This window comes from Nonomuraea sp. NPDC051941, from assembly GCF_044593615.1.
Genome location: NZ_JBIUCF010000042.1, coordinates 1 through 110,843 on the forward strand (window position 1 = coordinate 1; position 110,843 = coordinate 110,843).

The window sequence follows — 110,843 nt, forward strand, 5'->3', positions numbered from 1 at the left end:
CCCTGAACGCCTTCGCCATCACCTTCGAAGGCCGTCTGACCCCGACCACCCGCTAATCAAACAAGATCGAGATACACCACTGACTGGACACACCCTGGCCGTCGGCATCTGGGAGCCGGACGTAGGTGTCCGTGTGTATCGGCAGGACGGACGTACACTTCGCACGCTGCACAAGATCGGCTGGAAGCAGGGCTCGGACGCTTTCTCGCCTTCGGGCAAACAGCTTCTCACGCTGTGCTACGCGACCACGGGATCGTACTACTGTTTGTGGGACTTCAAGACAGGCAAGCTTGTCAAGCGTGTCACGTACACCGGGATGCAGTTGACGATCGGATGGTGGGACGATCAGCATTTGTTCTACGAGGGCAGCCACAGTGAAGGCTCGCAGGGTGCAGTGGTAATCGACCTGAACGGCAAAATCACGCGTGTGGCGGCGAGCTACACGGAGAAAGCCCAGTGGGTCGGCCTGGTCTACACGCGCCGCCACTCGTCGGCATGACAGCTGCGAATGAGGGACTGTGGGGCGGCAGATCTACGAGGCCGGGCTGTGACATCGTGCGTCGCTCTGCCGGGAAGAGCCGGTAGATCGTGTCACGGAGCGCCTCGTCCCGTACGGACGCGACGAACTCCTCAGCCGTGCTCCCGCACAGACGACGCAGCTCAGGGGACTCGTCCAGAAGGCACTGGATGAGCGCCCGCTGATCCGCGAGCCGTCTGGCCTCACCGGTCTCATCCACCAGGCACCCGTGCCGGCCGACGTAGACGAAGCAGTGCGGGAGCAGAGCTCCGGATTCGAGCGTCACGGGATGGCGCTCGGCGGGCAGGCGGCGACGCCAGTAGTTCGGTTCGGTGAGGTCGAGCGCGGCCAGCTCGCGTTCGTCGAGCCAGAGCACGAAGAGCCGCGAGGTCTCGCCCGGGGCCTCCACCGGCACGGCCGGCACGTAACCCCACCGGTTGACGTGCGCGGAGAAGCCCGGAGCGATGCCGTCCACCTCGGCGAGTGTCATGGGGATGACCGGCGGGATCCCATGGCCGGCGAACTTGCGGCGCATCTGACCGGGCGAGGCATTGGAGCCCACGGCGACGACCGGATGGCGCTCCGACATCGGGGAGCGGTCGAGCCGGGCCAGGAGCTCGCCCAGCGTCTCGTCTCCGGCCTGCCAGTCGTCCGCCGGGGTGGCCTCCTCTAAGCGCAGCTGCAGGTACGTGTCGTCCACCAGCACGCCGGAGGTGGTGGGGGTGTGTCCCGGGTAGGTCAGCGGCTGCGTCATGGGGTCGCTGTGGAAAAGGTCCACGGCCTCGGCCACGGTCATGAAGCATCGAGTTCGTAGACGAGCGTGTGCCGGTCTCCCGCTGCGACCGTGACCATCACCCGCACCGGCCGGCCTTCGGCGTCGTAGCCGGTACGCATGTGCTCGGCCACCGGCGTGCCCGCAGGCAGCCCCAGCCGGGCGGACTCGTCCTTGGTGGGCATCCGGACCTGGATCTCGTCCACCAGCCGCTGCTGAGGGTGACCGATGGACGCGAGCAGGCCACCGGGGGTGCTCGCGTTCTTCGGCTGCATCAGGGCCGTCCCCCTGGCCAGGTCTTCCGGGAAGTAGCTGTCGGCCACCTGGAAGGGAACGTCGTCCACGTACCGCACCCTGCGCCGGACCACCACGAGGTCCTTCTCGGCGTCGAGGTGGAGGCGTTCGGCCACCGCTTGCGGCGGGATCTCCAGGCCGACGCTCACCTCCTGCAGGGGGACGCGGCCCTGGTCCTGGACCTCGGTCGCCCACGCGTCCGCGTCGGCACTGTGGCCTCCCCGGTGCTCGAAGTGGGACAGGTGCCAGCGCAGGCGCGTCTGTGAGCGCACGGTACGGCCGCGGCCCCGCCCGCTGCTGAGCAGCCCCTCGTTGGTGAGTTGCTGCAACGCCTGTCGCACCGTCTGACGCGACACGCCATGTCTCTCTGCCAATTCCTGCTCTGGCGGCACCGTGTCTCCTGGCGCCAGTTCGCCTCGCGCTATCGACGTGCGCAGGGTGTCCGCGACGCGTTCGTACAACGCGCGGGGGTCGGATCCGGCCGGCACTTGAATTCTCCTTGGGTCACTTGTACGTACTCACCGTACCAAGAGACCCTATGGTGACCGCAAAATCACAGACCGTTAGGTTTACGTCTCGAGCCCGGCGACGATGCTGCGCACGTACCCGTCGACGTTCACCAGCGGACGGCCGTCAAGGACCCCGACGAGATGCCCGACCCCGAACGGGGCGTCGTAGGCGCGGGCACGCCGGTACGTCTCGGGGTCCACGGCCAGCCTGATCGTGTCCCAGCCGTGCCAGGCCATCAGGGCCGCGTCGACGGCGGGGTCGAACAGATGGGCCTGGTCCCAGTCGAGGACGCCGACCAACCTGCCGTCCCGGCCCCAGTGCACGTTGGCGCCGCCCAGGTCGCCGTGGACCAGCGCATCCGGTACGGCTTCCAGGGCCGATGCCGCCTCCAGGCGCCCGCGGCACTCATCCCGCCACCTGTCCGGCAGGCGCGGCACCACCTGCTGCGCCAGAACCTCGGCCCAGCCCTTCTCCCTGGGGGCGTAGAGCAGTTGCCTCAGCCGCGGCGTGACGGGCACCTCCCGCACGGCGCGCAGCAACGTTCCGATCTGATCCGGGTCGCCCTGCCCCTCGGGCTGCTCCTCCCCGTCGATCCACGAAACGGCGACCGCCGCGCGCTCACCGAACCGGGTCACGGGTGTGAGCGGCTCCGGCACCGCGAAGGGCAGCCCGGCGCCGGCGATCTCCCGCAACACCTCCATGCGGCGCGGCATCGCCTCCGCCGACGACGGTCGCTTGCTCACCCGTACGGCCGCGGTTCCCGGGAGGAGCACGACGTGATGGAGATTGCCCTCGGTGACCCGAGCGGAGTCGAGGGAGTGGCCGGGGAGGAGGGCGTCGGCGATCTCCAGCAACTCGCCGGCGGACATGGGGCTTTCGGTCATGTTTCACCAACGTCCGTGTCGCGGCGAGGCCGTCCAGAGAAAGGGCCGGATGTCTCTCCAGGAGCCCGGTCAACGAGAAAGGCCGCTTCCGAAAATCGGAAGCGGCCTTCTACCTGGCGTCGGGGTGGCGGGATTTGAACCCACGACCTCTTCGTCCCGAACGAAGCGCGCTGCCAAGCTGCGCTACACCCCGGTGCACGCCGGTCTTGCGCGTGCTTGGAAAAGTCTAGCGGACTCCCGAGGTACTTGTGACCGCCTCAACGGCGAGGAACAAGGGTAAGCAGTGACGCCTCCGGGAAGCAGGCGAAGCGGGCGGGGGCGTAAGGGGAGGTGCCGAGGCCGGCCGAGACGTGGAGCCAGGCGTTGTCGTGGCGGCTCAGACCCTTCACACGGGCCCGGTCGATGCCGCAGTTGGTCACCAGGGCGCCGTAGAACGGGATGCAGAGCTGACCGCCGTGGGTGTGGCCGGCCAGCAGGAACTGGTAGCCGTCCGCGGCGAAGCGGGTCATGTTGCGGGGCTCGGGGGAGTGCATGACGCCCAGCCGGAGGTCGGCGTCGGCGGGGGCCGGGCCGGCGACGAGGTCGTAGCGGTCGCGGTTGATGTGGGAGTCGTGGATGCCCGCCACCGCCACGTCGAGGTCGCCCACCTTGATGCGGGCCGTGGTGTTGTTCATGTCGAGCCAGCCCTCGGCCGCCATGCCGGCCCCCAGTTCCTCCCAGGGCAGGGAGGGCACGTGCTGGCGGCGGTCGTTCTTGGAGGTGCGCCAGAGGTAGCGGGCCGGGTTTTTGGGCTTGGGCGCGTACAGGTCGTTGGAGCCGTAGACGAACAGGCCCGGGCGGGACAGCAGGGGCTCCAGGGCGTGCAGGAGCGAGGGGACGGCGTCCGGGTGCGCGATCGAGTCGCCGGTGTTGACCACCAGGTCCGGCTTCAGCGAGCCCAGGGAGCGGACCCAGTTGATCAGCATCGTACGGCGCGGCGTCAGGTGCAGGTCCGACAGATGGAGAATGCGTACGGGACGCTGACCGCGCTCCAGCACCGGCACGTCGAAGCGGCGCAGGCGGAACCAGTTGCGCTCCACCACAGAGGCGTAACCCAGCCCGGCCAGGCCGAGACCGAGCATGGACAATGGCACTGCGACGGCTTTCCTCACCTACTCATGATGCCCGACATCGGGTGCGCGGCGTCCGGACAGTCCGCGCAGACGGCAAGATGGAGCGCATGAGCGCATTGAAGGACAAGCTGAAGGCCGATCTGACGGCCTCGCTTAAGAGCCGGGACGAGCTGCGTCTCCGGACGATTCGGATGGCACTGGCCGCGGTGAACGTCGAGGAGGTCTCCGGCAAGGAGGCCAGGCAGCTGACCGACGACGAGGTCATCAAGGTGCTGACCAAGGAGGCCAAGAAGCGCAAGGAGGCCGCCGAGGCGTTCGGTAACGCGGGGCGGGCCGAGCAGGCGCAGGCCGAGCTGGACGAGCAGGCGGTGCTGGAGGAGTACCTGCCGGCGCAGCTCAGCGACGAGGAGCTGGGCGCCATCGTCGACGCCGCCATCGCGGAGACGGGCGCCGCCGGGCCGCAGGCCATGGGGCAGGTCATGAAGGCGGTCAACCCGAAGATCGCCGGGCGGGCCGAGGGTGGCCGCGTGGCCGCCATCGTCCGCGCACGGCTGGCGGGGTAGAGCAGCCTCCCGGGTGTTCCATCGCCCGCTGCCGGGCGTGGCGCCCCAGAGGGCCCAGGGCTTGAGTTGTCGGCTTGCGTGGGCCTGGAGGGCCCTCGGACTGCTGGGCCCTCAGAAAGGCCTGTAGGCGGTCTCAGCGGGCCTGGAGGCGGGTCCCCGCCGCACGGGTAGGCGGCGGGGCCCGGAGCGAGCCTCAGGCCCGTCACACGGCGGGGACTCGAAGTGGTGGAGTCAGCGGCCGCGGCCGTTGCCCGGGCCGCCGTCGTCGCGACCGTTGCCGGGCCCGTCCCCACGGTCCCCGTTCGGCGGGTCGAAGATGTCGAACGGGTCGCCGTCCCCGGTGGGCGGCCCTTCCTCGTCCTTGTCCTTCTTCTCGGGCTTCTTCGGCGCGCAGTTCTCCGTGCACCCGCCGAACCGCGACTGGTCCACCGGCGTGAACTCCGCGGCCTCGACCCCCTTCAGGGCGGTCAGCATCGCGTCCTTCCAGATCCGCCCGGAGATGGAGGCCCCGTACACGTACGAGTAGTAGCGGCCCCCGATCGTGACCCCGATCAGCTCGTTGCCCCTGGTGCCGCGCGGGTCGCCCAGGCTGACGGCCGACGACATGTTGGGGGTGTAACCGGCGAACCAGGCCGACGCGTAGTTGTCGGTCGTGCCGGTCTTGCCGGCCGCGTCGCGCCCGATGCCGCCCACCTCCGTCATCGTGCCCTTGGTGAACACGCCGGACAGGATGCCGCTGACCGCGTCGGCGACCTCCTCCTCCAGGACCTGGGAGCACTTCGGCTTGTACTGCTTCGCCTTGCCGTTCCTGTCCTTGATCTCCGTGATCGCCAGCGGCTTGCAGTACTGCCCGCGCGAGGCGAAGACGGCGTACGAGCTGGCGATCGTCACGGGGTCGACCTCGTTGACCCCCAGCGTGAACGTCTCCACCTCCGACAGCTTCTGCCCGTCGGCCCGCTTGACCCCGAGCTTCTTGGCCATCTTGACCACGCTGCAGAGCCCGACCTTCTCCTCGAGCTTGAGGAAGAACGTGTTGACCGAGCCCCAGGTGCCGGTCTGCAGCGTCTTGAAGCCGGCTCCGCCCTCGCTGGAGTTGTTCACGGTGTGGGACGGGTCGCCGACGTTCTCGCCCTTGCAGTTCTTGAACGTGCTGTAGCCGCCGGCCTGGTAGCCCGCCGGCGCAGGGAAGCCGTCGCCGTACTTCAGGCCCTCCTCCAGCGCCGTGGCCAGCGTGTAGACCTTGGCCGTCGAGCCCTGCTGGAACCCGCGACCGCCACCGTGTGCCGCGTCGGCCACGATGTTGTAGCTCATCTCGTTCTTCTTCTTGCTCCCGCCGAACTTCCGCGAGGCGGCCATGGCCTTGATCTCGCCGGTGCCGGGAACGACCATGGCCTGCGAGGCCACGGGCTTGTCCTTCTTGGAGACGTACTTCTTGATCGCCTTGTCGGCGGCGGCCTGCATCTTCGGGTCGATCGTGGTCTTGATCGTCAGACCGCCCCGCTGGAGCAGCTTCTTGCGCTCGTCCTGGTTCTTGCCGAAGTCCTCGTTGTTGAGGATCTCGTACTGGACGTAGAGGCAGAAGTACGGATATTTGCTGGCTTCGCAGCCGCCGGGCGCCTTGATGTTCTTCCAGCCCAGCTTCTTCGCCTTGGCCTCGTCGGCCTCCTGCCGCGAGATCTTGCCGATCTCGGCCATCCGGTCGAGCACGATGTTGCGCCGCTGCAGCAGCCGCGCCCGCGACTCGGGGCCGACGCTCGGGTCGGTGCGGGCGGGGTTCTGGACGGCGCCGGCCAGCGTGGCGCTCTCGACGAGGCTGAGCTCGGAGGCGGGCTTGTCGAAGAAGCGCCGGGCCGCGGCCTGGATGCCGTGGGCGCCCGCGCCGAAGTAGGCGATGTTCAGATATTTCTCGAGAATCTGGTTTTTCGAGTACTTCTTCTCGATCGCCATCGCGTTACGCAGCTCGGACAGCTTGCGGGAGAGCGTCGGGGCGATGGCCGCCGCCTGCTCCTCGGGCGTCTCGGCCTTGTTGACCAGCACCTGCTTGACGTACTGCTGGGTGATCGACGAGCCGCCCTGCATCACGCCGCCGCCCGACAAATTCTTCACGAGCGCTCTGGCCGTTCCCTCAACATCGATCGGCCCGTGCTGGTAGAAACGGAAGTCCTCGATCGCGATCAGCGCCGTCTGCATGATCGGGGCGACCTGGTCAAGGCGGACAGACTGCCGGTTTTCAAAGTAGAACTGCGCGAACTGCTTGCCGTTGGCATCCTTCAGGATGGTGCGCTCGGGAAGAGGGGGTTCGTCGAGCTCTTCGGGCTTGAGGTTGAGGCTTTCCACAGCGCTCTTCGTGGAGATCCCCGCCCCTCCGATCGCGGGCAGGGCCACGGCCGCGGCCAGCACCCCGGCGACCGATCCGGCGATGATCAGACGCAGGATGGCGAGGACGGGGTTGGAGCGATCTTTGCGCTGCGCTTGCACGCTACCAAGAGTACGTGGAAAGACTGACCGAATCGGTAGCGCGACACCATTTCGCCTTGACTGATGGGGGTGACTAGTCATTCCCGGTCAAGATGGCCGCGAGAAATTGGTCCTCTGGGGTCTGTCGGCCCGAACGTGAAGTTGCGTACGTTCTCCTCTGCGGCAACTGAATACGGAGGCTCGGCGCCCGCGCCCGTCGGCCCCAAATGACGACTGACCACCTAAGGGGAGTGGGGTCGAACAATGTGGATCACGGATTGGACCTCCCGTGCCGCCTGTAAGGGTGCGGATCCGGATGCCCTGTTCGTGCAGGGCGCCGCGCAGAACAGGGCCAAGCTCATCTGCCGGGGTTGCCCGGTTCGTACTGAATGCCTCGCCGATGCACTGGACAACCGCATCGAGTTCGGGGTGTGGGGCGGTATGACCGAGCGCGAACGGCGTGCGCTGCTTCGACGGCGGCCTGACGTGGACTCGTGGCGAGACCTGCTCGAGTCGGCCAAGGAAGAGTACGAACGAACCAACGAGCTGATCGCGGGCTGATCCAAGCCCGGCGAGCCGTAGTACGGCCGGCGCCGTCCGCCGGCCGTACTTTCATGCGCTCGCCAGCAAGTCCCCGATCTGCCGCAGACCAATGAGATCGTGGACGTCCTCGGACATGGCGCGAACCTGCACCACGGGCACCGTGGGGTGGGCCGAGACGAAATGCTCCTGCTCGCGATGCTCGCGAGCGGTGAGCTGCATTCGCCCGGCGTGCAGCCGCAGCACGGCGGCGGTCAGCTCATGCTCGCCCCGCGCCTCCAGGTCTTCGGCGGCCGCGGCGCTACGGGCGGCTGAGAGGACCGAGGCGGGTGACATGTGCACACGGTTGACCACCAGGCCGGCCAGTGGCATGCGCTCTTCGGCGAGCCTTTCGACGAAGTAGGACGCCTCCCGCATGGCGTCCCGCTCGGGCGCGGCCACCACGAGGAAGGCCGTGCCGGGGGCCTGCAGCAGCTGGTACGTCATCTCGGCCCGCTGCCTGAAGCCGCCGAAGACGGCGTCGAGCGCGGACACGAACGTCTGCAGATCCTTGATCACCTGCGCGCCGAGCAGCTTGGTCATCGCTCCGGCCATCAACCCGAACCCGGCGTTGAGGAGCCGGAAGGCGCTGCGTCCGCCGGCCTTGGCCGGTGCCGTCAGCAGCCGGATGAACCGTCCGTCGAGGAAGCGCCCGAGCCGCTCGGGCGCGTCGAGGAAGTCGAGCGCGGACCGCGACGGCGGCGTGTCCACGATGATCAGGTCCCACTCGTCCGACCGGCGCAGCTGGCCCAGCTTCTCCATGGCCATGTACTCCTGCGTGCCGGCGAAGCTGGAGGAGAGGGACTGGTAGAAGGGGTTCGACAGGATCTGGCGGGCCCGCACGGGATCGGCGTGCGCCTCGATGATCTCGTCGAACGTGCGCTTCATGTCGAGCATCATCGCGTAGAGCTGGCCGCCGCCCTCGGGCGAGCTGACCAGGCGCGGGGTGTTGTCGAGCTCGGTCAGCCCCATCGACTGGGCCAGCCGGCGCGCGGGGTCCACGGTGAGCACGACGGCGCACCTGCCGCGTTCGGCGGCCCGCAGCCCGAGCGCCGCGGCGGTCGTGGTCTTGCCCACCCCGCCGGCTCCGCAGCAGACGATGATCCTGGTGCCGGGGTCGTCGAGTATCGCGTCGATGTCGAGTGCGGCGGGCTTCTTCACGCTGCTCCTTGGGTGCGCATGCTCTCTGCCAGCTCGTACAGGCCGGCCAGGTCGACGCCGTCGGCCAGCAGCGGCAGCTCGTAGCTCTTCAGCCCGGCCTCGCCCAGCGACTCGCGCTCGGCGCGCTCCAGCTCGGTGCGGTGGGCGTGCTCGGAGATCTCCTCCGCGAGCGCCTCGGCGATCGCCGAGGCCTCCGCCCCGTCGGCCACCCCGGCGGCCTTCAGCCCGAGCACGAGCTCCCCGGGGTCGAAGCGGCCCTTGACAGCTGTGTCAAGAGCGGCCTGTGGGATCAGTGATTCGCGCACCATGTTGACGAAAATTCCCCCTGCGGGGAGCCCGGCCGAACGCAATTCGGAGATGCCGTCGAGCGTCTCCTGCACGGGCATCTCCTCCAGCAGCGTCACGAAGTGCACCGCCGTCTCGGGAGATTTCACGACCCCGTTGACCAGGTCGGAGTGGTTCTTGATCGGCCCGACCTTGGCCAGGCCCGCCACCTCCTGGGTGACGTTCAGGAAGCGCGTGATGCGGCCCGTGGGCGGCGCGTCGAGCACGACCGCGTCGTAGATCCTGCGGCCGTTCTTGCCCCGCCTGCGCACGGCCTCGGTCGTCTTGCCCGTGACGAGCACGTCGCGGAAGCCGGGGGCCACGGTGGTGGCGAAGTCGACGACGCCCATCTTGGTCAGCGCCCGGCCCGCGCGGCGCATCCCGTAGAACATCTCCATGTACTCGAGCATGGCCTCCTCGGGATCGATGGCCAGCGCGTACACGTCGCCGCCGGAGGGCGCCACAGCGATCTTGCGCTCCTCGTAGGGCAGCGGTGGCAGGTCGAAGATCTGCGCGATGCCCTGCCTGCCCTCGACCTCGACGAGGAGCACCTTGCGACCGCCCGCGGCCAGCGCGAGCGCGAGAGCGGCGGCCACGGTCGTCTTGCCGGTGCCGCCCTTGCCGGTGACGACGTGCAGCCGCACACCGGCCCAATCCGTGTCCGGAGAGTCCACTATTCGAGGCTACCGAAGGGTCACTTGCCGGAAGCCGACGACCACCGTTTGAGATTCCTCACATCCTGGCGGGAACTTAACGGCGACCACGGTCTTGAGCAGGCACAAGGCAGGCCGGCGGGCGGGTTTCTTATGAGAAGCTGACCTTCATGAAGAAATGGGAGTACCTCACCGCCCCGGTGTTGATCCACAACACCAAGATGATCCTGGACAACTTCGGCTCCGACGGCTGGGAGCTGGTCCAGATCGTTCAGGGTGCCTCGCCGGAGCAGCTCGTCGCCTACTTCAAGAGGGAGAAGCAGTGACCCCCGAGCAGAAGATCGCGGATCTCGGCCTGACCCTGCCCGAGGTGGCGGCGCCGGCGGGCGCCTACGTGCCGGCCGTGCGCACGGGCAACCTCGTCTACACCTCCGGCCAGGTGCCGTTCGTCGACGGCAAGCTGCAGCGGACCGGCAAGCTCGGGGCCGACCTGACCACCGAGGAGGGCGCGGAGCAGGCCCGCATCTGCGCGCTCAACGCGCTTGCGGCCCTGAAGGCCGAGGTCGGTGACCTGCAGAAGGTCGTACGGATCGTCAAGGTCGTGGTGTTCGTGGCCAGCGATCCGTCCTTCACCGAGCAGCCCAAGGTCGGCAACGGCGCCAGCGAGCTGCTCGCCGAGGTGCTGGGCGAGCCGGGCAGGCATGCCCGCAGCGCCGTGGGCGTGGCCGTCCTCCCGCTGGACGCGCCTGTGGAAGTGGAGCTGATCGCCGAAGTAGCGTCTTGAATTCCCTTTAGCTCCCTGAAGGAATCAGGCAACTCGGACGGGCGTAGCATGAGCCGCTCCCGTGTTCGGCAAGTGCGAGCACAGGGGTGGCTTTGGTGTGGTGGAAGCCGGTCCGGTGGTGAGAATTCCTGACATGCCCTGCCGGGTACGGCTGAGGTGCATGGCCCGCCGGACGCTGTCCGTTCCCTGTGGGGGTTGGGGCGGGCACCGTGCGCCGGTCGGGCACACGGCGGGAGGCTGTCGCATTGTTGCCCGAGTTGCTTGGGGGGCGTCCGGGGCGTTTCGGGGTAGGACGGTTCTTGGACCTATCGCGTGCCGCCGGTCGGGGGTGCAGATCGGTTTGGGTGCGGCGGGCGCGCCGGGCCGCCCGGGCGGGCCTGCGCGGCCGGCGGGCGCGGGCCACGTTGCCCTCCACCGCCGTGGAGATGGTGCGGGCACCGGTAGTGCGGTGGGTGCTGGTGGCGTGCTGGCCGAGCAGGCCGCGGGAGACGATCCGCTCAGCCGCCCCCCAATCCCGATCACAGGAAAGACCACAGGCAGGGCAGTACGCCCATGCCCATCCCTTCTCGGTGAACCGGTCGGGAGCCGGGCAGTGCCGGAGCACCGACGAGCCGTTCCCGCAGCGGGGGCAGTGTTTGGAAGTGCCGCGGGCTGGGACGGTGACCACGGCGATGGAGTGCTTGGCCGCCAGGTGCCGGATCGCCGCAACGATCTGCCCGCGCACCTGCCCCGACAGTCGCGCGTTTGCTCGTCCCCTGCGCCCCCGCGCTTGCAGGGTGGCCAGGTCTTCCAGGTAGATGACCGTAGCGTTGGCGGCTCTGGCCTGGTCGACCGCCCAGCGTGCCGCCGACCAGGCCAGCGCTCGGTTCAGATTGCGGATGCGCGCACGCACCCGCTCGTGCTCGACACCAACGCGTCGGCAGGCCGCCGCAAGCTTCTCGTAGCGCGGGTCGGCGGACGTGATCCCTGTCAGGAGCCGCTGCTGGTGTTGGCGTTTGGTGGCCAGATGTTCACGCTCGGCCCGCAGCCGGTGCAGCTTGGCGGAGATGCCGGTTGCGTCGTAGGTCAGTGGCCGTCCGTCGGAGAGGACCCGGCCGTAAGCCAGCCACGCCGCGGTGCCGGTCAGCAGCGTGTTGACGCCCCAGTCGAACCCGCAGCCGATCGTATGACCGGTGGCGGGTGCGACATCGACGGGGATCTGGAACGGCAGATCGACGCGCACCCGGCCCTTGACCACCCGCAGAGTGGGCGTGCACAACGTCCCTTGCGGCGGGACGGTCGGTGGCAAAGAGATCGGCAGCAGGTGCCAGGCCCAGTCCTTGGCGGAAGTGGGAGATGCGACCAGGGGAAGCCGCACCCGCAAACGGGCGCCTCGGCTGCCGGCGCGTTCCAGGGTGACCAGTTGCCGATCGGCCGCGGCGAGCACGATCTGCGCCGCGACTTTCGGCGGCTCCTCCAGATCGGTGAGATCGGCCGGCAGTGCGCCGTGCTCGCCGTGGTAGACGCGGATCTGCCTGGTCCGATTACGCACCTCCGCCGCGCTCACCCCGTCAGGCAACGCCATGCGCAGCGCGTCCCATTCGGCGCTGGTACGCTCCGGCGGATCCTGCGGCCAGGTGGTCACGATCGCCGCCACCAGGCGACGCCGGTGCAGCGCCAGTCGCAACGCCCGTGCGGCCTGCTCTTGTGTGCACCGCAGCACCCGATCGCAGACGTACACGCCGACAGCCGGAGCCACCGCCCAGCCGAGCCTCCGCACGGCCATCCAGCCCTTCGCCGGCAATGCCCGCCCGTCCAGCCCAACCCCGCAAGCCAGAGCATCGAGGTCCGGCCCGTTCCATCGGGCCGCGACAAGACGCGCGGCCAACTCCCGCGCCAGGCAGGTCAGCCAGGCCACTCGTCGTACCAGCAGCGGCTGAGCAACGACCTCGCCGGTCTTCTCCACCATCGCGGTATGAGCGGTGCACGGCGCGGTCGCGGTGAGCTTACTCATGCACCGTTCCTTGGGCTGAGAGGCGGCACTGGCGAGACCTGCACCCCACCCACCTCATCGACACAATGTGTGATCGCAATACTACCAAGAGTTTGTATACTGTCGAACGTATGAGCGATGCTTATCTGTCGCGACTCAGAGAGGGAGGCACAGGATTGCGGCAGAACTACAGACCTGCATGGCGAATATGAGGAACAGTTCATACCCTGAGGCACTATGACCGATGTGACCGGATTGCCGCTTCCAGCCGAGCTAGCCGCGCGGGCGCGGGACCTCCTCGAGGGGCGGGTCGAGCCGGTCCCGACCCGCGATGCCGCCACCGTGGTGATCCTGCGAGGGAGCGCCTCGCCGGAGGTCTACCTGCTGCGGCGGAAGGCCACGATGGCCTTCGCGGCGGGCGCGTACGTCTTCCCCGGCGGCTCGGTGGACGCCCGCGACACCGACCAGGCCGTGGCCTGGGCCGGCCCGTCACCGGCCGAGTGGGGCACGGTCTTCAACGCGAGCGAGCAGGTCGCGCGCGGGCTGGTGTGCGCGGCCGTACGCGAGACGTTCGAGGAGTCCGGCGTGCTGCTGGCGGGTCCCGGGCCCGATTCCGTGGTCGCCGACACGACGGGCGACGACTGGGAGTCCGACCGGCTGGCGCTGATCGACAGGAGCCTGGGCTTCGCCGACTTCCTCGCCAGGCGCGGCCTGGTGCTCCGGTCCGACCTGCTCAAACCGTGGGCCCACTGGATCACCCCGGAGATCGAGCACAGGCGCTTCGACACGCGGTTCTTCGTCGCCGTGCTCCCGGAGGGCCAGCGCACCCGTGACGTCGGCGGTGAGGCCGACCAGGTGGCCTGGAAGCGCCCCGCGGAGGCGATCGAGCTGGCGCACCGGGGGGAGATCTTCCTGATGCCGCCGACGTACCACACGCTGAGCGAGCTGGCGGCCCACGACGGCATGGCGGGGATCCTGGCCGAGCCCAGGGAGATCGTGCCGATCATGCCGAAGGCCGTGGAGATCCAGGGCGAGATGCGGCTGGTGACCCGGTGAGCGGGCTGCACATCCCGATCGGGACGCCCGACGGCTCCCGAACCGAGCACGCCGAGAACCTGCTCGCGCCCAACCCGTCCGCCATGACGCTCGACGGCACCAACACCTGGGTCATCGGCGGGGACGAGGTGGTGGTGATCGATCCGGGGCCGGAGGACGAGTCGCATCTGCGCCGCGTACGCGATCACCTCGGGGAGCGGCGCGTCACCGAGATCCTGCTCACCCACGGGCACTTCGACCACAGCGGCGGCGCCAGGCGCTTCGCCGAGATGGTGCGCGCCCCCGTCCGGGCGCTCGATCCGCGGCACCGGCTGGGCGAGGAAGGGCTCGACGACGGCGACGTGGTGAGCGTGGCGGGCCTGGAGATCCACGTGTACGGCACGCCGGGCCACTCGTTCGACTCGCTCTGCTTCTGGCTGCCGCAGGACCGCGCGATGCTGACCGGCGACACCGTGCTCGGCCGGGGCACCACGATCATCGCCCGCGACGGCGGCCTGGCCGACTATCTCCGCAGCCTCGACCGGCTCAGGGCGGCCGCGGAGGGCCTGGAGGCGCGGGCGCTGCTGCCCGGCCACGGCCCCGTGCTGCCCGACCCGATCGCCGCGCTCGACGGCTACATCGCGCACCGGCGGCAGCGCCTCGACCAGATCAGGGCGGCGCGCGCCCCGGGCGCGCGCACGCCGCGGGAGATCGTCAAGATCGTGTACGCCGACGTCGACCGCTCGCTCTGGGCCGCCGCCGAGATGTCGGTCGTGGCCCAGCTCGACTACCTGGACCGGTTGTAGAGCCGGTCCATGTCGAGGATCACCACGGCCTTGGCCTCGATCCGCAGCCAGCCGCGCTGGGCGAAGTCGGCCAGCGCCTTGTTGACCGTCTCGCGCGAGGCGCCGACGAGCTGCGCCAGCTCCTCCTGCGTCAGGTCGTGGTGCACCCGCAGGCCGTCGTCCGTCTTGGTGCCGAACCGCTCGGCCAGGTCGAGCAGCTGCTTGGCCACGCGCCCGGGCACGTCGGTGAAGACCAGGTCGGCCAGCACGTCGTTGGTGCGGCGCAGCCGCTGAGCGAGCGCGCGCAGCAGGTGGAGCGCCACCTCGGGGCGGCCGGTCAGCCAGGGGCGCAGGTCGTCGTGGCCGAGCCCGGCCAGCCGCACGTCGGTCAGCGCCGTCGCCGAGGCCGTACGCGGTCGCGGGTCGAACAGCGACAGCTCGCCGAACATCTCGCTCGGCCCGAGCACGCTCAGCAGGTTTTCCCGTCCGTCGGGCGAGGTGCGGGACAGCTTGATCTTGCCTTCCAGCACGACGTAGAGCCGGTCGCCGGTCTCGTTCTCGTGGAAGAGCGTCTGTCCCTTGGAGAGCTGGACCTCCGTGATGCTCGTACGCAGCGCCGCGGCGCTCTCGCGGTCCAGCGCGGCGAACAGGGGGGCCTTGCCCAGCACGTCTTCGGTGTTCACTCTGCCTCCTCTGCTGCCATTGTGACTCACCCCACTCTGCGTGGCACACACAGGTTATGGGAATGCTGGAGTGTTCTGCGCTTTTCGGATGAGTCGTATCCAGGGGAAAGGTACCTGATGCCCTGGTTTCAGGGGCTATCGACCCTCCCCTGTGTCGCAGAAGAGTCTCAGGAGGCGAGAAGACCGTCCACGGAGGCCACCGCGGCCGCCACCGACTGGCCGAGCAGCACGCGGAGCACCTCGGCCGCGCGCGGGCGGGCCGTGGGGTCGGCCTGGCGGCACTGCCGTACCGCCAGGTGCAGCGCGGGAGGCAGGACGGCGGGGTCGCCGTCCGTGCGGCCCGTGGCCGCGAAGACCACCAGGTCGGCCCAGGCCAGCACGTCGTCGGCCGCCGAGCCCGGCGTGACGCCGGGCTGCCAGCCGATCAGCACCTGGCCGTGGGCGCCGAGCGCGACGCTCTCGTGGCTGAGCCGGAGCCCCACGTTGCCGCGGGCGTGCAGCTTGGCCACCGCGGAGGCGCAGGTCAGGGCCAGGCGATGCAGCGCCTGCCCCCGCAAAGGCCCCGATGTACGCACGAAGTCCGACAGCACCGCACCCTGACCGCTCATGGCCACCGCCCTTCCGTGTCGCCCCCTTGTACGCGAGCAGGGCCGTCCTGGGTTCAACGGTTCGCGGAAGCTTCTAGTCTTGCGGCATGGCCACGAACGCGGCGGGGCGCAAGCCGGAGACCCGGCTCGCATTGGTACGGCGGGCCCGCAAGATGAACCGCATCCTCGCGGACACCTATCCAGAGGCCCACTGCGAGCTCGACTTCGGCAACCCGTTAGAACTTCTGGTCGCGACCATCCTCTCCGCCCAGTGCACGGACAAGCGGGTCAACATGGTCACCCCCGTCCTCTTCGCGAAATATCCGACAGTGGAGGACTACGCCGCCGCCGACCGGTCCGAGATGGAGGAGATCATCCGCTCGACCGGCTTCTTCCGCGCGAAGACCAACAGCATCATCGGCATGGCGCAGGCGGTGTGCGAGAAGTACGGCGGCGAGGTGCCCGGCAAGCTGAAGGACCTGGTCACCCTGCCCGGCGTGGGCCGCAAGACCGCCAACGTGGTGCTGGGCAACGCGTTCGACGTGCCGGGGCTCACCGTCGACACCCACTTCCAGCGGCTGGTGCGGCGTTTCGGCTGGACGGAGGAGACCGACCCCGTCAAGATCGAGCACGTCGTGGGGGAGCTGCTGCCCAAACGCGAGTGGACGATCTTCTCCCATCGGGTGATCTGGCACGGCCGCCGCATCTGCCACGCACGGCGGCCCGCGTGCGGTGTGTGCCCGCTGGCCGCGCTCTGCCCGTCGTACGGCACGGGTCCCACGGCGGCGGCCGAGGCCGAGAAGCTCGTCAGGCCCGGCCCCTTCTCGTGATCGCGGGAAGTCCCCGGTGTCCCGGCGTGTTGGAGGATGCGTGACCCAAGTGCCCGACTGGCTCGACCGACTGGCGGCGCAGGCTCAGCGCTTCGACGTACCGCGGTGGTGGACGCCCCCCAACGGCAGCGGGCGGGCCGCCGCGGTGCTGATGCTGTTCGGCGAGGGGGCGCTCGGCCCCGACGTCCTGCTCATCCAGCGCAGCACGCTCGGGCGCAGGCACGCGGGCCAGCCCGCCTTCCCCGGCGGCGGCGTCGACCCCGACGACGGAGGACCCGTCGCGGCGGCGCTGCGCGAGGCCGAGGAGGAGACCGGGGTCGATCCCGCGGGCGTCCACGTGCTGTGCACGATGCCCGAGCTGTACCTCAGCCACAGCGACAACCGGGTCACGCCCGTGATCGCCTGGTGGCGCGAGCCGTCGGCCGTGCACGCGGCCTCGCCGAGCGAGGTGGAGTCCGTGGAGCGGGTGCCGATCGCCGAGCTGGTCGACCCCGCCAACCGGGTCACGCTGCGGCATCCGCGAGGGTCGGCGGGGCCCGCGTTCCGGGTGCGGGGGATGCTGGTGTGGGGGTTCACCGCGATGGTGCTCGACACCGTGCTGCGCGAGGGCGGGCTGGCGCGCCCGTGGGACTCCGCGCAGGTGGAGGACCTCCCGCAGGAAGTGATCGACCTGGCGTCCAGGGGTTAGCGGGACGAGCGTAGGGCCACGCCCAGGGAGGCCCAGCCCGCCACGTCCTTGTCGCTGTCGGCCGCCAGCGCGCGCAGCGTATCCAGGCCGGCCCGGTCGGGGGGATCGCCGAGCACGTGCTGCAGCGCGTACGCGGCGCCGTAGCGCACCCTCGCGTCGTCGTGGCCGGCCAGCTCGATCACCGACGGCAGCGACCGCGGGTCGGCCAGGTGCCCGAACGCGATCAGCACCGAGTAGAGCACCATGGCGTCGTCCTCGCTGGCCGCCAGGTAGCGCAGCACCGGCAGCGTACGGTCCACGAACGGCTGCAGCATCCCCATGATGTCCACGCCGAGCAGCCGCTCCGCCACCGTGTCCGCGGCGCACAGCCGGCGCGCCTCGATGAAGGACTCCAGATCACCGCGCTGCCGCAGCACGGAGATCACGTGCCAGCGCAGGGGGCCGTCGGGGTCGGTGTCGCACAGAGCTGCCTCGATGAGATCGCGCACTGTTTCCTCGGCCGACGGCATACCGCTCAAGGTAGCCACGCGGTGACGCCGTCCTGGCGGAAGACGTGCACACTTGACCGTATCCCTGGTTAGCTTTGAAACGTGCGCGGTGATCTGCTTGACCTCATCTTGATCGGCCTCGTGATCGCCTTCGGCGTCTCGGGTTACCGGCAGGGCTTCATCATCGGGGCGATGAGCTTCGTGGGGTTCGTCGGCGGGGCCGTGCTCGGCGTCTTCATCGCGCCACCGATCTCCAAGGCCCTGGTCAGCGGCGACACCCCGCAGGCGCTGCTGGCGATCGTGATCGTCTTCCTGGCCGCCACCATCGGCCAGTTCGCGTCCTCGACGCTCGGCGCCGTCGTGCGCAGCCACGTCACGTGGGAGCCCGCCAAGGTGGCCGACGCGGTCGGCGGCACGTTCTCCAGCGCGTTGTCCGTGCTGGTGATCGCCTGGCTGATCGGCTCGCTGATCGTCTCCACGGCCTTCAGTCCCCTCGTCGACCAGGTGAAGAACTCCGCGCTGCTGACCACCGTCGACGACGTGATCCCGCAGGCCGCGCGCAACTGGCAGCAGCCGTTCAAGAAGTTCATCGACCGGTCGGAGTTCCCGCCCGTCTTCGACGCCATCGGCGCGGGCACGATCGTCGACGTGCCGCCGCCCGACCAGAGCGTGCTGCAGGGCTCCAAGCTGAGCCGCGCCCGGCGGGCCATCGTCAAGGTGCAGGGCAACGCGGAGAGCTGCAACAAGCACATCGAGGGCACCGGCTTCGTCTACGCCCCCGGCCGGATCATGACCAACGCCCACGTGGTCGCCGGCGTGACCCGCGACCTGCAGGTCATCGACTCCAACAACACGCCGCACGCGGCCACCGTCGTGCGCTACAACCCGCGCCGCGACATCGCCGTCCTCTACGTGCCCGGCCTCGACCTGCCGCAGCTCTCCTTCGACGGCGACGGTTCGCGCGGCGACAGCGCCATCATCGCCGGGTTCCCCAAGAGCAAGGGGTTCACCGCGGAGCCGGCCAGGATCGGCGGGCAGCTCGACGCCGAGGGGCCCGACATCTACCGCGACGCCACGGTCAGGCGCAAGGTGTACGCGATCCGCGGGAAGGTGCTGCCCGGCAACTCGGGCGGCCCGCTGCTCACGGTGGACGGCCGGGTCTACGGCGTGATCTTCGCCGCCGCGATCAACGAAGAGGAGACCGGCTACGTCCTGACGGCCGAGGAGGTCGCCCCCGACGCGGCCCAGGGCCGCAACGACACCACCCCGGCCAGCACCCAGAAGTGCGACTGACGACCGGCCCTCAGCCGGGCAGCTTGTCCAGGATCGCGGCGATGGCCTCGTCGGGGTCGCTGTCCTGGCCGAACCCCGAGGCCGCCTTGCCGACCGCGTCGTACGCGCCGCCGTACCCCTGGACCCTGGCGGCGCCACGGCCGAAGAGGGTCAGCGCCCCGCGCCCGTTGCCGCGCTGCAGGTGCGTCAGCCCGACGCAGATCTGCGCGAGGCCCTGCCACAGCTCGCGCTCGTCCTCTGGCGCGCATTTCCAGCGGCCCTCGAACACCTCGTGCGCGTTGAACGGCAGGCCCTCGCCGAGGAAGCCGCGGGCGTCGGCCAGGGCCTGTTCGGTGGTGGGGGCGTAGTCGTCGGGGACCCGGGGCACTCCGGGTTCGCCGTAGGGGAGCGGCCTGCCGTACGCGTCGCGCGGCCTGGCGTTACGGGGCCTGCCCTCGGGATCGCGGTCTCTCATCGGTCGGGCTCCGGATCGGCCAGCCAGCCGAGCAACTCGGTGTCGAACACGTCGGGGATCTCCTCATGGGGGAAGTGGCCGGCTCCTTCGAGCAGCCGCCACCGGTACGGGGCCGCCACGTAGCGGCCCGAGCCGTGCGCCGTACGCGGCAGGGCACGCGGGTCGAGCGCCCCGTGCAGGTGGAGCGTGGGGGCCTCGACCGCGGTGCGCATGGCCCTGGCGTAGCGGCGGCCGTCCGGGCGCAGCTGGGAGCGGCCGAACCAGCGGTGGTACTCCAGCGCGCAGTGTGCCACGGCGGGGATGCGGAACGCCTCTCGGTATGTACGCGCGGTCTCGGGATCGGGCCAGCCGGGCCGCGACCAGTCGTCGAGCAACCGGCCCACCAGGGCCCCTTCGCGGCGCCTGAGCCGGTGCTCGGGCAGCAGCGGCAGCTGGTGGCCCAGCGACTGCCGGCTGGCCCTGAGCTGGCCGAACGGGTCGCCCAGCAGCGCCTTGCGCAGGCGCAGGGGATGCGGGGCGGACACGGCGACCAGCCGGTGCACGCACTTGGGATCGAGCACGGCCATCGTCCAGGCCAGCAGCCCGCCCCAGTCGTGCCCCACCACGATCGCGCCGGTCTCGCCCAGCGCCCTGATCAGGCCGGTCGCGTCGGCGGCCAGGGTGGGCAGGTCGTAGCCGCGCGGTGGCTTGTCGCTGCCGCCGTAGCCGCGCAGATCGGCCGCGACGGCCCGGTAACCCGCCTTGGGCAGTGAGACGAGCTGGTTGCGCCACGTCCACCAGAACTGCGGGAACCCGTGCAGCAGCAGCACCAGCGGCCCTTCGCCCGCCTCGACGACGTGGAAGCGGGTGCCGCCCGCGTGGACCGCGCGATGCGTCCAGGGTCCCTCGATCTGTACGACCGACTCGTCAGGTGCCATCACGTGTCACCGGCTCACGATCGGGACGAACCGCCGGCAGCGTCTCGTCCTCAGGCGTGGCGATCTCCTTGAGCCCCTTGATCGACCTGGCGGTGCGCTTCATCCCGGCCAGTCCCTTGAGCCGCCTGACCCCGATGAACACCAGCAGACCCGCCACCACCAGGTAGAACACGGTCACGATGAGGAAGGCCAGCCAGTTGGGCAGCCACTGCGCCAGCACGAACGCGATCGTGAACGAGGCGAGGATCAGGCACAGGTGCGCCATGAAGGCGGCGGCGGCGAACAGGCCGCCCGCCGTGCCGACCCGCTTGGCGTCGAACCTGAACTCGGCCTTGGCCAGCTCGATCTCCGAGCGGACCAGGTCCGAGATCTGACTGCTCGCCTGGGCGACCAGCGAGCCCAGGGATTCTTCCTCGGGAGTCTGCGGCATGAACGTCTCCTATCGAGGCCTGGTGGCCGTGTCAAACATCATCCAGCGCGATGCGACGCTCGCGTACCGTGTGAAGCGGTACCGCCGCCAGGAGCTCTTCCGACAGTTTCGCCAGGCCGAGCCGCGCTGACAGCCAGGCGCCCCGAACACGCCGAAACTTGTCGAGCGCGAGTCCCGCTATCACTCCCAGAACTACCCGATCGAACAAGATAGCGCCCGCGCCGGGTACTCCGGGCTTCGCCCCAGGCTCTCAAGAGCCAGGCGCATGTCCCCATATTTCGGGACATGCGCCTGGAATGTGGGATCAGTCCTCGGACTTGGCGGACGGGAGCTTCTCCGAGATCAGGTTCATCACCGTGCTGTCGGCCAGCGTGGTGACGTCGCCGACGCTGCGGTTCTCCGCGACGTCGCGCAGGAGGCGGCGCATGATCTTGCCGGAGCGGGTCTTGGGCAGTTCCGGCACGACCAGGATCTGGCGCGGCTTGGCGATCGGGCCCAGGGTCTTGGCCACGTGGTTGCGCAGTTCGGCGGCGATGTCGTCGCTCTCCTCCGCCGAGCCGCGCAGGATCACGAACGACACGATCGCCTGGCCGGTGACCGGGTCGGTCGCGCCGACCACCGCCGCCTCGGCCACCTTCGGGTGGCTGACCAGCGCGCTCTCCACCTCCGTGGTGGAGATGTTGTGGCCGGAGACGAGCATGACGTCGTCCACGCGGCCAAGCAGCCACAGGTCGCCGTCGTCGTCCTTCTTGGCGCCGTCGCCGGGGAAGTACATCCCGTCGAACCTGCTCCAGTACGTGTCGATGTAGCGCTGGTCATCGCCCCAGATCGTGCGGAGCATCGACGGCCACGGCTCGCGTACGACGAGGAAGCCGCCGCCCCCGTCGGGGACGCTGTTGCCCTGGTCGTCCACCACGTCGGCGGCGATGCCGGGGAGCGGGCGCATCGCGGCGCCCGGCTTGCCGGCGGTGACGCCGGGCAGCGGGCTGATCATGATGGCGCCGGTCTCCGTCTGCCACCAGGTGTCGACCACGGGGCAGCGGTCGTGGCCGATGTGCTCGCGGTACCAGACGTACGCCTCGGGGTTGATCGGCTCGCCCACGGAGCCCAGGATGCGCAGGCTGGACATGTCGAACTTCGCGGGGATGTCGTCACCCCACTTCATGAACGTCCGGATCGCGGTGGGCGCCGTGTAGAGGATCGTGATCTTGTACTTCTGCACGATCTCCCAGAACCGCCCGCGGTGCGGGGTGTCGGGGGTGCCCTCGTAGATGACGCTGGTGGCGCCGTTGGCGAGGGGGCCGTACACGATGTAGGAGTGGCCGGTCACCCACCCGATGTCGGCCGTGCACCAGTAGATGTCGGTGTCGGGCTTGAGGTCGAAGACCGCGTGGTGCGTCCAGGCGGTCTGGGTGAGGTAGCCGCCGGTGGTGTGCAGGATGCCCTTGGGCCTGCCGGTGGTGCCGCTGGTGTAGAGGATGTACAGCGGGTCCTCGGCGTCGTGGGGCTCGGCGGTGTGCTGGTCGCTCTGCCGGTCGACCAGGTCGTGCCACCACACGTCCTTCTCGCCGAAGGCGACGTCCTGGCCGGTACGGCGTACGACGAGGACGTTCTCGACCTGCGGGCACTCGGCGACGGCCTCGTCCACCGTGGGCTTGAGCGCGGACGGGTTGCCCCTGCGGTAGCCGCCGTCGGCGGTGATGACGAGCTTGGCGTCGGCGTCGTCGATCCGGCTCTTCAGCGCCGTGGCCGAGAAGCCGCCGAACACCACGGAGTGGATCGCCCCGATGCGGGCGCAGGCCAGCATCGCGATCGGCAGCTCGGGGATCATCGGCATGTAGACGGCCACCCGGTCGCCCTTGCCGACGCCCAGCTCCTGGAGGGCGTTGGCGGCCTTGCTGACCTCGCGCTGGAGGTCGCTGTAGGTCAGGGTACGGGTGTCGCCCTCGGGCTCACCCTCCCAGTAGTAGGCGACCTTGTCGCCGCGGCCCTCCTCGACGTGGCGGTCGACACAGTTGTAGGCCACGTTGAGCTCGCCGCCGACGAACCACTTGGCGAAGGGGGCGTTCCACTCGAGGGTCGTCTCCCACCGTTTGGCCCACGCCAGCCTCTCGGCCGCACGCTCCCAGAAGGCGAGACGGTCGGCGGCGGCCTCGTCATATGCGGCGGCGGTCACGTTCGCGGCCGCCGCCAGGTCAGCCGGCGGTGCGAACCGGCGGTTCTCCTGTAGCAGGTTCGACAGCGCCTGGGTCTCGTTGCCGGGGGTCTCCGGGGCCACCTCGTGCTCCTTCTATGGCCAGATTGGATAGGTCGTGTCCCACTTCACCAGCTCACGGCCTCCACACACAAGAGGTCTAGACAGGTCTGTACCGAGGGGTCCCCGCTTATCAGGTCGCATGACAACCGCTATTGAAACGTTGTCATCTTGAAATCTGGCGGGGACCCATAAAGGGCTCCGCATATTCGGCGCCCGGTGATTTCTCAACCCACGGTCACCTTTTGAGCGCGCCCCGCCTCCCCTCGAGGCGCTGGTACGGTCGTCACCCGGTGGAGCGAGAGCGGTCGTACCCGCCGGTAAGGTCGGTTTCCGTGAGTGACCCACTGGCTGTCATCGCGGAGTTCCCCGGCGTCCCCGAGGCGGTCGACTCCGCCAGGGAGGCCGTCGACCGGCTGTACCGTCACCGTGTCCTGCGCCGGGCCAGCCCGGCCGTCTCGACGGAGTCGTCCCTGCGCGGCGCCCGGGCCTCGGCGTCCCTGGAAGGCGTGGACGTGTCCCTCGACGCCCTGCGCCGGGACGAGGTCCACGACCCGCTGGTCCAGGGAGCCCTGCGGGCGTCGGCGGAGCTGGGCCGTCTGGGCTCGTTGTGGCGGACGGCGCCGAGGCAGGTGCTGGCCCGCCTGCACACGGTGGCGGCCGCCGGCCTGGCGCCGCAGTCCGCCCTGGGCCGTCCGCGGGCGGTGGACGAGGCGCCGGACCCGCTGGGGCTGGGGCCCGCGCCGGGCGCTTCGGAGACGGCGACGCGCATGGAGGGGCTGCTCGGGCTGCTCGAACGGCCCACGAAGGCGCCCGCAATCGTGCTGGCCGCCGTCATGCACGCCGAGCTGGCCGTACTGCGTCCTTTCGGCGCGGCGGACGGGATCGTGGCGCGCGCGGCCGAGCGCCTGACCCTGGTCGAGTACGGCCTGGACCCGAAGTCCCTCGTGGCCGTGGAGGTGGGGCACCTGGAGCACGCCTCGTACGCCGGGGGCCTGAGTGCGTACCTGAGCGGGACCCCGGAGGGCGTCGCCCAGTGGGTACAACAGTGTGCCTCCGCAGTAAGTCTCGGGGTGCGCGAAGCGACCGCCATCTGCGAGGCGATGCAACGAGGCTGAGGTCGCGGCGGCGGAAGCGCAGGTGGGAGCGTTGGACCGGGCCGCCGACATAGCTGACGGCGTCTCAGTCAAGAGACGCCGTCTGCTGGCGCATCACACCGGGTTACCAAGCGTGCACCTCTATTCGTCGGAGCGGGTCAAGCCCGTCACGACGCGCCTCCCGCGGCTGGTCGCGCGTGGGTACCCGGCTGATGCGCCCGGACAAGAGGTCCGTGACACCTTTCTACGTCGGATCCGCCCTGATGGGAAGCCCTCGGACCAAGACCTTTACCCGCCTATGAGCGGGGCCCCGGCATACGTCGCCATCGCCACCCTCCGTGATCTGGTTACCAACCTGTGATGATTACAGAGAGTGACTGTCTTTATGTGATCGTTATGCCGCAGACAAAAAACTTGGCGAAAATGCGAGATTGCTCCTCGACGAAACTCGAGTCCATCGGGCAGCATACGGGGGTATCGCCCGAAACTGGAGCAACCGTGCATGGGGGACCTTTGCCGGTCCCTTGCCAGGCTCTGGTGAAGTGATGAAAGCTTTCTTCTGAAACGGGACCGGCTCTACCCCCCCGGAGCCGGACCGATCAGGCGACCCCCGCTCTCCCCCCCCGGCGGGGGTCGCCCCTTTTCCACCCCAAGTCCGTACACCACGCCCTCCACACCGCCACTCGCCCTCCCGCGGCCCCGGCGCCTTCCCACGGCCTGCCTCTCACCGAGCGCCACCACCACCGCGCTCCCTCCCACGGCGTCTCACTCGCCAAGCGCACTTCGCTACGGGCTTTCGCCAGCGCCTCCCACCGAGCGCTCTCCGACACGGCGCCCTCTCACGGCGCCCTCTCACGGCGCCCTCTCACGGCGCCCTCTCACGGCGCCCTCTCACGGCGCCCTCTCACGGCGTACCTCACCGTGCCCCCGCCACTGCGCCCTCCCACGGATCGCCGCTAACCGGGCGACCCCGCACGCCCCGGGCCCTCTTGCGGATGTCTCGCACCGAGCGACCCCGCACGCCTCGCACCCTCCTACGGCGCGTTTCCACCACTGCACCCTTCTACGAGGCGCTTCTACCAATCGCACCCTTCACCGCGCCCTCCTGCGGATGCCGCCAACCGAGCGCCTCCCGCACACCCCGCACCCTCCTGCGGACACCTCTCACCGCCTTCGCGACAGCAGCACCACAATCCCCACCGACGCCTCCAGGCCAGGCCACTTATCCACAGGCCCACCACAACCCCCACCCAACAATCCCCAGAACCCCGTTCACCCTCTCCCCACCCCATCCACCTCCAGCAAGGTGGGCCTCCCGACACCACCCCCGGAGAGGCCGACATGCACCGCCCCCTGGTCATCACCGAAGACCACGCCCTGCTCGACGACCTGGTCCGCATAGCCGCCGCAGCAGGCGCCCAACTCGACGTGGCCCACGTCCCCGCCCACGCCCGCCCGTTCTGGAACCTGGCCCCGCTGATAGCGGTAGGCGCCGACCAGGCAGACGCCGTGGCCGCGAGCTCACCCCCCACCCGAGACCAGGTCCTCCTCGTGACCCGGGCCCCCGACGACCCGGACACCTGGCGAAAATGCGTGGCCGTGGGCGCCCAGGCCGTCGTGACCCTCCCCACCGACGAGCGCCACCTGGTGGAGCGGCTGGCGGACGCCATGGAGCCCGACCCCCGCTCAGGATCCGTGATCTGCGTGATCGGCGGCCGAGGCGGGGCAGGCGCGAGCGTGCTGTCGGCGTGCCTGTCCCTGCGCGCCTCGGGAGACCATCTCCGGACCTTGCTGGTGGACGCCGACCCGCTGGGCGGCGGCATAGACGCCCTGCTGGGCCACGAGGAGGCATCGGGCGCCCGCTGGGGAGACCTGGTCGCCAGAGAGGGCCGGATCAACTCCAGCGCACTTCAGGCCGCACTGCCGTCGTTCGGCGACCTGGCGGTCCTCTCCTTCCACAGAGGTGAGGTGGCGGCGATCCCCGCCCAAGCCATGCGTTCCGTCCTCGAGGCAGGCCAGCGAGGCTTCGACCTGATAGTCGTCGACCTCCCCCGCCACCTCGACCCAGCCGCGATCGAGGCTCTCACCAGGGCGAAGACCACGCTGATGGTCGCCACGGCCGACGTACGCGGCATCCTCTCGGCCGTACAGGTGCTGGGCGAGACCCGCAAGCACACCTCGGACATCCGTGCGATCCTCCGCCCAGGCGTCGTGGACGACGACATGGCCGCGGGCGCCCTGGGCATCCCGTCCGCCGGCACCCTGCCCGACCAGCCGAGACTCACCGCCACCCTCAACCGGGGCGAGCTGCCCAAGCTGGGCCCCCGCACCGTGATGGGCGCCCTGTGCAGCACACTCCTACAAGATCTCCTCCCGACATGAGCACCCTGAAATCGCCCACACCCACAGGGGCGGTGTCCCAGGAACTGGTCGAAGCCGTCCGCGTACGCCTGGCCAGAGCGGGCGTGGAACCCAGCGCCGCCCAGGTGGCAGTGGCCCTGCGAGCCGAGAAATCCGTGTACGGCGACGCGGAGATCCTCGCGGTGGCCAGGGCACTCTGCGCCGACCTCATCGGTGCCGGCCCTCTGGAGCCGCTCCTGGCCCGGCCAGACGTGACAGACGTCCTGGTCAACGGCCCGCGCGAGGTGTGGATAGACGATGGCGGCGGCCTACGCCGTACCGCTGTGACCTTCGCGGACGACGGGGCCGTACGCCGGCTGGCGCAGCGCCTGGCGTCCGTCGCGGGCAGGAGACTCGACGACGCCTCCCCGTACGTGGACGCCAGACTCGCCGGCGGCGTCCGCCTCCACGCCGTGCTTCCGCCGGTGGCGTCCAGTGGCACCTGCGTCTCGCTACGCCTTCCGCCACGCCGTACGTTCACCCTGGACGACCTGGTGTCGGCGGGCACGATCACCCCACCCGCCATCCCGGTGCTGACCGCCATGGTGACCGCCAGGCTGGCGTTCCTGGTGACGGGCGGTACAGGCACCGGCAAGACGACACTCCTGTCCGCCCTGCTCTCGCTCGCCGACCCGGCAGAACGCCTGCTCCTGGTAGAGGACTCAGCCGAGCTCCGCCCCCTCCACCCCCACATCGTCCGCCTGGAAACCCGCCCGGCGAACCTGGAGGGCGCAGGCGGTGTGAGCCTGCGCGACCTGGTACGCCAAGCGCTGCGCATGCGCCCGGACCGCTTGGTGGTGGGGGAGGTCAGGGGCAGCGAGGTGGTGGATCTGCTGGCCGCCCTCAACACAGGCCACGAAGGCGGCTGCGGCACCCTTCACGCCAACACCGCCGCCGACGTACCCCCTCGCCTGGAAGCACTGGGCTGCGCAGCGGGTCTGACCAGGGAAGCCGTGCACAGCCAACTGGCCGCGGCGCTCGACGCGGTCATCCACCTGACCCGCGGCCGCCCGGACGGCCGACGCCGCATAGCCGAGATCTGCCTGCTCTCCCGAACGTCAGCCGGCTTCGTCGAGTCGATCCCGGCCCTGACCTTCGACGCGAAGGGCAACTCCCGACCCGGCCCCGCCTACGACGCCCTCTCCCAAAGAGCCCAGCCATGATTCCCACCACCAAGGCCACGTGATGACCGGCGCCCTCATAACAGCACTGTCCACAGCCTGCGCAGTGTGGCTGTGGACGGCCCCGGACACCCCCACCACCCGCCTGACCAGGCTCGTCACAGGCAGGGACAAACCCCGCTGGATATCCCTGACCACCCGCCTCACTCGCCCCACCCCCGCCCGCCGCGCGCAGCTCTGGCGACACGCATCAATCGAGCTGTGCCAGTCCCTGTCAGCAGAGCTGTCGGCCGGCCGCACGCCAGGAGAGGCACTGACCAGGGCAATCGCCTCAGTGGACTTCCCAGCCGCAGAAACCCTGCGCCCGGTCATCGCCGCGGCAAGAGACGGCGGCGACGTCTCCGCGGCCCTCACCTCATCGGCCCCACAGCAGGGCGGGGAGGGCCTCCGCCAACTGGCGGCCTGCTGGGAAGTAGGCGTCACGGTAGGCGCGGGCCTGGCCGCACTGGTCGAGCGAGTCGCGAGCACGTTGCGTGCGGCCCAAACCCACCGCCAGGACGTCGCCGCCCAACTCGCGGGCCCCCGCACCACAGCCCGCCTCCTGGCCATACTCCCAGCCCTCGGCCTCCTCATGGCCGCCGCCCTCAACATGCACCCTCTGGACTTCCTCCTGGGCAGCTTCCCCGGCCTCATGTGCCTGATAGCAGGCATCGCCCTCGACGCTTGTGGCCTGTGGTGGACCAACCACATGGCAACCCAAGCGCAAACCTAACCAACACCCCAATCACAGCCCCAACCACCGACCCAAGCCCAAGCGAGCAACCCAAGCACAGGCCGAACAGCCACCCACCCATATAGCACCGCCACCTACACAGAACAGACCCCAGGGCATCGCCAATCACACAGCACCATCACCCATTCAGAACCGACCACACACGCTGGGAAGCCCCCGCCCACTCGCAACCGACCACTCACCTTCCGCCTCCAGCTGGAAAGGCCCCAGCAGAACCCACCGCCCACCAATCCCCATCCACCAGTCCCGACCACCGCCCAGTCCCGACCACCGCCCAGTCCCGGCCACCGCCCAGGCCCGGCCACTGCCCAGTCCCGGCCACCGGCTGCGTCCACCAGGCCCAGCTGTCCACCAAGCGCCCCACCCACCAGGCCACCCATCAGGCCGGCCACCGCCCAGGCCTGACCACCGCCCAGGCCCAGTCACCAAGAGCCCCACCCACCAGGCCACTCATCGGGTCCGCCATCGCCCAGGCCTGGCCACTCACCAGGCCCGTCACCCACCAAGCGCGCCACCCACCAAGGTGGTCACGGTGGTCACAGTGGTCACTCACCAAGCCCTACCCCACTGAACCGATCGGACCCCGCCCAATGCTCGAATGGCTCTCCGCCTTGCTCGCCGGCCTAGCCATATGGCTGTGGGCCTCTCCCCGAACCCCAACAGAACGCCTCTCCCGACTACGCCCGCCAGCCAAGCCCGAGCCCCACCCTCAAGAGCCACATCCAAACCAGCAAACGCAAGCCCGCACTGACGAGCCACTCTGGCAAGATCTCCCTCCAGCCGGCATCACCCGCAAGACAATCACCATCGCCACCTGCACCGGCCTGTTCACCGCACTCCTGATCGGCGGCATCCCCGGAACCATCGCCGGCCTCCTGATCACCCCAGCCGCCGCAGCCTTCCTCCACAAGAGACAACCCCAGCAGACCCACCACGACCGCCGCCGAATCGCGGCCGACCTCCCATTCGCCGCTGACTTGATGACCGCATGCCTGGTCGCCGGCCGCCCGGCGAGCGACGCCACGGAAATCACCGCCAACGCGATCGGCGGGCCCCTCGGCCAGCGGCTGAAATGGGTCAGCACCCAACTACGCCTGGGCGCCGATCCTGACCCCACCTGGGCCACGCTCGCCAAGGACCCAGCCACGGCCCAACTCTCCCGAGCCATGAGCCGAGCCGCTCAAAGCGGCGCACCGGTAGCGGACGTGCTAACCCGCCTGGCCGACGACGCCCGCGAAGCCGCCAGAGCCGATTCCGTCGCCTCAGCCAGAAGCGTCGGCGTAAAAGCAGTAGCCCCGCTCGGCCTCTGCTTCCTCCCGGCATTCGTCCTGCTGGGAATCATCCCCGTAATAGCCGGCCTGGCCTCCACAATCATCATCCCCTGAAGCTCCTACATTGCCAGAACAAGCTGATCAAGAAGCGCCGGCGAATCACCCTCCTCAACCCCGGACTCGCGAAAATCAACTCTCAACATCAAGTCCGCTCGGCACACCGGAAGAAAGCCCACACAACCCCACCCCTCTTCCGAGTTCCCCGGACCACGGGGTCGCTGATCACCAATGAGGAGTAACACCTGCGGCCCAGCACCTGGCCTCGTGATTGAGGAACACAAGGCCATCCAGACAAACGTCCACGCCAGGCCGCCTCCACATCACCCACCGGCATGGAGTCCTCGCCAACGCAGCGACCGCCGAAGAATCCTTTCCGGCGGGCCCGCCGTCGAATGGGCACCCAACCAAACGCAACCGCCCCTATATCGGGTATGGCCTGAGCTTTCGGTGCAGACCGGAGAGATCAGGCCAATCCGCATGCAGATTCGGCCAGCGATTGAGCCTGAGTCGTCAAGCAATCACTGCGCTCGATCGTGAGTGGGGTCTTTGCAGCATCGTGGTCGGTGGGATGTGACGTGCTCATTCATATGCCGTCGTAGAGCTGCCATCTCGGCGCCCTCGCTGCCAAGAGCGGCGAGGTCTTGTCTTATCTCGATCTGGACGCTGCTGATCTCGGCCTTCAACTGAGCCATGCTGGTCGCGGTGCCGTCGTTGCTGTGGCACTGGCCCGCTTTGAGCGTGCGGAGGTGCAACAGCAACTCGAGGATCTGTGCCTCTAGGTCCATGAATTCCTGCCTTTGTGCCAGCTCAGACGGATTGTAGGGTCTGGTGACGGGCCGGATTTGGCTGTATGAGCATACGATGACAGAAAGCCCACGCCCACGACAGTCATCGCCTGTAACAAAGGTGGAGTTCTTCATGCGCAAGCTGCTGTTGTTTCTCCCGCAGGAGATAATCGGACACCGTAGGTGCGGACGTAAATTGGCCCATTGGCCGGCGAAAGCGGAGAGAAGTGACGAACTCGTAGCCTGGCTGCGCATCGAAGAGGCACGCAGTGCGGCGGCCAGCCCGAGGGGGTTCCCAAAATCGCTTTTAAGTTTGCGTTTGTGGGCCAAGGACTCCTAGCAAAATGAGCGGTTGCTGCCTTGGAATGACAGGCTGTCGGTCGGAGTCGTGCCTGTATCCGATGGACGCTGGGGGTGAGTGTGGGGCAGCCCGGTGGACCGGGGCAGGACGGGCAGCAAGCACCACGTGATCGTGGAAGCGCACGGTATCCTGCTCGCTGCCACGCTGAGCGGCGGGAACCGCCACGACGTCACCCAGCTCATGCCTCTGGTCCACGCCGTTCCAGCGGTCAGGGGCAGATGCGGGCGTCCCCGCCGGCGCCCCGATGCGCTGTATACCGACCGCGGCTACGACTACGAGACCTACCGCCGCTAGCTGCGCGGCCTGGGCATCCGTCCGATCATCGCCCGCCGCGGGACCAGCACGGCTCCGGTTTGGGCGTCCACCGCTGGGTCGTCGAAGCTGCCTTCTCGCTCCTGCACTGGTTCCGCCGCCTACGCACCGTTGGGAGGTCCCGCGACGACCTGCACAAAGCCTTCCTCACCCTCGGCTGCGCCATTATCTGCTGGCGCCGTCTGAAGACCTCTTTTGGCTCGAAGTCGGCAAGCCGGTGACGTCCACTGCTCGGTCTGCCACGTCGTTCCTACTCCGGCTCTTGGCGGGGGTGTTCGGGCTCCTGGGGTAGCTGGTCGGCGCGGCGGTTGTTGCGTTCGATTGCTGCCATGTGCTGCTCCGCCCACGTACGCAGGGCGTCCAGCGGGCCGTCGAGGGAGAGGCCCAGCGCGGTGAGCTGGTAGTGCACGCGGGGTGGCACTGTTGGTTCGACTCGCCGGGCAACCAGGCCGTCGCGGACCAGGCTCTGAAGGGTCTCGGAGAGCATTTTCTGCGAGATGCCCGGTATGCGGCGCCGCAGTTCCGCGAAGCGCACCTCGCCCGGGGCTGACTCGGCCAGGACCTTCACCGTCAGCGAGGTCCATTTGGTTCCGATGCGATCGAGTAGCTGCCGGGTCGGGCACAGTGGGCTGAACAGATCGCCGCGCTTCGACGTGGTCACCCGGAGCTCACCACCTGAAGGGAAAGTGCCGTCTTGGAACGTCCAGGCTAGTTCCCTAGCGTTTGCTGGTCACTACTGGTTACCGGCTACCCCCTGGAGTTCTCCATGCCTGAGTTGTGCCGCATTCCTGTCAACGGCACCGAGTTGAACGTGGCCCTCGCCGGATCGGGGCCCAACGTCCTGCTGCTGCACGGCTTCCCTCACACCTGGGAGCTATGGACCGACGTCATGGCGGACCTGTCCAACCGTTACCGAGTCATCGCACCGGACCTGCGCGGGCTGGGTGCGAGCAGCCGGGCTCAGACAGGATACGACGCGCTTACCCTGGCTGAGGATGCCGCGGCCCTGCTGGAGGCGTTGGGTGCGTGCTCGGCCGCCGTGGTGGGGATCGACGCCGGCACCCCGCCGGCCTTCCTGCTCGCGATGCGCCGGCCCGGGCTGGTGCGGCGGCTCGTCGTCATGGAGGCGCTGGTCGGCCGCCTGCCCGGCGCCGAGGGCTTCCTCACCGGGGGCGCTCCGTGGTGGTTCGGCTTTCACGCAGTTCCGGGGTTCGCGGAAACCGTGGTGGAAGGCAACGAGGCCGCCTACATCGACTGGTTCCTCAATGCCGGCACCCTTGGCTCCGGCGTGCCTGCGCAGGCGCGGGATGCATTCATCGCCGCTTACACCGGACGCGAAGCCCTGCGCTGCGCGTTCGCGTACTACCGGGCCCTGCCCGAAACCGCCACACAGATCGAGCAGGCCGTCGCCGCCACACGGCTGACGATGCCCACGATGACCATCGGCTCGCACCCCGTCGGAACGGCACTGGAACGCCAGCTCCGTCCGATCGCTGACGACTTCACCGGCCATCTCCTTGAAGACTGTGGCCACATCATCCCGCTGCACCGCCCCGACGCCCTTCTCGAACTTCTTCGCCCTTTTCTGGTCGGTCACCAGACTGAGTAGACGTCCGTGCGCAACTGACCGGAGCGTGACCCTCACACAGGCCGCGAGCCAGCACGGCCACGGCATCACGGCATGGTGGTACGCCGCTCGATCACCGCAGCAGTAGCAGGGAAGGTCATCACACAGCGCTCGGGGCGCTCAAGCTGTCAGAGCGCCCTGTGGGCGCCCTGACTTGTTGGTTCGCTCAGCGGCGGTAGCCGCGTCGTCGGGCGCGGCGGCGTGACTGCCTGTGCGTCCAGTCGTCTCCTGGCCCGGGCTGCATCAAGCGGACAGACGCGCCGACGAGATAGTTGCGGATAGCCATAGTGATCCCCCATGCGAATCGCGGCCGGGGAGAGCATCCGATGCCGGATGGATACCTACATAGGCACCCCTCCTCGTAACCGTAAACCCAATGAGTCCTCGACACCTTCCCCGGATTTCCCCTCAGAGGGGTTTGTGGCCGAACCTTTGCGGCTCGGTGGCGCGGGCCATGCTGGAACGGTGATGAGCGGCTCCGGTCCGGGAGGAGGGGCGGCCGTAGCACGCCCCGGGGGTGCTGGGGCCGCTGGTATGCCGTGCGGGTATGGCAATGAATCAATCGAACACGTGTTCGATCATGATCTGGCATCGTGGGTGTCACCGGGACACCCCAGATGCTGGGAGGTACGGACGTGATTCCCGATCGACACGAGCGGTCTCGGGTTCACGGTCACGTCCGCGCCCGCTGCGGCCAAGGACTTCGCCACCAAGAAGGTCCTAGGACGGTCAGCCGGTCATGGTGGTGAAGCTGCTGGCGATGGACGGCAACGACTCCACCATGATCAAGTTCAACCTGGAGGGGACGCGGCATCACCTGGTGCCGGGCATGCCGGTGCGGGTGGAGGGCCTGGCCTACGGCATGGCCAAGGACGGTGGGGTGCGCTGCTGGAGCGCGACCGCCGTGGTCCCGACCAACGGGGCGGCGGCCACCCCTGTCGCTTCGGCGGCCGGTGAGTCGATGGCGGGTACGCGAGGGCGTAAACCGCTCGGGGTCGCGCGCCACTCGGTCGCCTCGGCGGCGGGTGAGACCGAGGGCGAGGGCTGATGGATCTGGTCATCGCTTCGCGCGAGAACGCGCGGGTGCACGCCTGGCGCTTACCGCACGGCTGGCCGCTGCATCGAGGCGGCCCTATCAGGGCAAACGATCACCGATAGTGATCCGACCTGCGAAAACGTGAACAACGGGCCACTCGCGGGCCAACTAGTCCAGTACGTGGCTGCGTAACCGCAAAGGCCCAGGTCAACCCCCTGATTGTGGAAAACTCAACGTCCTCCACAGAATGCCGTTCGGTTCCTCTCCTGCGTCCCTGCTTCGGCCAACCTAAGGACTCCCGCCGGACAAGACCCCGGCTCCGAGCACCACCTGGAGGCACGATGCACAGTCCCGCCACCATGCCAGACGCCATCAAAGCCACCCCAGAACGCGGTCACACCACATCGAGCAACAAAACAGTCGGCAAGTTCTCACTCAGCCGCATCCACATCACCCGAAGCGCCCCGTCAGCCCTCAACACCGCCGCAGAAGCCACTGCCCAGACCGCCTGGCTGTCAGGGGAGCCCTCGACCAAGTCTCTGAGGGAAACCTCGACCCCGCCCAAGAGCAGCGCGAGCATGCAAAACGGATCATCCGAGCCGGCCGCGGCCGGGCTCGCCACCCGCCCCGCTCCGACGCGAGCCAACCGATGGCTTCATTACGCGACGGTCAACCGTGAGCGCGGCATGTCCACAGCCGAATACGCGGTAGGCACGATTGCGGCCTGCGCATTCGCCGCACTTTTGTTCAAGGTGGTGAGCAGTCCAGAGGTCCAGGAAATGCTGAAAGCCCTTATCGATCGAGCACTCAATACCACTACCGGATGACCGTCCGCCAAGCGCGGATCTCCCTGGGCAGGAAGCGGTCGGCATCGCGGGGTTCGGTCACGGCCGAGACCGCCGCGATGCTGCCCGCGCTCATGGCCGTCCTCGCAGCCGCGCTGTGGGCCGTCCAAGCCGTCAGTGCCCAACTTGAGTGCGTGGACGTGGCCCGCGCGGCAGCGCGAGCCGCGGCCAGGGGCGAGCCCCTCGACCAGGTCATCATCCGAGCCCGTACGGCCACCCGCCCGGGTGCGCAGGTAGCCGTAACCCGCGACACGGAAACCACAAAGGTTCAGATCACTGTGGAAGTACGACCACCCTGGGCCCAATCATTGCCCGCAGTACAAATATCCGCCACGGCTGTCGCCGACACCGAGCCTGGATATTCCCCATAACCACAGGCAAACGAGCCCGGCAGGCGAGGAGGTCCCCATCAATACCAAAGAAAAGGGCTCAGCCACACTCTGGGGTGTTGCTCTCATGGGTCTTCTGATGGCGGTGGCCACGGCGTTCGCCACGCTGGGCTCGGTACGTGTGGCACGCCATCGCGTAAACAGTGCTGCCGACCTGAGCGCCCTTGCCGCGGCCAAACTAGCGATAATCAATCCAGAAACAGCCTGCGCCCGAGCCGCTACCCTGGCCAGCCAGAACGGCGTGAAGCTGACCCAATGCAAAATCACTGACGAAATCGCCGATGTTTGGACCTCGCTGTCGATCTCACTACCGGTATTAGGCCCCCGTACGCTCATGGCCAGATCTCGGGCGGGTCCAGCGGAAATGGCTCCCTGATCGTCGTCGGTGGCGTACACGCCTAGTGATCAAGCGCGCATGCCGGAAAGCAGGAGAAACAACGGAACGCGACGCCGACGGGCCAACTCATCAGCATCCCCAGCGAAGCGATCCTCGCGAGGTGCACACTCGCGCAGCGAGGTCAGCGAAAATCCTGCCTTCGTGAGCGCGACAACATAGTCTTCTACAGTGCGGTGGAACCACGTGACGGTGCTGCCCATCCACTCCCTTTCCCGCGGCCCTTGGAGAAAGTAGTCATCCACAACCCAAGACGTTCGCTTCTCCCGAACGCCGGAGTCGTGCGAGGTCAGGACCGGATGAACGACCGTGAAAATGATGCGTCCGCCGGGTGAGAGGCATCCATGGAGGGCGGTCAGCACCGACTCGATATCCTCGACATAGTGAAAAGCCAGCCGCGAAACAACCAGATCGAACGAAGAGGGCGGAGCGGAGAAGTCCTCGATATCAACCAGCTCGACGCGGCCGGCTGTTCCGCCTAACGCCGCGTTGGCGGCCTCGACCATCGCCGCGGAGCCGTCCAATCCCAGGTAGCTACGACAGCCGGCATCCAACAGGACTTGTCCGATGGCCGCATCCCCGCACCCGAGGTCCAACACCCGAAGCCCCGCGACCTCGCCCAGTTCCGCCAGGAAAGCCGGTTCCTCCATCACATGGTTGGGGCTCGACACGCCACTATGCCGATGACCGAGGTACCGCCCGACGACTTGGGGTGCGTCGTAGAAGGACCCACCGCGCTTGGTTTCAGCCACGGCCCCGAAGTGTAGATCGGTGACCCTGTCGGAGGCCTCGTTGCCGAGGATCTGGTGGCGGAGGGTGGGGGCGGGCTGGCTGGCGTGGGAGTTGATCTGGCGTGGGAGCTGATAGCGAAGGAGGGGGGTGGGTGGGTGCCGGTGTTGGCTGAGGAGCAGGTGGTGAGGGCCGAGGTCGCACTCGGTCTGTGCCCGAGGTCGGTCTGTGCCCGAGGTCGGTCTGTGAGTCTGGGGTCAGTCTGTGCTTGAGGTCCGCTTCAGGTGAGTTGCCCCGCGTTGCACCGACCTTGGCGCGTTCGTGGGCCAGTCGACCGTGGGTGCTTCGCTGGCGAATGGGTGGCATGGTCGCTGGGGCGGAGATGTGGTGAATGGCGACATTTCGGTTGATGCGAAACGCGGCGAATGAATCGACTGATCGGCCGAAAACGGGTGTGGCGGTTGGGGATTGCGGGGTAGGTCGCGATCCAGTCACGAGTTCTTAGACGTGGTGTCCAAGAGTTGTGTATGTACCGTAAGGTTCCGCTTACCCTCAGTCCATGCCGTATGTGACAAGGCGCCTGTGAGCGCCGGAGCGAAGTCGCTAGGGTGCGGGGACGGGGACGGTCGGTGACCGTATCGGCCGGGCGGACTGCACTTCCGGTCGTCGCGTGAACGCCCCAGGGGTGGTCAGGCGGCGCGAGGCTCTCGATGGAGGGAAGCGTCGTGACGGTAGTCGGCAGAGTGGTGGCCACAGGGATGATCGTGGCTGGCACCATCGCGCTTGGCGGGACCGCTCAGGCCGCTGCGGTGACCTGGCGGGCCGACACGTCCGGGCAGATCACCTCGCCCGCTGACGGCCAGGTGCTTTCGAGCTCGTCTGTGACCGTTTCCGCGCAAACAGGCGTGATGCAGCTGACCATGGGCCTCTACGTCGAGGGGCCCTCCACACCCAGCCAGAAGGTCGCCGGAGGGGGAGCGAGCCAGACGATCTCCGGCACGTTCGACGCCGGCAACGCCCCGAACGGGACCTTCACCGTGACCCTCAAGGGAGAGCTCACGGGGAGCCGGTACGCGAGCAGCACGTTCAAGCTCCGGCGGCCGCCCGAGGCACCGGGCAACGTGAACGCGACCCGGCAGGGCAGCGCCAAGGTTCGGCTGACCTGGAGCAAGGGTTCGGAGCCTGACCTGCAGTCGTACGAGGTCTCCAACAGCCAGTCCGGCATCGTGGGAAGGTTGCCCGCTGACAGCGCGTGCGCCGGGTCCACGTGCCAGGCGGTGCTCGCCGTGCCGGCCAAGGCGAAGGGCCAGAAGGTGGGGTTCACGGTCAAGGCGTTCAGGGGTGACGGCGACGGCGGGTCGATCGGGTCGGGCAATTCGGCCGCCGCGTACGTCGCCTTCCCCGCCGCGCCGACGCCCACGCCGACGAAGAAGAAGACCGCCGGCACCCGGACCCCGAAGACCACCAAGAACGTCGGCCCGCTCCCCACGCTGCCCGCCAAGAGACAGACCCTGCCGACGACGAACCCGACGACACACAAGCGGACGACAGCCAAGCTTCCGGAAATACCCGACGCCGACCCGAACGGGAACCTGCCGATCCCCACGGCCGACGAAACGGGCGGTCTGCGCCCATCCGACGCGAAAAGTGGCGCGGACACCGCTCCCGTCCAGCCCGAGGTGAAGGCGCAGTCGAGCGAGTCACCGATCGGGAACCTCGGCCAGTACGGCCTCTACGTCGCAGCGGGTGTCCTCCTGCTGCTGTTCGGCGCTCATGCGGGGGCCTGGGCACGGCGGCGGGCGCTCGCCACGGGTGAGAGCTCCACACCTGGTACGGCCGCAGCGACCACGGGAGTGAGCACGTCGCCGGTCGGCGGGGTTCAGGCCGCTCACGCGAACGAAAGCGTTTCGGTCACCACGGCCCCGCCCCGACGGCGGCCCGCCGTGATCCTGGCCGTCGCCAAGACTCGGGTTCCCGATCAGTCCCGTGATCAGCGGCTGGTGTCAGATGAGAGTTCCGAAGGGGTCACTCCGGAACGGTCGTCGGCGCCGCCCGCGCTCGACCGGAAGCGTGAGGAGGCTTCCGCCGCGTTCGGGGCGGTGGAGGAGGTGCGAGACGTTCCGGAAACCCGCCAGGGGCCGGTTCGCATCACCTTGCCCAGTTCCGCGGTCACGGATGTCCCCGAGCCCGACGTATCCCCCGTTCGGCCCGCCGCGCGGATGGAGGATCGCTGGGATGATTATCTGCCGCCGTCTCCTCGGTCAATGGAGGACAGCGGATTTTGGGAACGTCCGCAGCCGGGGGCGGCCGATTTCTGGTCCGGCGAAGATGATGGCAAGGGTGAAGGCGAGGCACGCGCTTTTGTGGGTCCTCGGCATAGAGATGGCGAAAGCTAAATCGGCTATTTGATTCGGCTTATCGATCGACCGGCCCGAGGTCTGGGTTGGCGTGCGATAGTGCAGATGGAGACGGGTTCGGGGCGCTCGGGACGGCGAGTCCGGAGGGGTTTCGGGGTGCTCGGACGGCGGCTCCGGAGGGGTTCCGGGTGCTCGGGATAACGGGTCGGGCGGACCCGATTTCACGGGCGGCAGGCGCTCGCTCGCGCGGAAAAGTGCGCGCCAGGTGGCGCGCGATCGGTGGCAGTTCTTGCGTGGATGTCTTGGCGTTTTACTGAGGTGACAGCAGTGTGTTGAGGAGGCGGACGGCGCCTCGTTTGTCGAGGGGTTCGTTGCCGTTGCCGCATTTCGGGGACTGAATGCAGGAGGGGCAGCCGCGTTCGCATTCGCATGAGGTTATGGCTTCGCGTGTGGCGGTCAGCCACTCGGCCGCACGGGCGTAGCCGCGTTCGGCGAAACCCGCCCCGCCCTCGTGGCCGTCGTACACGAAGACGGTGAGCAGCCCCGTGTCGGCGTGCAGTTCGGTGGAGACGCCGCCGATGTCCCAGCGGTCGCAGGTGGCGAAGAGGGGGAGCAGGCCGATGGAGGCGTGTTCGGCGGCGTGGGCGGCGCCACCGAGGTCGATGCCCGCTTCGGCGAGCGGCGCGACCGCCGAGGCGGGGAGCGTCCACCAGACGGCGCGGGTGCGGAGGGTACGGGGTGGCAGGTCCAGGGGTTCGTCGCCGAGCATCTCGCCTGATTGGAGACGTCTCTTGAGGTACGAGACCACTTGCCGGGTCACCTCCACCTCGCCGAAGTGGAGCGTGCCGGGGCCCAGGGGGTGGGAGCGCTGGGTGGCGAGGATGGAGATGTCGGTGATGTCGCGAGCGAACGTCGTGAAATCCGGAGTCGCGCTGGACACCAGGGCGACCCCGGCCTCCAGGTCCAGAAGCTCCACCAGGAAGGTCTCGCCCTGATGGAGGTAGACCGCGCCCGTGTGCACCGTCGTGTGCGCGGACGGTTCGTCCACGCTGCCCAGGAGGCGGCCGGTGGACGATTCCACGACCTGGATGGGAGCGCCTCCGCCGCCTCGGATGTCGGCGAGGTCGGTGGCACGCTCCCGCCTGGTCCAGAACCAGCCCGCGGGGCGCCTCCTGAGCAGCCCCTGGGAGACCAGGTCATCGAGGACCGTTGAGGTGGTGGTGCCGAAGGTGGGCAGGTCGTCGTCGGTCAGCGGGATCTCGGCGGCCGCGGCGCAGAGGTGGGGGCCCAGGACGTACGGGTTGTCGGGGTCGAGGACGATCGCCTCGACGGGCTGGCCGAACAGGGCCTGGGGGTGGTGGACGAGGTAGGTGTCCAAGGGGTCGTCCCTGGCGATCAGCACGGCGAGCGCGTCCTGGCCGTCGCGGCCCGCCCGGCCCGCCTGCTGCCAGAGGGAGGCGCGGGTGCCGGGCCAGCCCGCGATCAGCACGGCGTCCAGGCCTGAGACGTCCACGCCGAGTTCGAGGGCGTTGGTGGTGGCCAGGCCCATGATCGTGCCCGAGCGGAGGGCCTTCTCCAGGATCCTGCGGTCTTCGGCGAGGTATCCGGCTCGGTAGGCGGCGATCTTGTTGGGGAGGTCGGTCCAGTCCGGCTGGGCGGGGGCGTCCGGGAGTGCCCACCTGAGGGAGCTCTCCGAGGCCGGCTCGGCTGCCGGGCCCTCATGCTTTGACGTGCTGACCGCCGGGGTTGTCCCGGAGAGTCCGCTGGTGGTCCGGGAGGGTTCCGGCGTGGCGGGGCCCGCCGGCTCCGCTGTGCCCGGCTGGTGGCTGAGAGCGGGATCCGCTTCCGGCGGGGTGGCGCGGGCGGGTGGTCGGTGGTGGGTGGTGAGGTCCGTTTCCAGCAGGCCCGACTGGGTGGTGTCGGCAGGCTCCGCTGTGCCTGGCTGGTGGTTGAGGGTGGGGTCCGATTCCGGCGGGGTTGGGTTCGGCCGGCGGGGGGTGGAGGGGCGGGGGTGGCGGGTGGAGAGGGAGAAGGCCACGTCGGCGAGCTTGGCGCGGGCCGTCAGGGCGACCGTTTCGGCGCCGCGGCGGGAACGTACGAAGGCGAGCGTGCGGACGTCGGCCAGGACGAGGTCCGCCAGCAGATCCGCCGCCTCCGCCGTGGCCGTCCGCCGCACAGGAGCCCCTCCCTCGCCCCGTAGCTCGGTCAGGGGCGGCTCCCACAGCGCGATGGTGGTGGAACCCTTGGGCGAGGCGTCCACGGTCACCTCGTCCATCTCAAGCCCCGTCAGCCTCATCCCGAACGCGCCCGGCTCGCTGGCGGTCGCCGACGCGAGCAGGAACGTGGGGCGCGAGCCGTATCGGGCGCAGACGCGGCGCAGGCGGCGCAGGATCTGCGCGACGTGGGAGCCGAAGACGCCGCGGTAGCCGTGGCACTCGTCGATGACGACCATGCGCAACCGGCGGAAGAACGAGGACCACTGAGCGTGGCGGGGGAGGATGCTGCGGTGCAGCATGTCCGGATTCGTCAGGACGTAGTTGGCGTGCTGGCGCACCCACGTACGTTCCTCGAACGGCGTGTCGCCGTCGAAGCAGGCCGCGCGGAGCTGGGTGATGCGCAGCTCGCGCAGGCCGCGCAGCTGGTCGGCGGCCAGGGCCTTGGTCGGGGTCAGGTAGAGGATCGTGCCGCCGTCGAGGCATGAGGCGACGGCGGGAGTGAGGTACGCCAGCGACTTCCCGGACGCCGTACCCGTTGAGATGATCACGTTTCGGCCACGAAATGCCAGGTCGGCGGCCTCGTACTGGTGAGGCCAGAGTCCTGTCACCCCACGGTTCGCCAAGCGCGTAACAAGTACTTCTGGCGTCCATTTGGGCCATCCCGCTTGACCCGCCCGACGTGCTGGAACATGCTCCACATGAGTGACACGCTCATGACGTGCGGGAACACCGAGCAGGTGGCGGAGGAGTGGACCCGCCTGTTGTGGGGAGGATGCGGAGGAAGTCACTGTTTCCAGTCTTGCATCGATGGGCAAAGTCGCCGGGAATCGTGATTTCGTATAGACACAAGCCAGACGCATGGTTGAATGCCGCGCGTCAGGGTCGGACGATCTGGGGCCACGCTCCAGATTGCCAGTCCCAAGAGAGTAGTTTCGCAGGCGAGGCGCTGGAGGATCTGTGGATCTGAAGTTGGATCACCGCACCGAAGACCGACTCACCATCGTGGAGGTCGAGGGTGAGATCGATGTCTACACGGCGCCGAGATTGCGTGAGCTCCTCATCGACCTGGTGAACAAGGGCAACTTCCACCTGCTCGTCAACATGGAGAAGGTGGACTTCCTCGACTCCACGGGCCTTGGCGTCCTGGTCGGGGGGCTCAAGCGGGTTCGTGCGCACGACGGCTCGCTCGAGCTTGTCTGCACGCAGGAGCGCATCCTGAAGATCTTCCGGATTACCGGTCTGACCAAGGTCTTCGGGATCTACGCTTCGGTCGACGAGGCCAAGGAAGCTCACGGCAAAGACAAGTAGCATGGCTACCGTCGAGCTGACGTTCAGCGCTCTTCCCGCCCATGTGCGGACCGCGCGGCTGGTGGCGACGGCGATCGCTCGCCGCACCGGCGTGGAGGAGTCCCTGTTGGACGAGGTCAGGCTCGCTGTGGGTGAGGCCTGCTCCCGGGCAGTCGAGGCGCACCGCGTCCACTGTCCGGGCGAGCCCATCCGCATCGAGCTGCGTGACGACTCCGGGCGTTTCGAAGTCACGGTCAGCGACCAGGCCCCCAGCGATGAGATCAAGCAGGAGCAACCCCTCGATCTGGGCATGCTCTCTGACTCGTTCATGTCAGGCTTCGGCCTCGCGGTCATCGAGGGCTTGGCCGACGACGTCGAGATCTTCCCCAGCCCGAAGGGCACGAACATCCGCATGAGCTGGCCCGCGACCGCCAAGGTCTGAGCGAGCTCCGCCGTCCCGCCTCGTTCCGCCGGGCGTCCCTTCGTGGTGCCCGGCGTGCGGCTGTTCTGCGCTCAAAAACCCCATCTTGTACGGCGGAGCACGGGCGGCGCCACCCGCCGCACGTGGCTGAGCGCCTCCAGGGAGACGCCCGCTGACCCGCACGTGACCGGCCACCGTCACGGCGCACGGGCACCGTGGCTTCCGCCTTCCGCCGGCCCTACGGGGCGAGCGGGGTTCGTGGAGCGGAGTCGGCCCCACTGGTGGCCCCGACGGGCAAACCGGGTTTGTGGGCGGGCTGTCGCGTGGGGCGAGTGGGTTCGTGGGGCGGAGTCGTCGCTACGGGTGGCCCCGACGTGCGGACGGAGTTCGTGGGCCGGCTGTCGCGCGGTGCGAACGGCTCGCGGGGAGGGGTGGGGCGGTCGCGTGGCAAGCGGGTTCGCGAGGCGAGCGGCCTTGTGGGGGGCGGTCATGCGGGGTGAACATGCCCCCGGCATGGACGGTCATATGGCGTGAACACGCCCGTAGCGTGGGGGGTCGTATGGCGTGGACACGCCCATGGCGTGGGCGGTCATGTGGGGTGAATGGAGCCTGTGGCGGGAACGTGGCCGCTTTGTGGGTGGCCATGTGGGTGAATGAGCGCACAAGGCGGACCGCGGTTCCGGTCGTCGCGTGGCGGGTCCAGGCGACGGGGGCGGTGGGCGATTCCGGTCGTCGGATGAGGTGCGGTTCGCGGCGCGGACGGGCCCTCGATGTGGCCGTGTCCGCAGGGGCCCGATGGGGTGATCGCGGGTAGGGGGCCCGCGTGCCGTGTCCTGGGCGGTGGTGCCGTGGCCGGGTGGCGGTGGCAGGTGGCGGTGACCATGGTGGGCGGTCGTTTCGGTGGTCGGCCTCCGCCTCTCAGGTCCCTCCAGCATCGCTCCTGGCGGCCCAAGTTTCGGTCCGGCCCTATCCGGAGGTTTTCATGACCTTAAACCCGGGGAAATTTCGCCTGTCAGGCCGCAAACCGGCCCGCTGTCAGGGGATTACTGGACGCGCGCACAAATAGCCACCTCGAGAGCCTTCATATCCGTTCAGTGCCTGCGTAGACTCCCCGCACCGGCCAAGGTGATCCGGCGGAACGCGGATTCAACCGGAAGCGGCACCCACAACCCGGATGGTGCCGCAACACCCGCCGAGGAAAACTGCAGCACCGCCCGGGCAGGACGACCGGTCTTGCCGAGGAGAACGATGAGCAGGCACATGCTGGCAGCGGAGCCAGCGTCCAATCTGGCCCTGAGCGGAAACAATCTCACCATCGTGATCGTGGTCGCCGCGGTCGCACTGATCGCACTAGCCGTCGCAGGCGGCCTGGTGCGCGAAGTGCTGTCCGCCGGCCAAGGCACGGAGCGCATGCAGAACATCGCGCGTGCCGTACAAGAAGGCGCCGCCGCCTATCTGGCGCGCCAGTTCCGCACATTGGCGATCTTCGTCGTCGCAATACCTATCCTGTTGCTCCTTCTACCGGGGGAAACGGACGTAGTCGTCGGACGTTCGATCTTCTTCGTGGTTGGTGCGGTTTTCTCCGCGCTGACCGGGTTCATGGGCATGTGGCTGGCCGTGCGCGGAAATGTCCGTGTCGCCGCCGCGGCCAACGATTCGGGCGAGAAGCGCGCCATGCGCATCGCGTTCCGCACCGGCGGCGTGGCCGGGATGTTCACCGTGGGCCTCGGCCTGTTCGGCGCGGCCGTGGTCGTGTTCATCTACCAGGGCAACGCCCCTGGCGTGCTCGAGGGATTCGGGTTCGGGGCGGCGCTGCTCGCGATGTTCATGCGAGTCGGCGGCGGCATCTTCACCAAGGCCGCCGACGTCGGCGCCGACCTGGTCGGCAAGGTCGAGCAGGGCATCCCGGAGGACGACCCGCGCAACGCCGCGACCATCGCCGACAACGTGGGCGACAACGTCGGTGACTGCGCGGGCATGGCGGCCGACCTGTTCGAGTCGTACGCGGTCATGCTGGTCGCCAGCCTCATCCTGGGCAAGGTGGCCTTCGGCGAGCAGGGGCTGGTCTTCCCCCTGATCGTCCCCATGGTCGGCGTGATCACGGCGATCATCGGCATCTTCGTCACCGGAATGCGCGACCGCGACCGCAACGGCATGTCGGCGATCAACCGCAGCTTCTTCATCTCGGCCGCGATCTCCGCGGTGCTCGTCACCGTGGCCGCGTTCCTGTATCTGCCCGACAGCTTCAGCGCCCTGACCGGCGCCACCGAGCAGTCCGACGCCAACCCGCGGCTCATCGCCATCGGCGCGGTGCTCATCGGCCTGGTGCTGGCCAGCGCCATCCAACTGCTGACCGGCTACTTCACCGAGACCAACCGCCGTCCCGTACGCGAGATCGGCGAGAGCTCGGCCACCGGCCCGGCCACCGTCATCCTGGCCGGCATCAGCGTCGGCCTGGAGTCGGCCGTCTACTCCGCCCTGGTCATCGGCGGCGCGGTCTACGGCGCGTTCCTGCTCGGGTTCGGGAACGTGACGATCGCGCTGTTCGCGGTGGCACTGGCGGGCACCGGTCTGCTGACCACGGTCGGCGTCATCGTCTCCATGGACACGTTCGGGCCGGTCTCCGACAACGCCCAGGGCATCGCCGAGATGTCGGGCGATGTCGAGGGCGAGGGCGCCCGCGTGCTCACCAGCCTGGACGCGGTAGGAAACACCACCAAGGCCATCACCAAGGGCATCGCGATCGCCACGGCCGTGCTGGCGGCGACCGCGCTGTTCGGCGCCTTCCGCACCGCGGTGGAGGGCGAGCTGGCCAAGGCGAGCGGGGCGGTCAAGTCCGCGCTCGGCGAGTTCGCCACCTTCAGCCTCAGCATCGACCAGCCGAACGTCCTGGTCGGCCTGATCATCGGGGCCGCGGTCGTGTTCCTCTTCTCGGGGCTCGCGATCATGGCGGTCGGACGGGCCGCGATGCGCGTGGTCTTCGAGGTACGCGACCAGTTCCGCAACAAGCCGGGCATCATGGACGGCACGGAGACGCCGGAGTACGGCCGGGTCGTGGACATCTGCACCCGTGACTCGCTCCGCGAGCTGGCCACGCCCGGTCTGCTGGCGGTCATGACGCCGATCGCGGTCGGGTTCGCCCTCGGGTACGCGTCGCTGGGCGCCTTCCTCGCGGGGGCCATCGCGTGCGGCACGCTGATGGCCGTCTTCCTGTCGAACTCCGGTGGCGCGTGGGACAACGCCAAGAAGCTGGTGGAGGACGGTCACCACGGTGGCAAGGGCTCGGAGGCGCACGCCGCCACCGTCATCGGCGACACGGTCGGCGACCCGTTCAAGGACACGGCCGGGCCTGCCATCAACCCGCTGATCAAGGTGATGAACCTGGTGGCGCTGCTGGTCGCGCCCGCGGTGGTGCTGTATGCGGGCAACCCGGCCCTGCGGATCGGCGTCACGGTGGTGGCGGTGGCCGTGGTGGTCGGGGCCATCGTGGTGTCCAAGCGGCGCTCCGTGAGCACCGAACCGGCCAACAACGACAACCGCGAGCACCAGCCCGTGGCCTCGTAACACGCCGCAATACCCTGGAGAGACGCCCGCCCTACTGCGTAGGGGCGGGCGTCTCGTCTTTCCGGGCTCCTCCGGGCCTTCGGACGTCCGGGGCCGCTGGTCGTCGGCTCCTGCGCAGGGCGACGCGGTCGAGGGTGTCTCGTCAGGTGGGATGAGGTGCGGCGAGGGGGTGAGGTGGGGGCACGGACGTCGATGTGGGACCTGCGCGGACGAACGGGATGAGCGGGCTCGTCGGGCGATTCGGGGCCGGGGTAGGTGCGGTCTGCGGCGCGTGGAAAGCGGGCGTCTTGGCGGCGGGCGTACAGGTATCGCGGGGTGCCGGCGTGCAGGAGGTGCGGGCTCGGCGGTGGTGGGGGTGTGCGCGGCGCCTTGGACGTGGTGGCGATATGCGGGGTACGTGCTGCGCGGCGTGTGGCGGGTGCGGGTGCATGGGCCTGCGGGTTGCGGACCCGGCGGCAGGGCGTGGGGTGGTGGGGGTGAAGGCGGGCGTGGGGGCGGGGTGGCTCGGTGGGAAACTGGGCGCGTGAAAGGTGACAAGCAGCCCAGCGGTGGGAAGACCCTGGGCCTCATTCTGCTGGGGATGCTCGTCATCCTGGCCGTGATCGTCGGGCTGGCCGTCTGGGCTTCGAGGACGGGGTGATCTGGTGCGGACCTTGATTGTGCTGCGGCATGCGAAGGCCGCCCACGTTCCCGGGCTGGCCGATCGGGAGCGGCCGCTGACCGGGCGGGGCGAGCGGGACGCCAAGCGGGCTGGCGACGAGATACGGGCGGCCGGGCTCAATCCGGACGTCGTGCTGTGCTCGCCGGCGCTCAGGACCAAGCGCACCGCCGAGATCGCCTTTCCCGAGGTGGAGATCAGCTACGAGCGCGACATCTACGAGGCGTATCCCGATGAGCTGCTGGAGCTGGTCCGCCGGGTCGATCCCGAGGCGAGCACCGTGGTGCTGTGCGGGCACAACCCGGGCGTGCACGAGCTGGCCGTGGGGCTGGCCGGAGGAGAGTACGTGTTCCGGCCGGGCGCGTTCGCGGTGATCGAGGTGGAGCCCGACTGGGATGAGCTCTGGATGGGTGAGGGGCGCCTGGTGACGCTCTGGGACCCTAAGGAGCACGAGGGCTGAAGGACCCCAAGGCCCCCTGGTGGGCCCACAGGAGCATGGAGGGCCCAGGGGGCGCTGGAGCCGGCTGGAGGGCCGGAGGGCCCATCCTGGGGCCCCAGGATGGGCATTGTCGGGTGAGGGTCAGCCTGCGGTGAGGGTGGCGCCGTCCTCTGCGTCCGCCGCCTCCACCTCGTCCCTGGAGATCCCCAGCAGGTAGAGGATCGAGTCGAGGTAGGGAGTGTTGACCGCCGTGTCGGCCGCCTGCCGCACCACCGGCTTGGCGTTGAACGCCACCCCCAGCCCGGCCACGGCGATCATGTCGAGGTCGTTGGCCCCGTCCCCGATGGCCACCGTCTGCGAGATCGGCAGGCCGGCCTCCTTCGCGAACCGCTCCAGCGCCCGCGCCTTACCCGGCCGGTCCACGATCTCGCCCACGACGCGACCGGTCAGCCGGCCGTCGATGACCTCGAGGACGTTCGCCGCCGAGTAGTCGATCCCGAGCTCCTCCACGAGCCCGTCGGTGATCTGCGTGAATCCGCCGCTGACGATGGCGAAGCGGTAGTCGAGCCGCTTGAGCGTGCGAACCAGGGTGCGGGCGCCGGGTGTGAGCACGACCTCCTTGCGCACCTCCTCGAACACCTCGGCCGGCAGCCCCTCCAGCAGCGCCACCCGGCGCCGCAGCGACTCGGCGAAGTCGAGCTCGCCGCGCATGGCCTGCTCGGTGACCTTGGCGACCTCGTCCAGGCATCCGGCGTGGGCCGCGAGCAGCTCGATGACCTCGCCCTGGATGAGGGTCGAGTCGACGTCCATGACGATCAGCCGCTTGGCGCGCCGCGACAGGCCGGTGCGCTGCACGGCCACGTCCACCGCCAGGACGGCCGCCTCGGCCGCCAGCTCGACCCGCAACGAGCTGGGGTCGGCGCCGGAGACGGACAGTTCGATGCAGGTGACGGGCCATTGGGCGAGGCGTTCGATGCGGTCGATGTTCGCGCCGGCGGCGGCGATGCGCCCGGCGATGCCCGCGATGGCGGCGGGCTGGAGCGTGGCGCCCAGCACGCTGACCGACAGGCGGCCGCGGCGGCGCTGCTCCTTGGTCTGGGAGCCGGTGGAGAGCTCGACCTCCATGCCGAGGTCCTCGGCCACCTGCTCGACCGCGGTCCACATGGCGCCGAGGGTCGTGCCGGTGCCTGTCGGGGGGCCGCCGGCGTACGTGACAAGCACGCCGAGCGTGAGCCGGCCGCGAATGACGACCTGTTCGATGTCCGCCACAGTCACTGGAAAGGCAGACAGAACGGAGAAAAGCCGCGAGGTGACGCCGGGCCGGTCGGGGCCGGTCAGGGTGATCAGGAGGCTGCGCTGGTCCACATCCAGCCACGGTACTGCGCCCGGCCCGATGCTCGCGAAGCAGGGCGGGCATTCGGGCGCGGGCGCGACCGTGACTGTTCTAGCAGGTGACACCTAGGTGAATGTCCCGTGGACGTACGGACAACATTTCATCGGCCGTAACGTTCCAAGGGACGCGAAGAGCGTCGGGCTAGCGGACGATCTTGGTCTTGACCGTCTTCACGTAGCCGTGCTCGGGGATGCCGAGCCGGTCGAGCTCTTCCTTGCTCATGTTCTCCATGCCCGTCTGGACGTCGTAGGAGATCACGCCGAGCTTGGCGGTCTGCGTGCCGGTCGCCGTCTTCTTGAGCTTGGTCTCGAAGATCAGGGAGATGGAGTCACCCTTCTCCAGGATCTCGGGCAGGAAGCAGAAGAACGCACGGCCCTCGAGCCCGCACTCGGTGCCCTTGACGCTCGTGCGGTACATGATCCGCCTGAGGTCGACCCCCTTGGGGAACTCGCCGCCGACAAAGTAGGCGTCGGCCTGGTAGGGCCCCTTGTTGGTGGCGACGATGCTGAAGTTGAGCTTGCCGCCGGCCTTGGCCGTCTTGGCAGCCTTCACTTTGACGTCGAAGACCGAGAACGGCTCGTCGGCGGCCGTCGTGGCGGAAGCGGAAGCAGGAACAGCCGGGACAAGCAGGGCCGCCGCCAGCAATGCCAGCGACGCGGCCTTGGTCAGGTTACGCATTAAACGTCTCCGGTGAGGAAGTGGTCACGGGGAGGCGCACACACTTGAAGCCCCCGTAAATGCCCGCTGTTCCTATCATGTTGGCAAAATCTATGTAAAGACTATTTCTTCAGAATCAAGTGCGTGTCACCGAACTCGTGCCACAGATATGCGTTCCGTAGCGCCTCCCCGTAGGCCCGCGCGAGCGCCGTCTCGCCCGCGATCGCGGTCAGCATCAGCAGGTGGCTGGAGCGCGGCTCGTGCAGCCCGGTGATCAGCCCCGTGACGGCCTGTACGCCGCTCTGGGGCGTGACGATGCGCCTGGTCCACCCGGCGGCCGCGCTGACCAGCCCGTCCGCCCCCACGGCCGTCTCCAGCGCCCGTACGACGGTGGTGCCCGCGGCCACCACCCGGTTGCCGCTCTCGCGCGCCAGGTTGACCAGCCGCGCCGTGGCCTCCGGCACCTCGTACCGCTCGGCGTAGGGCGGCTCGTCCTTCTCCGGCGAGGCCACCCCCGTGTGCAGGGTGATCGGCGCGATCCCGATCCCGCGCGCCACGAGCGCCGTCACCAGCTCCGCGGTGAACGGCCGCGCCGCGCTCGGCATCTCCGCGCTCCCCGGCACGGTCGCGAACACGGTCTGGTACGCCTCGATCGGCCAGTCCCCGCTCACGTACGAGTAGCGGATCGGCGCCCCGTGCGCCCGCAGGTACGGCTCCACCTCCTGGTCCAGCGACGCCCGCCACAGACGCGGCGTCTCGCGTTCGATCAGCCGCAGCGTGGCCCGTCCCGGCAGCGGCAGCCACTCGCCGGGCTCACCACCGCCGTAGGGCTCGGAGGCGGTGGCGGTACGGCGGCGCAGCTCGACCAGCCAGGTGCCGTCCTCCCTGGCGGTGGAGAAGTGCACGGCCAGCCGGTCGAGCCGGACGGCCGCGGGGAGGGTCGCCGAGTTGTTCACGACGATCAGGTCACCGGGGTCGAGCAGCCCTGGCAGGTCGACGAAGTGGTGGTGCGAGGGGGCGAGGTCGCCGCGCGAGACCATCAGGCGTACCGCGTCCCTGGACATCCCCCGCGCCTCGGGCGGCTCGCTCGCCGACAGGCCCGGCGGCAGCGCGAAGTCGAGCGCGACGGTCATTGCAGGCTCACTTTGCCGCTGGCCGGACGGGACCGCACCAGGTCGTGCAGCGCCGCGGCCACCTTGGCGGGGTCGGTGGCGCCCGCGGCCTCGTCGGCGCCCACGGCGTCGGCGAGCATGCGGGTGTTCATCTCGCCGGGGTCGGCCCACCAGACCCGGACCGCGGGCTCCTCGGCCGACAACACGTTGGAGAGCTGCTCCAGGGCCGCCTTGGTGGCGCCGTAGCCGCCCCAGCCCTCGTACGCGCCCGTGGCGGCGTCCGAGGTGATGTTCACGACGGCTCCGCCCGCCGCGCGCAGGGCGGGCAGCGTGGCCTGGATCAGCGCCAGCGGGGCGGTGACGTTGGTCTCCAGCAGCACCCTGAACGCCTCCAGCGGGTAGCCCGCCAGCGGCGGCAGCGGCGTCACGCCGAGGTCGCTGGCGTTGTTGACCAGCAGGTCCAGCTCGGGCGCCGCCCGGGCCAGCCGCTCGACGTGCGCGGGCTCCGTCACGTCGCCGGGGATCGCGACGGCGCCCAGTTCGGCCGCGGCCCGCTCCAGGTCGTCCGCGCCGCGGGCGGTGAGCACGAGGTTCCAGCCGGCGCCCGCCAGAGACCTCGCCAGGGCGAGTCCGAGACCGCGGGAAGCGCCGGTGATGAGTGCGGTGTTCGTCATGGTGCCGACGTTAGGAACGCCGCGGGCCGCGCACATCGGGCCGAAGTCCCGCCGCCGCCTGGGCACATCGTCCTAGGACCATAAGCTGGGTCCCGTGACCTCCGACCGAGACGAGATCCTGCAGGCGGTGAGCTCCGCGGTGCTCGCGGTCACCCGCCATCTGTCGGTCCGCGAGGTGCTGCAGGTCATCGTACGTTCGGCGCAACGGCTGCTCGACGCCCGCTACGCCGCGCTCGGCGTGCCCGACGACGAGGGGTCGTTCGGCGAGTTCGTCGCCGAGGGCCTCACCGACAAGCAGTGGGACGCGATCGGGCCGCTGCCCAGACAGCATGGCATGCTCGGCGCGATGCTCCGCGAGGGGAGCCCCGTCAGGCTGCCCGACCTGCGCAAGGACCCGAGGTTCGAGTGGTGGCCGAAGGCCCACCCGGTGATGAAGGACTTCCTCGGCGTCCCGATCCGCGACGGCGACCAGGTGCTCGGCATCATCTTCCTGGCCAACAAGCGCACGCCGGGCGGCTTCACGCAGGCCGACCAGGAGCTGCTGACGCTGTTCGCCGCGCACGCGGCCATCGCGCTGACCAACGCCAGGCTCTACGAGCGCGGGCGCGAGCTGGCCATGCTGGAGGAGCGCAACCGGGTGGCCCGCGAGCTGCACGACGCCGTGACGCAGAAGCTGTTCTCGCTCAGGCTCACCGCGCAGGCCGCCTCCGCCATGCTCGACCGGGCGCCCGAGCAGGCCGCCGCCGAGCTCGAACGCGTCCAGCGCCTGGCCGGGGAGGCCCTGTCCGAGCTGCGGGCGGTGATCGTCGAGCTGCGGCCCGCCGAGCTCGACCGGCACGGCCTGGCCGAGACGCTGCGCAAGCACGTGCGCCTGCTGGACCGGCTCCACCCGTCCCTGGTCACGTTCGAGTGCGTGGAGCTGCCGCCGGTCGACCCGGCGGTCGAGGTGGCGGTGCTCAGAGTGGCCCAGGAGGCGCTGCACAACGCGCTCAGGCACGCGGAGGCCGCGAGCGTCTCCGTGCGCCTGGGGTACGCGGACGGCAGGCTGGTGTTGATCGTGCGCGACGACGGCAACGGCTTCGAACAGGCGGAGTCGCGCGGCCTGGGCCTGGTGTCGATGCGCGACAGGGCGGAGTCCGTGGGCGGGGCCATGACCGTCGAGTCGGCCCACGGCAGGGGGACCACGGTACGTGTGGAGGTGGGCGTTTGATCCGGGTGCTGATCGCCGACGATCATCCGGTGGTGCGGCAGGGGCTGCGTACGTTCCTCGACCTGCAGGACGACATCACGGTCGTCGGTGAGGCGGGCGACGGGGCGCAGGCCGTCGAGCTGGTCGGGGAGCTGTCGCCCGACGTGCTGCTGCTGGACCTGAAGATGCCGGTGCTCGACGGGCTCGGCACGCTCGAACGGCTGGCCGGGTCGGCGACCAGGGTGGTCGTGCTGACGTCGGTGAGCGACCGGTCCGACGTCGGCCCGGCCATGCGGGCGGGGGCGTCGGGGTTCCTCTACAAGGACGTCGATCCGACCGCGCTGGTGCAGGCCGTGCGGTCCGTGCACGGAGGGCAGGTGTTACTGGCGCCCGAGGCCGCCGAGGCGATGCTGTCGGCGCCGGACGGCCCGCCACCGGTGCCGCTGACCGACCGCGAACGCGAGGTGCTCGCGCTCATCGCGGCCGGCCGGTCCAACCGGGAGATCGCCAGGAGCCTGGCCGTCGCGGAGAAGACGGTCAAGACCCACGTCTCCAACGTGCTGATGAAGCTGGGCGTCCAGGACCGCACCCAGGCCGCGCTGTACGCCGTACGGCACGGCCTGGGGTAGTGCTTACGGCCTCCGCTCCGCGGAGGCGGCCTGGGGTGAAGGTCAGGTGTCCTTCTTCTTGTTGCTCTCTTCGTGGCTGGCAGGCGGGTTGTACGTCTTGACCGGCGGAGGCGGCGACCAGCTACGGCCCGGCCGGCGCGGCGGAGAGACGATCTTGGTATTGACCTTCTTGAGCCAGTAGTAGCCCTTGATGCCGAGGCGCTTGAGCTCTTCCTCGTCGATGTTCTCCATGCCCTGGTCGACGTCGAACGACATCACGCCGAGCCGCGCCGTGGCCGTGCCCTTGGTGCCCTTCTTCAGCGTCACCTGGAAGTTGAGCCAGTCGGTCTTGCCCTTCTCCAGTCGCAGCGGGCCCCAGCACCAGAACCAGCGGCCTTCCCAGGTGCACTTGGTGCCCTTAGCGGCGCCCCAGCGCAGGGTGGGCACGACGCCCTTGGGCACCTGGCCGCCGATCCAGTAGTAGTCGGCGTAGTAGGGGCCCAGGTTCTTGGCGCGGACGTAATACGTGATCTTGCCGCCGCGCTTGGTGCGGCCGCTGGGCGTGACGGAGATCTTGAAGCTGGAGTACGGCTTCACCCGGGCGACCGCCGCGGTGGTGGGGGCGGCAGCGGCGGCGGCACTCGCCGGGGCGGGTACGGCCAGCGGCGCGGCGGCCAGACCGCCGGCTAAGAACAGGCTGAAGCTTCTGCGCATATGACGGCTCCCCGTACGGTGCTGGAAATCCCCGATCATCTCCACGATTATTGCGTAGGGCAAATTTTTCGCAAAGAGCGATGATCTTTCGTGACCTGGGGTGGTTTGTGGGTTTTTGCCCGCGCCTATCCCACTTGTGAACGGGGGTCTAGCACAACGGGGAGGGCCAGGTGCCGGAAACGCACCCCTTACAGCCGACCGATCCGCGAACACTGGGCGAATACCGGCTGCTCGGCCGCCTGGGCAAGGGGGCGCAGGGGATCGTTTTCGAGGGTGAGTCGCCCGACGGGCGGCGCGTGGCGATCAAGCTGTTGAACACCCGGCTGGACAAGCCCGGACTGGACTCCGAACGCTTCCTGCGCGAGGTGGCGGCCGCGCGGCGGGTGGCCCAGTTCTGCACCGCGCAGGTGCTGGGGGCCCACATGGACGGCGAGCACCCGTACATCGTCAGCGAGCTGGTGGACGGGGTCTCCCTGCAGGCGGTGGTGCAGCGGGACGGGCCTCGTACGGGCGGCGCGCTCTACCGCCTGGCCGTCGGAACGGTCACCGCGCTGGCCGCCATCCACCGCGCCGGGATCGTGCACCGCGACTTCAAGCCCAGCAACGTGCTGCTCGGCCACGACGGGCCGCGGGTGATCGACTTCGGCATCGCGCGGGCGCTGGACTCGGCCATGACGATCAGCAGCGGGGTCGTGGGGACGCCCGCGTACATGTCGCCCGAGCAGATTTCGGCCGAGCGGGTGGGGCCGGCCAGTGACATGTTCAGCTGGGCCCTGACCATGGTGTTCGCGGCCACGGGACGGCCCGCGTTCGGCCAGGACAGCCTGCCCGCGGTCGTCTACCGGGTGATGCACGAGGAGCCCGACCTCTCGGCGCTGCCCGAGACCCTGCGGCCGGTCGTGCGGTTGTGCCTGCGCAAGCGGGCCGACGAGCGGCCCGTGGCGGCCGACGTGCTGTTCGCGCTGCTGGCGAACGAGGGTGAGTCGCCGCGGCCCGAGGACGCGCTCAACACGGGCTCGCAACTCGCGGCCGAGCAGACCCCGCCGGATCCGCCCTCGCCCGCCGCCGGCTGGGCGAGCCCCCACGGGCCCGCCCCCGAGGCTCCGCCGGGCGGCAGCGGGTGGGCGAATCCCAGTGGCCCTCCGTCGTCCGCCCCTTCTGGCGGGTACGGGTGGGCGAACCCGTCGGGGGAGGCGTACCCGCCGCCCCAGGGCCCCGCGGCCGGACCACCTGCGGCGCCCTACGTGCCACCGCAACAGGGCGGCGGGCCGAGACGGGGTGGCGCGCCTGGGCAGGGTGCGACGCCCGGCTACGGTGGCGGGCCGCATGGTGTGCCTTATGTGCCTCGGCAGCAGCCTCCGTCGGGTCCGTCACAGGTGCCGCCGCCCTATCCGATGAGCGCCGCGCCCCACCCGGCCGCGCCCCGTCCACCGGCGCCCGGCCCGGTGGCGCCTGGCCCGGTGGCGCCGGGGTCGGAGGCGGTTGCGGGCGGTGAGGGGCCGCCCGGGCGTGCGCCGTCGGTGCCGGGCCAGGGCCAAGGGAGCCAGGGGCAAGGGCCGGGGCAGGCGTCCCCGTCCCGGAAGCCGTTGGCGGGGGAGGGCGGCGGGCGAGGGGACAACGACGCGTTCTTCAAGCATGCGCCGGCAGAGGAGCGGCCCGACGAGACCAACGCCAGGCGCAGGCGGGCCGCCATGGTCTCCGGCGCGCTCGTCGTGGCGCTGGCGCTGGCCGGGAGCGTGCTGTACTTCGGGCCGAAGATGTTCGGCACCGGCGCGCCGACCGGCGGGAACGCGGCCCAGGCGACCACCTCCGTGAGCGCGGGCCCGGCTCAGACGCAAGCCCAGACGCAGACCGAGACCCCGACGCCGACACCGACCCAGGTCACCCCGACCCCGACGGTCACCCCCACGCAGAAGGTCGTCCCCGTTCTCGGCAAGCAGGACGGGAAGTCGTTCAAGGGCCACACCAAGGGCGTCCAGACGATCTCCGCGATCTCTGCGGGCGGCAAGGCGTGGCTGGTCACCGGCGGGCAGGACGGCCGGGTGCGGCTGTGGGACCTGGCCGGGCACAAGTCGCTGGCCACGATGAAGGGCCACAGCGAGGAGGTGTACGCCGTAGCCTGCGTGATGGTCGGCAAGACCCCCATGGCCGTCTCCGGCGGGTACGACGGCAGCGTGCGCCTGTGGAACCTCAAGACCCACAAGGGCAAGGTGCTCGGCTGGCACGGCGACGCCGTCTACGCGGTCGCCGTCACCAAGGTGAAGGGCAAGTACGTCGCGGTCACCGGCGACGCCGACGGCTATCTGAGGTTCTGGGACCTGAAGAAGCGCAAGTCCACCGGCAAGATCATCAGAGCCCACCGCAAGCCGGTCAACTGGCTCAGCGCCACCCACATAGGCGACCGGGCCGTCGCCATCTCGGCCAGCGAGGACGAGACGGTGCGCATGTGGGACATGGCCCGGCGCAAGGCGTACGGGAAGGCGTACAAGGGCCATTCCAGGGGCGTGTACTCGGTCGCGGTCGGCAAGGTGAGCGGGAAGGTGGTCGTGGCATCTGGCGGTAAAGACGGAAAAATCAGGCTCTGGGATCCGAAGAGCCGCAAGACCGTCGCCACCCTCTCCGGCCACAAGAAGATCGTTTACTCGCTCTCCTTCGGCACCCTCGACGGCCGCACGGTGCTGCTGTCCGGCGGCACCGACGGCACGATCAGGCTCTGGGACCCCGAGACCCGCAAGACGCTCGGCAAACCGGTCAAGGCCCACAAGAAGGGCGTGTACGCCGTGGGCATCGTCCCACTCGACGGGGACGCGGTCATCATGTCCGCGGGCAAGGACAGGGTGGTCAGGCTGTGGAAGATCGCGAGCGGCTCTTAGTGGGCCGGCTACGTGCTCCTGATCGGTTCGAAGATCGCGTGATGGGCGGCCACGAGCGCACGGCGTACCGCCCGGTCCAGGTCGCGCAGGGCAGTGGCGCGGGCGGCGACCTGCCCCGACGTGAGCCCGCGCTCGTCGGCCAGCCGCACCACGGTGGCCAGCCGCGTGGCGAGGGTGGAGACGCGGTGAGCCCGCGCGGGGTAGCCGGGCGCCAGCTCGCCGCCCCGGTGCCCGACGGACGAGGGGCGGGACTGCAGGGGGCCTTCGACGGCGGACAGGGTGTCGGTGGCCGAGCGCATGGCCTCCGACAGCTCGCGTTCGGCCTCCGACAGCGACGGCAGATCATGGCGTACGGGCCCGGAGTCGTGGATCTCCAGGCGTACCCCGACATACGACGACCCGCGCAGGTCGGGTACCGGTACCAGGCCGAGGTTGCGGCCGTCGAGCACCGCGATGGCGGCCTCGCCGGCGTCCACCGCGGCCGAGTTGAACGGCGCGGGTCCCGACAGCCCCAGCGGATCGCCGGGCGCGGGCAGCGCGAGGCGGAACTCGCGCAGGCCGTCGGAGCGCAGGTTTGCGAGGTATTTACGCAACGGGACGTCGTCGGCCACGGTGGGACCGCCGGCGGCTTCCACGTGGTCAGCCGCCTCGTCGAGACCGACGTGACCGGCGAGCCACGCGTTGCCCCAGGCGACCAGGGAGGGACAGACAGGCGATTCAGGGCGCACCGATCCACGATATGCGCTCGCCCTGCAATAGGTTTGTCCCGAGCGTGACTCCTAAGGAGGTATCGGGGATGGGTGGTCAGGTGCTGCGGCTCCAGGACGTCGCCGTCAGGCGGGACGGAGCGGCCCTGCTGCGCGGCATCGACTGGACGGTCAACGCCGACGAGCGTTGGGTCGTCGTCGGCCCCAACGGCGCGGGCAAGACCACGTTGCTGCAGGTCGCGGCCACGTTGCTCTACCCGAGCGAGGGCCTGGTCGAGGTGCTCGGGGAGCGGCTGGGACAGGCGGACGTCTTCGATCTGCGCCCGCGGATCGGGCTGGCGAGCTCCGCGCTGGCCGAGCGCATCCCGCCGGAGGAGAAGGTCATCGACCTCGTGCTGACCGCCTCGTACGGGATCATGGGCCGCTGGACGGAGGAGTACGACTCCAATGACGTGACCAGGGCGGTCGAGCTGATCGACATGATGGGCGCGGCCCATCTGATCAGGCGGCGGTTCGGCACGCTGTCGGAGGGGGAGCGCAAGCGGGTGCAGATCGCGCGCGCTCTCATGCCCGACCCCGAGATGCTGCTGCTCGACGAGCCCGCGGCCGGGCTCGACCTGGGCGGGCGCGAAGACCTGGTGCGCCGGCTGTCGGTGCTGGCGGGCGACTACCGTTCGCCGACGCTCATGCTGGTGACGCACCACGTGGAAGAGGTGCCGATCGGGTTCACGCACGGGCTGCTGCTGAGGCACGGCTCGGTGGTGGCGCAGGGGCCGCTGGAGCACGTGATGACGCCCGAAAACCTGTCGCAGGCGTTCGGGGTGCCGCTCTCGCTGGAGCGCAGCGCCGAGGGCCGCTGGTACGCGCGCGCCCACTAATCCCCCTATTTATCCACATAAAAGCCGCCGAAAGCGGAAAGGAAATAGGATCAACGGAGTCGGTCCCCTCGACTTCGGAGCGTCGCCATGTCCGTCGAGCAGCTCATCGTCGCCCTTGTCGTGGTCGCGGCGGTGGGTTTCGGGGTGGCCCGAACGGTCCGCATCATCCCCCAGGCCACGGCCGCCATCATCGAACGCCTCGGGCGCTACCACCGGACGCTGACCCCGGGGCTCAACCTCGTGGTGCCGTTCATCGACCGCATCAAGGACATGATCGACCTGCGGGAGCAGGTGGTCTCCTTCCCGCCGCAGCCGGTGATCACCTCCGACAACCTGGTCGTGTCCATCGACACCGTCATCTACTTCCAGGTCACCAATCCGAAGGCGGCCACGTACGAGATCGCGAACTTCCTGATCGGCGTCGAGCAGCTCACGGTCACGACGCTGCGCAACGTGGTCGGCGGCATGGACCTGGAACGCACGCTGACCTCGCGCGAGGACATCAACACCGCGCTGCGCGGCGTGCTCGACGAGGCGACGGGCAAGTGGGGCATCCGGGTCAACAGGGTCGAGCTCAAGGCCATCGACCCGCCCTCCTCCATCCAGGACTCGATGGAGAAGCAGATGCGCGCCGACCGCGACAAGCGCGCCGCCGTGCTGACCGCCGAGGGCCAGCGCCAGGCGGCGATCCTCCAGGCGGAGGGCGAGAAGCAGGCGGCCGTGCTGCGGGCGCGCGGCGAGGCGGAGGCGGCCGTGCTGCGCGCGCAGGCGGAGGCCGAGGCCCAGGCCATGCGCGCCAAGGGCCAGGCGGACGCGATCGGCATGGTGTTCAAGGCCATCCACGAGGGGCAGCCCGACCAGCACCTGCTCGCCTACCAGTACCTGCAGACCCTGCCTGAGATCGCCAAGGGCGACGCCAATAAGATCTGGATCGTCCCATCAGAAATGGGCAAAGTTCTGGAGAATCTGGGCGGCCTCTTCACACCCCCTAAGAGCCCGGACACGTAAGGAGGGCTTGTGACGGGGTGGGAACTGGCCGCGGTCTGCGTGGCCGGGATGGTGGCCGGTGCGATCAACGCGGTCGTCGGGTCAGGCTCCCTGATCACGTTCCCCACGCTGCTGGCGATCGGCGTCGATCCCGTCACCGCCAACGTCTCCAACACCATCGGGCTCGTGCCGGGCTCGTTCACGGCCGCGTACGGCTACCGCCCCGAGCTCCGGGGCCAGCGCGAACGCCTCCTGCGCCTGGGCCTGGCCTCGGCCCTCGGAGCGCTGGCCGGCGGGATCCTGCTGCTGTTCCTGGATCCGTCGGTGTTCCAGGTCGTCGTCATCGCGCTGATCGCGCTGGCCTGCGTGCTGGTCCTGGTGCAGCCCAGGCTCAACCGGTGGCTGGCCGACCGGCGCCGGCACGCGCACCCGCACGGAGGGCTGGAGCTGTGGTTCGGCGTGCTGGCCGCCGGAATCTACGGCGGGTACTTCGGCGCCGCCCAGGGTGTGCTGCTGATCGGGCTGCTCGGCAGCTTCCTCGACGACGACCTCCAGCGGGTGAACGCGGCCAAGAACGTCCTCGCGCTGATCGTCAACGCCGTGGCCGCCGCGCTGTTCATCGTGGTCGCGCACGTGAACTGGCTCGCCGTGGCGGGGGTGGCCATGGGCGCGGTGGCGGGCGGCTCCCTGGGCGCCAGGGTGGGGCGGCGCATCCCGGCGCCCGTGCTCCGGGGGATCATCGTCTGCGTCGGTATTGCGGCGATTTTCGTACTGGTGTACGGATAGAGTGCCGCGTTTGCGGGTATGAATCCATACATGAAGGGCGACTGGGTAGAGATCGTCATCGATGCCGGAGGCACACCGCGTACGTACGAGATCAGGGCCACTCGCGCCGGGCGGCGGGTCGACGTGACCACGAGGCGGGGCCTCGTCGAGGTGAGCGAGGTCACCCGCACCGGCACGCCGGTGCGGACGGCCAGGTTCATGTCCAGCCGCATCCTGGCCCTCGTGGAGCACCCCGTGGACGAGGTCAGCTGAAGTCCGCCACGTGATCCTCCGCCCACTGACCGAACGTCAGAGCGGGCCTCCCGAGCAGCCGCTCCACGGTGTCGGTGGCCTGCTCGGGAGCCGTCACGAAGCTGCCCCATGCCTTCAGCGCGCTCTCGACGAAGACCGCGTTCCCCCAGGAGGCCATGAGCTGCTCGCGGGCCTCCTCCGGCGGCTGCTCCTCCCAGCGCACCTCGCGCCCGGTCGCCGCGCCGATCACACGCACCTGCTCGGCCTGGGTGAGCCGCTCGGGGCCGGTCAGCACGTACGTGGCGCCGTTGTGGCCCGCCGAGGTGAGCACGTGCGTGGCCACCGCCGCGATGTCCCGCTCGTGGATCAGGGGCCTCGAAGCCTGCCCGTACGGCCAGCGCACCACACCCTGCCTGATCTGCCCGGCCCAGCCCAGCGTGTTGGCCGCGAAGCCGCCGGGCCGCAGGAACGTCCACCCGAGCCCCGAGTGCCGGATCAGCCGCTCGACCTCGTGGTAGTGCGTCACCGGCTCGTCCGCCACGTTGGCCGACAGGTAGACCACGCGCCGCGCCTGCCCGGCGATGGCCGTGACCACCTCGGCGGCGCCGTCCGCGGTGAAATGGGGCCACAGCAGGAACACGCTCTCCACGCCTTTCAGCGCGGGCTCCAGCGTCCCGGGCGCGGACAGGTCGCCGCGCATCACCTCCACGTGTTCGGGCAGCCTCGCCCGTGCGGGGTCCCTGACGAGGGCCCGCACCTCCAGCCCCGCTCCCGCGAGCTGGGACACCACATGCCTGCCGACATTGCCGGTCGCGCCGGTCACCAGAATCGTGCTCATGGGGCCGACGGTAAAACCTCAAGCGAACTTCAGGTCAACCCCGGCCGCACCTGGAGCGTGCCGTCACGCCGGATCCGCGTCTCGAACATGGGCGCGGGGGCGGTCGCCGGACCGTGCCGCACCGAGCCGTCGGCCAGCCTGAACGTGCTGCCGTGCCACGGGCAGACCACGCACGCCTCCCCGTTCTCCATGACCAGCCTGCCCTGGTGCAGCGGGCCGGCCAGGTGCGGGCAGCGGTCGGCGAGCACGGTGACGGCCTCGCCCTGGCGCAGCACGAAGAGCTGGATGTAGCCGAGCCGCCGCGCGACGGGCCGGCCCTCCGGCAGGTCCTTGAGCAGGCACAGGTCGTGCCAGCCCAGCGGCACCAGGTGGGAGACCTGCGGGGCGTGGTTGGCCCCGGCCGCCTGCCGGTAGGCCATGTGGCCGCCGAGATAGCCGCCGAGCCCGGCCAGGCCGAGCCCGGCCAGGGTCAGGGTGCGGCCCAGCTGCTCGCGCCCGCGTACCCGGGCCAGCAGGGAGCCGGAGAACAGGCCCAGCGCGGCCACGTTCGACAGCATGTGGACGAAGCCCACGCGCTGCTGCTCGCGGTGGAGAGAGGACCAGTCGGTCAGCCCGGCCGCCGCCGTGGGCAGCGCGTTGGCGATGCCCGTGGCCAGCAGCACGCGCGAGGCCCGCGGATCGCCGTCGGTCAGGTCCAGCACCGCCGCGGACAGCCAGCAGCCCAGGCTGACCGTGGCCAGCGGCGGGTGCAGCGGTTTGCCCGTGGGGACGCCGTGCAGCAGGTCACGTAGCCGGCCGGGACGGATGCGCTGGCGTACGGTCTTGGCCAGCACTCTGATCGGCGTGTCCAGGGTCTTGGACTTCTCCAGCCGGTCGGCGAGAGCAACCGGCCCGGCCAAACCCCGCAACGGCCGACGTTTCGCTCGCACTTCCTCTTTCACGACAAGTCCCCTACCCCGCCCATGTGGGGATCACTCGGACAGGTGTCCCCTGGCCACGGAGAGTTCGACCAGCTCCAGCGCGTACGCGCCGAGGGACGGCGAACCTTCCTCGATGATCCGTACCTTCTCCCTGACCTGCGCGGCCTTGACCTTGAACAACGGCCACGTGCCGCCCTCGGTGAGGTGGTTGGCCAGGATCGGGGAGAAACGGTCGAGCGCCTTGGCGAACCTGGCCTCCGGCGTCTTCCTGGCCTCGAACTCGTCCCACAGCTCCCGCATCCACTGCCCCTGGTCGGCGGGCAGCAGTCCGAAGATGCGGTCGGCGGCGGCGCGCTCGGCGCCGGCCTGCGCGGCCACCTCCACGGGGTCATAGATGAACGTGTCGCCGGCGTCGATCTCGACCAGGTCGTGCACGAGCAACATGGCCACCACCCGTTGGAGGTCGGTCCCGGGTGGGGCATGCTCGCCGAGGATCATCGCCAACGTGCCCACGTACCAGGAGTGCTCGGCGGTGTTCTCCCGCCGCGAGCCGTCCATCAAATGGTTGCGGCGGATGATCCGCTTCAACTTGTCGATCTCGATGGCGAAGGCGATCTGGGCGTTCAGGCGGTCCTCTTCTGGCGCGATAGTCACGCGCGACACCCTATTGTGCGATGATCACCCCGGTTGGTGAAATCGTGACCGGAACTCCGTTGAACACTGCGTTACCACTCAGTACATCGACGGTGGATTCGTCGGTGAGCGTGTTGACGCTGACCCCCGCGTGCTCGGCCGCCACGCTCTGTGAGCTGCCCGCGTGGCCCCAGCCGTGCGGCAGGCTGACCACCCCCGGCATGATCGTGTCGGTGGGTTCGAGCGGCACCGTGAGCTGCCCCTTCGCGGAGCGGACCACCGCCTCGCCGTCGAGCCCGAGCCTGGTCACGTCGGCCGGGTTGATCTGCAGCGTGCAGGTGTTGCTGCCGCCGACCAGCGGGCCCACGTTGTGCAGCCAGCTGTTGTTGGAGCGCAGGTGGCGCCGCCCGATCAGGACGATCTCCGGCGGGTCCTCGTCCAGCTTGCCGCGCAGCCGTTCCACGTCCTCGACGATCTGCGGCGGCGCCAGCTCGATCAGGCCCGAGGCGGTCTTCAGCACCTCGCCGAGCCGGGGCTCCAGCGGGCCGAGGTCCAGGCCGTGCGGGTTGTCGAGCAGCTTGCGCAGCGACAGGTCGCCCTTGCCGGCCCACTCGCCGTAGGGGCCGAGCTTGAGCATGAGGTCGAGCCGGCGCTCGCCGCCCGTCTCGCCCTCCAGCTCGGCGCGCAGCCCGGCCACGTCTCGTCCCTCGACCCCGGAGCCGGGCGTCTCGGTGGCCTTGCGCAGCATCTCGCCGATCACGAACTCGTCCAGATCCCCCTCCAGGCCCGAGGCGATCATGGCCAGCCTGGCCAGGATCTGGGCCTCGGAGGGCTGCCCGTCCAGCGGCAGCAGCGGCGGCGAGTAGCGGGCGTAGTTGCGGACCGCGAACCCGAGCAGCGCGAAGTCGTAGTGGCCCGACTGCAGCATCCGCGGTGGCGGGAGGATGACGTTCGCGTGCCTGGTGGTCTCGTTGAGGTACGGGTCCACGCTCACCATGAAGTCGAGCCGCCCGAAGGCCGCGTCGAGCCTGGCCCCGTGGGGCGCCGACAGCACGGGGTTGCCCGCCACCGTGATCAGGAACGTGACCTGCCCCTCGCCGGGCGTCTCGATCTCGTCGGCGAGCGTGGCCACCGGCAGCTCGCCGTTGCTCTCCGGCAGCCCCCTGACGCGGCTCTTCCACCGGCCCACCGTGTACGGCCTGCGCCGCGCGCCGAACTCGGTCGCGGGCTTGGGGAACATGGCGCCGCCCGGCCGGTCGAGGTTGCCGGTGAGCACGTTGAGGACGTCCACGAGCCACTGGGCCAGCGTGCCGAACTCGGCCGTGCAGGTGCCGATCCTGGCGTAGACGGCGGCCGTACGGGCTCCCGCCAGCTCCCTGGCCAGCCGCACGATCACCTCGGCGGGCACCCCGGTGCGCCCGGAGACCGCCTCCGGCGGGAAGTGCTTGGCTGCCTCGCGCACCTCGGCCAACCCGTTGACCTGGTGTGACGGCTTGACGAGCTCCTCGGCGAACAGCGTGTGGACGATGCCGAACAGCAGGTAGGCGTCTGTCCCGGGGCGGACGAAGACGTGCTCGTCGGCCAGCGCGGCGGTGCGCGTACGGCGCGGGTCGACCACCACGAGCCGGCCGCCGCGGCCGCGCAGGGCCTTCAGCCGCCCGGGGAAGTCGGGCGCGGTGCACAGCGAGCCGTTGGACTCCAGCGGGTTGGCCCCCAGCATCAGCAGGTAGTCGGTCCTGTCCAGGTCGGGGACCGGGATGGCCAGCGGGTGCCCGAACATGAGCCCGCTCGCGACGTGCTTGGGCATCTGGTCGGCGGTGCTGGCGGAGTAGACGTTGCGGGTGCCGAGGGCCTTGATCAGGGGCGCGCCGTACAGGGCGCCCGCCATGCTGTGGGCGTTCGGGTTGCCGAGGTAGATCGCGGCGGACCGGCGGTCGGCGACCCGGTCGAGGCCCGCCTTGACGGCGGTGAACGCCTCCTCCCAGCCGACCTCGCGCCACAGGTCGCCCTCCCTGATCAGCGGCTTGCGCAGCCGGTCGGGGTCCTCGTCGAGCCGGCCGAGGCTGGCCCCCTTCGGGCAGATGAACCCCTTGCTGAACGGATCGTCCTTGTCGCCGCGGACGCTGGTCACGTGCCCGCCCTCGTCGAGGGTGAGCGTCAGGCCGCAGACGGCCTCGCAGAGGGGACAGGTCCGGTGGACGGTCGACGTCATCACGACTCCTGAGTTCGCCAGCTGAACTCATCTTGGCCCGTACCGCGCACATGGGGAAGCCCCGGAGCCCCCGCGGTCTCCGGGGCTTCCCACCCGGGGAAATGTCCCGGATTCCCCCAGGTCCTCAGCCCGCCTTGGCCAGCGCGGCCGGTGCGCGCAGATCAGGCGGCTCCTCGAGGTCGGGTCTCAGCGAGATCCAGGCCCGTCTGCCGTACAGCCGGTCGAGTCCGGGAGAGGTCGCTCCCGGGACCTCGTCGCGCCTGACGATCTCCACGATCACGAACTGCGCCCGGCGCCGGTGCCGGTAGACGTTCGCGCTCCTGGCCCAGCAGGCGGCGGCGATCTCCTCGCTGTACGCCTCGAACTCCTCGGCGGAGATGCCGGCCCTGGTCATGATCAGGGCCTTCTCGCCCGTGGTCGTCGGCGTGATCCAGAGCACCAGCGGGATCCGCCCGGCCCTGGTGTGCATCGTGGTCTCCAGACAGACCCGGTGCAGGCGGTGCCTGGAGACCACGCACCAGAAGTGCGCGCTCACCCAGTTGCGCCCGCTCCTGGTGGCGGCCGGCACCGAGACGGCGCTCGTCAGCAGGACGAACGGCCACCACCGGCCCTCCTGGGTGGCCCCCAGCAGGGTGAGCGTCAGCAGCGCCAGCGCGGCGAGCAGCATCAGCTCGGTACGGACCCGCCACAGCCTGACCAGCGGCCCGCCGCGCCCGGCGGCGGGAAGGTCCTCGTTGGCGGGGTAGATCTGGTTGCGCGGGTTCCTCGGCACGTCAGGACACCTCCTCCGTCACGCGCTGTGGCACGCTGAGCTGGTCGAACCGTGGGTCGCGGTAGCGACGGGAGCCGAACCCGGTCCTGCTCACGGTCCATCCGACGTGGTAGGCGAACTCGTCGGGCTCCATGCAGATCTCGCGATCGGCCCAAGCCATAAGCTCTCGGATCCGGCACTTGATTCGGGCGAGTCCCTTGGTACCTTGTGAGTACATGAGAAGACCCCTTTCGCGGCATTTTCAGAGGTGGCTTCTTCGCCGGACCGACGGCTGATGACCGGTCTCGCCGCAGGGTGGCAGCCCGAATGCGGCGCGCTGGTGGTCAGCCTCGGCCCGGTTTTTTCCAGGCTCGAATGAGCGGACTCTCGCTGAGTTCTTCAGGCGATTCCGAAGTCCTTCCGGCAAGCGGCCTCCCTGGGGCGGAGTTTCGTATCCGGGGCGGCGACGTTGCCGGCGAGGCGGCCCGGGCGGGGCCGCGCGATCGAAGACGGAAGGCCCGATGTGTACGGCCGTGTCGTCATGTCCGGCCTCCTCACCACTCGAGAACCCTCCTGGAACCGATCGTCCCCCGAGGTGAGCGATGCTGCAATACTTTAAGCAAGGGAAGATTTACATTTCTTCACCTCTTGCCGTGCAACTTGCACCAGAAGTGTCATGCACGGCGTGCAACGGGAGATGTTCCACCCCAGGCCCACCCCTGGCCGTAGTTCGTCTTGCCCCTACGCTCTCCCCATGAAAGCCTTCTGACAAGGACGAGCGGCACTCCACATGCAACTTGCAGTGTAAGATTGGGCGAACGGCCCCAAAAGCCGGGCCTCAAACGATCCCCACCGGCTACACCTTCATTCCCGAACAAGGAGAGTGGCGGTGCCATCGCAGCAGGGCAGTCCGACTGTACGCAGGCTCCGGCTCGGTCAGGAGCTGCGCCTCCTCCGGGAGCGGAAGAAGCTCACCGGGGCCAGGGCGGCCAGCGAGCTCGGCTGGTCCGCGAGCAAGGTCAGCCGCATCGAGGCCGCCAAGACCATGCCCAGCGCCGACGACATCAAGGTCATGGCGCAGCTTTACCGCGTGGACGAGGAGAAACTTGACGAGCTCTTCGGCCTGTTGCGGGATGCGGAGCAGCGCGGCTGGTGGGAAGATTACGAGGACGCTCTACCCGAGGAGTACACAAGATTCCTCGGGTTAGAGGCTGAGGCGAAATTCCAGCGCAACTGGGAACCCCAGATCGTGCCTGGCACCTTGCAGACCGAGGACTATGCCAGGGAGGTCATCCTGGCGACCCGTGGCATCGCGCGCATCACGCACAGCGGTGTCAGGAGCCGGGTCGAAGCCCGCCTCGACAGGCAGAAGCGGGTGTTGCACCGGGCGGATCCCTGCGAGCTGACGGTGGTTCTCGACGAGTCGGCGCTGACGCGTCGCTTCGGCGAGCCCTCGGTCATGCGCGAGCAGATGGAGCATCTCCTGGAGGTCTCCCTGCTGCCGCACGTCAGCATTCACGTCCTGACCCTGGACTCACTTCATCCGGTTAACACCGGTGCGTTTATTCATCTTAAGTTTGCGGCATTTGATGATGTTGTGTACCTAGAGCAGCTGTATACTGCTCACTTCGTCGATGATCTCGAACGGGTGGCCGGGTACGAAGCGGCTTTCGACCATATCAAGTCGGAGGCCCTGGATGAGGACGAATCGCGCGTTCTTATCCAGCGGAAGGCCATGCTGTGGAGACGTTAACGGCGAGACCTCAGGAAGGGGCAACGGAGCCTCTTTACGCATTTGGGGAGAGAATGTACATCCACACTACGGCGGCCGCCTGGCGGAAGAGCAGATTCTGCAACGGCGCATCGGCCTGCGTCGAGGTCGCCCCCCTGGCTGACGGCAACGTTGCGCTCAGGGACAGCAAGGAGCAGGACGGGCCCGTTCTCGTCTTCACTCCTGAGGAGTGGGCCGCCTTCACCGCGGGAGTGCGTGAGGGCGAGTTCGACTTGGCCACGCTCGTACCAGGTGCCTGAAAAACCGTAACCGCCGCAGCATTTTTTTCTCGCGCGGCAGGACGGCTCAGGAATATTTCGCAGATTGAGGTTTCTTTCCGGGAAGTCTTTTCCCGGAGTGCATAAGACGGCCCGCGCCCCCGGTAAAGGGGGGCGCGGGCCGTCTTGCTTTGTGGGGGAAATCCCCGGGCCCGGATTATGCGGCCGGTACGCGGCGCCGTACGAGGAAGAGCGAGCTCAGCCCCGCGACCACGGCGAGGCCCGCCATGGCGATGGAGGAGACCAGCGAGGCGGACACCGTGCCGTGGCCCTGGCTCAGCGTGATGAACAGCGTTCCGACCGTGGAGACGCCGATGACCTGCCCGAGCTGCATCACGGTGAGCAGCGCGCCGCTCGCGTCCGCCGCGTAGGCGTCGTCCACCTGCTCGGTCGCCATGTTCGTCACCGCGACCTGCACGCCGAGCCCGGCGCCGACGAGGGCGCTCATGAGCGCGTACGGGAGGCCGCCGCCGGCGGCGAGCCCCAGCCCAAGATAGGCGGGGGCGGCCACCACGTAGCCAAAGGGCACCAGCGGGCGCTGCAGGCGGAGCGGCAGGCGCGGCCAGAGGAGCCCGACGAGGCCGAAGGCCAGCGCGCACGGCACCAGCATCATGCCGGAGGACAGCGGCGTCAGGTGCAGCTCGCCCTGCAGGTGCAGGGCCGAGGTGAACAGGAACGCGCCCCAGGTCGCCGGGCCGAACAGCAGGATCGCCAGCCCCGGCCGCATGCCGGGCGCGCGCAGCACCCGCGCGTCCACCAGGGGACGCCCGCCGCGGGCCGTCACCCAGCGCTCGATGCGGACGAACGCGAAGAACGTCACCACGCTCAGCGCCATCGAGATCCAGCCCCACGCCGGCCACCCGAGCTCGCGGCCCAGGACCAGCGGCACGACGAGCAGGAGCACGGCCGCGGACAGGGACACCAGGCCCCACGGGTCGAGGCCCGTCCGGCCTCCGCCCTCGTCGGCGGGCAGCACCTTCATCCCGGCCACCATCAGCAGCGCGCCGATCGGCACCAGCACCAGGAACACCACTCGCCAGCCCGCGCCCAGACCCAGCAGGATCCCGCCGAAAGCCTGGCCGATCACGATGCCACCGCTGATCACCAGCGACCACAGGCCCATCGCCCGGCCTCTGGCCGCGCCGTGGTAGTTGCGCTGGATCAACGTCAGGACCTGCGGCATCATCATCGCCGCCCCGGCGCCCTGCAGCAGGCGGGCGGCCACCAGCCAGCCCGTCGAGGGCGCCAGGCCCGCGCCGAGCGTGGTCACCGTGAACAGCGCCAGCCCGCCCAGGAATGCGTTGCGGTAGCCGAACAGGTCGCCGACCCTGGCTCCGGTGATCAACAGGACGGCATAGACAATGGTGTATCCGGCGACGATCATCTGCAGCCCGGCGCCTGAGGAGTGCAGGTCGGACTCGATGGTCGGGGTGGCCACGTTGACGATGTTGACGTTCAGGATGGCCAGGAACTGCCCCACGAGGATGATCGCAAGGAGCAGGCCGCTGGCCCGGTTCCCTTCCTGCGGTTTGGTGTCCACAGAAGGGGAAATAGCGGCAGTTTGCGTCATGTGTAGCAGTCTGCCGGGGATCCAGTACCAGTAACGAGAGCCCACTTATACTGGTACTGGCGGTAACTGGATAGGATGTGGTGGTTCGCCCCATAGTGGAGACATGAGCGTGGCAGAGGCAAAGCGCATCGACCTGTCGGCGTTCCTGCGTACGCGTCGCGAGCGGATCACCCCCGAGATGGTCGACCTCGCGCCGGGACCGCGCAGGCGGACGCCCGGCCTGCGGCGCGAGGAGGTCGCCCAGCTCGCGGGCGTCGGCGTGACCTGGTACACGTGGCTGGAGCAGGGCCGCCCGATCAACGCCAGCGCCCAGGTGCTGGACGCGATCGCCCGTACGCTCAGGCTCGACGCCGCCGAGCGCCAGCACCTCTACCGGCTGGCGGGCCAGGCGCTGAGCCCGGCCGACACCGACTCGGGCCAGGTGACGCCCGAGATGCGGCAGATCCTCGACCGGCTCGGCGACATGCCCGCCGTCGTGACCAACAGCCGGTGCGACGCCCTGGCCTGGAACGCCGCCTACGCCGCCGTGTTCCCCGAGCTGGTCAGCGCGCCGGAGGGCGAGCGGAACTCGCTCTGGTACACCTGCCTCACCCCCGCCCCCGCGACCCTGCTGCTCAACCGCGACCAGGAGCTCGCGCGGGCCGTGGCGGTGTTCAGGGGCGCCTACAGCCGCCACGTGGACGACCCCTGCTGGCAGGACTTCGTCCGCCGGCTCAGCTCGGAGAGCGCCGAGTTCGCGCGGTTGTGGGCCAGGCAGGACGTGGCCGAGCCGGGGCCGAGGGTGAAGCGGTTCAAGCACGTGGAGCTGGGGGAGCTGCGCTTCAGCACGACCAGCCTCACCGCCGTGGCCGAGATCCGGCTGGTCGTCTACACGCCGATGGACGACGCGACCCGGGAGGCGATGCGCAGGTTGCTGGCGAAGGGGGAGCCTGCGCGGTAATCCGCCCTGCATGGCATGCTCAATCCCTAAACGACCGGATTCGAGCGGAAGTGGCGGCAGATGAGATTCCCCCGTGCCCTCCCGTTGTTCGCCGTCGCCGCGTCCTTGGTGGCCTGCTCATCGGCCCCCGAGAAAGAGCCGCAGAGCAAGCAGGTGGACCAGCAGGTGGCCGAGTCGCCGACGGCGAAGCCCAAGCCGAAGCGGCGGCCGTACACGATCTCCTTCGGCGGGGACGTGCACTTCGAGGGGATGCTGCGGGGACGGCTGGCCGCCCCCGGCACGGCGCTCGGGCCGATCGCGAGCGTGCTGCGCAAGTCCGACTTATCCATGGTGAACCTGGAGACGGCGATCACCACGGGCGGGACGCCGGCGCCGGGCAAGCAGTTCACCTTCCGGGCGCCGCCGACCGCCTTCACCGCGTTGAAGGCCGCCGGGGTCGACGTCGTGTCCATGGCCAACAACCACGGCATGGACTACATGGAGACCGGCCTGGCGGACACGCTGGCGGCGATCAGGACCAGCAAGTTCCCCGTGGTGGGGATCGGGAAGGACGCGGCGCAGGCGTACAGGCCGTTCCGCAAGACCGTGAACGGCAACCGGGTGGCCATCATCGGGGCCACGCAGGTGCTGGACGCGGAGTTCATCCAGTCGTGGACGGCCACCGCCGACAAGGGCGGGCTGGCCTCGGCCAAGGACGAGGCCGGCCTGTTGCGGGCGGTACGGCAGGCGCGGAAGAACTCCGACACCGTGATCGTCCACCTGCACTGGGGCACCGAGATGCAGAAGTGCCCGAACCCGGCGCAGCTCTCGCTGGCCCCCAAACTGGTCGAGGCGGGCGCCGACGTGGTGGTCGGCGGGCACGCGCACATCCTGCTCGGATCCGGGTACCTGGACAACGCGTACGTCAACTACGGCATGGGCAACTTCGTCTTCTACAACTCCACCCCCGGCACCACGGGCCGGACCGGCGTCCTGACGCTGACCATCAACGGGCGGAAGGTGCTCAAGGACAGCTGGACCCCGGCCACCATCCAAGGGGGTGTGCCCGTCCCGATGACGGGGCCCGCCCGGACCCAGGCGGTCGCGGACTGGAAGGCGCTGCGCTCCTGCGCCGGGCTGGCCGCGCGTCCCTGAACGATCTACGCTACTGGATGGTTCGTCCAATAGGAGGTCGCGATGCGATGGGTCGAGTCCGGTGACGTGCGGCTGGCGGTCTTCGAGGAAGGCGACCCGGCGAACCCGACGGTGCTGCTGCTCCACGGCTACCCCGACACGCACCGCGTCTGGGACGAGGTGGCCGCGCTCCTGCGCGACCGCTACCACGTCGTCCGGTACGACGTGCGCGGAGCGGGGGAGTCCGCGGCGCCACGGGACAGCCGGGACTATGACTTCGACCACCTGATCGCCGACCTCGATGCCGTGATCGATGCCGTGATCGACGCTGGGGGCGCGTCCAGGGTGCATCTCGTGGGGCATGACTGGGGGTCGCTCCAGGGCTGGGAGGCCCTCGGGCGGGCCGGGATCCGGGAACGGATCGCGTCCTTCACGAGCCTGGGCGGGCCCGGGCTGCGGCAGGCCGCTCATTTCCTGCGGCACGGGAAGCGGCGGGACGTCGCGGCGCAGCGCATCAAGTCCTGGTACATCGGGGCATTTCAGGTTCCGGTGGTGCCGGAGCTGGCGTGGGGCTCGGTCATGCCGGGGATCATCTCCCGTACGCTGCGGCGCGAGGGCATCTCGCCGCGGCCCGGGCATCCGGCGCCGACGCTGGCCAAGGACGGGCGCAACGGGCTCTGGATGTACCGGCGGAACATGGGCGCGGACGGCGATCCGGGCGTCGGCGACGTGCCCGTGCAGATCATCGAGGCCACGCGGGACGCCTTCGTGACCCCGGCGCTGCTGGCCTCGATCGGGCAGTGGGTGCCCAGGCTCCGGCACCGGAAGGTGGCGGCCGGGCACTGGGCGCACCGGAGCCGTCCCGAGGCGGTGGCCCGGCTGATCGCCGAGTTCGCCGACGGCGCCCACGCCGTGCGGCGGTCGCGGCGGGCCTTCGACGGGCGGCTGGTGGTGGTCACCGGGGCGGGGTCCGGGATCGGGCTGGCGACGGCGCGGGCGTTCGCTGCCCACGGCGCCGAGGTGGTGTGCGCGGACATCGACGCCGACGCGGCGGCACGGGCCGCCGACGCCATCGCCGAGGACCTCGGGAGTACGGGGCACGCCGTGCAGGTCGATGTATCGAATATCGACCAAATGGAAGATTTTTCGCGAAATATCATCGCTCAATATGGGGTGCCGGACATTGTGGTGAACAATGCCGGGATCGCCGTCGCCGGGTCTTTTCTTGATCATACGGTGGACGACTGGCGCAGGACCGTCGACGTCAATCTGTGGGGCGTCATCCACGGATGCCGGCTCTTCGGCGCCGCCATGGTCGAACGCGGCGAGGGCGGCCACATCGTCAACGTCGCCTCTCTGGCCGCGTTCGCGCCGTCCCGGCTGCTGCCCGCGTACTCGACCTCCAAGGCGGCCGTGAAGATGCTCAGCGACTGCCTCAGGGCCGAGCTGGCCGGGCACGGGATCGGGGTGAGCGCCGTCTGCCCGGGGTTCGTCTCGACGCCGATCGCGCGCAACGCCACGTACGTGGGCGCTGACCTGCGCGAAGACGCCGTACGGGGCCTGGTGCGGCGCGGTTATCCCGCCGAGCGGGTGGCTGCCCACATTCTGCGCGCCGTACACCGGAATCAGGCCGTTGTGCCGGTCAACCTGGAGGGGAAAATCGGGTATGCCCTTTCCCGGATTTCGCCTGGAACGATGCGCGCGCTCGCGCGTCGGAGCGGAACCATAAGAAATCCAGGAATTGGCAGGTAACGATCGCCCATCCGGGAGAAGATGACTGCGTGTCCTCGCCGCAACTCGATGATGATTGCGCCCAGCCCAGAGCACTCAGGCGCCAGCCGGCCCAGCGCCGCAGCGCACGCCGCGTGGAGCGGATGCTCGACGCGTGCGCGGAGCTACTCGACGAGACCGGATACGAGGCCCTGTCCACCACTCGCATCGCCGAGCGGGCAGGGGTCGCGATCGGGTCGATCTACCAGTTCTTCCCTGACAAACGGGCCGTCACGCAGGAGCTCACCCGGCGCAACGTCGAGGAGTTCGTGCGCAGGGTCGACCGCAGGTTCCTCACGGAGGAATATCGCGGCTGGTGGGAGGCCATCGATGCGATCATCGACGAGTACGTCGACATGCACAGGACGGTCCCCGGCTTCAAGAGCCTCCACTTCGGCGACGCCGTCGACCTCAACCTGCTCGACTCCGACTCCGACAACAACACCGTGATCGCGGGGCGGTTGCGGGGGTTGCTGCTCAAGGAGTTCGGGCTGGCCGACAGCCCGGAGCTCGACCTGGCCGTGCTGGTGGCGGTCGAGGCCGGCGACGCCGTGCTCAAGCTGGCCTTCCGCCGCGACCCCAAGGGCTCACCGGAGATCATCGACGCGGCCAAACAGCTGATCCGGGGCTTCCTGTCGCGCCAGTTGCGGTCCTGGCCGGTCCGCTAGTCCGGCCTGAAGTCCGCCACTTCCTTGATCAGGCCTGCCAGCCAGGCAGGCACCCGCCTCCCGTGCTCGCCGAGGGCGATCGCGGGCACCTGCTGGAACCGCGGGGTGGCTGGCGTCCGCAGGCATGGTGACGACATCGAGGCGGGACGGGCTTCCCTTGCCTCGCGGACATGCAGCCTTGCCTCCAGGGCATGCAAGTTGCGCTCCGCGGATTCGATGGCCTCCAATCGGGCCGACAAATAACCCGCCACACCGGGGACGAGGGCCGCCAACACGACGACACAGGCCAGTGTGAAGGTCATCTGCTTGGACACGCCCATCACAGCCCCCTTGCTCGCGTAGCAGCAAAGCGACCCGTATATGCCCTGTCACCTGGGCGGACACGCTCAGGGTCAGCACTATTGGACGCGGCGTTACCGAATTTGTGACTGACCGGCGATGCGCATTGACCGGGCAAAGCGCCGACTGGCTCGGTAGTCTCGCGGTGTGGCGCATGTGACCCGTGAGCACCTTGATCGTCTGCTTGAGCAGGCCCTATTGGCCGACGACCACAGTTCCCTGGCCAGTCGGCTGTACGACGTAGCGCTCGGCTATTCGTCGGGCGACGTCTCCAGGGCGTCCATCCTGGTCCTCGCTGCCGAAGAATGGCGGGCGGCAGGCCAGCCGGCGCGCGCTATGGAGTGTTTCCAGCGCGCGGTCGAGGACGGCGGCGAGGCGGGCTTCGACCCGCGCGCCGGCATCGCCGACACGCTCTTCGAGCTCGACCGGCCCGATGAGGCTAGGGAGGTCATCGAGACCATACGCGCGGAGGGCGGCGTCTCCACGGCGACCGCTCATACGATCGCCGAGACGCTGGTCGCCTACGGGGACCTCCAGGGAGGGCTCGAATGGGCCACCCAGGCGGTCCTGGGATGCGACGAGAACGATCCGGAGCAGGGGGCGCTCCTGCGCACCCGCTACCGCATCCGGGTCGACCTCGGGCTCCCTGAGGACGAGCTGGACGCCCTCGCCCGCTGACCACCCCACCACCCGGCCCGCCTCGGCTCCCAGGACGGCTCAGAGCCCTCTGGGGCGCCTTCGGGCGGGTCGGGTGGCGTGGGCCGCTTCGGGGCGGCCCGGCTGCGGGTGAATCAGGTGTGGGCGGTTCAGCGCAGCCCCAGCTCCCGCGCCAGCCCCGTGAACCCGTCCACCGCGGGCTGGCCGCCCGGCAGCATCGAGGTGCCCTCGACGCTCTGCACCGCCTTGGGCAGCAGGATGTCGACCACCTGGGACCCGACCTCCGCGACCGGCTCCTTCAGGTCCAGCGGCGACTCGACGGCGGAGCCCGCGACGCGGTTCTGGTACGGAGCGGCGTTCCCGAGCGGCATCTCGGCGGGCAGCTTGGCCACCAGCGGCGTCTGCGGCAGCACAGGGAGGGCGGGCAGCGCGGGCACCTCGGCCGCGGTCGCCAGATCCTTCATCGACGTCGAACCCGGCACCACGGGGAACAGCGCGGGCGAGGCCGAGAACAGCGAGGGCATGCCCCAGTTCGCCGCCAGCCCGCCCAGGTCGGCGATGCCGAGCGCCTCGCGCCCGGTGGCCAGCCCCGTCAGGCCGAGCTGCCTGGCCATCTCCCCGGCCGCCATGGCGAGCTTGTTGCTCTCGGTGGTGACCAGCTTGCCGCCGCGGGCGCCGGCTCCGTCCAGGCGCACCTGGGTGCGCTCCTCACAGTACGTGGCGATCGACTTGGGCGACAGCAGGGCGGGCTCCCCGCCCTTGCACATGTCGGCCGTCGAGGGGGTCGCGGCCAGCCAGGTGATGCCCGCGGTCAGAGTGGCCACCGCGATGATGCTCCGGATCTTCTGAGATGACACGTCACGTCCCTGATCGTTTTCGGTGATCCGACGAACGCTGAACGTAGTCACACATTCGGCCGCGGGCGTGCGGCTTGTCCGAAGAGTGGACCGGACCTTACCAAAGACGTGGCCGGATGACCCGGACATGACACGCCGACCAGGGCCACCACGTGCCGAAACCACGCGCGGAGAAGGACGACACGCCGGAGCCCGGAGACCCCGCCAGGGTCCCCGGGCTCCGGGAGAACGCCGTCAGGCGCGCTGGATCAGGAGTTCGTCGTCCCCGAGGTCGACCTTGACCTTGTCGCCGTCCACGACCGCGCCCGACAGCACGGCCTTGGCCAGCTTGTCGCCGATGGCGGACTGGACCAGGCGGCGCAGCGGACGGGCGCCGTACAGCGGGTCGTAGCCTGTCAGCGCCAGCCACTCGCGGGCGGCGGGCGTGACCTCCAGCGCCAGCCGGCGGTCGGCCAGGCGCCGCGCCAGCCGCTCGACCTGCAGGTCGACGATCTGCGCCAGCTCCTCCGTGCCCAGCGCGTCGAAGAGGATCACGTCGTCGAGCCGGTTGAGGAACTCCGGCTTGAACGCGTTGCGCACCGCGCCCATGACAGCCTCGCGCTTGGCGCCGTTCTCCAGCTTGGGGTCGATGAGGAACTGCGACCCGATGTTGGAGGTGAGGATCAGGATCGTGTTGCGGAAGTCGACCGTGCGGCCCTGCCCGTCGGTCAGCCGCCCGTCGTCGAGCACCTGGAGGAGGATGTCGAAGACCTCGGGATGGGCCTTCTCGACCTCGTCCAGCAGCACGACCGTGTACGGGCGCCGCCGGACGGCCTCGGTGAGCTGGCCGCCCTCCTCGTAACCGATGTAGCCGGGAGGCGCGCCGACGAGCCTGGCCACGCTGTGCTTCTCGGAGTATTCGCTCATGTCGATCCGGGTCATCGCCCGCTCGTCGTCGAACAGGAACTCCGCCAGCGCCTTGGCCAGCTCGGTCTTGCCCACCCCCGTGGGCCCGAGGAACAGGAACGAGCCCGTCGGCCGGTCGATGTCGGCGATGCCCGCCCGGCTGCGGCGTACGGCGTCGGAGACGGCCTGTACGGCCTTCTGCTGCCCGATCAGCCGCCTGCCCAGCTCGTCCTCCATGCGCAGCAGCTTGGCCGTCTCGGCCTCCAGGAGCCGCCCCGCGGGGATGCCGGTCCACGACGAGATCACCTCGGCGATGTCGTCGGCCCCGACCTCCTCCTTGACCATGGCGTTGTCCGGCGGCGCCGCGTCGGAGGCGGCCTTCAGCGCCTGCTCCAGCCGGGGCACCTCGGCGTACATGAGCCTGGAGGCGGCCTCGAAGTCGCCGTCGCGCTGAGCCCGCTCGGCGGCGCCGCGCGCCTCGTCGAGCTGCTTCTTCAGCTCGCCGACCTTGTTGAGCCCGGCCTTCTCGTGCTCCCAGCGGCCGACGAGGGCGTTGAGCTCCTCCTGGCGGTCGGCCAGCTCCTTGCGGAGGCGTTCGAGCCGCTGGACGGAGGCCTCGTCGGTCTCCTTGGACAGGGCCAGCTCCTCCATCTTCATCCGGTCGACATTGCGCTGGAGCTGGTCGATCTCCACGGGACGGGAGTCGATCTCCATGCGCAGCCGCGAGGCGGCCTCGTCGACCAGGTCGATGGCCTTGTCGGGGAGGAAGCGGTTGGTGATGTAGCGGTCGGACAGCGCGGCGGCGGCCACCAGCGCGCTGTCGGCGATCTGCACCTGGTGATGGGCCTCGTAGCGGCTCTTCAGCCCGCGCAGGATCGCGATCGTGTCCTCGACCGAGGGCTCGCCCACGTAGACCTGCTGGAAGCGGCGCTCCAGCGCCGGGTCCTTCTCGATGCGCTCGCGGTACTCGTCGAGCGTCGTCGCGCCGATCATGCGCAGCTCGCCGCGGGCCAGCATCGGCTTGAGCATGTTGCCCGCGTCCATCGCGCCCTCGGCGGCCCCGGCGCCCACGACGGTGTGCAGCTCGTCGATGAACGTCACGATCTGCCCGTCGCTCTCCTTGATCTCGGAGAGCACGGCCTTGAGCCGCTCCTCGAACTCGCCGCGGTATTTCGCGCCGGCGACCATCGCGCCCAGGTCGAGCGAGATCAGCCGCTTGTTGCGCAGGGACTCGGGCACGTCGCCGGCCACGATGCGCTGGGCCAGGCCCTCGACGACCGCGGTCTTGCCGACGCCGGGCTCGCCGATGAGCACCGGGTTGTTCTTGGTGCGCCGGCTGAGCACCTGGACGACGCGGCGGATCTCGGAGTCGCGGCCGATGACGGGGTCGAGCTTGCCGGCGCGGGCGCGCTCGGTCAGGTCGACGCCGTACTTCTCCAGCGCCTGGTAGGTGTCCTCAGGGGTCTCGCTGGTGACGCGGGCGTGCCCGCGTACCTTCTCGAACGCGTCGAGCAGCGCCTGCGGCGTCGCGCCCTGCGACTTGAGCAGCTCGGCCACCTGGCCGCCGTCGGCGGCCAGGCCGACCAGGAGGTGCTCGGTGGAGACGTAGAGGTCTTCGAGCCGGTTGGCGTGCTGGGCGGCGGTGTTGAGCACCGTGAGGAGCTGGCGGGAGCTCGACGGCGCCCCCACCGTCGCGCCCTGCGCCTTCGGTAGCGCCGCGAGCTGCTCCTCGGCCCGCGCCCGCAGCGTGCGCCAGTCGGCGCCGACGGCTTCGAGCAGGGGTGCGGCGGTGCCGCCCGTCTGGGAGAGCAGGGTGGTCAGCAGGTGGGCCGGGGAGATCTCAGGGTTGCCCTCCGCGGCGGCACGCCGCATGGCACCCGAGAGCGCTTCCTGGCTCTTCTGGGTGAGCTTGTAGTCCATTCTTTCTATGCCCCCGGTGGCAGCTCATATCGGATCAACGCTCTGACCATGCGCATCTCGGCACGCAGGCGGTGAACCTCCTCACGCAGCCGCAGAGCTTCGTTCTCGAGTTCGAGGATCCGCTTGATGCCCGCGAGGTTGATGCCCTCCTCCTGGGAGAGCCGCTGCACCTCGCGCAGCTGGATGATGTCGCGGGTCGAATAGAGGCGGCCGCGCCCCGCCGTGCGGCCAGGACTGACCAGGCCCAGCCGGTCGTACTGGCGCAGCGTCTGCGGGTGGAGCCCCGACAGCTGCGCGGCCACCGAGATCACGTATACAGGTGTGTCATCTGACAGGTCGAAATAATTGGCGTCCATCGGCTACTCGCTTCTGGCTCGCTGAATCAGCTCAGCGCGCGGGTCTTCACCCGCGGTCGCGGTGTTGAACTCGTTGAGGAGCTCACGTGACTTGTCGTCGAGCGTCTTCGGCACCACCACCTCGACCATGGCGAGCAGGTCTCCCTTGGTGCCGTCTTTGCGGGTCACGCCCCTGCCGCGCACACGGAACGTGCGCCCGTTGGGCGTGCCCGTGGGAATGCGCAGCGTGACCGGCATGCCCTTGAGGATCGGCACCTTGATCTCCGCGCCGAGCGCCGCCTCCGTGAACGTGACCGGCACGGTGATCGTCAGGTTTTCACCCGACCGGCCGAAGACGGCGTGCGGCTTGACATGCGTGAGGATGTAGAGGTCGCCGGCGGGCCCGCCGTTCTCGCCCGGCGCCCCCTTGGCCTTGAGCTTGACCCGCTGGCCGTCGGCCACGCCGGCGGGGATGCGGGCCTGGATGGTGCGGGTGCTCTTGGCCCGGCCGCTGCCCTCGCACACGGGGCAGGGGTCGTCCACGATCAGCCCGCGGCCCTTGCAGTCGCGGCAGGGCTCGGAGAAGGCGAAGTTGCCCAGGTTTCGGCTGGCCGCGCCCGTGCCCTCGCAGGTGGGACAGACCCTGGGGGTCGTGCCCGCCTTGGCGCCGGTGCCGGTGCACGCGGCGCAGGCGGCCGAGCTGGTCAGCCTGAGCGACACCGTGGTGCCCTCGACCGCCTCGGTGAACGTCAGCGTGACCTCGGACTCGATGTCCTGGCCACGCCTCGGCCTGGACGTGGTGGTCGTGCGGGTGGTGCCGCCGCCACGGTTGAACAGCCCGCCGAACAGGTCGCCGAGCCGCTCGCCCGCACCGCTGCCGGTGTTCTGTCCGGTGCCGCCGAACAGGTCGCCGAAGTCGAACGGGAAACCGCCACCACCGGGCCGCTGGCCGCCCACCCCGGACCCGAACAGCGTGCGCGCCTCGTCATATTCCTTGCGGCGCTTGGTGTCGGACAGGACGTCGTAAGCCTCGGAGACCTCCTTGAACTTGGTCTCCTTGGTCACGTCGCCCTGGTTGGTGTCCGGGTGGTACTGCCTGGCCAGCTTCCGGTAGGCCTTCTTGATCTCTTCGGCGGTGGCGGTCTTGGGCACACCAAGGACGGCGTAGTAGTCCTTCTCCAGGAAGTCCTTGGTGCTCATCTACGGCCCTTCGTCCTCGTTGTCAGTTTTCGTCGTCGTCATTGGACGCGGGAATGGCGTCCCCGGGCTCCGCGACGGCCACCCGCGCCGGGCGCAGCACCCTGTCACCCATCCGGTATCCAGGCTGCAGCACCTCGATCGCGGTCGGCTCGGTGACCTCGGATGAGTAGCTGTGCATCAGCGCTTCGTGGACGGTCGGGTCGAACGGCTCGCCCTTCTGCCCGAAGGCGCTGAGGCCCAGCTTGGTGACGGCCGCCTCCAGCGACTCGGCCACCTTCGCGAAGCCCCCGGTGAGCTCGCCGTGGTCGCGGGCCCGGCCGATGTCGTCGAGCACGGGCAGGAGCTCCACCAGCGCGCCCGCGACAGCCTGTTCCCTGACCGCGGCCCGGTCGCGCTCGACCCGCTTGCGGTAGTTCACGTATTCGGCCTGGAGTCGCTGCAGGTCCGCGGTCCGCTCGGCGAGCTGGGCCTCCAGCTCGCCGTTGGCGAAGACCTCCGCCGCCGGCGGCTGGGCCGCCTGGTCGGCGACGGTGGTGTCCCTGACCTGCCCCGTGTCCGGGTCGATCTTGCGGTTGTCGCGGATCACCGGCTCGTCATGCCCGTTGTCGCGCGGCGGCATCACTTGTCCTTCTTCGGCTCGTCGTCGACGATCTCGGCCTCGACCACGTCCTCGTCGGCCTTCTGGCCGTCACCGGCGGCGGCGTCCTGCGGGGCGCCCTCGCCACCGGCCTGCTGGCCCTGGCTCGCGGCGTAGATCGCCGAACCCATCTTCTGGCTGACCGTGGCGAGCTTCTCGGCGGAGGTGCGGATGACGTCGGTGTCGGTGCCCTCCAGAGCCTTCTTCAGCTCGGACAGGGCGTCGTTGACCTCGGTCTTGATGTCGCCGGGGACCTTGTCGTCGTTCTCGCGGAGGAACTTCTCCGTCTGGTAGGCGAGCCCGTCCGCGTTGTTGCGGACCTCGGCCTCCTCGCGGCGCTTCTTGTCCTCCTCGGCGTACGACTCGGCCTCGCGCATCATCCGCTCGATGTCGTCCTTCGGCAGCGCGGAGCCGCCGGTGATCGTCATCGACTGCTCCTTGCCCGTGCCCAGGTCCTTGGCGGAGACGTTGACGATGCCGTTGGCGTCGATGTCGAAGGTGACCTCGATCTGCGGGATGCCGCGCGGCGCCGGCGCGATGCCGGTCAGCTCGAAGGTCGCCAGCTTCTTGTTGTACGAGGCGATCTCGCGCTCACCCTGGAAGACCTGGATCTGCACCGACGGCTGGTTGTCCTCGGCCGTGGTGAAGACCTCGGAGCGCTTGGTCGGGATCGTCGTGTTGCGCTCGATGATCTTGGTGAAGATGCCGCCCTTGGTCTCGATGCCCAGCGACAGCGGGGTCACGTCGAGCAGCAGGACGTCCTTGACCTCACCCTTGAGCACACCGGCCTGCAGGGCGGCGCCGATGGCGACGACCTCGTCCGGGTTGACGCCCTTGTTGGGCTCCTTGCCGCCGGTCAGCTCCCTGACCAGCTCGGTCACGGCGGGCATGCGGGTCGAGCCGCCGACGAGCACCACGTGGGCGATGTCGGAGACCTTGATGCCGGCGTCCTTGATGACCTGGTGGAACGGGCCCTTGGTCCGCTCGAGCAGGTCGGCCGTCAGCCGCTGGAACTCGGAGCGCGTCAGCTTCTCGTCGAGGTGCAGCGGGCCCTCGGACGAGGCCGTGATGTAGGGCAGGTTGATGTTGGTCTCGGACTGGCTGGACAGCTCGATCTTGGCCTTCTCGGCCGCCTCGCGCAGGCGCTGGAGCGCCATCTTGTCCTTGGACAGGTCGACGCCGTGCGCGTTCTGGAAGCGCTTGACGAGCTCGTCGACGACGCGCTGGTCCCAGTCGTCACCACCGAGGTGGTTGTCACCGGAGGTGGCCTTGACCTCGACGAAGCCGTGGCCGTCCTCCTGGCCGACGTCGAGCAGCGACACGTCGAAGGTGCCGCCACCGAGGTCGAAGACCAGGATGGTCTGGTCCTGCTCCTTGTCGAGCCCGTAGGCGAGGGCCGCCGCGGTCGGCTCGTTGATGATGCGGAGCACGTTGAGGCCCGCCACCGTGCCGGCCTCCTTGGTGGCCTGGCGCTGGGCGTCGTTGAAGTAGGCGGGAACGGTGACCACCGCGTCGGTGATCTTCTCGCCGAGGTAGGCCTCCGCGTCCTGCTTCAGCTTCTGCAGGACGAAGGCGCTGATCTGCTGGGGCGAGAACTTCTTGCCGTCGATCTCCTGGGACCAGTTGGTGCCCATCTCCCGCTTGACCGATCGGATCGTCCGGTCCACATTGGTGACGGCCTGCCGCTTGGCGACCTCACCGACGAGGACCTCGCCGTTCTTCGCGAAGGCGACCACGGACGGCGTGGTCCGCGAGCCCTGCGCGTTGGCGATGACGGTGGGCTCACCGCCCTCGAGGATCGAGACGACGGAGTTGGTCGTCCCAAGGTCGATACCTACCGCACGTGCCATGAGTACGTCCTTGTAGTCAAAGTTGAGTCTTGTGGACTCAAGGTACGAATGCCGGTCGTCTTTGTCAAACGACTTGAGCCTACTCGACTCAACCCTCGTGAGCGCGCCGGCATTCCCTCTAACGGCGGCGGATCCGCGGAAGGTTCCTGAGCATGAAGACGCCCCGGCACAGGGCCGGGGCGTCGGGCCGCATGGCGCCCTACTTGGAGCCGTCGACGATCTTGCGCTTGCCGATCGGCTTCTTGAGCGTGATCGTCGTGGTCTTCTCGATCGCGATCATGATGCACGACACGTTCCTGGCCTTGGGCGCGGTGCCCTCGTACAGGGTGACCGTGACGAACTTGGGCGACTCCTTGACCTTGACGTGGTCCAGCACCGTGCACGGGGCGACGCCCGACCACCAGGTGAGCTGGACCTTCCGCTTGGACACCGCCCTGGCCTTGGTCCAGCGGACCTTGTGGACGTTGATGGCGTTGCCGGTCGGCTTGACCGGCTCGGGGCTCTTCTTGGGGCCCGTCGTCGGAGTGGGGGTGACCGGCTCGGCCACGGCGGGCGGTTTGGCCGGGACCGCCGCGGAGGCCCGCTCGGCGGGCGCCACCGCGCCGCAACTCGTCGCGAGCACCAGACAACCGGCCAGGAGAGTCGCAGTCATTGCACGCATACCCATTCGACGGACAGGAGTGTTCCGCGGTTCATCATGCCCCGGTTTAGTGTGGTTCACGTGCTCCGTCAGGCCCTTATTGCCATATCCAAGAGCGAACGCGCCGAGCGCCTCATCTCGACGTCGCCGCTGACCGCGGGCGTGGTCGGGCGCTTCGTCGCCGGTGACGTGCGCGGGGTGATCGGCGAGCTGACCCGCAAGGGGCTGCTCGTCACCGTCGACCACCTCGGCGAGGAGGTGACCGAGCAGGCGCAGGCCGAGGAGGGGGTCGCCGAATACCTGCGGCTGCTGGCCCTGCTGCCCGCCGGCGCCGACGTGTCGGTCAAGCTGACGGCGCTCGGGCTGCGGCTGTCGGAGGGGCTCGCGTTCGACCACGCCGCCGCGATCTGCCGGGCCGCCGCGGCCCGTGACGTCACGGTGACGCTCGACGCCGAGGAGCACGACACGATCCCCGGCCTGCACTCCGTGCACGCCGCGCTGCGCAAGGACCATCCCGACGTGGGCGTGGTGGTGCAGGCGTACCTGCCGGACTCGCTGGATCGCTGCGAGAAGCTCGGCGGGGCCCGGGTGCGCCTGTGCAAGGGCGCGTACACCGCCCCGGGGGCCTACGCCAGGCCCGCCGACATCGACCGCTCCTTCGTACGGTGCCTGCGGGTCCTGATGGCCGGCACCGGCTACCCCATGGTCGCCACCCACGACCCCAGGCTCGTGCGGATCGCCTCCACGCTCGCCGTCCTGGAGGGCCGCGACGCCACCGGCTACGAGCACCAGATGCTGTACGGCGTGCGCCCCGACGAGCAGCTCCGCCTCGCTGGGCAGGGCACCAGGATGCGCGTCTACGTCCCCTACGGCTCCGACTGGTACGCCTACCTCATGCGCCGCCTGGCCGAGCGCCCCCGCAACCTGGCCTTCTTCCTCAGGTCGCTGGTGAGCCGACGGTAGGCTGCCCCAATGATTGCGATTCTGGGCACGGGCAAGATGGGCGAGGCCCTGCTGTCCGGTCTGCTGCGCGCCGGGTTCAAGCCCGGCGACATCATGGCGACCAGCCGCCGGACCGAGCGGGCGCAGGCGCTGCGCGAGACGTACGGCGTGCGCACCGTCTCCAACTCCGAGGCCGCCAAGGTCGCCGACACCCTCATCCTGGCCGTCAAGCCGCAGGACATGGCCACGCTGCTGGCCGAGATCGCCCCGTACGTGCCCGCCGACCGGCTCGTGATCACCGCCGCGGCCGGCATCACGACGGCGTTCGTGGAGCAGCGGCTCGGGGTGGACGTGCCCGTGGTCCGGGTGATGTCCAACACGCCGATCAGGTTCGACGAGGCGATGAGCGTGATCTCGGCGGGCGCCCACGCGGGCGAGGAGCACCTCAAGCGCACCGAGGGCCTGCTCAGCCCGGTCGGCAAGGTGCTGCGCATCCCCGAGTCCCAGCAGGACGCCGCCACGGCCCTGTCCGGCAGCGGCCCGGCCTACTTCTTCTACCTGGTCGAGGCCATGGTCGACGCGGGCATCCTGCTCGGCATGCCGCGGGCCGCCGCGCTCGACATGGTCACCCAGTCGATCGTCGGGGCCGCCGTGATGCTGCGCGACTCGGGCGAGCACCCGGTGATCCTGCGCGAGGCCGTCACCTCGCCGGGCGGCACGACCATCGCCGCCATCGCGGAGCTGGAGCGGCACAGCGTGCGGGCCGCGTTCCTGGCCGCGATCGAGGCCGCCCGCGACCGGGGGCGCCAGCTCGCCTCCGGCTGAGAGACCGGCCGGCCTCACTCCTACGATGGGTCGGGTGACGTTACGTCGCGGCGTCGCGCCGCTGCTCGTCCTTTTCGTACTGACCGGCTGCTCCTCCGAGTCGCCGCCCGCGGTCCAGGTCGGCGAGGTCGGCCGGGGCCCGGTCACGGAGGTCGTGGAGGCCCCCGCCACGATCGGCGCGCGTGCCTCCGCGACACTGCGCTCGCCCGCCCAGGGCACGATCGCCAAGCTGTACGTCCGCGAGGGCGACCGCGTGCGCAAGGGCCAGATCCTGGTCAGGATCAGCTCGCCCCAGGCCCAGAGCCAGCTCCGGCAGGCCCGCCAGGCCTCCAAGGTGGCCACCCCCGCGAGCTTCGGCACGCCGGAGGTCCGGCTGCCGTCGTTCGACACCCGGGCGTTCGACCGCAAGGTGGCCGCCCACTTCGCCAGGGCCCGCAAGGAGGCGAAGAAGGTCGAGGACGCGAAGACGCGCCGGCAGCTCCTGAACGCCATCGACCTCGCCCAGGCCCAGCACAAGGCGCAGACCAGGGCCCTGGCCTCGATCACCGCCCAGCTCAACCGCTCCATCAGCGGCCTGATGTCCGGCGTGACGGGCGGGCTGTCCCGCTCCATGGCCTCGCTGCAGGCGGCCTCGAAGTCGCAGGCCAAGGCCGCGGTCAAGGCGGCGGAGAGCACGGTCAGGTCGCTCACGATCAAGGCGCCGTTCGGCGGCGTCGTCACGCTCGGCCGCGCCTCGGGCGGCGGCGGGGCCGGGAGCGGCGTCGAAGGGCTGCTCAGCCGGCTGCCCGGCGGCGGGCAGCAGCTCCCGTCCCTGCCGTCGACGGGCGGCTCCACCTCCGGCAGCCCGGTCGTGGCGGGCGTCCCCGTCTCGGCGGGCGACTCCATCGTCACCGTCACCGACGTCTCCGAGCTCACCCTGGACGCCGACGTCGACGAGACCGACGTGCTGCTGGTCAAGAAGGGCGTGCGGGCCGGCGTCGAGCTGGACGCGGTGCCCGGCGCCACGTACACGGCCGTGGTGACCGGCATCGGCGTCACCCCCATGGAGGGCACCACGGGCGGCGTCAGCTACCCGGTACGGCTCACGCTCGGGCCAGGCGCCTTCGACGACGGCTCCAAGGCGCCCACCCCCAAGCCGGGCATGAGCGCCGTCACGCGGCTGACCGTGCGCGAGTCGCCCTCCGCCGTCTCGGCCCCGGCCTCGGCCATCGTCTCCAGCGGGCGCGAGAGCGTGGTCTGGGCGATCAGGAACGGCGCCGCGGAGCGCCGCGTGGTCAAGCTGGGGGCCCAGGGAGACGCGGTGGTCGAGGTGCTGAGCGGGCTGTCCGTGGGCGACCGGATCGTGGTCAAGGGCGCGGACTCCGTACGGCAAGGGCAGCGGATCCCATGACGGCCGCCATCGAGGCGGTGGACCTCACCCGGCGCTACCAGCTCGACGGCGTGGCCGTGGAGGCGCTGCGCGGCGTGTCGCTCCGGATCGACCAGGGCGAGTTCGCCGCCATCGTCGGGCCTTCCGGGTCCGGCAAGTCGACGCTCATGCACCTGCTCGGCTGCCTCGACCGTCCCAGCTCGGGCGTGCTCAAGGTCAACGGGGTGGAGATCTCCGGATTGTCCGACACCGAGCTGGCCGAGCTGCGGAACAAGACCATCGGCTTCGTCTTCCAGTCCTTCCACCTGCTGGCCAGGACGTCGGCGCTGGACAACGTGGCGCTGCCGCTGGTCTATCGGGGGGTCGGCCGGGCCGAGCGGCGCGCGCGGGCCCGTACGGCGCTGGAGGCGGTCGGGCTCGGGCACCGGCTGGAGCACCGGCCGTCCCAGATGTCGGGCGGCGAGCAGCAGCGCGTCGCCATCGCCAGGGCGCTGGTCGGGGAGCCCAAGGTGCTGCTGGCCGACGAGCCCACGGGCAACCTCGACACCGCCAACGGGGCCGAGGTCATGGCCATCCTCGACCGCCTCAACGGCGAGGGCGGGGTGGCGGTGGTGCTCGTCACGCACGAGCCGGAGGTCGCCGCCCACGCCCGGCGGCAGATCCACGTACGGGACGGATTGATCGAGAAGGACACGGCGTGAGGTCCAGCGAAGCCTTTGCGATGGCCCTGGAAGCTCTGCGGGTGAATCGGCTGCGCAGCGCGCTGACCATGCTGGGTGTGATCATCGGCGTGCTGGCCGTGGTGATCCTGGTGGCCATCGGCACCGGCGCGAAGGACGAGATCGAGAAGCAGATCTCTGGCCTCGGCACGAACATCATCCTCGTCGTCCCCGGCCGCATCAGCCTGGGCGCCGCCCCGACGCAGAGCAAGCTGGGCCTGGCCGACGTGGCCTATCTGCGGCGCGTGGTGGGCGACCCGTCGAAGGTGACGGTCTCGCTGCAGTCGGGCGAGACCGTACGCGTCGGCAGGGCCGAGGCCTTCGTCACGGTGATCGGCACCGACCAGAACCTCGTCAACATCTTCGAGCGCCCCCTGGACAAGGGCCGCCCGCTGAGCGAGACCGACGTGGACACCCGGCGCAGGGTGGCGGTGCTCGGCTCGGAGGTGGCCGACCGGCTGTTCGGCGACCTGGACCCGATCGGGCGGCAGGTGACGGTGGCCGGGGCCAGGTTCCGGGTGGTGGGCGTGTACGCCGAGATCGGGCAGACGTTCGGGCTCTCCCGCGACCAGGAGATCCACATCCCGGTGACGACGGCGCAGCGGCTGCTCGGGATCGAGCGGATCAACGGCCTGGCGGTCGGCGCGTCCGGGCCGGACGAGATCGATCCGCTGTCGGAGAAGGTGACCGCGGCGCTGCGGGCGCGGTATCCGGGCGAGCAGTTCTCGGCGGTCACGCAGACCGCGCTGCTCGGCACGATCGGCAGCGTGCTCGGCATGCTCACCGGCGTGCTGGCCGCCATCGCGGGCATCTCGCTGCTGGTCGGCGGCGTCGGCGTGTCGAACATCATGCTGGTCAGCGTCCGCGAGCGCACCCGGGAGATCGGGCTGCGCAAGGCGCTGGGGGCCAGGCAGCGCGACATCCTGGCCCAGTTCCTCATCGAGGCGGTGCTGCTGACCACGATCGGCGGGCTCGCCGGGATCGTGCTCGGGGTGGGCGGCTCGCTGGCCATCGCGACGTTCACCGAGGTGCCGGCGTCGATCACGTGGTGGTCGATCGCGCTGGCGTTCGGGGTGTCGGCGGCGGTCGGGGTGTTCTTCGGCGTGGCGCCGGCGCGGAGGGCGGGCCGGCTGGACCCCGTCATCGCCCTCCGCGCCGAGTGATCTCAGGCGTCCCGCTTCTGCATCAGGACGGCCCCCGCGATCATGGCGATCACGACCCAGACGAGGTAGACGCCGAACCCGTTCCACGGGCCGAGCGAGCTGCCGCCCCGGGGCATCACGATCTGGGAGCCCGCGTTGGTGGTGAAGTAGTCGGACACGGTCTTGCCCCACTGCCCGGGCAGCATGGTCGTCACCTGCGGCAGGACCAGCATCAGCGCGATGGCCGAGACGATCGCGCCCGGCGTGTGCCGGATGAGCGTGCCCAGCCCCAGCCCGAACAGCCCGCAGGCGGTCAGGTAGAGGCCGCCGCCGAGCACGGCCTGGACCACGTCACCCGTCTCGAGCGCCGGCGGCTGCGTGACCATCAGGCTGACGAGGACCGAGGCCCCGGAAGCGACCGTGGAGACGACCAGGGACACCGCCGTGAACACCACGATCTTGCCGGTCAGCAGGCTCATGCGCTTGGGCACGGCCATCAGCGACGTGCGGATGCCGCCCGTGCGGTATTCGCTGGAGATGACCAGCACGCCCAGCGTGGCCATGGACAGCGAGGCGAACATGGTGCCGACCAGCCCCATCATGATCGCCTGCGGTGCGTCGATCGGCCCGTCGGCCGAGTTCTTCGCGGCGATGCTGATGAGCGCGCCCATGCCCAGCATCAGCAGCGCGGTGACGGCCAGCGTCCACACCGTCGAGCGGACCGAGCGGATCTTGGTCCATTCGGACCTGAGGATGTCGATCATGACGAGAACTCCAGGCTGTCCTTGGTGAGCTCCATGTAGGCCGCTTCGAGCGAGGGCTGCACGAACGTCAGCTCCTCCAGCGGGATCCCGGCCCGCGCGGTGAGGGTGCCGATCTCGAGCGTGTTCATCGCGGTCACGCGCAGGTGGTCGGGGTGCAGCTCGCCGACCTTGACCAGCTCGGCCACCTCGGCCAGGCGAGGCGAGCGGACCCGTACGTACCCCTGAGAGCTGCGCCCGATGAACTCCTGCACGCTCGTGTCGGCGATGAGCCGACCCTTGCCGATCACGATCAGGTGGTCGGCCGTCTGCGCCATCTCGCTCATCAGGTGGCTGGAGACGAACACGGTCCGGCCCTCGGCGGCGAGCTTGCGCATGAACGTGCGGATCCACAGGATGCCGTCGGGGTCGAGCCCGTTGACGGGCTCGTCGAAGATCAGGATCTCCGGGTCGCCGAGCAGCGCCGCGGCGATGCCCAGCCGCTGCGACATGCCCAGCGAGAACCCGCCGACCCGCCGCCTGGCCACCTCGCGCAGGCCCACCGCGTCCAGCACCTCGTTCACGCGGCCCGCGGGGATGCCGTTGCTCTGGGCGATGGCCAGCAGGTGGTTGTACGCGCTCCGCCCGCCGTGCACGGCCTTGGCGTCCAGCAGCGCGCCCACCTTGCTCAGCGGATGCCTCAGCTCCCCGTACGGCCGGCCGTCCACGAGCACCGAGCCGCCGGACGGCCGGTCGAGCCCGAGGATCATGCGCATGGTCGTCGATTTGCCGGCCCCGTTCGGCCCCAGGAATCCGGTCACCTGGCCCGGCTCGACGTCGAAGGACAGGTCTGAGACGGCCGTGGTGCCGCCGTAGCGCTTGCTCAGGTTCGTAGCTCGTATCGCGCTCATGATCCCAGCGTGCCGTCGCGCGTGCCCGGTTTCCTCCTGCCCGGGAACCGTCTCCGGCGAGGGGGTCTGGGAGCGTGGTCCTACTCTCCTGGGCGGATCAGCCCCGCCTCATATGCCACGATCACGGCCTGCGCCCGGTCCCTGACGCCGATCTTGGCGAACAGGCTCGTCACGTGGTTCTTGACGGTCGAGGGGGAGACGGACAGGTCCTGGGCGATCTCGGTGTTGGACCTGCCGCGGGCGATCAGCACGAGGACCTCCCGCTCGCGGTCGGTCAGCCCGTCCAGCTCGGCGGGTACCTGCCTCGGGCGGGACACGTGGATGAACGCACCGATCAGCCGGGTCAGCAGGCGCGGCGCGACGGCCGACTCGCCCCGGTGCACCACGCGCACCCCCTCGATGAGCTCCTCGGGGGAGACGTCCTTGGGCAGGAACCCGCCGGCGCCCGCCCTGAGCGCCGCGACCACGTTCTCGTCCAGGTCGAACGTGCTCAGCGCGAGCACCCGCACCTCCGGCAGCTCCGCGGTGATCAGCTCGGTCGCGCGCACCCCGTCGAGACCCGGCATGTGCAGGTCCATCAGCACCACGTCGGGCCGCAGCCGCCGGCACAGCTCCACCGCCTCGGCCCCGTCCGCGGCCTCGCCGACCACACCGAGGTCGGGCTGCGCGTCGAGCATCAGCCGGAAGCCCTTGCGGACCAGCTCGTGGTCGTCGGCCAGCAGTACCTTGATCTTCACGGCGCCTCCAGGGGGATGCGGGCGTGCACGCGGAAGCCTCCTTCTGGGCGGGGCCCGGTCGAGAGCTGGCCGCCGCATAACGCCACCCGCTCGGCCATGCCGCCGAGCCCGAACCCCGGCGTGCCGCCGCCCGCCGCCAGCCCGTCGTCCACCACCTCGACCTCCACGGCCCGGGGCTCGTACGCCAGCCGCACGCTCGCCCTGGCGCTGGTCGCGTGCTTGCGGGTGTTGGTCAGCGCCTCCTGCACGATCCGGTAGACGGCGTGGTCGACGGTCGCGGGCAGGGCGACGGGCTCGCCCGTCACGACCAGGCTGGCTGGCAGCCCCGCCGACTTCGCCTCCTTGATCAACGAGGGTAGCCGGTCCGCGCCCACCCCGGTCGCGGCGTCGGGGCCCTCGCTGCCGTCGGCCCTGAGCACGTCCAGCAGGTGGCGCATCTCCGACATCGCCTGCCGGGCGGTCTGCTCCGCGCTCTCCAGCGCGTTCCTGGTGACCTCCTGCTCGGGCGGGAGCGTCGCCCGCGCGCCGCCGACCAGGGCGTTGATGACGGTGATGTGGTGGGCGACCACGTCGTGCAGCTCCCTGGCGATGCGCCGCCGCTCGGCGCGCACGGCCGCGTCGGCGGCCTCGCGCCGGCCGCGCTCGGCGAGCTCGGTCCTGAGCCGGACGATCAGCCCGATCCCCACGGGCACGCCGACGGAGAACAGGGAGATCACCCAGCCGCCGGTGATCTGCCTGAGCACTTCCGCCGCCGTCGCGTACGCGGCGAACACCGCCGCCGTCGCGATCGCGGTCGTGCGGCCCGCGGTGTAGCGGCCCACGCTGTAGAGCGCGATGGACGCGGCCACGCCGCTGTTCAGCGCCGTAACGGTGGCGATGCTCGCGATGTCCACAGCGGTCACCAGCGCGACGGTGACGAGCGGCCTGCGGCGGCGCATGAGCAGGAACGGCATGCCCGCCAGGTAGAACACCGCGCTCGGGACGGATCTCATGTCGCCCCGGCGAAGCATGAAGAACAGCGCGATCAGGGCGGGAAGGGAGAGCACGACCACGAGCGTCGTGTCGAAGACCCTGGGGCGTCTGAAGTAGCGCACGATCTTGAGGAAGGTTCGCCGCACGCTACGACCCTAATCATGAAATTTCTAGATCGGCTGGCTGGCCCTGGACTACAACGTCGCGTCTGCCCTGGGGTAACGTCGCCCCAAGAGCCAGGGAGAGGACAGGGATGAGCCGGTCGGCGCGGGTGATCTGGGACGACGCTCTCACCTCCTACAACTTCGGCCCGAGCCATCCGCTCGCCCCCGTGCGCGTCGAGCTGACCATGGCGCTCGCCCGCGCGCTCGGCGTGCTCGACAAGGTCGAGATGGCCGGCTGCGAGCCCGCGACGGACGCCGAGCTGGCCATGGTCCACACGAGCGACTACATCGAGGCCGTCAAGCGCGTGTCCGCCTCCGGGCGGCCCGACCTCGGCGCCGGGCTCGGCACCCCGGACAACCCCGCGTTCCAGGGCGTGCACGACGCCTCCGCGCTGATCGCCGGCGCCTCGCTGGCCGCCGCCCGCGCGGTCTGGGAGGGCTCGGCCGAGCACGCCGTCAACGTCGCCGGCGGCCTCCATCACGCGATGCGCTCCGCCGCGAGCGGCTTCTGCGTCTACAACGATCCCGCGCTGGCCATCGCCTGGCTGCTGAGGCAGGGGGCCGGCCGCATCGCGTACGTGGACGTGGACGTCCACCACGGCGACGGTGTCCAGGCGGCCTTCTACGACGACCCCAGGGTCCTGACGATCAGCCTGCACGAGAGCCCGCGCACGCTGTTCCCCGGCACCGGCTTCCCGGAGGAGACCGGGGCGGAGGGCACGTCCGTCAACGTCGCGCTCCCCGCGGGGACCGGCGACTCGGGGTGGCTGCGGGCCTTCCACGCGGTCGTGCCGCCGCTACTGCACGAGTTCAGGCCGGAGATCCTGGTCACCCAGCACGGCTGCGACAGCCACGCGCTCGACCCCCTGGCCAACCTGATGCTCAGCGTCGACGGCCAGCGGGCCGCGTACGCGGCCCTGCACCAGCTGGCCCACGAGACCGCCGGCGGCCGGTGGATCGCCACCGGCGGCGGCGGTTACGAGCTGGTGCAGGTGGTGCCGCGGGCGTGGACCCATCTCATCGCCGAGCTGGCGGGTCACCCGATCGATCCGGCCACCCCGACGAGCGAGAGCTGGCGCCAGTTCGTCAGGGAGCGTACGGGCGAGACGCCGCCGCTCACGATGACGGATGGCCGCAATCCGGAATTTCGCGACATCTCTGGTGGTTATGACCCAGCGGACCCCATTGACCGTGCTGTCATGGCGACCCGACATGCGGTGTTCCCCCTGCACGGCCTCGATCCAATGCCCTAACGAGGAAGTGCTGTGCTTAGCCGCGACCAACTACGAGAGCACCTTGTCCAGACTCGAATAGCCGGCGACGTCGCGACCCCCCGAGAGAACAACCTCGACCACTACAGTTCGCTCGCCAACGGCGACCCGCACTACAAGCTGGGCCTGACCTTCGACCAGCCGTGGTCGTACCGCGACATCCTGGCGCTGATGGCCAAGTCGGCCGGCGTGGTCTCCGACCCCGACCACCGCTGGGGCCAGGACACCATCGACCCCGACCTGGTGATCGACGCGCTCGACGACATGGCCGAGTCCATCGCCGCCGTGCTGTCGCGGGAGAACCCGCGCGTCCTGCTCGCCACCGGGCACCCGACCGGGCTCCTCGCCGTGCACCTGCCGCTGGCGCGGCTCTGCGCCGAGCGCGGGGCCGAACTGCTCGCGCCGGGCGAGGGATGGTCGTACTCCGGGCCCAATTTCGGGCGTCGGCGGAAGATCCGCTATTTGCAGGACGTCGCCATGCTCGACGACCGGGGCGCGTTCGTGCACACCCACGACGCCACGCCCATGTGCCACATGATCGACGAGCTCGGCGGGGAGCTTCCTGACCTCGTGATCGCCGACCACGGCTGGGCGGGAGCGGCGGGAGAGGCCGGTGCGCACACAGTGGCGTTCGCCGACAGCAACGACCCCGGACTCTTCCTCGGCGAGGCCGAAGGAAAGATTGACGTGGTCGTCCCGCTCGATGACAATGTGCTACCGCGCTTTTACACTCCGCTGACGGAGCGGATCGTCACTCAGGTCTCACGAGCCCTTTGAGTCGAATTCGGCCCTCCCGATACCGTCTTTTCGCGCCTGCATTCCAAGAGGCTCGCTGTCCCTTTGCCAACTTTTGATGGGGCTCCGGCGACTCTTATGTGTGGCAACTTGGACAGTTCCAACGTCCAGGTGAGGTGCTCTGCCCGGCTGCTCACCAGCGATTTCGCTGGTTCGGCTGACAGGCGGCTCCGGCGACTGAGAAACTAGGGGGTTTGCGCACCCGGAGTCCCGACTTACGCTGACGGCAGTACACGTGCGTGAGCAATGGCACCAGTGGGGATAACCCGGAAACACGTGCGGAAGAGGCGTCCGATGGGTGCAGGCGAAAGACCTCTCAGTGAGGTGAAGTTCCTGACCGTCGCGGAAGTGGCGACGGTCATGAGGGTGTCCAAGATGACGGTGTACCGGCTCGTCCACTCTGGCGAGTTGCCGGCCATCCGTGTCGGCCGGTCGTTCAGGGTGCCTGAGCAGGCGGTACACGACTATCTGCGGGAGGCCTACATCGAGGCAGGCTGAAGTAGCGACGTGACCCGTCATGTCGTGAATGTCGTGAAAGCTGTCCCGGGAGGGGCCCGGCCGCCGGAAGGCGCGACCGGGCTCTCACCCCCCGGTGGGGCGATCCACCGTCGATCGCCGGTAGTCTGTGAGCCGGTGTGCGCTCGCACTCCGGTCAGACTTGCTATCAGTACCTGGGGGTCCCGTGGGCTCTGTGATCAAGAAGCGCCGCAAGCGGATGGCTAAGAAGAAGCACCGCAAGCTGCTCAAGAAGACGCGCATCCAGCGGCGTAACAAGAAGTAACTTACGCAGCTGCGAGGCGCTGATGACCCACACCGTGCTGGTCACCGGGGTCTCGCGCCATATCGGCGCCCGGGTGGCGAGCATTCTCTCGTCCGACCCGGACATCAGCCGCGTCATAGGAGTTGACACCGTGCCGCCCCCCTGGCTAACACGGGACGGCGGCATCTCTCTCGGCCGGACTGAGTTCGTTCGGGTGGATTTGCGCAGCCCTGACATCGCTCAGGTGATCGCGGCTGCCGACATCGACACCGTTGTGCACATGAGCCTGGTCAGCGCTCCGTCGAGGAGCGGTGGCAGGGCCGCCATGCAAGAGCACAACGTGATAGGCACCATGCAACTGCTCGGTGCCTGCCAGCGGTCGGCGACCGTGCGGCGCGTGGTGGTCCGCTCCACCACCGCCGTCTACGGCTCGTCGCCGCGGGATCCCGCGGTGTTCACCGAGGACCTGGAGCCCCACGACGGCCCCACCCACGGCTACGCCAAGGACGCTGTCGAGGTCGAGGGCTACGTCCGGGGCTTCGCCCGGCGACGTCCCGACGTGACGGTGTCGATGCTGCGCTTTGCCAACTTCATGGGTCCCGGCGTCGACTCGCCGCTGACTCGTTACTTCTCCCAGCCGGTGCTGCCGACCGTGTTCGGCTTCGACCCGCGACTGCAGTTCATCCATGAGGACGACGCGGTCGAGGTGTTGCGCCGGATGGCGACGGAGGAGCACCCCGGCACGTTCAACGTGGCCGGGGCAGGCGTGCTGCTGCTGTCGCAGTGCGCCAGGCGGGCGGGCCGGCCTTCGATGCCGCTGCCCTCGCCCGCGTTCAAGGTGCTGGGCAACGCCGTACGCAGGATCGGGCTGGTCGAATACTCGCCCGAGCAGGTCAGGCTGATGTGCCATGGGCGCGCGGTCGACACCTCCGCGCTGGAGGCGGCGCTCGGATGGAAGCCCAAGTTCACGACCGGAGCGGCGTTCGACGACTTCTTGCGCTCGCACGGCCTGCACCCGCTCGGAGGTGTGCGGAGTTGAGCGTTCCCCAGGAACAACAGGACGCCGTGGTGATCCCGATCAGCGCGGCGCCGTCGTTCGAGGAGCCCGACCGGGTGGCCAGGCTGCTGGCCTTCCTGCGCAGGCGCGTCGACGGCGACTACGAGGTCGACGAGTTCGGCTACGACGCCGAGCTGACCGACAAGGTGGTCCTGGAGTTGATCAGGCCGCTCTACACCGACTGGTTCCGGGTGGAGACGGTCGAGCTGAAGAACATCCCCGACGAGGGCGGGGCGCTGGTCGTCGCCAACCACTCGGGCACGCTGCCGGTCGACGCGCTGATGCTGCAGGTGGCCCTGCACGACGAGGCCGCCCGGCCGCTGCGGCTGCTCGGGGCCGACCTGGTCTACCAGCTCCCGGTGCTCAGCCACCTGGCCCGCAAGACCGGCCACACGCTGGCCTGCCCTGAGGACGCCGACCGGCTGCTGCGCAAGGGTGAGCTGGTCGGGGTGTTCCCCGAGGGCTTCAAGGGCGTCGGCAAGGCGTTCGGCGACCGCTACCGGCTGCAGCGGTTCGGCCGCGGCGGCTTCGTGGCCTCGGCCATCCGCGCGGGGGTGCCGATCGTGCCCACCGCGATCGTCGGGGCCGAGGAGATCTATCCCAAGGTCGGCGATCTGAAGTTCCTGGCCAGGATGCTCGGGCTGCCCTACCTGCCGATCACGCCGTTCTTCCCGCTGCTCGGGCCGCTCGGGCTGGTGCCGCTGCCGTCCAAGTGGATGATCGAGTTCGGCGAGCCGATCCGCACCGACGAGTACGAGCCGTCCGCGGCCGACGACCCGATGGTGGTCTTCAACCTCACCGACCACGTTCGCGAGGTCATCCAGCAGATGCTCAACGAGCTGCGGCTGCGCCGAGGACACGCCTTCCCGCCCTTCGTGTGAAACCTGCGGAGTGCCTCCGGTGTTCAACGGGCGACAAAGATGAATTCGCCAAAACATCGGGAGGCATCCCATGGATCTTCAGCTTTCCGGCCGCGTCGCCGTCGTCACGGGCGCGTCCAAGGGCATCGGACTGGCCGTGGCCACCACCCTGGCCGAGGAGGGCGCCCACGTCGTGGCGGCCTCGCGGACCCGTACGGACGAGTGGCCCGACAAGGTCGTGCACGTGCCCGTGGACCTGATGGACCCCGAGTCGCCCGCGCGGGTCGTGGCGCGGGCCGTGGAGGAGTTCGGCGGGGTGGACATCCTGGTCAACAACGCCGGCGGCCCGCCGCCCGGGGCGACGCTGCCGCGCGCCGGGTTCCTGACGCCTTCCGACGAGGACTGGGCGGCCATGTTCGAGTTCAACCTGTTCGCGGTCGTGCGCATGATCCGGGCGGCCCTGCCCATCATGCTGGAGCGGGGCGGCGGCTCGATCGTCAACGTCTCCTCCACCATGAGCAGGCAGGCCGGCCCCGTCAACGTCGACTACGGCGCCGCCAAGGCGGCCGTGAACCAGCTCACCAAGTCCCTCTCGGAGGAGTACGGGCCCCAGGGCGTCAGGGTCAACACGGTGATGCCCGGCGCGGTGCTGACGGACTGGTGGACCAAGGAGGGCGGCGCGGCCGAGGTCTTCGCGGGCATGGCCGGCTCCGACAAGGAGAGCGTGATCAACGAGGTCGCGCCCGCCTCGATGAAGATGGTCACGGGGCGGCTCGTCCACCCGCAGGAGATCGCCGACGCGGTCGCCCTGCTCGCGTCGCCTCGCTCCGGCAGCACCGCCGGCGCCGAGTTCGTGATCGACGGGGGTCAGCTCAAGGAGCTGTGAACCCTCTGGGCGGGTTGTGGCAAGACATCCGTGACCGATCCCCCCAAAGAAGGGCGGAGATGATCACGCAACCCGCCACCAGGGGTGCGGATGCGGAGCTCGTGAGCGCCTCGTGGACCGAACCCGAGGCGTTCGCCGAGCTCTTCGACCGCTACTCCGCGATGCTCTACCGGTACGTCTCCAAACGCCTCGGCCCAGAGCCGGCCGAGGACCTCGTCGGCGAGACGTTCCTGGTCGCCTTCTCACGCAGGAAGAGCTACGACCTGGCGTACCCGGACGCCCGGCCGTGGCTCTTCGGCATCCTCACCAAGCTCATCTCCCGGCACCACCGCAAGGAGGCGGCCCGCTACCGGGCCCTCCTGCGCGCCCCTGTCGACTCCGACGTGGAGTCGCCCGCGGACCGGGTGGCCGCCGGGGTCACCGCCCAGGCCGTCCGCGCCGAGCTGGCCGGGGCCCTCGCGGCGCTGCCCGCCAAGGACCGGGACGTGCTGCTGCTCATCGCCTGGGGCGATCTCACGTACGAGGAGGTCGGGCGGGCGCTCGGCATCCCCATCGGGACCGTGCGCTCCCGCCTCAACAGGGGCAGGCGGAAGGTGCGGGCCGCACTCGGCGACACCAACCCCATGGAGGAGGAGTGACGATGGACGACCTGAAGCTGCTCCGGGACCTCGGGGAGGAGATCGGGCACGAGCCGCCCGCGACGCTCGTCCGCCAGCGCGACCGCCTGCTGCGCGCGCGTCCCCGCCGCCGGTGGGGCGGCTGGTGGACGGCGGGGCTGGTCGCGGTGGCCACGGCGAGCGCCGTCGCCGTGCCCGCCGTGCTCGTCAGCGGCCGGCACACGGCCGCGCCGCCCGCCGGTTCGCAGGCCGTGGACATGAGCGGCACGCGGAACGTGCTGGTGATCGGCTCCGACACCCGCGAGGGCGACGGCAACGCCAAGTACGGCCCCATGCAGGCCAGGCAGAACGTCGGCAAGCGGTCCGACACCATCATGATCGTCAACGTCCCGGCCGACCGCGGCCGCGCCACCGTCGTCAGCGTCCCGCGCGACTCGATGGTCCAGATCCCGCGCTGCGACTCGTCGCCCGCGAGGTTCGGCATGATCAACTCCGCGTACGACACCGGCGGGGCGGGCTGTCTCAAGCGCACGCTGGAGTCTCTGACCGGGCTGCGGATCCAGCACTCGGTGGAGGTGGACTTCTCGGGCTTCAAGGGCATGGTGGACGCGCTGGGGGGCGTCGAGGTCACGCTGCCCAAGGCCGTGGACGACAAGGCGTCGAAGCTCAAGCTGTCGGCCGGCAAGCACCTGCTGAACGGGGAGGCCGCGCTGGGCTACGTTCGGCTGCGGCACTACGGCGACGGGTCGGACGTCCAGCGGGTGAAGCGGCAGCAGACCCTCGTGCTGGCGATGCTGAAGAAGGCCAGGTCAGGGTTGTCCTCGCCCGAGCGGCTCAGGCCGTTCCTGGAGATGGTGCGCAGGTCGGTCAAGACCGATCTGAACCTGGAGTCGATGTACGAGCTGGCCACCGAGCTGTCGGGCACCAAGCTGGACCTCACGACGGTCCCGTGGGAGCCGTATCCGGAGGACAGGAACCGCCTGCAGTGGAAGCAACCGGAGGCCGAAAAGCTCTTCAAACGCCTCAGAGGGTGACGACTCGCCGTAACGGCTAGATCGAGTTGCGGTAGTGGCGGCGGAGGGCGATGCCGGCGGCTATGCCGCCGGCTATGGCGCCCACGCCGGCCGCGATGGGCAGGGCCGTCAGGGTGGCCTTGCGGCCGGTGCGGAAGTCCTTGATGGGCCAGTCGTGCTTCCTGGCGTGCTCCCGCAGCTCGCTGTCCGGGTTGATGGCCACCGCCGAGCCCACCAGGGACAGCATCGGCAGGTCGTTGGCCGAGTCGCTGTAGGCCGTGCAGCGGGTCAGGTCGAGCCCTTCGCGGCGGGCCAGGGCCCGCACCGCCTCCGCCTTGGCGGGACCGTGCAGGAGGTCGCCCACCAGGCGTCCCGTGTAGATCCCGTCACGGGTCTCCGCGACCGTGCCGAGGGCGCCGGTCAGGCCGAGCCGCTGCGCGATGACGCGGGCCAGCTCCACGGGGGTGGCGGTGACGAGCCAGACGCGCTGGCCCGCGTCCAGGTGGCTCTGGGCGAGGGAACGGGTGCCGCCCCAGATGCGGTCGGCCATGACCTCGTCGTAGATCTCCTCGCCGAGGCGTACGACGTCGTCGACCTTGGCCCCTGCCACGAACGCCAGCGCCGTCTCCCTGGCGACCGCGATGTGCTCGGGGTTCTCGTTGCCGCGCAGCCTGAACACGGCCTGCCCGACCGCGAACTTCATCAGGTCGGACGTCGTGAACATGCCCCGCGTCGCCAGCCCTCTGGCGAAGTGGTAGATCGAGGCCCCGCGCATCATCGTGTTGTCGACGTCGAAGAACGCCGCCGCCTGCAGGTCCGGCTCCACCGGGGCGACGGTGGCCGCCGCCTGCGCCGCGGCCTCGCCGGCGGCCTCGGGCGCCACCTCGTGTCCTCGTCGAATTAGCCGCCACATGGCGCTCAGCTTACTTTCCTAGTCAGGCGCGACCAGACCCTCGATGTAGTCAAGGTATCCCTCCGCCTGGGCAAGTTGTGAGTCGTCGAGCTGCGTGAGTATCGGCCCGACCACCTTCTTCTGGTCGCGGGCGAAGGTCTTGATCTTAGGGGAGCGCGGCTCCGCCCGCTCCAGCCTGCTGATGCCCGAGCGCGTCGACTCCTCCATGTCCTTCAGCGTCCTGCCGACCAGCGGGCCGCCCTCGGCCGAGCCGAGCAGGGTGGCGACCTCCCTGGCCCGGGTCTTGGCCGAGTCGAGCTCGCGTTCGCCGCGTTCGGCGTCGTCGCTGCTGAGGCGTACGAGCGTGCTCTCCGCGGCGCGCTTGAGCGGGTAGAGGGAGTCTCCCGGCACCGACTGGTACGTGGCGAAGGAGGAGATCATCAAGGCCGCCGCCAGCCCCAGCGTGGCCAGCTGCGACAGCAGCGGCCGCCGGCGCGCCGGACGGCGGTGGGCGGGTGCCTTCGGCTCGGGCGCTTCCAGGAGCGCGCCGGACAGGATCTCCGCGCGCAGCCGCTCGCGGAAGGCGGGCTCGGGCATGCCTCCGAGCGGCAGGCTGCGCAGCTCCGCGAGGTGCTCGAGCACGAGCTCCCGCTCCCTGCGCGCCCTACCCATGACAGCTCCCTGACGGATCCGGCAGTGACATCTGAACAACGAGATGCGGATGGGGGAAGTTACGCCAGATCGTGCTTAAGTGCCCTGGCCAGCGCCCGGACGGCGCGGAACTGCAGCGCTTTGATCGCTCCACTCTTCTTCCCCATGATCAGCGCGGTTTCCGCGAGCGAGAGGCCGTGCAAAAAGCGCAGGACCACACACTCCTGCTGCTCGGGATTGAGATCTCGTACGGCACGCAGCACCCTGTCGTTGATGATCGCGTTGACCACGGCGTTCTCAGGGATGTGCGAGCCGTCGAGCGGTACGTCGATGATCTCGCCCGTCGGGATCTCCAGCCGGTAGCGGCCGGACTTGAAGTGGTCGGTGACCAGGTTTCTGGCGATGGTCACGAGCCACGCGCCGAAGTCGCGTCCCTGCCACGTGAAGTCGCCGATCCTGCGCAGCGCGCGCAGGAAGGTCTCGCTGGTGAGGTCCTCGGCTAATTGGTGCGATCCCACCCGGAAGTAGATGTAGCGGTAGACGAGATCCACATACCGGTCGTAGAGCGTGCCAAAGGAATCGGTGCAGCCACTTTTGGCATGCAGCACCAGCGTGCGAATGTCGTCGGGCACTTCTTCGCGCACGGCGGGCTCGCCCGTCCGGGCAGGCACAGCGACCGTTGGCGCAAGCAGCCCGGCGAACGGTGACGAGTCAGGCATCCGGTATCCCTAGGGGTAAGGGGTGCGGCGTGCTCGAACACTCTAGAAATCAACCGGAAATTCCACAATCCACAGCTTGCTGGCATGACTAGGCGTAATCGGCAGATACCGTGTCTCCCGACCCGTTCCCTCTTCGGCTACCGGTCTGGGAGGTTCGTCCGGCAGCATTGGAGTCATCATGGAGATCCTCGTTGCCGTCATAGCTTTCGCCGGTGCGCTCCTGGCCGCGATCGCGGTGGGCGCCCTGATTCAACGACTTCGCGACGAGCCTGAGGGGTGGTTGATCGCCTGGACCGTTGCAGTCGTGTCTCTTTGCCTGTCACTGGCCGTGATCGGCATCGGCTACGTCTTCGGGTTCGGCTCGGTCACGTTCCGGATCTACCAGATCACGGGATCGCTGCTGGCGCCGCTCTGGCTGGCCGTCGGCATGGTCCAGTTGCTGGCGGAGAAGGCGCCGCCGAGGTTCCTCGCGTGGCTGATCGGCATCGCCCTGACGATCGTGTCGGTGGCCATCCTCATCTTCGACCCGCTCAAGAGCGAGGAGATGGGCAAGTCGCTGCCGACGGCCGCCAACTTCTGGGCGATCATCCCCGACAAGCTGCTGCTCGGCGTGCACGTCGTCGCCGTCCTGATCATGCTCGGCATGCTCGTGGTGGCGGGGATCAAGTGGCGCCAGGGTGACGAATACGACACCGACAACCTGCACGCGTCGGCGGTCATCGTCCCCTCGGGGATGGCGCTCGTGGGTGCGATGAGGTTCACGGTGCCGGCGCTGTTCACCACGGCGCTGCTCGCCGTCGCCGCGGCGGCCGTCTGGTACACCGTGCTGCGGCCCCTGGCGCCGTACGAGGACGACGACGAGGACGATTTCGACTCCGACCGCGACGAGCGCCCTTCGCGCCGGGACGATCGCTCTCAGCGTCGCGAGGAGCGCGCGCAGCACCACGACGAGCGCCCCATGTTCCGCGACGAGGCGCCCATGCAGCCCCCGCCGGGCCCCAGGGGCATGCCTGAGCCCGTTCCCGGCGGTCCCGGGCTTCCACCCTCCCCGCCGCGCAGGTCGTCGGGCCTGGGCGATCTGGTGGCCGAATACCGCGCGGGCGACCAGGGGGTCGACTACGCCGCGCGCATGTCACCGCCGCCCGACTCGGGGCCCTCGACCGGCTACATCATGAACGGCGCGCCGCCCGCCGCGCAGGCGCCGCCCCAGCGCCCCGACTTCGCGATGCCGGGGACCGGCGCGGTCTACCCGGGCGCCGAGCTGTTCTCGCCCGCCCCGCAACACCAACAGCAGCAGCAACAGCAGCCCGGCTCCGGCAAGCCCTCACCGACCATCTACGGCCTGCTCACCGTCTTCACGATCATGGACGGGGCCGGGGAGGCGTTCGACCGGCTGGCCGAGGCGACCGTCGAGGCCGTGCGCCGGGGCGAGCCCGACACGCTCGTGTACGCCTGCCACGCGGTCAAGTCGGCCCCCCTGCAGCGCATCGTCTACGAGCTCTACCGCGACGAGGTCGCCTACCGCGACCACCAGCGCCAGCCCCACGTCGAGAGGTTCGTCAACGAGCGGCAGGCGATGGTGCTGGCCACCAACGTCATCGAGCTCAACGTCAACGCCGCGAAGGTGGTGCCGCTCCCGACGGTCACGTACTGAGGGCCGCCCGCAGCCGGGTCTCGTCGACCCGCCAGAAGTCGTGCTGCACGCCGTCGATCAGCGTGACCGGGATCATCTCCCAGTACTTCTCCTGAAGCTCCTCGGAGGACTCGATGCTGATCTCCTCCCACGGCACCCCGAGCTCGCCCGCCACCTTGGCGATGATCTCTCGCGCGTCCTCACACAGGTGACAGCCGGGCTTCCCGAGCAACGTGATGCGATGCATAGGCACACGCTACCGCCGCGACTTTGTGCATCGGTTCACAAAGGGATTAACCTGAAAGACGGTTCGATTCCGTTCACGCGGTCCCCACACCGCCCGTCCCCTGGAGCTCCGGCACGTGAAGAGCCCGTCCCAGCCCCGTGACCGCGGCATACCCGAGGCGACGGTCGCCAGGCTTCCGTTGTACCTCCGGGCGCTGCACGGGATGGCCGAGCGGGGCATCGCGACCGTCAGCTCCGAGGACCTGGCCGTCGCCGCCGGCGTCAACTCGGCCAAGCTCCGCAAGGATCTGTCACACCTCGGCTCGTACGGCACGCGCGGCGTAGGCTATGACGTCGAGTACCTCGTCTACCAGATCTCCCGCGAGCTCGGCCTGACGCAAGACTGGGCGGTCGCGATCGTCGGAGTCGGTAACCTCGGCCGCGCGCTGGCCAACTACGGCGGTTTCGTCTCCAGGGGCTTCCGCGTCGCGGCGCTCGTGGACGCCGACCCCGGAGTCGTGGGCGACACCATCGCGGGGTTGAATGTTGAGCACATCGACGAACTGGAAGCCGTCATCAAGCGGCGTGGAGTCTCGATCGTGGTTCTGGCGACACCGGCGGCAGCGGCGCAGGAAGTGTGCGATCGTGTGATTTCCGTGGGCGTGACCAGCATCCTGAACTTCGCCCCAGTTGTGCTTTCCGTCCCGGACGGCGTCGATGTCCGTAAAGTCGACCTATCTATCGAACTGCAGATTCTCGCGTTCCACGAGCAACGCAAGGCTGGGGGGCCACTCATGGCGGTGGACAGTCAATGAGTGTTCTGGCGATCGGACTCAGCCACCGGACCGCTCCGGTGGCGCTTTTGGAGCGCGTCTCGATCACGGGTGACGCGCTCGCCAAACTCCTGTACGACGTGCAGCAGGATCCCTGCGTCGCGGAGGCCATGGTGGTCTCGACCTGCAACAGGGTCGAGGTCTACGTCACGGTCGACCGCTTCCACGCCGCCGTCACCGCCGTCAGCGGCCTGCTCGGCGTCCACTCGGGCGTCCCGGTCGAGGAGCTGACGCCGCACCTCTACGTGCACTACGAGGAGCGGGCCGTCGAGCACCTGTTCTCCATGGTGTGCGGGCTCGACTCCATGGTCCTGGGCGAGGGCCAGATCCTCGGCCAGGTCCGCCAGGCGCTCAAGCTGGCGCAGCGCCACGGCACCGTCGGCGCCACCCTCAACGAGCTGGTCCAGCAGGCGCTGCGGGTCGGCAAGCGGGCGCACCACGAGACCGGCATCGACAAGGCGGGCGCGTCCCTCGTCTCCGCCGGCCTGGCCCTGGCGGGCGACCTGGCCGGGCGGCGGGCGCTGGTGGTCGGGGCGGGCTCCATGAGCTCGCTGGCCGCCGCCACGCTGGCGCGCGCCGGGGTCACCGACATCGTGGTGGCCAACCGTACGTACGAGCGCGGCGCGCGGCTGGCCGAGTCCGTCGGCGGCCGTGCGGTGGGCTTCGCCGCCGTGGCCGACGAGCTGGCCGGGGCCGACATCGTCATCACCTGCACGGGCGCCGGGCGGCACGTCATCACGCCCGACATGCTGAGCCGGCCGGCGTTCCTGCTGGACCTGGCGCTGCCGCACGACATCGACCCGGGCGTGCGGGCCGTCCCCGGCGTCACGCTGGTGGATCTGGAGACCATCCAGGAGTCCGGGATCGGCTCCCGCGGCGGCGACGCCGTCGAGTCCGTCCGCGCGCTCGTGGCCGAGGAGCTGCGCGCCTACCTCGACGCGGAGCGGGCCGCCAAGGTCACCCCGACCGTGGTGGCGCTGCGCAGCAAGGCGGCGAGCGTGGTCGAGTCGGAGCTCGGCCGGCTGCTCATGCGGGTGCCCGACCTCGACGAGAAGGCGCGCGACGAGGTCGCCATGACCGTGCAGCGGGTCGTCGACAAGCTGCTCCACGAGCCCACGGTGCGTGTCAAGCAACTCGCCACCTGCCCAGGCGGCGATCATTATGCGGAAGCGCTGCGTGAGCTGTTCAATCTCGATCCGAAGATGCCCGAGGCCGTGAGGGAGGTGGAGCTGTGATGTCGGGAGCTCTGCGGCTGGGGACGCGCCGGAGCCTGATGGCCACCACGCAGTCCCAGATGGTGGCCGACGACTACACGCGGCTCACCGGGCGCGCGGTCGAACTGGTGGGTGTCACGACGTTCGGTGACGTGACCAAGGCCCACCTCGCGCAGCTCGGCGGCACGGGCGTGTTCGTCAGCGCGCTGCGCGACAAGCTCATGGAGGACGAGGTCGACTTCGCCGTCCACTCGCTGAAGGACCTGCCGACCAAGCAGGACCCGCGCTTCACGCTGGCGGCGATCCCGGCCCGGCACGACCACCGCGACGCGCTGGTCGGCCCGCGCAAGTTCGCCGACCTGGCGCCCGGCGCCCGGGTCGGCACCGGATCGCCGCGCCGGATCGCCATGCTGAGCGCGCTCCGGCCCGACCTGGAGTACGTCCCGATCCGCGGCAACGCCGACACGCGTATCGGCAAGGTAACCTCAGGTGAGCTCGACGCGGTCGTGCTGGCCTCGGCCGGCCTGACCAGGATCGGCCGTGACGCCGAAATCGCACAGATCTTCGAGGTGGAGGAGTTGCTGCCGGCTCCCGGTCAGGGCGCGCTGGCCGTGGAGTGCAGGTCCGACAGGGCCGACCTCATCGAGTTCCTGAGTGTTCTCGACGACCCGCGCACGCGCTCCGCGGTGACCGCCGAGCGAGCCGTGCTGGCGGCTCTCGAGGCTGGTTGCGCCGCTCCGGTGGGTGCTTTCGCGGCCGATGACGGGCACACTCTGAACCTGACCGCCGTGGTCGTCGCCATCGACGGCCGCGAGGCGGTCCGCAAGTCCACCGCCGGATCTCCTTCGGAGGCCGCGAACCTGGGCCGCCTCCTGGCGGTCGAGATGATCGCCGAAGGAGCCGACAGATTGATGGGGGAGCATTCCCATTGAGCTCCGATAGTCTAACCTCCGGATTCGTCGCCTTCGTGGGCGCGGGACCCGGCGATCCCAACCTGCTCACGCTCCGCGCCGCCGAGTTGCTCGCCAAGGCCGACGCCGTGGTGCTCGGCGACGAAGAACACCGCCCCTTGCTGCGCCACTGCCGCGAAGGCGTCGAGGTCGTCGAGGACGACGACATTAAGGACAGGCTGGTCAAGCGGGCCAAACACGGGCAGCTCGTGGTGCGCCTGTGCGAGGGCGACCCGATGCTGTTCTCCTCGATCACCGAGGAGGTCGCGGCCTGCGCCGCGGCGGAGGTGGACTTCGAGATCGTTCCCGGCGTGCCGCCCGCGACCGCCGTCCTCACCTATGCGGGCATCCCGGCCGCGAGCGCCGTCCCCGAGTTCCGGGTCGTGGACGCCGCGCAGGACCAGGACTGGGCCGCGCACGCCGCCTGCCGCGGCACCCTGGTGATCTACAACGGCATCGGCGACGCCGTGGCCATCGGCAAGGCGCTCATCGCGGGCGGCAAGCCGGACACCACGCCCGTCGCGGTCAGCAGCGGCGGCACCACCACCGAGCAGTACACCGTCGTGTCCTCGCTCGGCCGGCTCCAGCCCGACCTCAAGCACGCCGGGTTCACCGAGCCGGCGCTCATCGTGGTCGGCGAGGCCGTGGGGCTGCGTGACAAGCTGTCGTGGTTCGAGACCAAGCCGCTGTTCGGCTGGCGGGTGCTGGTGCCTCGCACCAAGGAGCAGTCGCGCAGCCTGTCCGAGCAGCTCGTCGCGTACGGCGCGGTGCCCGAGGAGGTGCCGACCATCTCGGTCGAGCCGCCCCGCACGCCGCAGCAGATGGACCGCGCCATCAAGGGGCTCGTCACGGGCCGCTACGAGTGGGTGGCCTTCACCAGCGCCAACGCGGTCAAGGCGGTGCGCGAGAAGTTCGAGGAGTACGGCCTCGACGCGCGGGCCTTCGCCGGGCTCAAGGTGGCGGCCGTGGGCGAGGCGACCGCGCAGGCCCTGGTCGAGTTCGGGGTCAAGCCCGACCTGCTGCCGTCGGGGGAGCAGTCCTCCGAGGGGCTCGTGGCCGAGTGGCCGCCGTACGACTCGATGCTCGACCCGATCAACCGGGTGCTGCTGCCGCGGGCCGACATCTCCACCGACACGCTGGTGGCCGGGCTCACCGAACTGGGCTGGGAGTGCGACGACGTCACCGCGTACCGCACCGTGCGGGCCGCGCCGCCGCCCGCGCCCATCCGCGAGGCGATCAAGGGCGGCGGCTTCGACGCCGTGCTCTTCACGTCCTCGTCCACCGTGCGCAACCTGGTGGGCATCGCGGGCAAGCCGCACAACGTCACGGTGATCGCCGTCATCGGGCCGCAGACGGCCAAGACGGCCGAGGAGTTCGGGCTCCGGGTCGACGTGATGGCCGACAAGCCGTCGGCCTCCGCCCTGGCCGCCGCGGTGGCCGAGTACGGGGCCAAGCAGCGCCAGGCGGCGCTGGCGGCGGGCGACACCCCGCGCCGGCCGTCGCAGAACCGCCGGGGCGCCAGGAGAAGAGCCAGGTGAATTCCTAGTCTTCGCGTTCTCGCGATTGAGGAGTGGCGTATGACCGCGCAGTACCCTGTGGCCCGGCTGCGGCGGCTGCGTCGCAGCCCCGCCCTGCGCCGGATGGTGGCGGGCACCAGGTTGCACGCCGCCGACCTGATCCTGCCCGCCTTCGTCAAGGAGGGCCTCGCCGAGCCGCACCCCGTGGCCTCGATGCCGGGCGTCTTCCAGCACACCCGCGACTCGCTCCGCAAGGCCGCGCACGAGGCGGCGGAGGCGGGCGTCGGGGGGATCATCCTGTTCGGGATCCCCGCGGTGAAGGACGCGCGGGGCTCGGCCGCCGACGATCCCGACGGGATCCTGCAGGTGGCGCTGCGTGACGTGAACGCCGAGGTCGGCGACGCGGTCGTGGTCATGGCCGACACCTGCCTCGACGAGTTCACCGACAACGGGCACTGCGGGATCCTCACCCCGTCCGGCGACGTGGACAACGACGCCACGCTGGAGCGCTACGCCTCGATCGCGGTGGCCCAGGCCGCCGCGGGGTCGCAGATGGTGGCGCCGAGCGGGATGATGGACGGCCAGGTGGGGGCGATCCGCTCCGCCCTGGACGGGGCCGGTTATGAAAATGTCCCGATCTTGTCCTATTCGGTGAAGTACGCGTCCGCCTTCTTCGGGCCGTTCCGCGACGCCGCCGAGTGCGCGCCGCAGTTCGGCGACCGCAGCACCCACCAGCAGGACCCCGCCGGGCCGCTGGAGGAGGCGCTGCGCGAGGTCCGGCTCGACCTCGCCGAGGGCGCCGACGCCGTCATGGTCAAGCCGGCGGGGGCCTACCTCGACGTCATCACCCGCGTGCGTGACGAGGTGGACGTCCCGGTGGCGGCATACCAGGTGAGCGGCGAGTACGCCATGATCGAGGCGGCCGCGGCCAACGGCTGGGTGGACCGGGACCGCATGATCACCGAGTCGCTGGTCGCGATCAAGCGCGCCGGGGCCGACATGATCCTCACGTACTGGGCGACGGAAGTGGCACGGCGCATCTGATCGGCGAGCTTCCGCTCGCGTGCCGCGATGGATGTCCTCGCTACGCTGCGGATCCATCGCGGCTAACCAAGGGGTTTCCCGTCAACTCGTGGGGCGTGTGCGTTAGAGTGCGATGACAAGTGCTGGTGTGTCCCGCGTGGCGCGTATGGCTGCCCGGAGCCGGGACCTCTTCAGGCACTGTGGGGACTCGACGGGAGACACCAATGGTGGGGGTACCACTGGCTCGGCGTACCAGAAAACGGTCGCGGCCGACACGCATCGGCACCGTGCTCGAATACGCCGCCATGGGGTGGCCCGTCGTGCCGGGGGCTTATCCGCTGCGTCACGGGCCGCGCGCCTGCTCCTGTGACCGCCTCGGCTGTCCCGACCCGGGCGCCCATCCGCTCTCGCCCGCCTGGCACCTGCAGGCCACGACGGACACGGCGCTGCTGACGCGCTGGTGGCACGCCGAGCCCGAGGCCAACGTGATCCTGCCCACCGGACGCGTGTTCGACGTCTTCGACGTACCGCTCGCCATCGGCCTGTCGGCCCTCACCCGGATCGACAACGCCGGAGCACACCCGGGCCCGGTCGCCGCCAACGGCGACCGGGTTCTGTTTTATGTGGCCACGCGGGGCAATCCGGAGGACGAGGACGAGTGGTGGTCGTGCCAGCTCGACTGCGATCCCGCCACGATCGACGACACGCCGGGGCTGCGGTGGCACTGCCGCGACAGCTACGTCCTCGCGCCCCCCTCGACCCTTCCCACGGGGCAGCCCGTCTCCTGGCTCCGGCCCCCGAACGGGCAGCCGCTGCCCGACCCGCTGCGCATCCTGGAGTGGCTGGCCGACTGAGCGCGGCCCTCGTGGTGCCCGCTCCGAAGGGCGCTGTGTGTCCCGGCTAACCTGGGTCGGGTGAGCCGTACACAGAACTCCGAGGACCTGTTCGCCCGCGCCCGCCGGATCGTGCCCGGGGGTGTCAACTCGCCGGTGCGCGCGTTCGGCGCGGTCGGCGGGACGCCGCGCTTCATGGTCTCCGGCCAGGGCCCCCACATCACCGACGTCGACGGCAACCGGTACGTCGACCTGGTGTGCTCCTGGGGCCCCATGATCCTCGGGCATCGGCACCCCGCGGTCGTCGAGGCCGTGTCGGGCGCGGTGGCCCACGGGTTCTCCTACGGCACCGCCACCCCCGGCGAGGTGGAGCTGGCCGAGGAGATCGTCGCCAGGGTGGCGCCGGTCGAGAAGGTGCGGCTGGTCAGCTCGGGCACCGAGGCGACGATGAGCGCGGTGCGGCTGGCCAGGGGGTTCACCGGGCGGTCGAAGGTGATCAAGTTCGCCGGGTGCTACCACGGGCACGTCGACGCGCTGCTGGCCGCGGCCGGGTCCGGGGTGGCGACGTTCGGGCTGCCCGACACGCCGGGCGTGACCGGGGCGTCGGCGGCGGACACGATCGTGCTGCCGTACAACTCCATCGAGGCCGTCGAGGCGGCCTTCGCGGAGGCCGAGGTCGCGTGCGTGATCACGGAGGCCTGCCCGGCGAACATGGGGATCGTCCCGCCCAAGGACGGGTTCAACGCGCGCCTGCGCGAGCTGTGCACGGCCCACGGCGCGCTGCTCATCGTCGACGAGGTGCTGACGGGGTTCCGCGTCTCGCCCGCGGGCTGGTACGGCCTGGAGCCGGTGGAGGCCGACCTGATGACGTTCGGGAAGGTCATGGGCGGCGGCCTGCCCGCCGCGGCCTTCGGGGGACGGGCCGAGGTGATGGCCCTGCTCGCGCCCGAGGGGCCCGTCTACCAGGCCGGGACGCTGTCCGGTAACCCGCTGGCCTGCGCCGCCGGCCTGGCCACGCTGCGCGCCCTGGACGCCGAGGCCTACGAGCGCGTGGACGCCGCGGCCCTCGCCGTCGGCGACGCGGCCTCCGAGGCGCTGTCCGCCGCCGGGGTGCCGCACCGGCTGCAGCGGGCGGGCAACCTGTTCTCGATCTTCTTCACGGACGCCGAGGTGACGAACTTCGCCGAGGCCAAGACGCAGAACACGGCCGCGTTCACCGCGTTCTTCCACGCGATGCTCGACCAGGGCGTCTATCTGCCGCCGTCGGCGTACGAGGCCTGGTTCCTGTCGGCCTCCCACGACGAGGAGGCGCTGGGCCGCGTGGCCGAGGCGCTGCCCGCGGCGGCGAAGGCGGCTGCCGCCGTGCTCTAAGAGGTGGTGGTGGCGAGTGCGCGGCGGGGCTTCGTGCCCGCGTACAGGACGCCCGAGATGACCAGGGCCGCCGCCACCAGCTTCGGCCAGGAGATCGGCTCGCCGGTGACCAGCGCCGCCGACGACATGCCGAACACCGGCACCAGCAGCGTGTACGGCGCCACCGTGGAGGCGTCGTACCGGCGCAGGAGCCAGCCCCAGACGCCGAAGCCGCCGAGCGTTGAGACGAACGCCACGTACAGGAGCGAGAGCCAGCCCTCAGCGGCCGGGTCCAGCACCGGCCCACCCTCCAGCCAGAGCGACAGGAGCAGGAGCGGGATCGCGGAGAAGGCGCTCACCCAGACCATGAAGCGGAACGAATCGGGCGGCGCGGCCTTGCGCTGAACCACGTTGCCGAGGCCCCAGGCGGCCGCTGCGGCCA

General features: G+C 69.7%; 111 protein-coding genes, 1 tRNA gene and 2 pseudogenes (1 of these 114 running past the window's edge). 63 read left to right on the top strand and 51 right to left on the bottom strand.

Annotated elements, in window-relative coordinates; genetic code table 11:
- Positions 1 to 499: hypothetical protein (locus ACIHFD_RS48385; protein ID WP_397372656.1), on the top strand; the 499-nt coding region annotated here is incomplete at its 5' end.
- Here the strand turns inward: ACIHFD_RS48385 and ACIHFD_RS48390 are convergent.
- The 5 genes from ACIHFD_RS48390 to ACIHFD_RS48410 all read right to left on the bottom strand — a co-directional run bounded on the left by ACIHFD_RS48390 (position 420) and on the right by ACIHFD_RS48410 (position 4,098).
- Positions 420 to 1,313 carry a hypothetical protein gene (locus ACIHFD_RS48390; protein WP_397372657.1) on the bottom strand — a complete coding sequence of 298 codons (894 nt, stop codon included), beginning with the start codon at positions 1,311 to 1,313 and terminating at the stop codon, positions 420 to 422. The genes ACIHFD_RS48385 and ACIHFD_RS48390 overlap by 80 nt on opposite strands.
- Complete coding sequence (locus ACIHFD_RS48395) at positions 1,310 to 2,071, bottom strand: GntR family transcriptional regulator (RefSeq protein ID WP_397372658.1); 762 nt, start codon at positions 2,069 to 2,071, stop codon at positions 1,310 to 1,312. Before ACIHFD_RS48395 ends, ACIHFD_RS48390 begins: the two co-directional genes overlap by 4 nt.
- Positions 2,072 to 2,152: 81 nt before the next feature.
- A complete protein-coding gene (locus ACIHFD_RS48400; RefSeq protein ID WP_397372659.1) occupies positions 2,153 to 2,977 on the bottom strand; it encodes a phosphotransferase family protein in 825 nt (274 codons plus the stop codon).
- Between the two features lie 119 nt (positions 2,978 to 3,096).
- Positions 3,097 to 3,170, bottom strand: a tRNA-Pro gene (locus tag ACIHFD_RS48405).
- Between the two features lie 64 nt (positions 3,171 to 3,234).
- Positions 3,235 to 4,098 (bottom strand): metallophosphoesterase, encoded by an 864-nt coding sequence (locus tag ACIHFD_RS48410; RefSeq protein ID WP_357751412.1) that lies wholly within the window; start codon positions 4,096 to 4,098, stop codon positions 3,235 to 3,237.
- A gap of 98 nt (positions 4,099 to 4,196) precedes the next feature.
- Here ACIHFD_RS48410 and ACIHFD_RS48415 point away from each other — a divergent pair, with 98 nt between their 5' ends.
- The gene (locus tag ACIHFD_RS48415; RefSeq protein WP_350732699.1) at positions 4,197 to 4,652 is read left to right on the top strand and encodes a GatB/YqeY domain-containing protein; all 456 of its coding nucleotides are present in this window, start codon (positions 4,197 to 4,199) and stop codon (positions 4,650 to 4,652) included.
- Positions 4,653 to 4,883: 231 nt separating this feature from the next.
- On the opposite strand, the gene ACIHFD_RS48420 is transcribed toward ACIHFD_RS48415, so the two are convergent.
- Entirely contained in the window at positions 4,884 to 7,130 is a 2,247-nt protein-coding gene (locus ACIHFD_RS48420) for a transglycosylase domain-containing protein (RefSeq protein ID WP_397372660.1), read from the bottom strand.
- A 243-nt stretch (positions 7,131 to 7,373) separates the two neighbouring features.
- On the opposite strand from ACIHFD_RS48420, the gene ACIHFD_RS48425 reads away from it, so the two are divergent.
- Positions 7,374 to 7,670 (top strand): WhiB family transcriptional regulator, encoded by a 297-nt coding sequence (locus ACIHFD_RS48425; protein ID WP_090771382.1) that lies wholly within the window; start codon positions 7,374 to 7,376, stop codon positions 7,668 to 7,670.
- 51 nt (positions 7,671 to 7,721) lie between these two features.
- On the opposite strand, the gene ACIHFD_RS48430 is transcribed toward ACIHFD_RS48425, so the two are convergent.
- On the bottom strand, positions 7,722 to 8,849 hold the full coding sequence (locus ACIHFD_RS48430; RefSeq protein WP_397372661.1) for an ArsA family ATPase: 1,128 nt from the start codon (positions 8,847 to 8,849) through the stop codon (positions 7,722 to 7,724).
- Positions 8,846 to 9,847: an ArsA-related P-loop ATPase gene (locus ACIHFD_RS48435; protein WP_397372662.1), complete on the bottom strand. Its 1,002-nt coding sequence runs from the start codon at positions 9,845 to 9,847 to the stop codon at positions 8,846 to 8,848. The genes ACIHFD_RS48430 and ACIHFD_RS48435 overlap by 4 nt, the downstream gene beginning before the upstream one ends.
- A 149-nt stretch (positions 9,848 to 9,996) precedes the next feature.
- Between ACIHFD_RS48435 and ACIHFD_RS48440 the strand changes: the two genes are divergently transcribed.
- Entirely contained in the window at positions 9,997 to 10,152 is a 156-nt protein-coding gene (locus tag ACIHFD_RS48440) for a hypothetical protein (protein WP_211370275.1), read from the top strand.
- Positions 10,149 to 10,610 carry a RidA family protein gene (locus tag ACIHFD_RS48445; protein ID WP_397372663.1) on the top strand — a complete coding sequence of 154 codons (462 nt, stop codon included), beginning with the start codon at positions 10,149 to 10,151 and terminating at the stop codon, positions 10,608 to 10,610. Before ACIHFD_RS48440 ends, ACIHFD_RS48445 begins: the two co-directional genes overlap by 4 nt.
- 7 nt (positions 10,611 to 10,617) lie before the next feature.
- Here the strand turns inward: ACIHFD_RS48445 and ACIHFD_RS48450 are convergent, their stop codons facing one another.
- Positions 10,618 to 12,603: a zinc ribbon domain-containing protein gene (locus ACIHFD_RS48450; RefSeq protein ID WP_397372664.1), complete on the bottom strand. Its 1,986-nt coding sequence runs from the start codon at positions 12,601 to 12,603 to the stop codon at positions 10,618 to 10,620.
- A 216-nt stretch (positions 12,604 to 12,819) separates the two neighbouring features.
- Here ACIHFD_RS48450 and ACIHFD_RS48455 point away from each other — a divergent pair, with 216 nt between their 5' ends.
- Together ACIHFD_RS48455 and ACIHFD_RS48460 are read left to right on the top strand one after the other, a co-directional pair.
- Positions 12,820 to 13,638: an NUDIX hydrolase gene (locus tag ACIHFD_RS48455; RefSeq protein WP_355202727.1), complete on the top strand. Its 819-nt coding sequence runs from the start codon at positions 12,820 to 12,822 to the stop codon at positions 13,636 to 13,638.
- The gene (locus ACIHFD_RS48460; RefSeq protein WP_397372665.1) at positions 13,635 to 14,423 is read left to right on the top strand and encodes an MBL fold metallo-hydrolase; all 789 of its coding nucleotides are present in this window, start codon (positions 13,635 to 13,637) and stop codon (positions 14,421 to 14,423) included. Before ACIHFD_RS48455 ends, ACIHFD_RS48460 begins: the two co-directional genes overlap by 4 nt.
- Here the strand turns inward: ACIHFD_RS48460 and ACIHFD_RS48465 are convergent.
- Both ACIHFD_RS48465 and ACIHFD_RS48470 read right to left on the bottom strand, forming a co-directional pair.
- Positions 14,405 to 15,085, bottom strand: coding sequence for a Crp/Fnr family transcriptional regulator (locus tag ACIHFD_RS48465; RefSeq protein ID WP_185069893.1), 681 nt, complete (start codon positions 15,083 to 15,085; stop codon positions 14,405 to 14,407). The genes ACIHFD_RS48460 and ACIHFD_RS48465 overlap by 19 nt on opposite strands.
- 167 nt (positions 15,086 to 15,252) lie before the next feature.
- On the bottom strand, positions 15,253 to 15,693 hold the full coding sequence (locus tag ACIHFD_RS48470; RefSeq protein ID WP_397372666.1) for a hypothetical protein: 441 nt from the start codon (positions 15,691 to 15,693) through the stop codon (positions 15,253 to 15,255).
- An 86-nt stretch (positions 15,694 to 15,779) separates the two neighbouring features.
- On the opposite strand from ACIHFD_RS48470, the gene nth reads away from it, so the two are divergent.
- A complete protein-coding gene (nth, locus tag ACIHFD_RS48475; protein WP_350732715.1) occupies positions 15,780 to 16,502 on the top strand; it encodes an endonuclease III in 723 nt (240 codons plus the stop codon).
- Between the two features lie 40 nt (positions 16,503 to 16,542).
- Positions 16,543 to 17,190 carry an NUDIX hydrolase gene (locus ACIHFD_RS48480; protein ID WP_397372667.1) on the top strand — a complete coding sequence of 216 codons (648 nt, stop codon included), beginning with the start codon at positions 16,543 to 16,545 and terminating at the stop codon, positions 17,188 to 17,190.
- On the opposite strand, the gene ACIHFD_RS48485 is transcribed toward ACIHFD_RS48480, so the two are convergent.
- Positions 17,187 to 17,699 carry a HEAT repeat domain-containing protein gene (locus tag ACIHFD_RS48485; protein WP_397372668.1) on the bottom strand — a complete coding sequence of 171 codons (513 nt, stop codon included), beginning with the start codon at positions 17,697 to 17,699 and terminating at the stop codon, positions 17,187 to 17,189. The genes ACIHFD_RS48480 and ACIHFD_RS48485 overlap by 4 nt on opposite strands.
- An 81-nt stretch (positions 17,700 to 17,780) precedes the next feature.
- Here ACIHFD_RS48485 and ACIHFD_RS48490 point away from each other — a divergent pair, with 81 nt between their 5' ends.
- Positions 17,781 to 18,971 (top strand): MarP family serine protease, encoded by a 1,191-nt coding sequence (locus ACIHFD_RS48490; RefSeq protein WP_363976938.1) that lies wholly within the window; start codon positions 17,781 to 17,783, stop codon positions 18,969 to 18,971.
- A gap of 10 nt (positions 18,972 to 18,981) precedes the next feature.
- Here the strand turns inward: ACIHFD_RS48490 and ACIHFD_RS48495 are convergent, their stop codons facing one another.
- The 3 genes from ACIHFD_RS48495 to ACIHFD_RS48505 are packed head-to-tail and all read right to left on the bottom strand — an operon-like array spanning position 18,982 to position 20,772.
- Complete coding sequence (locus ACIHFD_RS48495; RefSeq protein WP_397170554.1) at positions 18,982 to 19,425, bottom strand: DUF309 domain-containing protein; 444 nt, start codon at positions 19,423 to 19,425, stop codon at positions 18,982 to 18,984.
- Positions 19,422 to 20,342 (bottom strand): alpha/beta hydrolase, encoded by a 921-nt coding sequence (locus ACIHFD_RS48500; protein ID WP_363976932.1) that lies wholly within the window; start codon positions 20,340 to 20,342, stop codon positions 19,422 to 19,424. Before ACIHFD_RS48500 ends, ACIHFD_RS48495 begins: the two co-directional genes overlap by 4 nt.
- Positions 20,332 to 20,772, bottom strand: a complete 441-nt coding sequence (locus ACIHFD_RS48505; protein WP_192789404.1) for a phage holin family protein — start codon at positions 20,770 to 20,772, stop codon at positions 20,332 to 20,334. The genes ACIHFD_RS48500 and ACIHFD_RS48505 overlap by 11 nt, the downstream gene beginning before the upstream one ends.
- Between ACIHFD_RS48505 and ACIHFD_RS48510 the strand changes: the two genes are divergently transcribed.
- A complete protein-coding gene (locus ACIHFD_RS48510) occupies positions 20,771 to 20,902 on the top strand; it encodes a hypothetical protein (protein ID WP_350732724.1) in 132 nt (43 codons plus the stop codon). The two genes, ACIHFD_RS48505 and ACIHFD_RS48510, sit on opposite strands and share 2 nt — an antisense overlap.
- A gap of 174 nt (positions 20,903 to 21,076) precedes the next feature.
- Here the strand turns inward: ACIHFD_RS48510 and acs are convergent, their stop codons facing one another.
- Complete coding sequence (gene acs, locus ACIHFD_RS48515; RefSeq protein ID WP_397372669.1) at positions 21,077 to 23,050, bottom strand: acetate--CoA ligase; 1,974 nt, start codon at positions 23,048 to 23,050, stop codon at positions 21,077 to 21,079.
- Between the two features lie 311 nt (positions 23,051 to 23,361).
- On the opposite strand from acs, the gene ACIHFD_RS48520 reads away from it, so the two are divergent.
- The 5 genes from ACIHFD_RS48520 to ACIHFD_RS48540 all read left to right on the top strand — a co-directional run bounded on the left by ACIHFD_RS48520 (position 23,362) and on the right by ACIHFD_RS48540 (position 29,822).
- Positions 23,362 to 24,144 carry an oxidoreductase gene (locus tag ACIHFD_RS48520; protein WP_397372670.1) on the top strand — a complete coding sequence of 261 codons (783 nt, stop codon included), beginning with the start codon at positions 23,362 to 23,364 and terminating at the stop codon, positions 24,142 to 24,144.
- A 1,320-nt stretch (positions 24,145 to 25,464) separates the two neighbouring features.
- A complete protein-coding gene (gene ssd / locus ACIHFD_RS48525) occupies positions 25,465 to 26,505 on the top strand; it encodes a septum site-determining protein Ssd (protein WP_397372671.1) in 1,041 nt (346 codons plus the stop codon).
- A complete protein-coding gene (locus tag ACIHFD_RS48530; protein WP_397372672.1) occupies positions 26,502 to 27,686 on the top strand; it encodes a TadA family conjugal transfer-associated ATPase in 1,185 nt (394 codons plus the stop codon). The genes ssd and ACIHFD_RS48530 overlap by 4 nt, the downstream gene beginning before the upstream one ends.
- Before the next feature lie 64 nt (positions 27,687 to 27,750).
- Complete coding sequence (locus ACIHFD_RS48535; RefSeq protein ID WP_397372673.1) at positions 27,751 to 28,416, top strand: type II secretion system F family protein; 666 nt, start codon at positions 27,751 to 27,753, stop codon at positions 28,414 to 28,416.
- A 611-nt stretch (positions 28,417 to 29,027) separates the two neighbouring features.
- Positions 29,028 to 29,822 carry a type II secretion system F family protein gene (locus ACIHFD_RS48540; protein ID WP_397372674.1) on the top strand — a complete coding sequence of 265 codons (795 nt, stop codon included), beginning with the start codon at positions 29,028 to 29,030 and terminating at the stop codon, positions 29,820 to 29,822.
- A 464-nt stretch (positions 29,823 to 30,286) separates the two neighbouring features.
- On the opposite strand, the gene ACIHFD_RS48545 is transcribed toward ACIHFD_RS48540, so the two are convergent.
- Positions 30,287 to 30,688 carry a hypothetical protein gene (locus ACIHFD_RS48545; RefSeq protein WP_397372675.1) on the bottom strand — a complete coding sequence of 134 codons (402 nt, stop codon included), beginning with the start codon at positions 30,686 to 30,688 and terminating at the stop codon, positions 30,287 to 30,289.
- Positions 30,689 to 30,980: 292 nt separating this feature from the next.
- On the opposite strand from ACIHFD_RS48545, the pseudogene ACIHFD_RS48550 reads away from it, so the two are divergent.
- Positions 30,981 to 31,447: pseudogene (locus tag ACIHFD_RS48550) on the top strand (transposase); the annotation flags it as partial.
- Between the two features lie 29 nt (positions 31,448 to 31,476).
- Here the strand turns inward: ACIHFD_RS48550 and ACIHFD_RS48555 are convergent.
- A complete protein-coding gene (locus ACIHFD_RS48555) occupies positions 31,477 to 31,887 on the bottom strand; it encodes a winged helix-turn-helix transcriptional regulator (RefSeq protein WP_397372676.1) in 411 nt (136 codons plus the stop codon).
- A gap of 105 nt (positions 31,888 to 31,992) precedes the next feature.
- On the opposite strand from ACIHFD_RS48555, the gene ACIHFD_RS48560 reads away from it, so the two are divergent.
- The 5 genes from ACIHFD_RS48560 to ACIHFD_RS48580 all read left to right on the top strand — a co-directional run bounded on the left by ACIHFD_RS48560 (position 31,993) and on the right by ACIHFD_RS48580 (position 35,499).
- Positions 31,993 to 32,835 (top strand): alpha/beta fold hydrolase, encoded by an 843-nt coding sequence (locus tag ACIHFD_RS48560; protein ID WP_397372677.1) that lies wholly within the window; start codon positions 31,993 to 31,995, stop codon positions 32,833 to 32,835.
- 757 nt (positions 32,836 to 33,592) lie between these two features.
- Entirely contained in the window at positions 33,593 to 33,901 is a 309-nt protein-coding gene (locus tag ACIHFD_RS48565) for a hypothetical protein (protein ID WP_397372678.1), read from the top strand.
- Positions 33,902 to 34,230: 329 nt separating this feature from the next.
- The gene (locus tag ACIHFD_RS48570; RefSeq protein WP_397372679.1) at positions 34,231 to 34,716 is read left to right on the top strand and encodes a DUF4244 domain-containing protein; all 486 of its coding nucleotides are present in this window, start codon (positions 34,231 to 34,233) and stop codon (positions 34,714 to 34,716) included.
- 92 nt (positions 34,717 to 34,808) lie between these two features.
- The gene (locus tag ACIHFD_RS48575; RefSeq protein WP_397372730.1) at positions 34,809 to 35,105 is read left to right on the top strand and encodes a TadE family type IV pilus minor pilin; all 297 of its coding nucleotides are present in this window, start codon (positions 34,809 to 34,811) and stop codon (positions 35,103 to 35,105) included.
- A 37-nt stretch (positions 35,106 to 35,142) separates the two neighbouring features.
- A complete protein-coding gene (locus tag ACIHFD_RS48580; RefSeq protein WP_397372731.1) occupies positions 35,143 to 35,499 on the top strand; it encodes an Rv3654c family TadE-like protein in 357 nt (118 codons plus the stop codon).
- A 29-nt stretch (positions 35,500 to 35,528) separates the two neighbouring features.
- Here ACIHFD_RS48580 and ACIHFD_RS48585 read toward each other — a convergent pair whose 3' ends face one another.
- The gene (locus tag ACIHFD_RS48585; RefSeq protein ID WP_397372680.1) at positions 35,529 to 36,269 is read right to left on the bottom strand and encodes a class I SAM-dependent methyltransferase; all 741 of its coding nucleotides are present in this window, start codon (positions 36,267 to 36,269) and stop codon (positions 35,529 to 35,531) included.
- Positions 36,270 to 37,174: 905 nt separating this feature from the next.
- Positions 37,175 to 37,306 (bottom strand): hypothetical protein, encoded by a 132-nt coding sequence (locus ACIHFD_RS48590; protein WP_397372681.1) that lies wholly within the window; start codon positions 37,304 to 37,306, stop codon positions 37,175 to 37,177.
- 61 nt (positions 37,307 to 37,367) lie between these two features.
- Here ACIHFD_RS48590 and ACIHFD_RS48595 point away from each other — a divergent pair, with 61 nt between their 5' ends.
- Positions 37,368 to 38,642, top strand: coding sequence for a hypothetical protein (locus ACIHFD_RS48595; protein WP_397372682.1), 1,275 nt, complete (start codon positions 37,368 to 37,370; stop codon positions 38,640 to 38,642).
- A gap of 271 nt (positions 38,643 to 38,913) precedes the next feature.
- Here the strand turns inward: ACIHFD_RS48595 and ACIHFD_RS48600 are convergent, their stop codons facing one another.
- Positions 38,914 to 41,367 (bottom strand): DEAD/DEAH box helicase, encoded by a 2,454-nt coding sequence (locus ACIHFD_RS48600; RefSeq protein ID WP_397372683.1) that lies wholly within the window; start codon positions 41,365 to 41,367, stop codon positions 38,914 to 38,916.
- A gap of 409 nt (positions 41,368 to 41,776) precedes the next feature.
- Here ACIHFD_RS48600 and ACIHFD_RS48605 point away from each other — a divergent pair, with 409 nt between their 5' ends.
- The 4 genes from ACIHFD_RS48605 to ACIHFD_RS48620 all read left to right on the top strand — a co-directional run bounded on the left by ACIHFD_RS48605 (position 41,777) and on the right by ACIHFD_RS48620 (position 47,209).
- Positions 41,777 to 42,127: an STAS domain-containing protein gene (locus ACIHFD_RS48605; protein WP_043629845.1), complete on the top strand. Its 351-nt coding sequence runs from the start codon at positions 41,777 to 41,779 to the stop codon at positions 42,125 to 42,127.
- Position 42,128: 1 nt separating this feature from the next.
- On the top strand, positions 42,129 to 42,548 hold the full coding sequence (locus tag ACIHFD_RS48610) for an ATP-binding protein (protein ID WP_350739630.1): 420 nt from the start codon (positions 42,129 to 42,131) through the stop codon (positions 42,546 to 42,548).
- Positions 42,549 to 43,775: 1,227 nt separating this feature from the next.
- Positions 43,776 to 46,091: a sodium-translocating pyrophosphatase gene (locus ACIHFD_RS48615; RefSeq protein WP_397372684.1), complete on the top strand. Its 2,316-nt coding sequence runs from the start codon at positions 43,776 to 43,778 to the stop codon at positions 46,089 to 46,091.
- Between the two features lie 644 nt (positions 46,092 to 46,735).
- Complete coding sequence (locus tag ACIHFD_RS48620; protein WP_397372685.1) at positions 46,736 to 47,209, top strand: SixA phosphatase family protein; 474 nt, start codon at positions 46,736 to 46,738, stop codon at positions 47,207 to 47,209.
- Between the two features lie 120 nt (positions 47,210 to 47,329).
- Here the strand turns inward: ACIHFD_RS48620 and serB are convergent, their stop codons facing one another.
- From serB to ACIHFD_RS48640, 4 genes are all read right to left on the bottom strand, one after another.
- A complete protein-coding gene (gene serB / locus ACIHFD_RS48625; RefSeq protein ID WP_350739638.1) occupies positions 47,330 to 48,553 on the bottom strand; it encodes a phosphoserine phosphatase SerB in 1,224 nt (407 codons plus the stop codon).
- Between the two features lie 169 nt (positions 48,554 to 48,722).
- Positions 48,723 to 49,259 carry a hypothetical protein gene (locus ACIHFD_RS48630; protein ID WP_397372686.1) on the bottom strand — a complete coding sequence of 179 codons (537 nt, stop codon included), beginning with the start codon at positions 49,257 to 49,259 and terminating at the stop codon, positions 48,723 to 48,725.
- Between the two features lie 101 nt (positions 49,260 to 49,360).
- Positions 49,361 to 50,371 carry an S-adenosylmethionine:tRNA ribosyltransferase-isomerase gene (locus ACIHFD_RS48635; protein WP_397372687.1) on the bottom strand — a complete coding sequence of 337 codons (1,011 nt, stop codon included), beginning with the start codon at positions 50,369 to 50,371 and terminating at the stop codon, positions 49,361 to 49,363.
- Entirely contained in the window at positions 50,368 to 51,024 is a 657-nt protein-coding gene (locus ACIHFD_RS48640) for an SDR family oxidoreductase (protein ID WP_355210142.1), read from the bottom strand. The genes ACIHFD_RS48635 and ACIHFD_RS48640 overlap by 4 nt, the downstream gene beginning before the upstream one ends.
- A 94-nt stretch (positions 51,025 to 51,118) precedes the next feature.
- Between ACIHFD_RS48640 and ACIHFD_RS48645 the strand changes: the two genes are divergently transcribed.
- Together ACIHFD_RS48645 and ACIHFD_RS48650 are read left to right on the top strand one after the other, a co-directional pair.
- Complete coding sequence (locus tag ACIHFD_RS48645; RefSeq protein ID WP_397372688.1) at positions 51,119 to 52,234, top strand: GAF domain-containing protein; 1,116 nt, start codon at positions 51,119 to 51,121, stop codon at positions 52,232 to 52,234.
- Positions 52,231 to 52,842 (top strand): response regulator, encoded by a 612-nt coding sequence (locus ACIHFD_RS48650; protein ID WP_397372689.1) that lies wholly within the window; start codon positions 52,231 to 52,233, stop codon positions 52,840 to 52,842. Before ACIHFD_RS48645 ends, ACIHFD_RS48650 begins: the two co-directional genes overlap by 4 nt.
- A 42-nt stretch (positions 52,843 to 52,884) precedes the next feature.
- On the opposite strand, the gene ACIHFD_RS48655 is transcribed toward ACIHFD_RS48650, so the two are convergent.
- Positions 52,885 to 53,535, bottom strand: a complete 651-nt coding sequence (locus tag ACIHFD_RS48655) for a hypothetical protein (protein ID WP_397372690.1) — start codon at positions 53,533 to 53,535, stop codon at positions 52,885 to 52,887.
- A gap of 170 nt (positions 53,536 to 53,705) precedes the next feature.
- Here ACIHFD_RS48655 and ACIHFD_RS48660 point away from each other — a divergent pair, with 170 nt between their 5' ends.
- On the top strand, positions 53,706 to 56,408 hold the full coding sequence (locus ACIHFD_RS48660) for a protein kinase (protein ID WP_397372691.1): 2,703 nt from the start codon (positions 53,706 to 53,708) through the stop codon (positions 56,406 to 56,408).
- A gap of 8 nt (positions 56,409 to 56,416) precedes the next feature.
- Here ACIHFD_RS48660 and ACIHFD_RS48665 read toward each other — a convergent pair whose 3' ends face one another.
- Positions 56,417 to 57,136 (bottom strand): hypothetical protein, encoded by a 720-nt coding sequence (locus ACIHFD_RS48665; protein WP_397372692.1) that lies wholly within the window; start codon positions 57,134 to 57,136, stop codon positions 56,417 to 56,419.
- Between the two features lie 68 nt (positions 57,137 to 57,204).
- Here ACIHFD_RS48665 and ACIHFD_RS48670 point away from each other — a divergent pair, with 68 nt between their 5' ends.
- From ACIHFD_RS48670 to ACIHFD_RS48685, 4 genes are all read left to right on the top strand, one after another.
- A complete protein-coding gene (locus tag ACIHFD_RS48670) occupies positions 57,205 to 57,993 on the top strand; it encodes an ABC transporter ATP-binding protein (protein WP_397372693.1) in 789 nt (262 codons plus the stop codon).
- 87 nt (positions 57,994 to 58,080) lie between these two features.
- On the top strand, positions 58,081 to 59,001 hold the full coding sequence (locus ACIHFD_RS48675) for an SPFH domain-containing protein (RefSeq protein WP_350739667.1): 921 nt from the start codon (positions 58,081 to 58,083) through the stop codon (positions 58,999 to 59,001).
- Between the two features lie 9 nt (positions 59,002 to 59,010).
- Complete coding sequence (locus ACIHFD_RS48680) at positions 59,011 to 59,766, top strand: sulfite exporter TauE/SafE family protein (protein WP_397372694.1); 756 nt, start codon at positions 59,011 to 59,013, stop codon at positions 59,764 to 59,766.
- A gap of 30 nt (positions 59,767 to 59,796) precedes the next feature.
- Entirely contained in the window at positions 59,797 to 60,018 is a 222-nt protein-coding gene (locus ACIHFD_RS48685; protein WP_350739673.1) for a hypothetical protein, read from the top strand.
- On the opposite strand, the gene ACIHFD_RS48690 is transcribed toward ACIHFD_RS48685, so the two are convergent.
- The 6 genes from ACIHFD_RS48690 to ACIHFD_RS48715 all read right to left on the bottom strand — a co-directional run bounded on the left by ACIHFD_RS48690 (position 60,011) and on the right by ACIHFD_RS48715 (position 65,532).
- Positions 60,011 to 60,835 carry an NAD(P)H-binding protein gene (locus ACIHFD_RS48690; protein ID WP_397372695.1) on the bottom strand — a complete coding sequence of 275 codons (825 nt, stop codon included), beginning with the start codon at positions 60,833 to 60,835 and terminating at the stop codon, positions 60,011 to 60,013. The genes ACIHFD_RS48685 and ACIHFD_RS48690 overlap by 8 nt on opposite strands.
- A gap of 29 nt (positions 60,836 to 60,864) precedes the next feature.
- The gene (locus tag ACIHFD_RS48695) at positions 60,865 to 61,743 is read right to left on the bottom strand and encodes a Rieske 2Fe-2S domain-containing protein (RefSeq protein ID WP_350739679.1); all 879 of its coding nucleotides are present in this window, start codon (positions 61,741 to 61,743) and stop codon (positions 60,865 to 60,867) included.
- A gap of 63 nt (positions 61,744 to 61,806) precedes the next feature.
- Entirely contained in the window at positions 61,807 to 62,418 is a 612-nt protein-coding gene (locus ACIHFD_RS48700; RefSeq protein WP_350739682.1) for an HD domain-containing protein, read from the bottom strand.
- Between the two features lies 1 nt (position 62,419).
- Positions 62,420 to 64,600 carry a molybdopterin-dependent oxidoreductase gene (locus ACIHFD_RS48705; protein WP_397372696.1) on the bottom strand — a complete coding sequence of 727 codons (2,181 nt, stop codon included), beginning with the start codon at positions 64,598 to 64,600 and terminating at the stop codon, positions 62,420 to 62,422.
- A gap of 124 nt (positions 64,601 to 64,724) precedes the next feature.
- On the bottom strand, positions 64,725 to 65,372 hold the full coding sequence (locus ACIHFD_RS48710) for a hypothetical protein (RefSeq protein WP_355210168.1): 648 nt from the start codon (positions 65,370 to 65,372) through the stop codon (positions 64,725 to 64,727).
- 1 nt (position 65,373) lies between these two features.
- A complete protein-coding gene (locus tag ACIHFD_RS48715; RefSeq protein WP_350739691.1) occupies positions 65,374 to 65,532 on the bottom strand; it encodes a hypothetical protein in 159 nt (52 codons plus the stop codon).
- 708 nt (positions 65,533 to 66,240) lie between these two features.
- On the opposite strand from ACIHFD_RS48715, the gene ACIHFD_RS48720 reads away from it, so the two are divergent.
- Entirely contained in the window at positions 66,241 to 67,104 is an 864-nt protein-coding gene (locus tag ACIHFD_RS48720) for a helix-turn-helix transcriptional regulator (RefSeq protein WP_355210171.1), read from the top strand.
- 53 nt (positions 67,105 to 67,157) lie between these two features.
- On the top strand, positions 67,158 to 67,382 hold the full coding sequence (locus ACIHFD_RS48725; protein ID WP_350739697.1) for a DUF397 domain-containing protein: 225 nt from the start codon (positions 67,158 to 67,160) through the stop codon (positions 67,380 to 67,382).
- A 175-nt stretch (positions 67,383 to 67,557) separates the two neighbouring features.
- Here ACIHFD_RS48725 and ACIHFD_RS48730 read toward each other — a convergent pair whose 3' ends face one another.
- Positions 67,558 to 68,970, bottom strand: a complete 1,413-nt coding sequence (locus ACIHFD_RS48730; RefSeq protein ID WP_397372697.1) for an MFS transporter — start codon at positions 68,968 to 68,970, stop codon at positions 67,558 to 67,560.
- A gap of 103 nt (positions 68,971 to 69,073) precedes the next feature.
- On the opposite strand from ACIHFD_RS48730, the gene ACIHFD_RS48735 reads away from it, so the two are divergent.
- From ACIHFD_RS48735 to ACIHFD_RS48750, 4 genes are all read left to right on the top strand, one after another.
- Positions 69,074 to 69,910 (top strand): helix-turn-helix transcriptional regulator, encoded by an 837-nt coding sequence (locus ACIHFD_RS48735; RefSeq protein ID WP_397372698.1) that lies wholly within the window; start codon positions 69,074 to 69,076, stop codon positions 69,908 to 69,910.
- Between the two features lie 60 nt (positions 69,911 to 69,970).
- Complete coding sequence (locus tag ACIHFD_RS48740) at positions 69,971 to 71,044, top strand: CapA family protein (RefSeq protein WP_397372699.1); 1,074 nt, start codon at positions 69,971 to 69,973, stop codon at positions 71,042 to 71,044.
- 42 nt (positions 71,045 to 71,086) lie between these two features.
- Entirely contained in the window at positions 71,087 to 72,775 is a 1,689-nt protein-coding gene (locus ACIHFD_RS48745) for an SDR family oxidoreductase (protein WP_397372700.1), read from the top strand.
- Positions 72,776 to 72,897: 122 nt separating this feature from the next.
- Entirely contained in the window at positions 72,898 to 73,461 is a 564-nt protein-coding gene (locus tag ACIHFD_RS48750; protein WP_350739856.1) for a TetR family transcriptional regulator, read from the top strand.
- Here ACIHFD_RS48750 and ACIHFD_RS48755 read toward each other — a convergent pair.
- Positions 73,458 to 73,781: a hypothetical protein gene (locus ACIHFD_RS48755; protein WP_350739711.1), complete on the bottom strand. Its 324-nt coding sequence runs from the start codon at positions 73,779 to 73,781 to the stop codon at positions 73,458 to 73,460. The two genes, ACIHFD_RS48750 and ACIHFD_RS48755, sit on opposite strands and share 4 nt — an antisense overlap.
- Before the next feature lie 166 nt (positions 73,782 to 73,947).
- Here ACIHFD_RS48755 and ACIHFD_RS48760 point away from each other — a divergent pair, with 166 nt between their 5' ends.
- Positions 73,948 to 74,478 (top strand): tetratricopeptide repeat protein, encoded by a 531-nt coding sequence (locus ACIHFD_RS48760; RefSeq protein ID WP_313044179.1) that lies wholly within the window; start codon positions 73,948 to 73,950, stop codon positions 74,476 to 74,478.
- Positions 74,479 to 74,606: 128 nt separating this feature from the next.
- On the opposite strand, the gene ACIHFD_RS48765 is transcribed toward ACIHFD_RS48760, so the two are convergent.
- From ACIHFD_RS48765 to ACIHFD_RS48795, 7 genes and pseudogenes are all read right to left on the bottom strand, one after another.
- Positions 74,607 to 75,314 carry a hypothetical protein gene (locus ACIHFD_RS48765; RefSeq protein WP_397372701.1) on the bottom strand — a complete coding sequence of 236 codons (708 nt, stop codon included), beginning with the start codon at positions 75,312 to 75,314 and terminating at the stop codon, positions 74,607 to 74,609.
- 234 nt (positions 75,315 to 75,548) lie between these two features.
- Complete coding sequence (gene clpB, locus ACIHFD_RS48770; RefSeq protein WP_397372702.1) at positions 75,549 to 78,119, bottom strand: ATP-dependent chaperone ClpB; 2,571 nt, start codon at positions 78,117 to 78,119, stop codon at positions 75,549 to 75,551.
- A gap of 32 nt (positions 78,120 to 78,151) precedes the next feature.
- A pseudogene (locus tag ACIHFD_RS48775) lies at positions 78,152 to 78,475 on the bottom strand (heat shock protein transcriptional repressor HspR); the annotation flags it as partial.
- A gap of 3 nt (positions 78,476 to 78,478) precedes the next feature.
- On the bottom strand, positions 78,479 to 79,654 hold the full coding sequence (gene dnaJ, locus ACIHFD_RS48780) for a molecular chaperone DnaJ (RefSeq protein WP_350739723.1): 1,176 nt from the start codon (positions 79,652 to 79,654) through the stop codon (positions 78,479 to 78,481).
- Between the two features lie 22 nt (positions 79,655 to 79,676).
- Entirely contained in the window at positions 79,677 to 80,273 is a 597-nt protein-coding gene (gene grpE, locus ACIHFD_RS48785; protein ID WP_397372703.1) for a nucleotide exchange factor GrpE, read from the bottom strand.
- Positions 80,273 to 82,141 carry a molecular chaperone DnaK gene (dnaK, locus tag ACIHFD_RS48790; RefSeq protein WP_350739729.1) on the bottom strand — a complete coding sequence of 623 codons (1,869 nt, stop codon included), beginning with the start codon at positions 82,139 to 82,141 and terminating at the stop codon, positions 80,273 to 80,275. The genes grpE and dnaK overlap by 1 nt, the downstream gene beginning before the upstream one ends.
- Positions 82,142 to 82,340: 199 nt before the next feature.
- The gene (locus ACIHFD_RS48795; protein WP_397372704.1) at positions 82,341 to 82,793 is read right to left on the bottom strand and encodes a hypothetical protein; all 453 of its coding nucleotides are present in this window, start codon (positions 82,791 to 82,793) and stop codon (positions 82,341 to 82,343) included.
- 69 nt (positions 82,794 to 82,862) lie between these two features.
- Here ACIHFD_RS48795 and ACIHFD_RS48800 point away from each other — a divergent pair, with 69 nt between their 5' ends.
- Genes ACIHFD_RS48800 through ACIHFD_RS48820 form a run of 5 tightly spaced genes read left to right on the top strand, consistent with a single transcriptional unit; the run spans position 82,863 to position 87,799 of the window.
- Positions 82,863 to 83,744: a proline dehydrogenase family protein gene (locus tag ACIHFD_RS48800; RefSeq protein WP_397372705.1), complete on the top strand. Its 882-nt coding sequence runs from the start codon at positions 82,863 to 82,865 to the stop codon at positions 83,742 to 83,744.
- A gap of 9 nt (positions 83,745 to 83,753) precedes the next feature.
- The gene (gene proC / locus ACIHFD_RS48805; RefSeq protein ID WP_350739738.1) at positions 83,754 to 84,548 is read left to right on the top strand and encodes a pyrroline-5-carboxylate reductase; all 795 of its coding nucleotides are present in this window, start codon (positions 83,754 to 83,756) and stop codon (positions 84,546 to 84,548) included.
- A gap of 34 nt (positions 84,549 to 84,582) precedes the next feature.
- Positions 84,583 to 85,938, top strand: coding sequence for an efflux RND transporter periplasmic adaptor subunit (locus ACIHFD_RS48810; RefSeq protein WP_397372706.1), 1,356 nt, complete (start codon positions 84,583 to 84,585; stop codon positions 85,936 to 85,938).
- A complete protein-coding gene (locus tag ACIHFD_RS48815; RefSeq protein ID WP_363976808.1) occupies positions 85,935 to 86,618 on the top strand; it encodes an ABC transporter ATP-binding protein in 684 nt (227 codons plus the stop codon). Before ACIHFD_RS48810 ends, ACIHFD_RS48815 begins: the two co-directional genes overlap by 4 nt.
- On the top strand, positions 86,615 to 87,799 hold the full coding sequence (locus ACIHFD_RS48820) for an ABC transporter permease (RefSeq protein ID WP_397372707.1): 1,185 nt from the start codon (positions 86,615 to 86,617) through the stop codon (positions 87,797 to 87,799). The genes ACIHFD_RS48815 and ACIHFD_RS48820 overlap by 4 nt, the downstream gene beginning before the upstream one ends.
- Before the next feature lie 2 nt (positions 87,800 to 87,801).
- On the opposite strand, the gene ACIHFD_RS48825 is transcribed toward ACIHFD_RS48820, so the two are convergent.
- From ACIHFD_RS48825 to ACIHFD_RS48840, 4 genes are all read right to left on the bottom strand, one after another.
- The gene (locus tag ACIHFD_RS48825; protein WP_363976802.1) at positions 87,802 to 88,542 is read right to left on the bottom strand and encodes an ABC transporter permease subunit; all 741 of its coding nucleotides are present in this window, start codon (positions 88,540 to 88,542) and stop codon (positions 87,802 to 87,804) included.
- Positions 88,539 to 89,429 (bottom strand): ABC transporter ATP-binding protein, encoded by an 891-nt coding sequence (locus tag ACIHFD_RS48830; protein ID WP_397372708.1) that lies wholly within the window; start codon positions 89,427 to 89,429, stop codon positions 88,539 to 88,541. The genes ACIHFD_RS48825 and ACIHFD_RS48830 overlap by 4 nt, the downstream gene beginning before the upstream one ends.
- A gap of 80 nt (positions 89,430 to 89,509) precedes the next feature.
- Positions 89,510 to 90,166 (bottom strand): response regulator transcription factor, encoded by a 657-nt coding sequence (locus ACIHFD_RS48835; protein WP_350739754.1) that lies wholly within the window; start codon positions 90,164 to 90,166, stop codon positions 89,510 to 89,512.
- Positions 90,163 to 91,284 carry a sensor histidine kinase gene (locus ACIHFD_RS48840; protein WP_397372709.1) on the bottom strand — a complete coding sequence of 374 codons (1,122 nt, stop codon included), beginning with the start codon at positions 91,282 to 91,284 and terminating at the stop codon, positions 90,163 to 90,165. The genes ACIHFD_RS48835 and ACIHFD_RS48840 overlap by 4 nt, the downstream gene beginning before the upstream one ends.
- 107 nt (positions 91,285 to 91,391) lie before the next feature.
- Between ACIHFD_RS48840 and ACIHFD_RS48845 the strand changes: the two genes are divergently transcribed.
- The 9 genes from ACIHFD_RS48845 (at position 91,392) to ACIHFD_RS48885 (ending at position 98,582) form a co-directional block, all read left to right on the top strand.
- A complete protein-coding gene (locus ACIHFD_RS48845; RefSeq protein ID WP_397372710.1) occupies positions 91,392 to 92,555 on the top strand; it encodes an acetoin utilization protein AcuC in 1,164 nt (387 codons plus the stop codon).
- A 12-nt stretch (positions 92,556 to 92,567) separates the two neighbouring features.
- Positions 92,568 to 93,350, top strand: a complete 783-nt coding sequence (locus tag ACIHFD_RS48850) for a phosphatase (protein ID WP_350739762.1) — start codon at positions 92,568 to 92,570, stop codon at positions 93,348 to 93,350.
- A 312-nt stretch (positions 93,351 to 93,662) separates the two neighbouring features.
- Positions 93,663 to 93,866, top strand: a complete 204-nt coding sequence (locus ACIHFD_RS48855; RefSeq protein WP_026214222.1) for a helix-turn-helix domain-containing protein — start codon at positions 93,663 to 93,665, stop codon at positions 93,864 to 93,866.
- 184 nt (positions 93,867 to 94,050) lie between these two features.
- Positions 94,051 to 94,149: a 30S ribosomal protein bS22 gene (locus ACIHFD_RS48860; protein WP_018654693.1), complete on the top strand. Its 99-nt coding sequence runs from the start codon at positions 94,051 to 94,053 to the stop codon at positions 94,147 to 94,149.
- Positions 94,150 to 94,171: 22 nt separating this feature from the next.
- Positions 94,172 to 95,167, top strand: a complete 996-nt coding sequence (locus tag ACIHFD_RS48865) for an NAD-dependent epimerase/dehydratase family protein (protein WP_397372711.1) — start codon at positions 94,172 to 94,174, stop codon at positions 95,165 to 95,167.
- On the top strand, positions 95,164 to 96,066 hold the full coding sequence (locus ACIHFD_RS48870; protein WP_355210228.1) for a lysophospholipid acyltransferase family protein: 903 nt from the start codon (positions 95,164 to 95,166) through the stop codon (positions 96,064 to 96,066). The genes ACIHFD_RS48865 and ACIHFD_RS48870 overlap by 4 nt, the downstream gene beginning before the upstream one ends.
- 70 nt (positions 96,067 to 96,136) lie before the next feature.
- The gene (locus ACIHFD_RS48875) at positions 96,137 to 96,931 is read left to right on the top strand and encodes an SDR family NAD(P)-dependent oxidoreductase (protein ID WP_397372712.1); all 795 of its coding nucleotides are present in this window, start codon (positions 96,137 to 96,139) and stop codon (positions 96,929 to 96,931) included.
- Between the two features lie 59 nt (positions 96,932 to 96,990).
- Positions 96,991 to 97,569, top strand: a complete 579-nt coding sequence (locus ACIHFD_RS48880; protein WP_185069958.1) for an RNA polymerase sigma factor — start codon at positions 96,991 to 96,993, stop codon at positions 97,567 to 97,569.
- Between the two features lie 2 nt (positions 97,570 to 97,571).
- Positions 97,572 to 98,582 (top strand): LCP family protein, encoded by a 1,011-nt coding sequence (locus ACIHFD_RS48885; protein ID WP_397372713.1) that lies wholly within the window; start codon positions 97,572 to 97,574, stop codon positions 98,580 to 98,582.
- A gap of 16 nt (positions 98,583 to 98,598) precedes the next feature.
- On the opposite strand, the gene ACIHFD_RS48890 is transcribed toward ACIHFD_RS48885, so the two are convergent.
- Genes ACIHFD_RS48890 through ACIHFD_RS48900 form a run of 3 tightly spaced genes read right to left on the bottom strand, consistent with a single transcriptional unit; the run spans position 98,599 to position 100,823 of the window.
- Positions 98,599 to 99,474: an HAD-IB family hydrolase gene (locus ACIHFD_RS48890; RefSeq protein ID WP_319711188.1), complete on the bottom strand. Its 876-nt coding sequence runs from the start codon at positions 99,472 to 99,474 to the stop codon at positions 98,599 to 98,601.
- 18 nt (positions 99,475 to 99,492) lie between these two features.
- Complete coding sequence (locus ACIHFD_RS48895; RefSeq protein ID WP_397372714.1) at positions 99,493 to 100,125, bottom strand: DUF5667 domain-containing protein; 633 nt, start codon at positions 100,123 to 100,125, stop codon at positions 99,493 to 99,495.
- A gap of 59 nt (positions 100,126 to 100,184) precedes the next feature.
- Positions 100,185 to 100,823 carry a sigma-70 family RNA polymerase sigma factor gene (locus tag ACIHFD_RS48900; protein ID WP_350739779.1) on the bottom strand — a complete coding sequence of 213 codons (639 nt, stop codon included), beginning with the start codon at positions 100,821 to 100,823 and terminating at the stop codon, positions 100,185 to 100,187.
- Positions 100,824 to 101,001: 178 nt separating this feature from the next.
- On the opposite strand from ACIHFD_RS48900, the gene ACIHFD_RS48905 reads away from it, so the two are divergent.
- A complete protein-coding gene (locus ACIHFD_RS48905; protein WP_363976772.1) occupies positions 101,002 to 102,477 on the top strand; it encodes an antibiotic biosynthesis monooxygenase in 1,476 nt (491 codons plus the stop codon).
- Here the strand turns inward: ACIHFD_RS48905 and ACIHFD_RS48910 are convergent.
- Entirely contained in the window at positions 102,467 to 102,703 is a 237-nt protein-coding gene (locus tag ACIHFD_RS48910) for a glutaredoxin family protein (protein WP_192789467.1), read from the bottom strand. The genes ACIHFD_RS48905 and ACIHFD_RS48910 overlap by 11 nt on opposite strands.
- 115 nt (positions 102,704 to 102,818) lie before the next feature.
- Between ACIHFD_RS48910 and ACIHFD_RS48915 the strand changes: the two genes are divergently transcribed.
- The 7 genes from ACIHFD_RS48915 to hemL all read left to right on the top strand — a co-directional run bounded on the left by ACIHFD_RS48915 (position 102,819) and on the right by hemL (position 110,422).
- A complete protein-coding gene (locus ACIHFD_RS48915) occupies positions 102,819 to 103,496 on the top strand; it encodes a redox-sensing transcriptional repressor Rex (protein WP_350739785.1) in 678 nt (225 codons plus the stop codon).
- Positions 103,493 to 104,749, top strand: coding sequence for a glutamyl-tRNA reductase (locus tag ACIHFD_RS48920; RefSeq protein WP_350739787.1), 1,257 nt, complete (start codon positions 103,493 to 103,495; stop codon positions 104,747 to 104,749). Before ACIHFD_RS48915 ends, ACIHFD_RS48920 begins: the two co-directional genes overlap by 4 nt.
- Positions 104,749 to 105,660 carry a hydroxymethylbilane synthase gene (hemC, locus tag ACIHFD_RS48925; RefSeq protein WP_397372715.1) on the top strand — a complete coding sequence of 304 codons (912 nt, stop codon included), beginning with the start codon at positions 104,749 to 104,751 and terminating at the stop codon, positions 105,658 to 105,660. Before ACIHFD_RS48920 ends, hemC begins: the two co-directional genes overlap by 1 nt.
- On the top strand, positions 105,657 to 107,216 hold the full coding sequence (locus ACIHFD_RS48930; RefSeq protein WP_397372716.1) for a uroporphyrinogen-III synthase: 1,560 nt from the start codon (positions 105,657 to 105,659) through the stop codon (positions 107,214 to 107,216). Before hemC ends, ACIHFD_RS48930 begins: the two co-directional genes overlap by 4 nt.
- 39 nt (positions 107,217 to 107,255) lie before the next feature.
- The gene (gene hemB, locus ACIHFD_RS48935; RefSeq protein WP_363976763.1) at positions 107,256 to 108,239 is read left to right on the top strand and encodes a porphobilinogen synthase; all 984 of its coding nucleotides are present in this window, start codon (positions 107,256 to 107,258) and stop codon (positions 108,237 to 108,239) included.
- Between the two features lie 203 nt (positions 108,240 to 108,442).
- Positions 108,443 to 109,072 (top strand): bifunctional DNA primase/polymerase, encoded by a 630-nt coding sequence (locus ACIHFD_RS48940; protein WP_364253611.1) that lies wholly within the window; start codon positions 108,443 to 108,445, stop codon positions 109,070 to 109,072.
- A gap of 60 nt (positions 109,073 to 109,132) precedes the next feature.
- On the top strand, positions 109,133 to 110,422 hold the full coding sequence (hemL, locus tag ACIHFD_RS48945; protein WP_397372717.1) for a glutamate-1-semialdehyde 2,1-aminomutase: 1,290 nt from the start codon (positions 109,133 to 109,135) through the stop codon (positions 110,420 to 110,422).
- Here the strand turns inward: hemL and ACIHFD_RS48950 are convergent.
- On the bottom strand, positions 110,419 to 110,843 hold the 3' portion of the coding sequence (locus tag ACIHFD_RS48950; RefSeq protein ID WP_397372718.1) for an EamA family transporter. The gene runs 439 nt beyond the window's last position; only the last 425 of its 864 coding nucleotides appear in the window; its start codon lies beyond the right edge, outside the window; its stop codon occupies positions 110,419 to 110,421. The genes hemL and ACIHFD_RS48950 overlap by 4 nt on opposite strands.

What these genes read in the sequence shown, in the direction of transcription:
- ACIHFD_RS48390 (WP_397372657.1), bottom strand. Translation starts at nt 1,313, where the DNA reads ATGACCGTGGCCGAGGCCGTGGACCTTTTCCACAGCGACCCCATGACG.
- ACIHFD_RS48400 (WP_397372659.1), bottom strand. Translation starts at nt 2,977, where the DNA reads ATGACCGAAAGCCCCATGTCCGCCGGCGAGTTGCTGGAGATCGCCGAC.
- ACIHFD_RS48410 (WP_357751412.1), bottom strand. Translation starts at nt 4,098, where the DNA reads ATGCTCGGTCTCGGCCTGGCCGGGCTGGGTTACGCCTCTGTGGTGGAG.
- ACIHFD_RS48415 (WP_350732699.1), top strand. Translation starts at nt 4,197, where the DNA reads ATGAGCGCATTGAAGGACAAGCTGAAGGCCGATCTGACGGCCTCGCTT.
- ACIHFD_RS48425 (WP_090771382.1), top strand. Translation starts at nt 7,374, where the DNA reads ATGTGGATCACGGATTGGACCTCCCGTGCCGCCTGTAAGGGTGCGGAT.
- ACIHFD_RS48440 (WP_211370275.1), top strand. Translation starts at nt 9,997, where the DNA reads ATGAAGAAATGGGAGTACCTCACCGCCCCGGTGTTGATCCACAACACC.
- ACIHFD_RS48450 (WP_397372664.1), bottom strand. Translation starts at nt 12,603, where the DNA reads ATGAGTAAGCTCACCGCGACCGCGCCGTGCACCGCTCATACCGCGATG.
- ACIHFD_RS48455 (WP_355202727.1), top strand. Translation starts at nt 12,820, where the DNA reads ATGACCGATGTGACCGGATTGCCGCTTCCAGCCGAGCTAGCCGCGCGG.
- ACIHFD_RS48470 (WP_397372666.1), bottom strand. Translation starts at nt 15,693, where the DNA reads ATGAGCGGTCAGGGTGCGGTGCTGTCGGACTTCGTGCGTACATCGGGG.
- nth (WP_350732715.1), top strand. Translation starts at nt 15,780, where the DNA reads ATGGCCACGAACGCGGCGGGGCGCAAGCCGGAGACCCGGCTCGCATTG.
- ACIHFD_RS48485 (WP_397372668.1), bottom strand. Translation starts at nt 17,699, where the DNA reads ATGCCGTCGGCCGAGGAAACAGTGCGCGATCTCATCGAGGCAGCTCTG.
- ACIHFD_RS48495 (WP_397170554.1), bottom strand. Translation starts at nt 19,425, where the DNA reads ATGAGAGACCGCGATCCCGAGGGCAGGCCCCGTAACGCCAGGCCGCGC.
- ACIHFD_RS48500 (WP_363976932.1), bottom strand. Translation starts at nt 20,342, where the DNA reads ATGGCACCTGACGAGTCGGTCGTACAGATCGAGGGACCCTGGACGCAT.
- ACIHFD_RS48510 (WP_350732724.1), top strand. Translation starts at nt 20,771, where the DNA reads ATGAACGTCTCCTATCGAGGCCTGGTGGCCGTGTCAAACATCATCCAG.
- ACIHFD_RS48505 (WP_192789404.1), bottom strand. Translation starts at nt 20,772, where the DNA reads ATGCCGCAGACTCCCGAGGAAGAATCCCTGGGCTCGCTGGTCGCCCAG.
- ssd (WP_397372671.1), top strand. Translation starts at nt 25,465, where the DNA reads ATGCACCGCCCCCTGGTCATCACCGAAGACCACGCCCTGCTCGACGAC.
- ACIHFD_RS48530 (WP_397372672.1), top strand. Translation starts at nt 26,502, where the DNA reads ATGAGCACCCTGAAATCGCCCACACCCACAGGGGCGGTGTCCCAGGAA.
- ACIHFD_RS48540 (WP_397372674.1), top strand. Translation starts at nt 29,028, where the DNA reads ATGCTCGAATGGCTCTCCGCCTTGCTCGCCGGCCTAGCCATATGGCTG.
- ACIHFD_RS48545 (WP_397372675.1), bottom strand. Translation starts at nt 30,688, where the DNA reads ATGAAGAACTCCACCTTTGTTACAGGCGATGACTGTCGTGGGCGTGGG.
- ACIHFD_RS48560 (WP_397372677.1), top strand. Translation starts at nt 31,993, where the DNA reads ATGCCTGAGTTGTGCCGCATTCCTGTCAACGGCACCGAGTTGAACGTG.
- ACIHFD_RS48565 (WP_397372678.1), top strand. Translation starts at nt 33,593, where the DNA reads ATGGTGGTGAAGCTGCTGGCGATGGACGGCAACGACTCCACCATGATC.
- ACIHFD_RS48570 (WP_397372679.1), top strand. Translation starts at nt 34,231, where the DNA reads ATGCACAGTCCCGCCACCATGCCAGACGCCATCAAAGCCACCCCAGAA.
- ACIHFD_RS48575 (WP_397372730.1), top strand. Translation starts at nt 34,809, where the DNA reads ATGGCCGTCCTCGCAGCCGCGCTGTGGGCCGTCCAAGCCGTCAGTGCC.
- ACIHFD_RS48610 (WP_350739630.1), top strand. Translation starts at nt 42,129, where the DNA reads ATGGCTACCGTCGAGCTGACGTTCAGCGCTCTTCCCGCCCATGTGCGG.
- ACIHFD_RS48615 (WP_397372684.1), top strand. Translation starts at nt 43,776, where the DNA reads ATGAGCAGGCACATGCTGGCAGCGGAGCCAGCGTCCAATCTGGCCCTG.
- ACIHFD_RS48630 (WP_397372686.1), bottom strand. Translation starts at nt 49,259, where the DNA reads ATGCGTAACCTGACCAAGGCCGCGTCGCTGGCATTGCTGGCGGCGGCC.
- ACIHFD_RS48635 (WP_397372687.1), bottom strand. Translation starts at nt 50,371, where the DNA reads ATGACCGTCGCGCTCGACTTCGCGCTGCCGCCGGGCCTGTCGGCGAGC.
- ACIHFD_RS48640 (WP_355210142.1), bottom strand. Translation starts at nt 51,024, where the DNA reads ATGACGAACACCGCACTCATCACCGGCGCTTCCCGCGGTCTCGGACTC.
- ACIHFD_RS48655 (WP_397372690.1), bottom strand. Translation starts at nt 53,535, where the DNA reads ATGCGCAGAAGCTTCAGCCTGTTCTTAGCCGGCGGTCTGGCCGCCGCG.
- ACIHFD_RS48670 (WP_397372693.1), top strand. Translation starts at nt 57,205, where the DNA reads ATGGGTGGTCAGGTGCTGCGGCTCCAGGACGTCGCCGTCAGGCGGGAC.
- ACIHFD_RS48675 (WP_350739667.1), top strand. Translation starts at nt 58,081, where the DNA reads ATGTCCGTCGAGCAGCTCATCGTCGCCCTTGTCGTGGTCGCGGCGGTG.
- ACIHFD_RS48685 (WP_350739673.1), top strand. Translation starts at nt 59,797, where the DNA reads ATGAAGGGCGACTGGGTAGAGATCGTCATCGATGCCGGAGGCACACCG.
- ACIHFD_RS48690 (WP_397372695.1), bottom strand. Translation starts at nt 60,835, where the DNA reads ATGAGCACGATTCTGGTGACCGGCGCGACCGGCAATGTCGGCAGGCAT.
- ACIHFD_RS48705 (WP_397372696.1), bottom strand. Translation starts at nt 64,600, where the DNA reads ATGACGTCGACCGTCCACCGGACCTGTCCCCTCTGCGAGGCCGTCTGC.
- ACIHFD_RS48715 (WP_350739691.1), bottom strand. Translation starts at nt 65,532, where the DNA reads ATGGCTTGGGCCGATCGCGAGATCTGCATGGAGCCCGACGAGTTCGCC.
- ACIHFD_RS48725 (WP_350739697.1), top strand. Translation starts at nt 67,158, where the DNA reads ATGTACATCCACACTACGGCGGCCGCCTGGCGGAAGAGCAGATTCTGC.
- ACIHFD_RS48730 (WP_397372697.1), bottom strand. Translation starts at nt 68,970, where the DNA reads ATGACGCAAACTGCCGCTATTTCCCCTTCTGTGGACACCAAACCGCAG.
- ACIHFD_RS48735 (WP_397372698.1), top strand. Translation starts at nt 69,074, where the DNA reads ATGAGCGTGGCAGAGGCAAAGCGCATCGACCTGTCGGCGTTCCTGCGT.
- ACIHFD_RS48740 (WP_397372699.1), top strand. Translation starts at nt 69,971, where the DNA reads ATGAGATTCCCCCGTGCCCTCCCGTTGTTCGCCGTCGCCGCGTCCTTG.
- ACIHFD_RS48745 (WP_397372700.1), top strand. Translation starts at nt 71,087, where the DNA reads ATGCGATGGGTCGAGTCCGGTGACGTGCGGCTGGCGGTCTTCGAGGAA.
- ACIHFD_RS48750 (WP_350739856.1), top strand. Translation starts at nt 72,898, where the DNA reads ATGCTCGACGCGTGCGCGGAGCTACTCGACGAGACCGGATACGAGGCC.
- ACIHFD_RS48755 (WP_350739711.1), bottom strand. Translation starts at nt 73,781, where the DNA reads ATGGGCGTGTCCAAGCAGATGACCTTCACACTGGCCTGTGTCGTCGTG.
- clpB (WP_397372702.1), bottom strand. Translation starts at nt 78,119, where the DNA reads ATGGACTACAAGCTCACCCAGAAGAGCCAGGAAGCGCTCTCGGGTGCC.
- dnaJ (WP_350739723.1), bottom strand. Translation starts at nt 79,654, where the DNA reads ATGAGCACCAAGGACTTCCTGGAGAAGGACTACTACGCCGTCCTTGGT.
- grpE (WP_397372703.1), bottom strand. Translation starts at nt 80,273, where the DNA reads ATGCCGCCGCGCGACAACGGGCATGACGAGCCGGTGATCCGCGACAAC.
- dnaK (WP_350739729.1), bottom strand. Translation starts at nt 82,141, where the DNA reads ATGGCACGTGCGGTAGGTATCGACCTTGGGACGACCAACTCCGTCGTC.
- ACIHFD_RS48795 (WP_397372704.1), bottom strand. Translation starts at nt 82,793, where the DNA reads ATGACTGCGACTCTCCTGGCCGGTTGTCTGGTGCTCGCGACGAGTTGC.
- proC (WP_350739738.1), top strand. Translation starts at nt 83,754, where the DNA reads ATGATTGCGATTCTGGGCACGGGCAAGATGGGCGAGGCCCTGCTGTCC.
- ACIHFD_RS48815 (WP_363976808.1), top strand. Translation starts at nt 85,935, where the DNA reads ATGACGGCCGCCATCGAGGCGGTGGACCTCACCCGGCGCTACCAGCTC.
- ACIHFD_RS48825 (WP_363976802.1), bottom strand. Translation starts at nt 88,542, where the DNA reads ATGATCGACATCCTCAGGTCCGAATGGACCAAGATCCGCTCGGTCCGC.
- ACIHFD_RS48830 (WP_397372708.1), bottom strand. Translation starts at nt 89,429, where the DNA reads ATGAGCGCGATACGAGCTACGAACCTGAGCAAGCGCTACGGCGGCACC.
- ACIHFD_RS48845 (WP_397372710.1), top strand. Translation starts at nt 91,392, where the DNA reads ATGAGCCGGTCGGCGCGGGTGATCTGGGACGACGCTCTCACCTCCTAC.
- ACIHFD_RS48855 (WP_026214222.1), top strand. Translation starts at nt 93,663, where the DNA reads ATGGGTGCAGGCGAAAGACCTCTCAGTGAGGTGAAGTTCCTGACCGTC.
- ACIHFD_RS48865 (WP_397372711.1), top strand. Translation starts at nt 94,172, where the DNA reads ATGACCCACACCGTGCTGGTCACCGGGGTCTCGCGCCATATCGGCGCC.
- ACIHFD_RS48875 (WP_397372712.1), top strand. Translation starts at nt 96,137, where the DNA reads ATGGATCTTCAGCTTTCCGGCCGCGTCGCCGTCGTCACGGGCGCGTCC.
- ACIHFD_RS48880 (WP_185069958.1), top strand. Translation starts at nt 96,991, where the DNA reads ATGATCACGCAACCCGCCACCAGGGGTGCGGATGCGGAGCTCGTGAGC.
- ACIHFD_RS48885 (WP_397372713.1), top strand. Translation starts at nt 97,572, where the DNA reads ATGGACGACCTGAAGCTGCTCCGGGACCTCGGGGAGGAGATCGGGCAC.
- ACIHFD_RS48890 (WP_319711188.1), bottom strand. Translation starts at nt 99,474, where the DNA reads ATGTGGCGGCTAATTCGACGAGGACACGAGGTGGCGCCCGAGGCCGCC.
- ACIHFD_RS48895 (WP_397372714.1), bottom strand. Translation starts at nt 100,125, where the DNA reads ATGGGTAGGGCGCGCAGGGAGCGGGAGCTCGTGCTCGAGCACCTCGCG.
- ACIHFD_RS48900 (WP_350739779.1), bottom strand. Translation starts at nt 100,823, where the DNA reads ATGCCTGACTCGTCACCGTTCGCCGGGCTGCTTGCGCCAACGGTCGCT.
- ACIHFD_RS48905 (WP_363976772.1), top strand. Translation starts at nt 101,002, where the DNA reads ATGGAGATCCTCGTTGCCGTCATAGCTTTCGCCGGTGCGCTCCTGGCC.
- ACIHFD_RS48910 (WP_192789467.1), bottom strand. Translation starts at nt 102,703, where the DNA reads ATGCATCGCATCACGTTGCTCGGGAAGCCCGGCTGTCACCTGTGTGAG.
- ACIHFD_RS48920 (WP_350739787.1), top strand. Translation starts at nt 103,493, where the DNA reads ATGAGTGTTCTGGCGATCGGACTCAGCCACCGGACCGCTCCGGTGGCG.
- hemC (WP_397372715.1), top strand. Translation starts at nt 104,749, where the DNA reads ATGTCGGGAGCTCTGCGGCTGGGGACGCGCCGGAGCCTGATGGCCACC.
- hemB (WP_363976763.1), top strand. Translation starts at nt 107,256, where the DNA reads ATGACCGCGCAGTACCCTGTGGCCCGGCTGCGGCGGCTGCGTCGCAGC.
- ACIHFD_RS48940 (WP_364253611.1), top strand. Translation starts at nt 108,443, where the DNA reads ATGGTGGGGGTACCACTGGCTCGGCGTACCAGAAAACGGTCGCGGCCG.